General features: G+C 67.7%; 78 protein-coding genes and 4 pseudogenes (1 of these 82 running past the window's edge). 53 read left to right on the top strand and 29 right to left on the bottom strand.

The window, feature by feature from the left end; translation table 11 throughout:
• Positions 1 to 388 precede the first annotated feature (388 nt).
• Positions 389 to 946, top strand: a complete 558-nt coding sequence (locus ACYVDK_RS04360; RefSeq protein ID WP_460518479.1) for a GNAT family N-acetyltransferase — start codon at positions 389 to 391, stop codon at positions 944 to 946.
• A gap of 35 nt (positions 947 to 981) precedes the next feature.
• Here ACYVDK_RS04360 and ACYVDK_RS04355 read toward each other — a convergent pair whose 3' ends face one another.
• Entirely contained in the window at positions 982 to 1,653 is a 672-nt protein-coding gene (locus ACYVDK_RS04355) for a YqaJ viral recombinase family protein (RefSeq protein WP_460518476.1), read from the bottom strand.
• A 174-nt stretch (positions 1,654 to 1,827) separates the two neighbouring features.
• On the opposite strand from ACYVDK_RS04355, the gene ACYVDK_RS04350 reads away from it, so the two are divergent.
• A complete protein-coding gene (locus ACYVDK_RS04350; RefSeq protein ID WP_460518473.1) occupies positions 1,828 to 2,142 on the top strand; it encodes a hypothetical protein in 315 nt (104 codons plus the stop codon).
• 4 nt (positions 2,143 to 2,146) lie between these two features.
• On the opposite strand, the gene ACYVDK_RS04345 is transcribed toward ACYVDK_RS04350, so the two are convergent.
• Positions 2,147 to 3,325 (bottom strand): DmpA family aminopeptidase, encoded by a 1,179-nt coding sequence (locus ACYVDK_RS04345; RefSeq protein WP_460518470.1) that lies wholly within the window; start codon positions 3,323 to 3,325, stop codon positions 2,147 to 2,149.
• Positions 3,326 to 3,479: 154 nt separating this feature from the next.
• Here ACYVDK_RS04345 and ACYVDK_RS04340 point away from each other — a divergent pair, with 154 nt between their 5' ends.
• Complete coding sequence (locus ACYVDK_RS04340; RefSeq protein ID WP_460518467.1) at positions 3,480 to 4,955, top strand: APC family permease; 1,476 nt, start codon at positions 3,480 to 3,482, stop codon at positions 4,953 to 4,955.
• Between the two features lie 80 nt (positions 4,956 to 5,035).
• A complete protein-coding gene (locus ACYVDK_RS04335; protein WP_460518465.1) occupies positions 5,036 to 5,668 on the top strand; it encodes a TetR/AcrR family transcriptional regulator in 633 nt (210 codons plus the stop codon).
• 154 nt (positions 5,669 to 5,822) lie between these two features.
• Here ACYVDK_RS04335 and ACYVDK_RS04330 read toward each other — a convergent pair whose 3' ends face one another.
• Positions 5,823 to 7,010 (bottom strand): ROK family protein, encoded by a 1,188-nt coding sequence (locus ACYVDK_RS04330; RefSeq protein ID WP_460518462.1) that lies wholly within the window; start codon positions 7,008 to 7,010, stop codon positions 5,823 to 5,825.
• A 149-nt stretch (positions 7,011 to 7,159) separates the two neighbouring features.
• Between ACYVDK_RS04330 and ACYVDK_RS04325 the strand changes: the two genes are divergently transcribed.
• From ACYVDK_RS04325 to ACYVDK_RS04310, 4 genes are all read left to right on the top strand, one after another.
• Complete coding sequence (locus ACYVDK_RS04325) at positions 7,160 to 7,921, top strand: sugar phosphate isomerase/epimerase family protein (RefSeq protein WP_460518459.1); 762 nt, start codon at positions 7,160 to 7,162, stop codon at positions 7,919 to 7,921.
• A complete protein-coding gene (locus ACYVDK_RS04320) occupies positions 7,918 to 9,141 on the top strand; it encodes a Gfo/Idh/MocA family protein (protein WP_460518456.1) in 1,224 nt (407 codons plus the stop codon). Before ACYVDK_RS04325 ends, ACYVDK_RS04320 begins: the two co-directional genes overlap by 4 nt.
• Positions 9,141 to 10,256: a Gfo/Idh/MocA family protein gene (locus tag ACYVDK_RS04315; RefSeq protein ID WP_460518453.1), complete on the top strand. Its 1,116-nt coding sequence runs from the start codon at positions 9,141 to 9,143 to the stop codon at positions 10,254 to 10,256. The genes ACYVDK_RS04320 and ACYVDK_RS04315 overlap by 1 nt, the downstream gene beginning before the upstream one ends.
• Before the next feature lie 108 nt (positions 10,257 to 10,364).
• Entirely contained in the window at positions 10,365 to 11,168 is an 804-nt protein-coding gene (locus tag ACYVDK_RS04310; protein WP_460518451.1) for a polysaccharide deacetylase family protein, read from the top strand.
• Positions 11,169 to 11,211: 43 nt separating this feature from the next.
• Here the strand turns inward: ACYVDK_RS04310 and ACYVDK_RS04305 are convergent, their stop codons facing one another.
• The 3 genes from ACYVDK_RS04305 to ACYVDK_RS04295 form a co-directional block, all read right to left on the bottom strand.
• Positions 11,212 to 11,514: a Smr/MutS family protein gene (locus ACYVDK_RS04305; protein WP_460518448.1), complete on the bottom strand. Its 303-nt coding sequence runs from the start codon at positions 11,512 to 11,514 to the stop codon at positions 11,212 to 11,214.
• A 10-nt stretch (positions 11,515 to 11,524) separates the two neighbouring features.
• Positions 11,525 to 12,196 (bottom strand): ABC transporter ATP-binding protein, encoded by a 672-nt coding sequence (locus ACYVDK_RS04300; RefSeq protein WP_460518445.1) that lies wholly within the window; start codon positions 12,194 to 12,196, stop codon positions 11,525 to 11,527.
• 113 nt (positions 12,197 to 12,309) lie between these two features.
• Positions 12,310 to 13,854, bottom strand: a complete 1,545-nt coding sequence (locus ACYVDK_RS04295) for an ABC transporter permease (protein ID WP_460518443.1) — start codon at positions 13,852 to 13,854, stop codon at positions 12,310 to 12,312.
• Between the two features lie 240 nt (positions 13,855 to 14,094).
• Between ACYVDK_RS04295 and ACYVDK_RS04290 the strand changes: the two genes are divergently transcribed.
• The 3 genes from ACYVDK_RS04290 to ACYVDK_RS04280 all read left to right on the top strand — a co-directional run bounded on the left by ACYVDK_RS04290 (position 14,095) and on the right by ACYVDK_RS04280 (position 17,802).
• On the top strand, positions 14,095 to 14,859 hold the full coding sequence (locus tag ACYVDK_RS04290) for a response regulator transcription factor (protein ID WP_460518440.1): 765 nt from the start codon (positions 14,095 to 14,097) through the stop codon (positions 14,857 to 14,859).
• A gap of 37 nt (positions 14,860 to 14,896) precedes the next feature.
• Positions 14,897 to 16,711 (top strand): sensor histidine kinase, encoded by a 1,815-nt coding sequence (locus tag ACYVDK_RS04285; protein ID WP_460518437.1) that lies wholly within the window; start codon positions 14,897 to 14,899, stop codon positions 16,709 to 16,711.
• A 245-nt stretch (positions 16,712 to 16,956) separates the two neighbouring features.
• Positions 16,957 to 17,802 carry an NAD-dependent epimerase/dehydratase family protein gene (locus ACYVDK_RS04280; RefSeq protein WP_460518434.1) on the top strand — a complete coding sequence of 282 codons (846 nt, stop codon included), beginning with the start codon at positions 16,957 to 16,959 and terminating at the stop codon, positions 17,800 to 17,802.
• Between the two features lie 54 nt (positions 17,803 to 17,856).
• Here the strand turns inward: ACYVDK_RS04280 and ACYVDK_RS04275 are convergent, their stop codons facing one another.
• Together ACYVDK_RS04275 and fdxA are read right to left on the bottom strand one after the other, a co-directional pair.
• Positions 17,857 to 18,345: a hemerythrin domain-containing protein gene (locus ACYVDK_RS04275; RefSeq protein WP_460518431.1), complete on the bottom strand. Its 489-nt coding sequence runs from the start codon at positions 18,343 to 18,345 to the stop codon at positions 17,857 to 17,859.
• Positions 18,342 to 18,725, bottom strand: coding sequence for a 4Fe-4S dicluster domain-containing protein (gene fdxA, locus ACYVDK_RS04270; RefSeq protein ID WP_460518428.1), 384 nt, complete (start codon positions 18,723 to 18,725; stop codon positions 18,342 to 18,344). The genes ACYVDK_RS04275 and fdxA overlap by 4 nt, the downstream gene beginning before the upstream one ends.
• Positions 18,726 to 18,797: 72 nt before the next feature.
• Between fdxA and ACYVDK_RS04265 the strand changes: the two genes are divergently transcribed.
• Both ACYVDK_RS04265 and ACYVDK_RS04260 read left to right on the top strand, forming a co-directional pair.
• Positions 18,798 to 19,121, top strand: a complete 324-nt coding sequence (locus ACYVDK_RS04265) for a non-heme iron oxygenase ferredoxin subunit (RefSeq protein ID WP_460518425.1) — start codon at positions 18,798 to 18,800, stop codon at positions 19,119 to 19,121.
• A complete protein-coding gene (locus ACYVDK_RS04260) occupies positions 19,121 to 19,450 on the top strand; it encodes a metal-sulfur cluster assembly factor (RefSeq protein ID WP_460518422.1) in 330 nt (109 codons plus the stop codon). The genes ACYVDK_RS04265 and ACYVDK_RS04260 overlap by 1 nt, the downstream gene beginning before the upstream one ends.
• A gap of 160 nt (positions 19,451 to 19,610) precedes the next feature.
• Here the strand turns inward: ACYVDK_RS04260 and ACYVDK_RS04255 are convergent, their stop codons facing one another.
• On the bottom strand, positions 19,611 to 20,267 hold the full coding sequence (locus ACYVDK_RS04255) for a TetR/AcrR family transcriptional regulator (protein ID WP_460518420.1): 657 nt from the start codon (positions 20,265 to 20,267) through the stop codon (positions 19,611 to 19,613).
• 89 nt (positions 20,268 to 20,356) lie between these two features.
• Here ACYVDK_RS04255 and pdhA point away from each other — a divergent pair, with 89 nt between their 5' ends.
• The 7 genes from pdhA to ACYVDK_RS04220 all read left to right on the top strand — a co-directional run bounded on the left by pdhA (position 20,357) and on the right by ACYVDK_RS04220 (position 27,586).
• Positions 20,357 to 21,541 (top strand): thiamine pyrophosphate-dependent enzyme, encoded by a 1,185-nt coding sequence (gene pdhA, locus ACYVDK_RS04250; protein WP_460518417.1) that lies wholly within the window; start codon positions 20,357 to 20,359, stop codon positions 21,539 to 21,541.
• A complete protein-coding gene (locus tag ACYVDK_RS04245; protein WP_460518414.1) occupies positions 21,538 to 22,533 on the top strand; it encodes an alpha-ketoacid dehydrogenase subunit beta in 996 nt (331 codons plus the stop codon). The genes pdhA and ACYVDK_RS04245 overlap by 4 nt, the downstream gene beginning before the upstream one ends.
• A gap of 12 nt (positions 22,534 to 22,545) precedes the next feature.
• Positions 22,546 to 23,901 (top strand): dihydrolipoamide acetyltransferase family protein, encoded by a 1,356-nt coding sequence (locus ACYVDK_RS04240; RefSeq protein ID WP_460518411.1) that lies wholly within the window; start codon positions 22,546 to 22,548, stop codon positions 23,899 to 23,901.
• A gap of 551 nt (positions 23,902 to 24,452) precedes the next feature.
• Entirely contained in the window at positions 24,453 to 24,968 is a 516-nt protein-coding gene (rplJ, locus tag ACYVDK_RS04235) for a 50S ribosomal protein L10 (protein ID WP_460518408.1), read from the top strand.
• A gap of 72 nt (positions 24,969 to 25,040) precedes the next feature.
• Complete coding sequence (gene rplL / locus ACYVDK_RS04230) at positions 25,041 to 25,433, top strand: ribosomal protein bL12 (RefSeq protein WP_460518405.1); 393 nt, start codon at positions 25,041 to 25,043, stop codon at positions 25,431 to 25,433.
• Between the two features lie 319 nt (positions 25,434 to 25,752).
• Positions 25,753 to 26,262 (top strand): MarR family winged helix-turn-helix transcriptional regulator, encoded by a 510-nt coding sequence (locus ACYVDK_RS04225; RefSeq protein ID WP_460518402.1) that lies wholly within the window; start codon positions 25,753 to 25,755, stop codon positions 26,260 to 26,262.
• Positions 26,263 to 26,383: 121 nt separating this feature from the next.
• The gene (locus tag ACYVDK_RS04220; protein ID WP_460518488.1) at positions 26,384 to 27,586 is read left to right on the top strand and encodes an MFS transporter; all 1,203 of its coding nucleotides are present in this window, start codon (positions 26,384 to 26,386) and stop codon (positions 27,584 to 27,586) included.
• 138 nt (positions 27,587 to 27,724) lie between these two features.
• On the opposite strand, the gene ACYVDK_RS04215 is transcribed toward ACYVDK_RS04220, so the two are convergent.
• The 4 genes from ACYVDK_RS04215 to ACYVDK_RS04200 all read right to left on the bottom strand — a co-directional run bounded on the left by ACYVDK_RS04215 (position 27,725) and on the right by ACYVDK_RS04200 (position 32,061).
• Complete coding sequence (locus ACYVDK_RS04215) at positions 27,725 to 28,738, bottom strand: LacI family DNA-binding transcriptional regulator (RefSeq protein ID WP_460518399.1); 1,014 nt, start codon at positions 28,736 to 28,738, stop codon at positions 27,725 to 27,727.
• A gap of 61 nt (positions 28,739 to 28,799) precedes the next feature.
• Positions 28,800 to 29,639 (bottom strand): carbohydrate ABC transporter permease, encoded by an 840-nt coding sequence (locus ACYVDK_RS04210; protein ID WP_460518397.1) that lies wholly within the window; start codon positions 29,637 to 29,639, stop codon positions 28,800 to 28,802.
• A complete protein-coding gene (locus ACYVDK_RS04205) occupies positions 29,639 to 30,598 on the bottom strand; it encodes a carbohydrate ABC transporter permease (protein WP_460518394.1) in 960 nt (319 codons plus the stop codon). The genes ACYVDK_RS04210 and ACYVDK_RS04205 overlap by 1 nt, the downstream gene beginning before the upstream one ends.
• Before the next feature lie 104 nt (positions 30,599 to 30,702).
• The gene (locus ACYVDK_RS04200) at positions 30,703 to 32,061 is read right to left on the bottom strand and encodes an ABC transporter substrate-binding protein (protein WP_460518392.1); all 1,359 of its coding nucleotides are present in this window, start codon (positions 32,059 to 32,061) and stop codon (positions 30,703 to 30,705) included.
• Positions 32,062 to 32,343: 282 nt separating this feature from the next.
• Between ACYVDK_RS04200 and ACYVDK_RS04195 the strand changes: the two genes are divergently transcribed.
• Positions 32,344 to 33,996 carry a glycoside hydrolase family 13 protein gene (locus ACYVDK_RS04195; RefSeq protein WP_460518389.1) on the top strand — a complete coding sequence of 551 codons (1,653 nt, stop codon included), beginning with the start codon at positions 32,344 to 32,346 and terminating at the stop codon, positions 33,994 to 33,996.
• Positions 33,997 to 34,025: 29 nt separating this feature from the next.
• On the opposite strand, the gene ACYVDK_RS04190 is transcribed toward ACYVDK_RS04195, so the two are convergent.
• On the bottom strand, positions 34,026 to 34,703 hold the full coding sequence (locus ACYVDK_RS04190; protein WP_460518386.1) for a GntR family transcriptional regulator: 678 nt from the start codon (positions 34,701 to 34,703) through the stop codon (positions 34,026 to 34,028).
• 205 nt (positions 34,704 to 34,908) lie between these two features.
• Between ACYVDK_RS04190 and ACYVDK_RS04185 the strand changes: the two genes are divergently transcribed.
• Complete coding sequence (locus ACYVDK_RS04185) at positions 34,909 to 36,126, top strand: MFS transporter (RefSeq protein WP_460518384.1); 1,218 nt, start codon at positions 34,909 to 34,911, stop codon at positions 36,124 to 36,126.
• Positions 36,127 to 36,234: 108 nt separating this feature from the next.
• Here ACYVDK_RS04185 and ACYVDK_RS04180 read toward each other — a convergent pair whose 3' ends face one another.
• On the bottom strand, positions 36,235 to 36,909 hold the full coding sequence (locus ACYVDK_RS04180; RefSeq protein WP_460518381.1) for a metal-dependent transcriptional regulator: 675 nt from the start codon (positions 36,907 to 36,909) through the stop codon (positions 36,235 to 36,237).
• A 276-nt stretch (positions 36,910 to 37,185) separates the two neighbouring features.
• Between ACYVDK_RS04180 and ACYVDK_RS04175 the strand changes: the two genes are divergently transcribed.
• The 4 genes from ACYVDK_RS04175 to ACYVDK_RS04160 all read left to right on the top strand — a co-directional run bounded on the left by ACYVDK_RS04175 (position 37,186) and on the right by ACYVDK_RS04160 (position 41,488).
• The gene (locus tag ACYVDK_RS04175; RefSeq protein WP_460518378.1) at positions 37,186 to 38,565 is read left to right on the top strand and encodes a cystathionine beta-synthase; all 1,380 of its coding nucleotides are present in this window, start codon (positions 37,186 to 37,188) and stop codon (positions 38,563 to 38,565) included.
• Positions 38,566 to 38,590: 25 nt separating this feature from the next.
• The gene (locus ACYVDK_RS04170) at positions 38,591 to 39,772 is read left to right on the top strand and encodes a cystathionine gamma-synthase (RefSeq protein WP_460518375.1); all 1,182 of its coding nucleotides are present in this window, start codon (positions 38,591 to 38,593) and stop codon (positions 39,770 to 39,772) included.
• A 52-nt stretch (positions 39,773 to 39,824) separates the two neighbouring features.
• Positions 39,825 to 40,874, top strand: a complete 1,050-nt coding sequence (locus ACYVDK_RS04165) for a cyclase family protein (RefSeq protein WP_460518372.1) — start codon at positions 39,825 to 39,827, stop codon at positions 40,872 to 40,874.
• 95 nt (positions 40,875 to 40,969) lie between these two features.
• Positions 40,970 to 41,488: a DinB family protein gene (locus tag ACYVDK_RS04160; RefSeq protein ID WP_460518369.1), complete on the top strand. Its 519-nt coding sequence runs from the start codon at positions 40,970 to 40,972 to the stop codon at positions 41,486 to 41,488.
• Between the two features lie 311 nt (positions 41,489 to 41,799).
• On the opposite strand, the gene ACYVDK_RS04155 is transcribed toward ACYVDK_RS04160, so the two are convergent.
• Together ACYVDK_RS04155 and ACYVDK_RS04150 are read right to left on the bottom strand one after the other, a co-directional pair.
• The gene (locus ACYVDK_RS04155) at positions 41,800 to 42,927 is read right to left on the bottom strand and encodes a dienelactone hydrolase family protein (protein WP_460518366.1); all 1,128 of its coding nucleotides are present in this window, start codon (positions 42,925 to 42,927) and stop codon (positions 41,800 to 41,802) included.
• A gap of 103 nt (positions 42,928 to 43,030) precedes the next feature.
• Positions 43,031 to 44,374, bottom strand: a complete 1,344-nt coding sequence (locus ACYVDK_RS04150; protein WP_460518363.1) for an ABC transporter substrate-binding protein — start codon at positions 44,372 to 44,374, stop codon at positions 43,031 to 43,033.
• 273 nt (positions 44,375 to 44,647) lie between these two features.
• Between ACYVDK_RS04150 and ACYVDK_RS04145 the strand changes: the two genes are divergently transcribed.
• The 3 genes from ACYVDK_RS04145 (at position 44,648) to ACYVDK_RS04135 (ending at position 47,751) form a co-directional block, all read left to right on the top strand.
• Entirely contained in the window at positions 44,648 to 45,571 is a 924-nt protein-coding gene (locus tag ACYVDK_RS04145) for a carbohydrate ABC transporter permease (RefSeq protein ID WP_460518360.1), read from the top strand.
• On the top strand, positions 45,561 to 46,463 hold the full coding sequence (locus ACYVDK_RS04140) for a carbohydrate ABC transporter permease (RefSeq protein ID WP_460518357.1): 903 nt from the start codon (positions 45,561 to 45,563) through the stop codon (positions 46,461 to 46,463). Before ACYVDK_RS04145 ends, ACYVDK_RS04140 begins: the two co-directional genes overlap by 11 nt.
• Before the next feature lie 229 nt (positions 46,464 to 46,692).
• The gene (locus ACYVDK_RS04135) at positions 46,693 to 47,751 is read left to right on the top strand and encodes a LacI family DNA-binding transcriptional regulator (protein WP_460518354.1); all 1,059 of its coding nucleotides are present in this window, start codon (positions 46,693 to 46,695) and stop codon (positions 47,749 to 47,751) included.
• Between the two features lie 442 nt (positions 47,752 to 48,193).
• Here ACYVDK_RS04135 and ACYVDK_RS04130 read toward each other — a convergent pair whose 3' ends face one another.
• From ACYVDK_RS04130 to ACYVDK_RS04120, 3 genes are read right to left on the bottom strand one after another with little or no spacing between them, the layout of a single operon-like run.
• The gene (locus tag ACYVDK_RS04130; RefSeq protein ID WP_460518351.1) at positions 48,194 to 50,467 is read right to left on the bottom strand and encodes a DUF2264 domain-containing protein; all 2,274 of its coding nucleotides are present in this window, start codon (positions 50,465 to 50,467) and stop codon (positions 48,194 to 48,196) included.
• The gene (locus ACYVDK_RS04125) at positions 50,464 to 51,603 is read right to left on the bottom strand and encodes a LacI family DNA-binding transcriptional regulator (RefSeq protein ID WP_460518348.1); all 1,140 of its coding nucleotides are present in this window, start codon (positions 51,601 to 51,603) and stop codon (positions 50,464 to 50,466) included. The genes ACYVDK_RS04130 and ACYVDK_RS04125 overlap by 4 nt, the downstream gene beginning before the upstream one ends.
• Positions 51,600 to 53,729 (bottom strand): hypothetical protein, encoded by a 2,130-nt coding sequence (locus ACYVDK_RS04120; protein ID WP_460518346.1) that lies wholly within the window; start codon positions 53,727 to 53,729, stop codon positions 51,600 to 51,602. The genes ACYVDK_RS04125 and ACYVDK_RS04120 overlap by 4 nt, the downstream gene beginning before the upstream one ends.
• A gap of 300 nt (positions 53,730 to 54,029) precedes the next feature.
• Between ACYVDK_RS04120 and ACYVDK_RS04115 the strand changes: the two genes are divergently transcribed.
• The 5 genes from ACYVDK_RS04115 (at position 54,030) to ACYVDK_RS04095 (ending at position 59,359) form a co-directional block, all read left to right on the top strand.
• Positions 54,030 to 55,049, top strand: coding sequence for a hydroxyacid dehydrogenase (locus ACYVDK_RS04115; RefSeq protein ID WP_460518343.1), 1,020 nt, complete (start codon positions 54,030 to 54,032; stop codon positions 55,047 to 55,049).
• 188 nt (positions 55,050 to 55,237) lie between these two features.
• The gene (locus ACYVDK_RS04110) at positions 55,238 to 56,524 is read left to right on the top strand and encodes an ABC transporter substrate-binding protein (RefSeq protein WP_460518340.1); all 1,287 of its coding nucleotides are present in this window, start codon (positions 55,238 to 55,240) and stop codon (positions 56,522 to 56,524) included.
• Between the two features lie 152 nt (positions 56,525 to 56,676).
• The gene (locus ACYVDK_RS04105; protein ID WP_460518337.1) at positions 56,677 to 57,624 is read left to right on the top strand and encodes a carbohydrate ABC transporter permease; all 948 of its coding nucleotides are present in this window, start codon (positions 56,677 to 56,679) and stop codon (positions 57,622 to 57,624) included.
• Positions 57,624 to 58,550 (top strand): carbohydrate ABC transporter permease, encoded by a 927-nt coding sequence (locus tag ACYVDK_RS04100; RefSeq protein WP_460518334.1) that lies wholly within the window; start codon positions 57,624 to 57,626, stop codon positions 58,548 to 58,550. Before ACYVDK_RS04105 ends, ACYVDK_RS04100 begins: the two co-directional genes overlap by 1 nt.
• On the top strand, positions 58,547 to 59,359 hold the full coding sequence (locus ACYVDK_RS04095; RefSeq protein WP_460518331.1) for a DUF624 domain-containing protein: 813 nt from the start codon (positions 58,547 to 58,549) through the stop codon (positions 59,357 to 59,359). The genes ACYVDK_RS04100 and ACYVDK_RS04095 overlap by 4 nt, the downstream gene beginning before the upstream one ends.
• Positions 59,360 to 59,426: 67 nt before the next feature.
• Here the strand turns inward: ACYVDK_RS04095 and ACYVDK_RS04090 are convergent, their stop codons facing one another.
• Positions 59,427 to 60,044: a TetR/AcrR family transcriptional regulator gene (locus ACYVDK_RS04090; protein ID WP_460518328.1), complete on the bottom strand. Its 618-nt coding sequence runs from the start codon at positions 60,042 to 60,044 to the stop codon at positions 59,427 to 59,429.
• 85 nt (positions 60,045 to 60,129) lie between these two features.
• On the opposite strand from ACYVDK_RS04090, the gene ACYVDK_RS04085 reads away from it, so the two are divergent.
• On the top strand, positions 60,130 to 60,999 hold the full coding sequence (locus ACYVDK_RS04085; RefSeq protein ID WP_460518325.1) for an SDR family oxidoreductase: 870 nt from the start codon (positions 60,130 to 60,132) through the stop codon (positions 60,997 to 60,999).
• A gap of 386 nt (positions 61,000 to 61,385) precedes the next feature.
• Here ACYVDK_RS04085 and ACYVDK_RS04080 read toward each other — a convergent pair whose 3' ends face one another.
• Positions 61,386 to 62,138: a ThuA domain-containing protein gene (locus tag ACYVDK_RS04080; protein WP_460518322.1), complete on the bottom strand. Its 753-nt coding sequence runs from the start codon at positions 62,136 to 62,138 to the stop codon at positions 61,386 to 61,388.
• Between the two features lie 246 nt (positions 62,139 to 62,384).
• On the opposite strand from ACYVDK_RS04080, the pseudogene ACYVDK_RS04075 reads away from it, so the two are divergent.
• From ACYVDK_RS04075 to ACYVDK_RS04055, 5 genes and pseudogenes are all read left to right on the top strand, one after another.
• Positions 62,385 to 64,428 (top strand): annotated as a pseudogene (locus ACYVDK_RS04075) (excinuclease ABC subunit UvrA); the annotation flags it as partial.
• 120 nt (positions 64,429 to 64,548) lie between these two features.
• Positions 64,549 to 65,031: pseudogene (locus ACYVDK_RS04070) on the top strand (ATP-binding cassette domain-containing protein); the annotation flags it as partial.
• A gap of 305 nt (positions 65,032 to 65,336) precedes the next feature.
• Positions 65,337 to 66,545, top strand: a pseudogene (locus tag ACYVDK_RS04065) (Gfo/Idh/MocA family protein); the annotation flags it as partial.
• Positions 66,546 to 66,721: 176 nt separating this feature from the next.
• Positions 66,722 to 67,882, top strand: a pseudogene (locus tag ACYVDK_RS04060) (dihydrodipicolinate synthase family protein); the annotation flags it as partial.
• Between the two features lie 311 nt (positions 67,883 to 68,193).
• A complete protein-coding gene (locus ACYVDK_RS04055) occupies positions 68,194 to 69,051 on the top strand; it encodes a sugar phosphate isomerase/epimerase family protein (RefSeq protein ID WP_460518319.1) in 858 nt (285 codons plus the stop codon).
• 28 nt (positions 69,052 to 69,079) lie between these two features.
• Here the strand turns inward: ACYVDK_RS04055 and ACYVDK_RS04050 are convergent, their stop codons facing one another.
• Complete coding sequence (locus tag ACYVDK_RS04050; protein ID WP_460518316.1) at positions 69,080 to 69,493, bottom strand: type II toxin-antitoxin system VapC family toxin; 414 nt, start codon at positions 69,491 to 69,493, stop codon at positions 69,080 to 69,082.
• Entirely contained in the window at positions 69,486 to 69,713 is a 228-nt protein-coding gene (locus ACYVDK_RS04045) for an AbrB/MazE/SpoVT family DNA-binding domain-containing protein (protein WP_460518313.1), read from the bottom strand. The genes ACYVDK_RS04050 and ACYVDK_RS04045 overlap by 8 nt, the downstream gene beginning before the upstream one ends.
• A 92-nt stretch (positions 69,714 to 69,805) precedes the next feature.
• On the opposite strand from ACYVDK_RS04045, the gene ACYVDK_RS04040 reads away from it, so the two are divergent.
• Positions 69,806 to 70,921: a glycerate kinase gene (locus ACYVDK_RS04040; RefSeq protein WP_460518311.1), complete on the top strand. Its 1,116-nt coding sequence runs from the start codon at positions 69,806 to 69,808 to the stop codon at positions 70,919 to 70,921.
• A gap of 227 nt (positions 70,922 to 71,148) precedes the next feature.
• On the opposite strand, the gene ACYVDK_RS04035 is transcribed toward ACYVDK_RS04040, so the two are convergent.
• The 3 genes from ACYVDK_RS04035 to ACYVDK_RS04025 form a co-directional block, all read right to left on the bottom strand.
• Positions 71,149 to 72,807 (bottom strand): FGGY family carbohydrate kinase, encoded by a 1,659-nt coding sequence (locus ACYVDK_RS04035; RefSeq protein WP_460518308.1) that lies wholly within the window; start codon positions 72,805 to 72,807, stop codon positions 71,149 to 71,151.
• 253 nt (positions 72,808 to 73,060) lie between these two features.
• Positions 73,061 to 74,251 (bottom strand): apurinic/apyrimidinic endonuclease family protein, encoded by a 1,191-nt coding sequence (gene xylA, locus ACYVDK_RS04030; protein ID WP_460518305.1) that lies wholly within the window; start codon positions 74,249 to 74,251, stop codon positions 73,061 to 73,063.
• Between the two features lie 141 nt (positions 74,252 to 74,392).
• Positions 74,393 to 75,442: a LacI family DNA-binding transcriptional regulator gene (locus tag ACYVDK_RS04025; RefSeq protein ID WP_460518303.1), complete on the bottom strand. Its 1,050-nt coding sequence runs from the start codon at positions 75,440 to 75,442 to the stop codon at positions 74,393 to 74,395.
• Between the two features lie 407 nt (positions 75,443 to 75,849).
• Here ACYVDK_RS04025 and ACYVDK_RS04020 point away from each other — a divergent pair, with 407 nt between their 5' ends.
• From ACYVDK_RS04020 to ACYVDK_RS03985, 8 genes are all read left to right on the top strand, one after another.
• A complete protein-coding gene (locus ACYVDK_RS04020; protein WP_460518300.1) occupies positions 75,850 to 77,079 on the top strand; it encodes a sugar ABC transporter substrate-binding protein in 1,230 nt (409 codons plus the stop codon).
• Positions 77,080 to 77,143: 64 nt separating this feature from the next.
• Positions 77,144 to 78,097: a carbohydrate ABC transporter permease gene (locus ACYVDK_RS04015; RefSeq protein WP_460518297.1), complete on the top strand. Its 954-nt coding sequence runs from the start codon at positions 77,144 to 77,146 to the stop codon at positions 78,095 to 78,097.
• Positions 78,094 to 78,954: a carbohydrate ABC transporter permease gene (locus ACYVDK_RS04010; protein WP_460518294.1), complete on the top strand. Its 861-nt coding sequence runs from the start codon at positions 78,094 to 78,096 to the stop codon at positions 78,952 to 78,954. Before ACYVDK_RS04015 ends, ACYVDK_RS04010 begins: the two co-directional genes overlap by 4 nt.
• A 146-nt stretch (positions 78,955 to 79,100) precedes the next feature.
• Entirely contained in the window at positions 79,101 to 79,925 is an 825-nt protein-coding gene (locus tag ACYVDK_RS04005; protein WP_460518291.1) for a ThuA domain-containing protein, read from the top strand.
• The gene (locus tag ACYVDK_RS04000) at positions 79,922 to 81,046 is read left to right on the top strand and encodes a Gfo/Idh/MocA family protein (protein WP_460518288.1); all 1,125 of its coding nucleotides are present in this window, start codon (positions 79,922 to 79,924) and stop codon (positions 81,044 to 81,046) included. The genes ACYVDK_RS04005 and ACYVDK_RS04000 overlap by 4 nt, the downstream gene beginning before the upstream one ends.
• A gap of 307 nt (positions 81,047 to 81,353) precedes the next feature.
• Entirely contained in the window at positions 81,354 to 82,343 is a 990-nt protein-coding gene (locus tag ACYVDK_RS03995; RefSeq protein WP_460518285.1) for an ABC transporter permease, read from the top strand.
• Between the two features lie 10 nt (positions 82,344 to 82,353).
• Positions 82,354 to 83,328, top strand: coding sequence for a carbohydrate ABC transporter permease (locus ACYVDK_RS03990; protein WP_460518282.1), 975 nt, complete (start codon positions 82,354 to 82,356; stop codon positions 83,326 to 83,328).
• Between the two features lie 35 nt (positions 83,329 to 83,363).
• Positions 83,364 to 85,127 carry a type 2 periplasmic-binding domain-containing protein gene (locus ACYVDK_RS03985; protein ID WP_460518279.1) on the top strand — a complete coding sequence of 588 codons (1,764 nt, stop codon included), beginning with the start codon at positions 83,364 to 83,366 and terminating at the stop codon, positions 85,125 to 85,127.
• Between the two features lie 151 nt (positions 85,128 to 85,278).
• Here the strand turns inward: ACYVDK_RS03985 and ACYVDK_RS03980 are convergent, their stop codons facing one another.
• Positions 85,279 to 85,890 (bottom strand): DUF624 domain-containing protein, encoded by a 612-nt coding sequence (locus ACYVDK_RS03980; RefSeq protein WP_460518276.1) that lies wholly within the window; start codon positions 85,888 to 85,890, stop codon positions 85,279 to 85,281.
• Positions 85,887 to 86,909 (bottom strand): LacI family DNA-binding transcriptional regulator, encoded by a 1,023-nt coding sequence (locus ACYVDK_RS03975; protein WP_460518274.1) that lies wholly within the window; start codon positions 86,907 to 86,909, stop codon positions 85,887 to 85,889. The genes ACYVDK_RS03980 and ACYVDK_RS03975 overlap by 4 nt, the downstream gene beginning before the upstream one ends.
• Before the next feature lie 99 nt (positions 86,910 to 87,008).
• Here ACYVDK_RS03975 and ACYVDK_RS03970 point away from each other — a divergent pair, with 99 nt between their 5' ends.
• The 4 genes from ACYVDK_RS03970 to ACYVDK_RS03955 form a co-directional block, all read left to right on the top strand.
• A complete protein-coding gene (locus ACYVDK_RS03970; protein ID WP_460518273.1) occupies positions 87,009 to 89,111 on the top strand; it encodes a beta-galactosidase in 2,103 nt (700 codons plus the stop codon).
• Positions 89,108 to 91,447: an alpha-xylosidase gene (gene yicI / locus ACYVDK_RS03965; protein WP_460518270.1), complete on the top strand. Its 2,340-nt coding sequence runs from the start codon at positions 89,108 to 89,110 to the stop codon at positions 91,445 to 91,447. The genes ACYVDK_RS03970 and yicI overlap by 4 nt, the downstream gene beginning before the upstream one ends.
• A complete protein-coding gene (locus ACYVDK_RS03960; RefSeq protein WP_460518267.1) occupies positions 91,444 to 93,990 on the top strand; it encodes a glycoside hydrolase family 3 C-terminal domain-containing protein in 2,547 nt (848 codons plus the stop codon). The genes yicI and ACYVDK_RS03960 overlap by 4 nt, the downstream gene beginning before the upstream one ends.
• Before the next feature lie 111 nt (positions 93,991 to 94,101).
• A protein-coding gene (locus ACYVDK_RS03955) for a hypothetical protein (protein WP_460518265.1) crosses the window boundary here: on the top strand, positions 94,102 to 94,270 show its 5' portion. It continues 461 nt past the right edge of the window; the window shows 169 of its 630 coding nt (coding positions 1-169); the start codon lies at positions 94,102 to 94,104; its stop codon lies beyond the right edge, outside the window.

Here is a 94,270-nt window from a genome sequence, read left to right as displayed (position 1 = left end):
AGTCATGATGAACACACCGGCCGCACTGGCCGCATAACCAACCTGTCACCTATCCGTGCAGCAGACCCCATGGTTGCCACCGCGCGGGTTTGGTCTCGCGGTTTCGGTCCCGCGGTTTCGGTCTCGCGGTTTCGGTCCCGCGGTTTCGGTCTCGTGCATTCGGTCCCGCGGTTTCAGTCGCACGGTCGGCCGGAAATGGTTCGATCGGCCGGATCAGACCGGCGTTTCCGTCCGGCCGACCGAGTGTCTTCCGGCCGATCGTGCGAGCCCCTATGGTGCGAGTCCCTATGGTGCGAGTCCCTATGGTGCGAGTCCCTATGGTGCGAGTCCCTATGGTGCGAGCTCCTATCGTGCGAGCCCCTATGGTGCGAGCCCCTATCGTGTGTCCATGAGCGAAGCGACGATCCGGCGGGCGACGACCGCGGATGCCGACAGGCTCGCCTTCGTCGCGGCCGTGACCTTCCCGCTGGCGTGTCCTCCGCACACGACGAGAGACGATGCCGCGGGCTTCGTCGTCGAACATCTTTCAGCGGAAGCATTCCGCGCATACCTGGCAGACCCCGACCGCATCGTCCTGGTCGCGGAAGAGGGCGAGCGCGCCATCGGCTACACCATGCTCGTGCTGGGCGAACCTCACGATGGCGCCGTCGCAGCCGTGATCACGTTGCGCCCCACGATCGAGCTCAGCAAGTGCTACGTGCTGCCAGGCCATCACGGCGGAGGCGTCGCCGGCGACCTGATGCGGGCACCCATCGACGCGGCGCGCGAATGCGGAGTCGCCGGCATCTGGCTCGGCGTGAACCAGGAGAACGAGCGAGCGCAGCGGTTCTACGCGAAGAGCGGATTCCGTCGCGTCGGGGTCAAGCGCTTCCGGATGGGCGAGCACTGGGAAGACGACTTCGTGCTCGAGCAGCAGATACGCGCTGAGTCATCCTCCGCAATGTGACGCGCGCGGGCCCATTCCGACCCGCCGTCGGCGCGCTAGACCCGGCCCGATGCGAGAACGCCGATGAGCTGGCCTGCCAGTCGCACCAGCAGTTCGATCTCGTTCTCGTCGCGGTCGACCCACCGGCATTCCGGGTCGCCGACCGGAACGAAGCCGTCGTGCCGCTCCCACACGAAGAGCGTGCGCTCGGCACCGAGCACGTACTGCTGCCACCACACCTGACGCAGATAGTGCCGCGGGATGCTCCGCCACGGCTTGTTCGTCGTCTTGATCTCCGCCAGTTCGAGGCGTCGGGAATCGCGGGCCGCGAGGCCGTCCGGCGTGGCGAGATGGCGCCGGTCGCGCACCGAGTGGAACAGTGCATCGCTCGGCGAGATGCCGTGCTCACGCAGCACCCATTCGGCGATCTTCGGTTCGCGCGCCTTGCCGTGCTCGGTGAAGACGTTGCCGCTGAAGCCGGTTCCGTGCACCTTCTGCCGCGCCGCAGCCAGGATGGATGCCTGCGTGGAGAGCTTGGCGACATCCGTCGCCGTGATGCCGCGGGCTCGGGCACGCAGCCACGCGACCCGGTCGGATGCGTGCGCGAGGATGCGCCGTTCGTGCGGAAGACGCGGCGGCGCGACCGAAGCGACGGCATCCCCTGTGCGTGCGGGATGCGGCACTGCCTCGAGCTCCTCGTCGAACAGAGAGAGCATCGTGTCGGTCACCGTTCCATTCTGCCGCGTGCCCTCCGACCCTCGCGCGCTCGGGACGCGAGTCGCGGCACTCCTCCTCCCCATCGCCGCCCATGTGCCGCTTCTCAACGCAAGGCGCTGCGAAGACGAAGCGGGACCCTGTCGCGTGACATCGTGAAGCGCGCCGGAGAAAATGAGGAGGTGTACATGAACGACCCCGAGATCTGGGCACTGATCGGCGCGTTCGCCGCCGCAGTGCTCGGCGGCCTCACGCTGGTCGTCAACAGCCTTTCGCGTGTGATCCGAGCGGAAGTGGGCGGACTGCGGGCCGAGTTGCGTGCGGAGGTCGGGGGCTTGCGTTCGGAGCTCGGCGGCGAGATCGCCGGCCTTCGCGGTGAGCTCGGCGGTGAGCTCGCCGGCTTGCGGCATGAGGTCGCCGCGGTCAACACGCGACTCGATCACCTGGACCGCGACGTGCAGGCGCTGACGAAGCGCGTCTGGGGTGCCGAGAGCGACTCCTGAGTCGTCAGCGCGGCAAGCGCGCGACCGCTGCGCGGATCTCGTCGTGGGGGAGCGCGGGGCTGAAGTGCCCGTTCCGCCCGGTCATGTCACCGGCGGCGACGAGCGCGTTCCACACCGCCTCATCGACGGCTTGAACGACGGCCGCATAGAAGGCGTCCAGATGTCCCCAGGGTATGAATCGCAGCGACTCGTAGTCCGTGTCGGACGCGGGCCCTGACGGAATGAGCGAGGTGAGCGCACCAGGGTTCGCGGTGGAGAACGCCAGCATGATGTCTCCGGAGAAGTGGCTGCCTGCTGTGCCCGTTCGGCCCAGTCCGAGCGGAGCGCGTCGCGCCAACGCCGCGCACTGCCCGGGCAGAAGCGGAGCATCGGTGGCGATCACGACGATCGCCGAACCGGCACCGGATCGCGCCCGCGTCGCGTCGAGGTTGAACCAGTCGGTGTCATCCATCGGGTTCGGTGCGCCCGACTCGCGCCCGAGTCGGATTCCGCCGAGCGTGAGTTCGTCGCGTCCACCGAAGTTAGCCTGGATGAACGCGCCGACCGTGTAGGCCGCCGACCCGTGCCGAACCACACGGGACGCCGTGCCTGAGCCGCCCTTGAATCCGTAGCAGTTCATCCCCGTGCCGCCCCCCACGGAACCCTCAGCGGGGGCGGCGTCGGTCGCAGCGTCAAGTGCGGCGATGGTGTGTTCCGGCCGCACATGTCGGCCGTTGATGTCGTTGAGGTAGCCGTCCCAGGTCTCACCCACAACGGGCAGCATCCACTGGGCGGCGACCTCTGGATGCTCGCGGCTCACCCAGACATCCACCCCCTCGTGCACCGCGCCGACGGCGTGCGAGTTCGTGATCGCCACGGGCATGGAGAACGACCCGGACTCGTCGATCCACGACCTGCCGGTCAGCTCACCGTTGCCGTTGAAGGAGTGCACTCCGGCCGCGCAGGGAACGCCGACCCCGTCGCGACCGCGGGGGAGTATCGCGGTGACACCGGAGCGCACAGTCGTCGACGGACCGTCTTGCACCAGCGTGAGGTACCCGAGTTGGAGCCCCGGCACATCCGTGATCGCGTTGGACGTTCCCGGCTCGCCTTCGAACGGAATGCCGAGGCCTCTGGCGCGCGGTCCGGCCGCACCTCTGGTCGAATCGGCAGCGTGTCTCGACACGGAGTCTGCAGTTGTCATCGATGACCTCCTGACTGAACGGTGATTCAAATGATAGAGACTTCTGGCATCAAATCATTGACAAGTAGTGCGAGAAAAGTTTGAATGCTTGTTCAAACACGTCAATCGAAGACGTGACGGGCGATGCCGCCCGAACGAACCCGAGGAGCCGATGATGTCTCAGCAGCAAACCGAGAGCGCAGAAGAGATCGCGAGACCCGACTCGCTCGCCAAGCGTCGGCTGGGCGTCTGGGCGATCGTGTTCTTCGTCGTCTCCGCGGCGGCACCGCTCACCGTGGTGGCCAGCGCAGCACCGACGGGCTTCCGCATCGGCGGCATCGGCGGCATCGGCGGTCCGGGCGCCATGCTCGCGTCGGGTGTCGTGCTGATCCTGTTCGCGGTCGGGTTCACGGCGATGACCCGCTACGTGCGCAACACGGGAGCCTTCTACGTGTACGGCGCGCGCGGGCTCGGCAAACCGGTGGGCATCGGCATCGCGCTCTTGACGATCGTCTCCTACGGATTCCTCTGCGTCTGCTTCTACGGATTCGTGGGGTTCTTCGGCCAGTCCACCTTCAGCGACCTTTTCCACATCGATCTTCCGTGGTGGGTGTACGCCCTGATCGCCCTCGTGGTCGTCGGCATCCTGGGCTACCGTCACATCGACGTCGGGGCGAAGGTGCTCGCCGTGCTGCTCACCGCCGAGGTCGCCATCCTGCTCATCCTCGCCATCGCCGTTCTCGTCAACGGCGGGCCGGAGCCGATCTCGTTCGCGTCGTTCGCCCCGCAGAACGTGTTCTTCGCCGCAGGCAGCGGAGCGCTCTTCGTCTTCGGATTCGGCGCGTACCTCGGTTTCGAGGGCACCGCGATCTACACCGAGGAGGCCAGGAACCCGAAACGCAGCGTACCGGCGGCCACCTACATCGCGATCACGTTCCTGGCCGTGTTCTACGCCTTCACGTTCTGGATGCTCACCGTCGCCTTCGGCGCGGACGGCGTGCTCAAGCTCGCTCGGGGCAACGGATTCCAAGACATGGTGTTCGACGCCGCAGGACAGTATCTCGGTGTGTGGGCATCCATCGTCATGCGCATCCTCATCGTGACGAGCTTCTTCGCGTGCCTGCTGGCATTCCACAACGCCTGCTCGCGCTACCTGTTCGCGATGGGCCGTGAGCGGTTGCTTCCGAGGGCGTTCGCACGCACGCACCGCATCACCAAGTCGCCGGTCGTCGCGAGCGTGGCGCTCTCCATCGTCTCGTTCCTCGCGATAGTGATCACGATCTTCACCGGCGCGGATCCCTTCCTCGGCTTCGCGCTGCCGACCTACTCGATCGGCGTGGCCGGCCTCGTCTTCGCGCAGGCCATCGCGGCGATCTCGGTGGTCGGGTACTTCGCCAGAGACCGGCGCGGGCACAGCGTCTGGCGCGTCATCGTCGCGCCGGCGCTCGGTGCGCTCGGTCTGCTGACCGGGTTCGCGCTGATCGCGGCCAACTTCGACCTCGTCACGGGGCTGGAGGGGCCGATCAACTGGGTGCTGCTCGCCCCGACACCGGTGCTGTTCATCGTGGGAATCGTCGTGGGCTTCGTGCTCAAGGCGCGCAGACCGCAGCACTACGCTGAGCTCACCAACATCGTTGCCGACGACGAATGACAGACACGAGTCACCGCTCCGCCGATTCTTCTGAGCCCGATTCTTCGGAGCCCGGTGACGCGAGCCGGACGAGGAGCGCCATGACGGAACAGCGGAAGGGCGCGAGCCGCAGGGCGGAGCTCATCTCGGCAACACGCCGAGTCGCGGGGCGCCATGGCATCCGCGGCACGAACGTGCGCGCGGTCGCGGCGGAGGCATCCATGAGCGCGGGCAGCGTGCTCTACTACTTCTCCAGCTTCGACGAGCTGATGTATGCGACGGTCGAGGGCGTTCTCGAGGAGATGTACGAGAACCGCAGACGCATCGTGGAACAGGAGCCCGACCCGGGCGCCCGTATTCTGGCCTTGATTCGCGCGGGAGTGCCCGACGTGATCAGCGATGAGCTCCGGATGGCGTACGAGAGTGTTCCGCTGCTTCGGGAAGAGCCGCGCTTCCGACCACTGCATCGTTCGGTGGTGGAGCGGCAGGTGATGCTCTATCACAGCACCATCGAGGTCGGGGCCGGGCTCGGAGTGTTCACTCCCACTGCTCCGATCGGCGTCATCGCCCGCAACATCGTGGCGCTCGAGGATGCCTACGACCTCTACCCGCTGATCGGGCTGGAGCATCCCACCGAGTTGTACCGCGACAACATCGTCTCGTACGCCCAGCAGGCACTCGGATGCGAGCTGCCCGTCGACCGCACCGAAGGAGTGGGCCGCACCGGCGCCTGAAAAGCGCGGGCAGAGCAGGGCCGGCCGAGCAGCGCGGGCCGAGCAGGGCGACGGAGCGCGGCGTCTGAGCATGGCGGCTGCTTTTGGCGTCTGGGTACGGCGGCTGTGCGCGGCGGCTGGGCGCGAACGCGGGTCGGCACTCGCGCGGCATCGCTCACGCCGGATCGAGCAGGTGCTGGGCGACCATGATCGCTGCGCCCAGCACGCCGCCGGTCTCCCCGGCGGACGCAGGGACGATCTGCAGGTGCTGGGTCGCCAGTGGCGTGGACTGGCGGTAGACGACCTCTCGCACACCGGCCAGCAATTGCTCGCCGGCCCTGGCGATCGAGCCGCCGACGACGACCACGGAGGGGTTGAACAGGTTCACGCACGTGGCAACCACCTCGCCGAGGTCTCGTCCGGCCTGCCGGATGCCCGCGACGGCATCCGCATTCCCCGCACGCGCAAGTGCCAGCACGTCGGCGCTCGAGCTCGCCGGTGTGCCGCGCTCGGCGATGTAACGCGCGATCGCCGGACCGCTCGCGAGCGCTTCGAGGTCGGCGTCCTCGCCGCCGTGACGCGGCGTGTCGTGGGTGAACGGCACGCGCACGTGCCCGAGGTCTCCGGCCGAGCCTGCCGCGCCGCGCTGCAGCCGTGCCCCGGCGATGATGCCGAGGCCGATGCCGGTGGACACCTTGACGAACAGCAGGTCGTCTTCGAACGGCCACGACACGGCGTGCTCGCCGAGCGCCAGCACGTTGACGTCGTTGTCGACGAGCACGGGGACGTCGAATGTGTGCCGCACGTACGCCGGAACGTCGAAACGATCCCATCCCGGCATGATGGGCGGGTTGATCGGCATGCCGGTGGAATGCTCGACGGGCCCGGGGAGGCCGATGCCCACGCCGGCGAGTTCCGAGCGCGGCCTGCCGCTCGCCTTCACAAGACGCTCGGCGACGTGAAGGGCCCAGTCGAGAACGGGCTCGGGGCCGTCGGCGATCGTGAGAGGTGCCGACTCCGAGACCAGTACATTGCCGGCGAGGTCGGCGATCGCGATCACCCCGTGCGTGGCTCCGAGGTCGATGGCGAGGATCAAGCGCGCTCCTGCATTGAAGGCGACTCGCGCGGGCGGTCGCCCGCCGGAGGATGCCGCATCGGGCGCCGGCGCGATGAGCCGGGCATCCATCAGTGCATCGATGCGGGACGCCACTGTCGACCGGGCGAGGCCGGTGCTCTCAGCCAGCTGGGCCCTGGTGCGCGGGATGCCGTCGCGCAGGATCTTCAGCAAGTCGCCGGCGTCCTTCGGCACAAGGCTCCCCGGCAGTGTCGAACCGGTGGTACCGGGAGAAAGTCGCGCCGACATGGACCGATTGAATCACACGCGCCGATCGTGACGCAGAAGTCTGCGGCTGACGAATGGCTTTTGCATCATTGACGGCAGAAGTGTGATTCAATCGATTCGACCGCGGGGATGTCGATGAGAGACGTCCCGCATCCAGCGGCCCTACCGCAATGAGGAGAAACGTGACCACCTCACCTCTTTCCGTGCAGCTCTACACCGTGCGCGAAGCGCTGCAAGACGACCTGCAGGGCACCCTGAACAAGCTCGCCGAAGTGGGCTTCTCGCAGGTCGAGCCGTTCGCCTTCACGAACTTCCCCGGGCTCGGGGACGCCCTGTCGTCCGCGGGTCTCACCGCGCCGACCGTGCACGTGCACTTCCTCGGCGAGAGCGACGACGACGTCGCGGCGATCTTCGACGCGGCGCGCGAGCTCGGCATCCAGACCGTGATCGACCCGCACGCGCCCGACGAGCTGTGGAAGACCGCCGAAGGCGTCGACGGAATCGCCGCACAGCTGAACCACGCGGCGAAGCTCGCCGCAGAGCGAGGGCTTCGCGTCGGGTACCACAACCACGCGCACGAGTTCGAGAACAAGATCGACGGGCAGAACGCGCTGGAGTACTTGGTCTCCAAGCTCGACCGGGAGGTCGTCATCGAGCTCGACACGTACTGGGTCGCAGTCGGCGGCGAGAACCCGGTCGACGTGCTCGGCCGGCTCGGCGATCGGGTCGTCGCCCTGCACATCAAGGACGGGCCTGCGACGAAGGAGACCAAGGACCAGGTCGCCGTGGGAGCGGGCAGCATGCCGGTCCGCGAGATCATCGAAGCGGCGCCTGATGCGCTGCGCGTCATCGAGCTCGACGACTCGCGCGACAATCGTTTCACCGCTGTCGCAGACAGCTTCGCATTCCTCACGAAGGAGGGTCTCGCATGAGCGAGTTCACGAGCGTTCCAGGAGAGGCTGCCGAGTTCACGAGCGTTTCAGGAGACGCTGCCGAGTTCACGAGCGCTTCAAGAGACGCTGCCGAGTTCACGAGCGCTTCGGAAAGCTCTGCCGAGAAGACCGGCCCTGTCGGCGTCGGTGTCATCGGCGCGGGCAATATCTCGACCCAGTACCTCACCAACCTCACGGCATTCCCCGATGTCGACGTGCGATTCATCGCCGACATCATCCCGGAGGCCGCGGCGGCGCAGGCCGAGAAGTTCGGTATTCCGGCGAACGGCACGGTCGAGCAGCTTCTGGCGGACCCGGAGATCGAGCTGGTCGTGAACCTCACGCTTCCGCAAGTGCACGCGGAGGTCGACCTGCAGGTGCTCGCCGCAGGCAAGAACGTGTGGAGCGAGAAGCCGATCGCGCTCGACCGCGAGAGCGGGCAGCGCGTGCTGGCCACGGCGAAGGCGGCGGGGCTGCGCGCGGCATGCGCGCCCGATACGTTCCTCGGTGCGGGCATCCAGACGGCGAGACGGATGCTCGAGGCCGGCGCGATCGGTGAACCGCAGACGGCGCTCACCATCATCCAGAATCCCGGTCCGGAGTCGTGGCACCCGAACCCGGCGTTCCTGTTCCAGGAGGGCGCCGGCCCGCTGTTCGACATCGGCCCGTATTACGTGACCGCACTCATCCAGTTGTTCGGCCCGGTGAAGCGTGTTGCGGCGGTGACGTCGAAGGCGAAGCCTGTGCGCACCATCGGCTCGGGACCGCTCGCGGGGCAGACCTTCGAGGTGACCGTGCCGACGCACGTCACCGCGGTGTTCGAGTTCGAGAGCGGGCAGACGTCGCAGAGCATCTTCAGCTTCGACTCGAAGCTGGGTCGAACGCTGTTCGAGGTCACCGGCGTCGACGGGGCGCTCGAGGTGAACGACCCGAACATGTTCGTTGGCGACCTCGTGCTGCACACCGACGGCGGATCGGAGACGATCGCGATCGAGGGTGAGACGGCCGCGCGCGGCACCGGTGTCGTCGAACTCGCGCGAGCCATTCGCGCTGGCGTGCCGGAGCGGGCGAGCGGCGAGCAGGCGCTGCACGCGCTCGACGTCATGGTCGCAACGATCGAGGCGGCGGAGCGCGGCGAGTGGGTGCACGTCGAGAGCACGTTCACGCCCACCCCGGCGTTGCCCGAAGGGTGGGACCCGGCCGAGGCCACGCTCGTCTGATGTCGGCGAACCCTCGGAGCCGGTCGGGCCGCGGCCCGATCGGCGTCGGAATCATCGGCGGCGGATTCATGGCGACGGTGCACTCCCGGGCGGCGCGAGCGGCCAGGGGGCGCCTGGTCGGTGTCGTCTCATCGCGCCCGGAGCGTGCCGTGCGTGCTGCCGAGGAACTGGGCATCGAGCACGCGTTCGGGTCGCTGCACGACCTGATCGCCGACGACCGTATCGAGGTTGTGCACGTCACCACACCGAACGCCGTTCATACGCAGCAGGCGCTCGCCGTGATCGAGGCGGGCAAGCACGTCGTGTGCGAGAAGCCGCTCGCCACGACGGTTGCGGATGCCCGAGCGCTGATGGATGCCGCGGCATCCGCCGGCGTCATCGCGACGGTGCCGTTCGTCTACCGGTACCACCCGCTCGTGCGCGAGGCACGGGCGCGGTTCGCCTCCGGCGAGACGGGCCGGCTGCTCACGATCGCCGGCTCGTACCTGCAGGACTGGCTGCTCGACTCCGGCGACGACAACTGGCGTGTGGACAGCGTGGCCGGCGGGCGGTCGCGTGCGTTCGCCGACATCGGTTCGCACCTGGTCGACCTCATCGAATTCGTCACCGGCGACCGCGTCTGCGAGGTTGCGGCCACGAAGCGCACGTTCTTCCAGGCGCGTGCCGAGCACACAGCGATCACGACGGAGGATGCCGCCGCCGTCGCGGTGCAGACCGCCGGCGGCGCGATCGGCACGCTCCTCGTCTCGCAGGCGGCGCCTGGGCGCAAGAACCGGCTGCACGTGGAACTGGCCGGATCCGCCGAGTCCATCGTCTTCGATCAGGAGCAACCCGAGACACTGTGGGTGGGACGCCGCAAGGGTTCGCTGCTCATTCCGCGGGACTCCGACCAGCTGACACCGGATGCCTCGAGGCTGGTGACCACGCCGGCCGGACATCCGCAGGGCTACCAGGATGCGTTCAACGCCTTCGTCGCCGACACCTACGCGGCGATCGCCGGCGAAGCGCCGGACGGGCTGCCGTGCTTCGCAGACGGGCTGAGGGCCGCGACCGTGGCCGAGGCGGTCATGGACTCCGCAGAGCGTGGCACCTGGATTGGGGTGGGCACCGGCTAGGCCATCGCCCGTCGGGCAGGCTTTGCGCCTGCTATGCATGTCGTGGGCGGCACGCGATGTGCGGTTCGCATGTGTGCCGCATTCGGCGCCGGGCGTCGAAAGGAAAAGATGGACCGACGTCTCTTCCTCGCCGGTCTCGCAGCCACCACTGTCGCCGCACTGAGCGGGTGCGCTCAGCAGCAGGATGTCGCCCGACCCACGCGCACCCCGGCTGCCGTGCATCCGAGCAGCCCACCGCCGCGACCCACTCCCACGTCGTCGCCTCCGCCGCTGCCGGTGGTGAAGAAGAGTGCGATCACGCCGGGTGAGCGGATCATCCGGCTGCCGGGCAACGGTGATCTCCTGGCGTGGACGGTGGATGACGGCGTGTCGTCGCACGTGGTCGCGGCCTACGCCCAATTCGCGCAGGAGAGCGGCATACGGCTGACGTTCTTTCTGAACGGAGTCAACGCGTCGTGGACCGACAATGCTCCGGCACTTCGCCCCCTCGTCGAGAGCGGACAGGTGCAGCTGGCCAACCACACGTGGGATCACGCCGATCTGACGACGCTGTCGAGCGGTGGGATCGAGCGGGAACTGCGACGCAACGGGGACTTCATCAAGAACACCTACGGGGTCGAGGCCGCACCGTTCTACCGTCCGCCGTACGGCTACCTGAACCGCCGGGTCGAAGCCGTCGCGTCGTCGATCGGGTACACCGCTCCCGTGATGTGGTACGGATCTCTGGCGGACTCGAGCCTGCTCACACCTCAGCAGATCGTGGCGAACGCCCAGCAATGGTTCCTGCCGCAGCACATCGTGATCGGGCACGCGAACTACGACCCGGTGACACAGGTCTACGGGCAACTGCTCGACATCATCAGACAGCGAGGGCTTCGCACGGTGACACTGCGCGATGTCTTCGCGGTGTGAGCCGCACGACGGCAGCGAAGGCGAAGGCGCGGGCGTGTGCCGCTCACTTGAACCTGAAGTGCACGAAGATGCGGCCGAAGTTGTCGGAGTCCTTCTCGACCCGGTGGTAGAGCGCCTTGATCTCCTTCTGATCCAGAAAGCGCAGTACCCGCTTCTTCAGCTGTCCCGACCCTTTGCCCGGAATGATCTCCACGAGCGGTGCCTTCTTCGCGATGGCCTCGTCGATGATCCCGCGCAGAGCGCGATCGATCTCGTCACCGCGGTTGTAGATCGCGTGCAGATCGAGCTTCAGCTTCACGAGCGCCCCCTCGGCGATATGCCGCAACCGTACGCCCGTCGGCACCACGTGGCGAGGGCTACGCGACCTCTTTCACCTTGCCCTGCTTGATGTGCAGACGGCGCTGCGCGCGTCGCGCCACCGCGGAGTCGTGCGTGACGATCACGAGGGTGAGACCTCGATCGCGCCAGAGGCCCTCGAGCAGGTCCATGATCTCGTCCCGGGTCTCCTCGTCGAGGTTGCCGGTCGGCTCATCCGCCAACAGCACCTCGGGCTCCTTCACCAGCGCCCGTGCGATGGCCACGCGCTGCTGCTGACCCCCGGAGAGCTCGGCGGGCCGGTGGTCCCCGCGATCGCCCAGCCCGACGGACTCCAACGCCTTGGTCGCCCGATCCCGCCGCTCAACGGCCGATATGCCCAGAGGCACGAGCGCGGTCTCGACGTTCTCCAGCGCGGTGAGCGTTGGAATGAGGTTGAAGCCCTGGAAGACGAAGCCGATCTCCTTGCCGCGAATACCCGTGAGCCTGCGATCCGCCAGCTTTCCGAGGCTGGACTGCTCGAGTTCCACGGTTCCCGACGTCGGACGGTCGAGCGCGCCGAGCATCTGCAGCAGCGTGGACTTGCCGCCGCCCGTCGGGCCCTGGATCGCGACGAGCTGCCCGTCGGGGATCTCCAGCGTGACGTCGTTCAGCGCCGTCACCTTGCGGCCTTTTCCCGGGTACTGCTTCGTCACGTTCTTCAGCGTGTACATGTGCGTTCCTTCTTGGTCTCTGACGTCTCTCGTCGATCGCTGACGTCGCTGGTTGATCGCTGACGTTGCTGGCGGATGTCGGTGGCCGCGGCTCCGAGTCGGACCGGCCGCGGCTACTGCACCGACCGCAGTGCCTCTGCCGGGCGCAGCCGAGACGCGCGCCATCCACCGATTGCGCCGGCGAGCAGGCCGCCGAGAATCGCGAGGCCGACGGCGATCACGATGATCCAGACGGTGACGGGTGCGCTCAGGTCCACCTGTGCACTCGACGCGGCTGCCGCTTCTCGCGCAGCTCCGAAGCCGCCCCCGCCGCCGAACCCGCCGGTTCGGGTTCCGGTCCCGCCGCTCCCGGCCCCGCCGAAGGTGCGCCGTGCGCCGGCGGCGAGCGCGCTACCGAGCCCGCCGCGAGAGACGCCGCCCGTGAGCGTGGGGGAGATCACGTTGACCACGAGCACCCCGATCAGGCCGATCGCGATGCCTGCGATCCCGCCGATCACGCCCTGCACCACGGACTCGCCGGCAACCTGTCCCACGATGCGGCGGTTCGACCATCCGATCGCCTTCAGCGTGCCGAACTCGCGGGTGCGGCGGGTGACACCGGAGATCGTGAACAGGATCGCGATCAGGAACGCGGCCGCGAGCACGATGACCGACAGCCAGGTTCCGAGGTTGGAGACGAGCTGGCCGGCGCTTCCGAGCGATCCGGAGACGCTGGAGGCGAGATCAGCCTGCGTCGAGACCGTCGTGCCAGGGAGCACCTTCTGAAGGGACGTCTTCAGCGCGTCCACTTCAGCGGCGGACTGCGCGGTCACGTAGATGGTCGAGACCTTTCCGGCCTCGCTGGAAAGCGACTGCGCTACATCAAGCGGCACGTACACGTTCGATGCGGTCGCCGAATCGGAACCGGTCGGCTTGACGGTGCCGACGATCGTGAAGTTCTTGCCGCCGATGCTGATCGCGTCACCCACCGAGAGGCTCTTCGTCTTGGCGTAGCTCGCGTCGAGCACCGCGACATCTTTGCCCTTGTCCGATGATACGAGCGTGCGGCCCTTGGCGAGCGCGGTCGAGGCGACCGGGCCGACGGCCTTGCCGCCCGGTGTGATGCCCATCACGCTGAACGAGTTCACCTGGAAGGAGCTGCCGCCCTGGCCGTCGGAACCGCCCGTCGCCCCGGATCCACCTGTCCCGCCGCTCTGACGGCCCCCTGAGCCACGTTGGCCGAAGTCGGGCAGCGTGCCCTTGAAGCTCGTGTTCTGCAGTGAGAGCACCGCGGAAGCGCCACCGACGCCCGACGTCTTCTGCACTTTCGCGAGGGTCGAGTCGCTCATGGTGTTCGTGCCGAAGCCGACGCTCAGGCGGGAGGAGTCCACCGTGCGACTGCCGTTGCTTGCCTGCGAACCGGAGTTCGCGCCGAAGTCGAACCTCGGTCCCTGCGCCTGCCCGCTGCCCGCTGACGGTGCACTGACCGGCTTCGTGATGGTGACGTCGGTGCCGACGCCGTACACCGACTGCAGCACCTGAGCCTGTGCGTTCTTCACGCCGGCGGCCACCGAGTTCACGATGATGACGAGGGCGATCGCCAAAGCCATGCCGATGGCGATGATGATGGTCTGTCTGCGGCGACCGAGCAGCTCTCGGCGCAGATAGGTTCCGAACATGGTGGTCCTCCGTGGGGTCGTCAGGAACCGTAGGCATCCGTCTTGTCGCTTCGCTATGCCGTGGTTGTGCGTTGGCCTTGGGTGCGGAAGAGGGCCCGTGAACCGGCACGCACGGAGCCCGCAGGCACATCCCCTGCACGGTCGCGGGCTGAGCGATCCTTGAGAGCCGGATGGCTGACTCTCAGACTCCGCATAAGCGCAGCACAGTCGTCTCGGACTGTGCTCTCGATAATGGGATACATGTCCACCTCTCTCGCCAGCTCCGAGCGCGGCCAGCTCCGGTCCGCGCCGGCACCGTTGCATCACGCGGACGGCTCGCCGATCCGCATCCTCGTCGTCGATGACGAGCACACCCTGACCGACCTGCTGCAGATGGCCCTGCGCTACGAGGGCTGGGAGGTGAAGTCGGCCGCGAGCGGCCAGCAGGCGCTCACCGTCGCCCGCGAGTTCAACCCCGACGCGGTCGTGCTCGACATCATGCTCCCCGACATCGACGGCCTGCAGGTGATGGCCAGGATGCGCGAGGGCGGCGGCGAGACGCCGGTGCTGTTCCTGACGGCGAAGGACTCGCTCGACGACCGCATCGCCGGCCTCACCGCTGGCGGGGACGACTACGTGACGAAGCCGTTCAGCCTGGAGGAGCTCGTGGCCAGGCTCCGGTCGCTGCTGAGGCGCTCGCGTGCACTGATCGCGGACGCGCAAGATCCGCGCATCGCCGTCGGTGATCTCGTGCTCGACGAGGACTCCTACGAGGTCACGAGGGCCGGCGAGGGCATTTCGCTCACCGCGACCGAGTTCGAGCTGTTGCGCTACCTGATGCGCAACCCGCGTCGCGTGCTCTCGAAGGCGCAGATCCTCGACCGCGTGTGGAGCTACGACTTCGGGGGCACCTCCAGCGTCGTGGAGCTGTACATCTCCTACCTGCGTAAGAAGATCGACGCCGGCCGCTCGCCCATGATCCACACGGTGCGCGGGGCCGGCTACATGATCAAGGCGGCGGAGTAGGTCGCGCGACCGCCTCGTTCCCGGCAGGAGTGAACCCATGAGTACGACGGCCTCACCGGGCACGCCGAACCCGTATGAGGGCGGCGCTGCGGCGGGATCGAGCCGGGGGGCCCGAGCGGGCGGATCGTGGTGGCGCAGGATGCTCCATCCGGCGCGTCGCATGACGCTGCGCACCAAGCTGGTCTTCTCCGTCGTCGCGCTCGTCGCCGTGCTCGGCGTGGTCGTCAGCCTGGTCAGCGCGCTATTCCTGCGCAGCTACCTGGTCGGGCAACTCGACCATCAGGTGGAGTACGCGGGCCAGCGCGCGTCGTTCGCCGCTCTGCGCTCCCTCAGCGAGCCGGGCGGTGTTTCCGCTAAGCAGCTTCTGGCCGATGTGGTCAGTACGCCGGGCCTCAGCGCGGGAACCGTCGTCGCGGTGGTGAGCGATCGAGGCGACGTCAATGCCGTCTACTTGAGCCCCCGTGATCCCACTGCGCCGCAACAGCAGACGTCGAGCGACGCGAATGCGAACATCGCGGCAATCGCCCCGGGCGCTCAGCCGGTCGACGTCGATCTGGGCGGCACCCTCGGCCAGTTCCGCATGGAGGCCGTGCAGCTTCCGACGGGAACGCTCGTCATCGGGCTTCCACTGTCGGCGGTGAACGCCACGACCGCCCAACTGCTGACCATCTTCCTTCTCGTCACCGCCGTGGCCATCGCGTTGGCCGGGGGAGTTGGGCTGCTCATCGTCGTGCTCGCACTGCGCCCGCTCGACCGGGTTGCGGCCACGGCGACCGCGGTGTCGCGACTTCCGCTGGACCGCGGCGAGGTGGCGCTGGGAGTCCGCGTGCCTGAGCAGGACACCGACCCGCACACCGAGGTGGGCCGCGTCGGGGCGGCGTTCAATCACATGCTCGGGCACGTGGCATCCGCCCTGTCGTCGCGCCAGGCGAGTGAGAACAAGGTGAGGCAATTCGTCGCGGACGCCTCGCACGAGCTGCGCACGCCGCTCGCCTCGATCCGCGGCTACGCGGAGCTCACCAGACGGGCGCCGGAGCAGCTGCCGGCCGACACGGTGCGGGCACTCGGCCGCATCGAGTCGGAGGCGGAGCGGATGACCGCGCTCGTCGAAGACCTGCTGCTCCTCGCGCGCCTGGACGAGGGCCGTGAACTCGACCGCGACCCCGTCGACCTCTCGCGCGTCGTCATCGACGCTGTCTCCGACGCGCACGCTGCCGGACGCGACCACAGCTGGACCGTCGACCTTCCGCCTGAACCGGTCACCGTGCTGGGTGACTCTCCGCGCATCTACGAGGTGATCGCGAACCTGCTGACGAACGCCCGCGTGCACACGCCGGAGGGAACGAGCGTGGCCACAGCGCTGTCCGTCGACCGCAGGGTGCAGCGTTCGTTCGCCGTCGTCACGGTCACCGATGACGGCCCCGGCATCCCCGACGATCTCCAGTCGAGACTGTTCGAGCGGTTCGCCCGGGGCGACTCGTCGCGATCGCGGCACACCGGGTCGACAGGCCTGGGCCTCGCCATCGTGCGTGCCGTCGTCGAGGCGCAGGGTGGCACGGTGGAGGTGGAGAGCGAGCCGGGGGAGACCCGGTTCACGGTGCGGCTGCCTCTGCACGAGGATTCCGGTGCGGCCGAGCCCGGCGCGGAGGAACCGCTCGCGTCGGCGGACGACGCGGAGCCGCAGCAGCTGGCGTCCGCGGACGAGGTGGAGCCGGAGCCCGAGGTGGAGCCCGAGCACGAGGTATCCGACGACCTCGAGTCCGAGGCCATGGCCGAGTCCGATGACGCCCCGGCCGTGGAGCCCACGGACGCAACGACAGCCGAGGCCAAGGACTCCGCCACCGCTGGATGACTGTCGAACGGCGTAGACCGCCGCGCGGTCGAGGGCTGCGTGGGAAGCGCTACATAGATCGGCATCCGCTATAGGAAATTCCAGTAGCGGATGCCGATCTGTGTAGCGGTTGCCGATTGGTGTGGCGGAAGCGGATGCCCATTCCTGTAGCGGATGCCGATTGATGTAGCGGTAAGGCTCACGGCGCCGACGATCGTCAGGCGGTACCGGCCCCCGCACGGGCCAACGGTGCCAGACTGTCGCTCATGCGAATCGCTCTCACCGGTGGATCGGGCAAGCTCGGACGAACTGCGGTGCGGATGCTCCGCGAGGCCGGTCACGACGTCACGTCGTTCGATGTGACGGGCATCCGCGGTCCGGGCTTCCTGCAGGTCGACCTGACGGACTACGGCCAGGTGGTGGATGCGCTCGCCGGAGTGCACGAGGGCGCGAGGCAGACCGGGTACGACGCGATCGTGCACCTGGGCGCCATCCCGGCCCCCGGCATCCGGAGCGACGTCGCCACGTTCGAGAACAACATGCTGAGCACATATCACGTGTTCCAGGCGGCACGTACTCTCGGCATCCGCAACATCGTGTACGCGTCGAGCGAGACGGTGCTCGGTCTGCCGTTCGACGAGGATCCGCCCTACCTGCCGATCGACGAGGAATACCCCGGGCGTCCCGAGTCCACCTACTCGCTGGTCAAGCATCTCGAGGAGACGATGGCGCGGCAGTTCACCAGGTGGGACCCGGCGCTCAAGATCATCGCCCTGCGGTTCTCGAACGTGATGGACCCTGAGGACTATGCGGCCTTCCCCGAGCACGACACAGACCCGAAGAACCGTCGCTGGAACGCGTGGGGCTACATCGACGCGCGTGACGGTTCGCACGCCATCCTGAAGGCGCTGGAATCGGATGCGACGGGCTTCGACGTGTTCATCATCGCCGCCGCAGACACCGTGTCGAACCGGCCGAATGCCGAGCTGGCCGCCGCCGAGTTCGCCGACGTTCCGGTCGCCCGCGATCTCGGCGAACACGACACGTTGCTCTCGATCGGCAAGGCGCGACGACTGCTCGGCTACGATCCCCAGCACTCCTGGCGCGACTGAACCGGTTCGACGGCCTCTTGTCGAGGCCTCTTCGACGAGCCCCGGATGCGGTGGTTACGCGAGTGCGCCGGAACAGACCCAGCCGTCGGGAAGAGCACCATCGGTGAGATAGATCCGCAGCTCGGCGCTCGCATCGCCGTCGAGCACCTCGTCCGCCTTCGTGTAGATGATCGGCTCCTCCTTCGAGTTGTGCTTGTCGAGCAAGGAGAGCAGTTCGAGCGCGGAACGGCCGACGGCTTCGAGCTCGGCCCCGTCGGTCAGCTGGGCCTCGATGCCGTCCATCGCCAGCCACAACTCGCCGTGCTCACGCAGCATAACGAAGACGGGCATCGTCATCCCGACCTCCTTCAGCGGCGGAAAGAGGAACGTTTCTTCCAGGTAGATGTGCCTGCGCAGACCTCCCATGGCACGAATGAGCGACTCGGTATCGGGGGCGCCTCGCCGAAGCGTGTCGAGAAAGCGCTCGATGCCGCCGTCGATCTCGCGATGCTCCGCCTCCAAGGCCGCGCCCAGGGTGATCCGTGGCACTCCGCCTGCGCTCATGCCCCGAACCCCGCCCGGTTGTCACGTGTGTCGTCACGTTCGGCCAAGGGCGGGTAACCGGTGACGAGCGGCGTATCCACGCCGAGCGGCCCCAGTTTCGCGGCGCCTCCTGGCGATCCGATGGGCGCGACGATGCCCGGCAGCGGCCCGGAGAAGAATCGGGCGTTGTCGGCGACGAAGTCGCCCCACCTGTCGGGGACATCGTCCTCGTAGGTGATCGCCTCCACCGGGCACACCGGCTCGCACGCACCGCAGTCGATGCATTCGTCCGGGTGGATGTACAGCGTTCTGCCGCCTTCGTAGATGCAGTCGACGGGGCACTCGTCGACGCACGCGCGGTCCATCACATCGATGCAGGCGGCACCGATCACGTAGGTCATGGGGACCTCCTGGTTCGAAAGGTTCGGATAATTAACAGGATGATTGTCCGTTTTATTATCTATCATTGAGCCATGCAATCCAAGGTGTGTCGCGAGGTCGAGTTGAGTCCGGGCCGTCCGTTCAAGGCGATCGTCGATGGTGTTCCCGTCGTCGTCGTCAAAGACTCCGACGGCCGCCTGCACGCGCTGGGCGACACGTGCTCGCACGCCGAGATCTCGCTCTCCGACGGTTTCGTCGAAGCCGGACACATCGAGTGCTGGGCTCACGGCGCCACCTTCGATCTGGCCACCGGACGTCCGCTTTCGCTTCCGGCGACCGATCCGGTGCCCGTCTTCGCCGTCGACGTGATCGACGGCGACGTGCTGGTCACCGCCGGTCAGGGCGAGCAATTCTGATGATCTGCGAACTCGAGCCGGATGTGCGCGAGCAGATCGAGGAGTCGCTCAAGGACGTGATCGATCCCGAGCTTGGCGTGAACGTGGTCGATCTGGGCCTGATCTACGGGCTCGGCTGGGACGACACCGCCGACTCCCTGATGATCTACATGACGTTGACAACGGCCGAGTGCCCCTTGCAAGACGATCTCGCTTCCCAGACGACATGGGCGTTGAACGGGGTCGTCGAGCGTCACGAGATCTCCTGGGTGTGGATGCCGGCCTGGACTCCGGAGCGCATCACTCCCGACGGGCGCGACATGATGCGCGCCCTCGGGTTCAACATCTGACAGGCATGACGCGTTCGAAGCATCGCGTCGAGGGGTGGTCCGGGCGATACCCCGTTCAACCCCGCAGCGTTCAATCCGACAGTGCTCAACCCGGCAGTGCTCAATCCGGCAGTGCTCAACCCGGCAGTGCTCAATCCGACAGTGCTCAACCCGGCAGTGCTCAACCCGACGGGGCGCGGCCCAGTCCGAGTTGACGCAGCGCGCTGTCTGCGATCGTCCTGGCCTGCGCCTCGGATGCGGCACCGCGCACGCCGAGCAGCCGCTGCCTGTGGCGCTCGCCGAGGAGCAGGGAGAACAGCGCGGGGGCGAGCGTGCGGGAGTCCGCTCCGTGCTCCTCCGCCAGGTGCACGCGCAGCGCCGCGATGTGGCGTGCATCGGTGTGCTCGTAGAACGACCTGGCGAGTTCAGGGAGCCGCGGTGACTCGGCGATCACCAGCCGGTGCAGTCCGACGAGCTCGTCGGAGTGAATGCGGAACACGATGCGGGTGGCCAGCGACTTGAGCGTGTCTCCTGCGGCATCCGGCCCCTGGCTGATGCCGCCGGCGAGCGCGTCGACCATCGCGGCGAACAGACCAGCCTTGTCGCCGTAGTCCGTGTAGATGGTGCGTTTGGTGACTCCGGATGCCCGCGCCAATTCGTCGAGCGTGGCTCCCTGATATCCGCGCTCGAGGAACACGGAGAGCGAGCGCTGCAGCATCCGCTCGCGCCGCTCCTCTCGCTGCTCGGCGGTCGGGCGGCCACGCCGGTGCTGGCCGGTGTTGTCGTCGGCGGAGTTCTCGACGGCGGTGCTCTCCACGGTCGCGCCTTCCCACTTCATCGCACTCCGGCGTATGATTCTGCTTGTAATGATACTCACCGGTGTCATTTACATCAGGCGTTCACAAAGCGCCGGGAGGAGAACGATCGATGGCCGATCCGGCCCGGACGACACGCACCGCGTCCGCACGCACCAAGCCCACCACACGCACAACCCGGCCACGGTCGAGCGACACCGGCTCGGCGAAGGCTACGCCGCCTCGTGCGAAGGCGGACGAGGCGCGGCGGCAACGGTTGACGGACTACTACCGGCGGATGGTGCTGATCCGACGGTTCGAGGAGAGGGCGCAGCGCGCATACACGGAGGCCCTGATCGGTGGCTACTGTCACCTGAACCTCGGCGAGGAGGCCGCGATCGTCGGCCTGCTCGGCGAGCTCGACGCCGGCGACTACCTCTTCACGAACTACCGTGAGCACGGTTACGCGATCGATCGCGGAATCGACCCACGCAAGGTGATGGCCGAACTCTACGGCCGCGTCGACGGCGTCTCGAAGGGCTGGGGCGGTTCGATGCACATGTTCGACGTGACGCATCGCCTGCTCGGCGGGTACGGAATCGTCGGTGGTCAGCTGCCCATCGCCACCGGTGCAGCCCTGGCACTGCAATACCAGGATCGCCCCGAGATCGTGATGTGCACCATGGGCGACGGAACCACGGCGACCGGCGCCTTCCACGAGTCGGTCAACCTGGCAGGCCTGTGGGATCTGCCGATCGTCTACGTGATCATCAACAACGGTCTCGGAATGGGCACAGACGTCGAGCACTCCTCGGCGGAGCCCGAGCTGTACAAGCGCGGTGCCGCCTACCGCATCGAGTCCGCCAGGGTTGACGGCCTCGACCCCGAGAAGACCGCCGAGGCCGCGAAGCACGCGGTGGAGGTCGCGCGAGGCGGCCGACCGTACCTCCTCGAGGTGATGACCGAGCGCCTGCGCGGCCACTCGGTCGTCGACCCGGCGAAGTACCGCAGCGCAGAAGAGGTGGCGGGGCTGAAGGAGCACGACCCCGTGCACACGTTCGCCGATGCGCTGAAGAAGGCGGGCGTGCTCGATGACGCCGCCCTGGCGAAGATCGACGCGGATGTCATGGCGATAGTCGACGACGCCGCCGCGTTCGCCTCCTCGAGCCCGCAGCCCGAAGCATCCACCCTGTTCGACTACACCTACGCCACCCCGGTGCCGAACGATTCCCGCAGGTATCCGGGCCAGCCGCTGTACCCGGCGCTTCCCGTTCCGGCCCCTGCTGTTTCGAATTCGGCCGAAGGAGGTGCCGCATGACCGAGATGACGTACCGCCAGGCCCTGCACGACACGCTTCGCGCGGAGCTCCTGCGCGATGAGAACGTGATGCTGATGGGCGAGGAGATCGGCATCTTCGACGGCTCGTACAAGATCACGGCCGGCCTGCTCAAGGAGTTCGGCGCTCGCCGTGTGCGCGACACCCCGATCTCCGAGGGCGGCTTCACCGGAGCCGCGATCGGTGCGGCCATGCTCGGTCTGCGCCCGGTCGTTGAGATCATGACGATCAATTTCTCGCTCCTCGCGCTCGACGAGATCGTGAACCACGCGGCGAAGATCCATGGCATGTTCGGCGGGCAGCTCAGCGTGCCCATGGTCATCCGCACCCCCGGTGGCGGCGGCCAGCAGCTCGGTGCCTCGCACTCGCAGAACATCGAGCTCTACTACGCGTTCGTGCCGGGGCTGAAGGTGGTCGCCCCGGCGACGCCTGCCGACGCCAAGGCACTGCTGATGGCATCCATCCGCGACGACGACCCGGTGCTTTTCCTGGAGAACCTTGCGCTCTACAACACGAAGGGCGAGGTGCCCGACGTTCTCGAGCCGGCCACGATCGGCAAGGCGAAGGTGACCCGTGAGGGCAAGGACCTGACCCTGATCGGATACTCGCGGATGGCCGTGGTCGCCAAGCAGGCCGCCGAACGCCTCGCCGAGACCGACGGTCTCGACATCGAGGTGATCGATCTGTGCAGCCTGCGGCCGCTGGACCGCGACACCATCATCGAATCGGTGAAGAAGACGAACGCCGCCGTCATGCTCGAAGACGACTGGCTCACCTACGGCATCGGCGCAGAGGTCGCCGCATCGATCTCGGACGGAGCGTTCGACTATCTGGATGCCCCGGTGCGCCGCGTGGCGATGGCCGAGGTGCCGATGCCCTACGCGAAGCCGCTGGAGACCGCGGCACTGCCGTCGTTCGACGACGTCGTGAGCGCCATCCGCGAGACGCTCGACGCCGTCGGGCGTCGGCGCTGAGAAGGAATCGACATGAAACAGATCACCATGCCCCGCCTCTCCGACACCATGGAGGAGGGCGCCATCTCCACCTGGCACAAGAAGATCGGGGATCACGTCGAGGCCGGCGATGTGCTGGCCGAGATCGAGACCGACAAGGCCACGATGGAGTTCGAGGCGTACGAAGCCGGTGTGCTCACGGCGATCCTCGTACCTGAGGGTGAGACGGTGACGATCGGAACGCCGATCGCCGAACTCGACGGCACACCTGGCGGTTCGGGTGACGACGGTGCGGCGCCGAGCGCATCGCAGGCGACCATTCCGGAAGAAGTCGTCGCCGCGGCCGATGAGCCGGTGAAGGCGGAGGCCTCGACTGTTCCGGAGGTTCCGACCCCCGGCGCCTCCGGTGCGAACTCGCGCGAGCGGCTGCTCGCCTCTCCCGTTGTGCGCACCATCGCACGCGAGCACGGCATCGACCTGCGCTCTGTGACGGGCTCCGGGCCCGGCGGACGGATCATCCGAGCCGATGTCGAGAACCTGATCGGCGCTCCGACGCCCGGTGTGCCGGCCGAGCAGGGCGCGGCCGCCCAGCCGACTCCGGCCGCGGGTCGGCCGGCGGCAGTGCCCGCTGCAGCTCCGGCCGCGCCGGCAAAACCTGCGGCGGCGCCCTCGTCGCTGGACGAGCGCCGCGGCACCGAGCAGGTGCCGATGGACTCCGTGCGGCGGGTGATCGCGCGGCGTCTCGCGGAGAGCGCCCGGAGCATCCCGCACTTCGCCGTCACCGCGGTGGCAGACGCCGAAGAGCTGATGACCATGCGCGCCACGCTCAACGAACGTCTCGTCGCAGCGGGCCGGCAGAAGATCAGCGTCAACGACCTGCTCGTTCGGGCCGCTGCACTCGCGCTCCGCGAGCATCCGCTGGTGAACGCCAGCTACCCGGGCGACGATTCCACCGCCATGCAGGTGCACCACCGCATCAACATCGGCATCGCCGTCGCCTCCGACCACGGGCTCGTCGTGCCGGTGATCGACGACGCGGACACCAAGTCCGTCGGGCGGCTGGCCGAGGAGGCGAAGCGCCTGGTGACCTTGGCGCAGGATCGCAAGCTCACACCGGATCAGATGAGCGGCGGCACCTTCACCATCAGCAACCTCGGCATGTACGGGGTCGAGGAATTCACCGCGATCATCAACCCGCCGGAGGGTGCGATCCTCGCGGTCGGCGGCACGAAGCTGGAGCCGGCCGTGGTCGACGGGCAGATCGTGCCGCGTCGCCGCATGCGCTACACCCTGAACAGCGACCACCGCATCATCGACGGCGCACTGGCCGCGCAGTGGCTGCAGACGTTCACGAGACTCATCGAGGACCCCTGGACGATCCTCGCCTGACCCGTTTTCACCCGTGCGTGATGGAGCGCCACGGATGCTCGGAGCCGGCCGGCCGACCCGTACCCGGCTCAGAACTCGTTCAGCCGGTGCAGCAGCCGGGTGGCGACGACGACCCAGGTGCAGGCGGTCTGGTCGCCCTCCAGGTCGGGGATGCACCGTCACCCCTCGCTCGACATGACAGATCGCGCTCTCCCGCCGAGAACATGCCGGATGGGCATGCTTCGAGGTGGATGTCCTGTCGAACGCGTGCATGCATGCCGCGATTTGCAGCATCCGTCGCGCGTCACGTACGCTTGACGAAGCCCAAGACCGCCGGTCATCGGCGTGCGCGCACGTCGATCGAAGGCTCTCGCGCTGGTCAGCACCCGGTTCAACACCGGAGTTGCCGATCGGATCGAGACGGCCCGCGCAGGTGAGATCGAGACGAAGCCCGCGTAGTGCGGGCATCCGACACGCTCCGTGCCTGCGCATGGAGCGTTTTTCTTTCTCTCAGACGGTCTGAAGGCGACGCGCAGCATCCGCCGCGCGTCTCGCAAGTAAGAGGAGTGGCCATGGCGAACAAGGAAGCCACGGTTGCCGAGCTCGAGGAGAAGTTCAAGAGCTCGACCGCCGTTCTGCTGACCGAGTATCGCGGTCTGTCTGTTGCGAAGCTCAAGGAGCTCCGTCGTTCCATCAGTGCAGACGCGACCTACGCCGTGGTGAAGAACACGCTGACCAAGATCGCGGCGAACAACGCCGGCATCTCGACGTTCGACGACGAGCTCGCCGGACCGTCCGCGATCGCCTTCGTGCACGGTGACCCCGTGAACGTCGCCAAGGGTCTGCGCGACTTCGCCAAGGCGAACCCTCTTCTCGTGGTCAAGGGCGGGTACTTCGACGGTGCCGCCCTTTCCGCCGAAGAGGTAGGCAAGCTCGCCGACCTCGAGTCCCGTGAGGTGCTGCTGGCCAAGCTGGCCGGTGCCTTCAAGGCCTCGCTGTTCGGAGCCGCATATCTGTTCAACGCACCGCTGTCGAAGGCCGTTCGCACGGTCGACGCGCTGCGTGAGAAGCAGGAGTCCGCAGCGTAGGCATCCGCTCGCCCTTCGGGGCGATGGATGCTCACCGCGGTGAGTACACGACAAGAAACCAAGGAGAAGAAAATGGCTGCAAAGCTGTCCACCGAGGAACTGCTCGAGCAGTTCAAGGGTCTGACGCTCATCGAGCTGTCGGAGTTCGTCAAGGCGTTCGAGGAGACCTTCGAGGTCACCGCCGCTGCGCCCGTCGCCGTTGCCGCCCCGGCCGCCGGGGGCGCCGGTGCCGCTGCCGAAGAGGTTGAGGAGAAGGACTCCTTCGACGTCATCCTCGAGGCTGCCGGTGAGAAGAAGATCCAGGTCATCAAGGTCGTGCGTGAACTGACCTCGCTCGGCCTCGGCGAGGCGAAGGCCGTCGTCGACGGCGCCCCGAAGGCCGTGCTCGAGGGCGCGAACAAGGAGGCTGCTGACAAGGCGAAGGCCGCTCTCGAAGAGGCCGGCGCGACCGTCACGCTCAAGTAGTAGGCGCCCCGTCAGGGGCACCAGTTCCACGCGGAACCAGGCAAGGGCGTCATCCCTCAGGCTGCGGCCAGGGACGGCGCCCTTCGTCGTGCCCGGCCGAAGAGACGGTGGTCTCCGCGTGTGGTTTCCGCGCCGAGACTGGTGGCCGGCCGTCGAGACTACGGATCCGGCACCGAGGCTACGAAACCGGCACCGAGGCTACGAAACCGGCGGCGAGACTACGGCCATTGACCATAGTCTCGCCGCCGGATACGTAGTCTCGGCGGATGGCCGGGTTGCGTGACTTGAAATATATAGCCTAGCTATATATGATTGTTTCATGCTTACCGAACCGATCTCGCTGCGCGTCAGGGACCAGACGGGCAGCGAAGCCGAACTGCGATACCTCCTCAGTGATTTCGTGCAACTCGGTGGTCGTGTGACCCGGCTCGCCCACCGGCTCTCCGGTGGCCCGGAAGGCCCGGCGACCTGGCGCACGCTGGCAGTCCTTCAGCAGTCAGGGCCGATGCGTCTCGGCGAGCTCGCCGCCGCCAGCCAGGTCGCCCAGCCGACGATGACCAAGATCGTCGCCGGGCTGGTCGAGCGCGAGTGGGTGAAGCGCATCGCGGATGCCGACGACGCGAGGGCCTGGCAGATCGGCATCTCCGCAAAGGGCATCATCCAGCTCACCGAGTGGCGCAACACGCTGGCGACGGCGCTGCTCCCGTACTTCGAAGACCTCGACGGCGACGACCGTCGCACCGTGCAGCACGCGTTGGAGATCCTGCTTCCGCGCATTGCGCGGGCATCCAACTCGCCGGAATCACCCTCACGAAAGACGAACGACTAACACGATGACGCAGACCGACATCTCCTCCGATACGAACTCCATTCCGCAGCCCGGCAACGCCGGCCATCACGCATCGCACGGTGCGGCGCGCTCCGGCGGCAAGAGCATCCTGAAGCAGCCGATGGCCGTGTGGGCCGTCGCCTTCGCGTGCGTCGTGTCGTTCATGGGCATCGGCCTGGTCGACCCGATCCTCCCGGCCATCGCCAGCAGCCTGAAGGCGACCGCGGCGCAGACCGAGCTTCTCTTCACCACCTACCTGCTGATCACCGGCGCCGCGATGTTCTTCACGAGCTGGCTCTCCACGCGCATCGGCACGAAGAAGACCTTGCTCATCGGCCTTGCGGTGATCGTCGTGTTCGCGGCTCTCGCCGGCGCCAGCGGATCGGTATGGGACATCATCGGATTCCGCGCCGGCTGGGGCCTCGGCAACGCGCTCTTCATCTCCACGGCGCTCGCCGCGATCGTCGGGGCGGCTTCCGGCGGGGCGTCGCAGGCGATCATCCTGTATGAGGCGGCGCTCGGCCTGGGCATGGCCCTCGGTCCTCTCGTGGGCGGGCTGCTCGGCAGCGTCTCGTGGCGCGGCCCGTTCTTCGGCACCGCCACTCTGATGGCCGTCGGATTCCTCGCCATCGTGACCATGCTGCGTGCCAGGGACGAGAAGAAGCCCGTTCCCACCAAGCTCACCGCGCCGTTCCGTGGACTGGCGAAGCCCGGGCTCGGCGTCATGGCCGCTGCTGCACTGTTCTACAACATGGGCTTCTTCGTGCTGCTGGCCTACACACCGTTCGCGCTCGCCGATCTCGGACTCGCTGACGCGATCCCGCTCGGCCTCATCTTCACGGGCTGGGGTGTGTGCCTGGCGGTTGCGTCGGTGTGGCTCGCGCCGGCTCTGACAAACCGGATGCGCCGCACGACCGTGCTGATAGCAGTCATCCCGCTGCTCGCGATCGACCTGCTGCTCGTCGCACTCTTCGTGAAGTCGATGGTCGCGATCATCGTGCTCGTCATCGTCGGCGGCATCTTCCTCGGCATCCTGAACACGGTGCTCACGGAGTGTTCGATGGAGGCGACGGATCTGCCGCGGCCCGTCGCGTCATCGGCCTACTCCGGCGTGCGGTTCATCGGTGGCGCGATCGCCCCGCCGGTCGCCGCTGCCCTCGGTGGCGCGTTCGGCGCCGCGGTGCCGTTCCTCTTCGGCGCGGTCGTTCTCGTGATCTCTACGTTCATCATCCTGTTCGGTCGGCGTGCCCTGCGCCGTGCAGACGGGGCGATCGAAGACGCGGAGCAGCAGGCGGAGGCGATCGGAATCGGCGACGCCGACTGAGGCGCTGTGCTCGAGCGTCGTGGTCGGAGCACGCCACGGTTCGCTCGGCCGGAGCTTCAACGATGCGCCGGATGACTCACGCCGATTCATCCGGCAGGCCGTCCGTTCTCCCGCAGGCCGGCCGAATCCCGCGAACGGTCAGCCTGCAGGCGGGGCGGTGCTGCCGCGCAGCACCAGTTGCACCGGGTATCGCACGGAGCGGTGCTTGGCCGCGGGGTCTTCGAGCTCGGCCAGCAACATCTCGGCGGCCAGCACGCCCTGACCGAACGCATCCTGCGCAACAGTCGTGAGACCGAAAGGCGCCGCCAGCGGGTGATCGTCGATCCCGACGATCGAAAGGTCTTCGGGCACTCGCAGGCCGGCATCGCGCGCAGCGAGAATCGCCCCGATCGCCATCTCGTCGGTGTCGGCGAAGACCGCGCTCGGGCGGGCTGCGGAGGAATCCAGCAACGCTGCGAACGCCGACTTGGCCTCGTCGACCCGGTACCCGACCGGAATGCTCGAGTCGGCACACGGCGTCACCCCGGCGTCGACGAGTGCGGCCTCGTATCCGCGGCGTCGTTTGATCGGGACGTCTTTCGTGAGCCCAGGTACGGTATCGCCCGCCAGGTGCACGATGTGGCGATGTCCCAGTGCCAGAAGGTGCTCCGTCGCCAGTCGGGCCGCCTGCTGCTCGCCGATGTCGACGTGGCGGAGCCCACGAACGGCGCCTCCCACGATGATCGCAGGATGTCCCGTAGAGGCGAGTTGGCGCCGCTCCTCGGCCGTGAAGTCGACGTTCAGGGCGATCAGGGCATCCGTTCGCTTACGCAGGATCGATCGGTGGAAGACGCGCTCGCGTTCCCCGCCCGGCCACCCACCGAGATTGAACAGGATGAGGTCGTAGCTCGCCGCTCGCAACGCCGAGTCGATGCCCTCGACCACCGTCGCGTAGTACCACGGCGCGATGGTGGGCACCACCACTCCCATGGCCATGGTGTGGCCGGAGGCGAGACCCGCGGCGATCGAGGACGGCACGTAGCCCAGCTCGTCCGCCACCCTCCGGATCGCATCACGCGTGCTCGGTGACACGTTCGGCAGCCCGCGCAGCGCCCGGGAGACGGTGGCGGTGGAAACGCCGGAGAGTCTGGCGACGTCTTCGATACCGGTCACTGCGCGCCTTCGGCAATGCCTACGGCGCGCAGTGACCGTGAGTCCGGCGATTCGTACACTGCTACCCCTTGACCGCTCCCGATGTGAGCCCGGAGACCACCGACTTGCGGAACACGAAGACCAGAACCGCTATCGGCACGATCGCCACTGTCGCCGCAGCGAAGATGATGCCGTACGGCGTCACGTGCGGAGTGCCGAACAGGGCGATGCCGACGGGAATCGTTCGAAAGCTGTTCTCCGAGTTGAACGACAACGCCATCAGGAACTCCGTCCAGCACGCCGTGAAGGCGAAAATTCCTGCGGTGAACAATCCGGGCAAGGCCATGGGCAGCACCACGGTGAACAGTGTGCGGAACGGACCTGCGCCATCCATGCGCGCTGACTCCTCGATCTCGTCGGGCACGCCGAGGAAGTAGTTCCGCAGTATCCAGATCGAGAACGGCAGATTGAGTGCGGTGTAGGGGATGATCAGCGCCTGGTAGCTGTTCAGCCAGTTCAGGTCGCGCATGAGCAGATACAACGGGGCGATCAAGGCGATCGCCGGGAACACACTGATCATGAGCAGTGCGACCAGCATGGGCAGCTTGCCCCGCAGCGGGAGCTTCGCGAACGCGTAGCCCGCCAGTGTGCCGAACACCAGCACCAGGAACGTGGAGACGACGGCGACGATCACGGAATTGATGATGTAGATGCCGAACGAGTAGTCCGCGAACGCCTGAATGTAGTTCTCGAACGAGACGGGATTGGGGAACCACTGCGGTGAGGGCGCCGCGACGCCTGCCGTCGTCTTGAACCCCGTCGAGATCAGCCAGTAGATCGGCGTCATCACGAACACGAAGATGACGGCGGTTGCGATCGTCAGCCCGATCTTGCCGCCGCGCGATGTGCGACCGGCCGACATCAGTTCTCCTCCGTCTCGGTCACCTGCGAGCGGAACACGCGCAGGAAGAGCAGGCATCCGATGATGACCAGCAGCGCCGAGGTCACGGCGATCGCCGCGCCGAGGCCGAAGTGGAGGTTCTGGAACATGACCTGATAACCCAGGATCGCGAGCGACGTGGTCGCGTTCTCCGGACCGCCTTGGGTCAGCACGAACGGCAGATCGAAGACGCCGAACGCCTGCAGGATGCGGAAGAGAACGGCCAGGGCGATGGTCGGCCTGAGCAGGGGAACCGTCACCCGCCAGAACGTCTTCCAGCCGCTCGCCCCGTCGACCTCTGCAGCCTCGAAGACATCGCCGGGCAGCATGACGAGGCCGGCGAGAACCAGGATCGCCACGAACGGGGTGGTCTTCCAGACATCCGCGATCACCAGAGCGACGATCGCGGGAGCAGGAGAGCCGAGGATGACGGGCGAACCGAGACCGAGGGCCTTGAAGATGGCGTCGGCGACCCCGAAGGACGGGTCGAAGATGTAGCCCCACAATGTGGCCGAGATGACCGTGATCAGCGACCACGGAATGAGCAGTACCGCCATCATCCATCCGCGCATCGCGATCAGCTTCTCGAGCACGAGTGCGATGAGTGTTCCGAGCACCAGCTCGATGATCACGGTGACCACGGTGAATCCGACCGTGAAGAGCAACGCCTCCTGCCAGCGCGATGCGCTCAGCACGATGCTGTAGTTGCTGAGCGTGAACCCGTCGAGCTCGAAGCCGTTGCCCGTGACGTTCACGTTGCTGAAGCTCATCACGACGCTGTACGCGATCGGGAAGAGCGTCACCGCGGCGACGATGATCAGAGCCGGGGAGGCGAACCCCCACCCGACCCGCGTCATCTGCCGGTGATACGCGCCCCGCTTGGGCGGCGGGGCCGGTCTGGCGGCGCGAAGACCGGTTCGCGCAGCCGTGTTGGTCGTCATCTTCGACGTTTCCTCTCGATCGGGCTGATGCGGTGGTGGCCGGGTACTGGAACCGTCGGCGGGAGCGCATCGATGACGCGCTCCCGCCGACGGTCGGCCAGATCTTACAGTCCGCCCGAACTTCCCAGTGCGGTGGTGATTCCCGAGTTCATCTGCTTGATCGCCGCGTCAGGCTGCAGCGACCCGGCGAGAACGCCGTTGACCGCGTTGTAGATCGCCTGGCTCACCGCCGGATAGTTCGGCGTGTTCGACGGACGGGCGACCAACCGGGTCTTCGGCACCGTCGCGAGCACGGCGCTCTTGGCGATGACGTCAGGTGTGGTGCGCACAGCCTCGTTCGTCGGAATGTAGCTGAACTGCGTGGCGATGATCTTCTGCGCGGTCTGACCGGTCATCCACTTGATGAATGTCAGGTCGGCAGCCTGGTTCTTCGTGTGCGGGTTCATGTAGAGGTCCCAGCCTCCGATGTTGGAGTAACCCGGCTTGGACTGGCCTTCGAAGGTGGGCAGCGGTGCGATCCCGACCTTGCCGGTGACCGCGGAGCCCGTGCCCTGCGAAGCCGCGTAGGCGTATGCCCAGTTGCGCAGGAAGAGCGCCTTGCCCGAGCTGAACTCGTTCAGCGACTGCTGTTCCTGGAACGTCGACTGCGCCTTGGGACTGACGCCGTCGTTGACCAGCGACTGCTCGAACGTGAGGGCCTTCAACGCCGCCGCGCTGTCGACCTCGGACTTCGTTCCTGCAGTGTTCAGAACCTTTCCGCCGGCATCGGCCAGGAACTCGACGTAGTTGCAGGTAGCGCCCTCGTAGTCGGCTCCCTGGAAGACGTATCCGTCTTGGATCTGGCCCTTTGCCTGAACTTGCTTGGCCTCGGTCACCAACTGTTCCCACGTGGTGGGAACCGGAAGGTTGTTCGCCTGGAGGATGTCCTTGCGGTAGTACAGGAAGCTCTGATCCTCGAAGAACGGAGCCGCGTAGACCTTGCCCTTGTAGGTGGCTCCATCGACGAGCCCGTTCGCGAACTGCTTCCAGTAGCTGGAAGGAAGGTAGTTCGACAACGGCGTGACGAGCTGGTGGCTGGCGAACTGGGCGGGCCAGATCACGTCGCCGAGGAAGACATCCGGTCCGCTGCCACCGGAGATCTGGGTGGTCAGGGTCGCTCGGTTGGTGTCGGTGTCCTGCGGGGCGACGATGTACTTCACCGAGATGCCCGGATACTCCTTCTCGAAGGCGGCGATGAGCACCTTGTTCATGTCGGTGTTGCCGACGATGTTGGTGCCCGCCCAGAAGGAGATGCTGCCCTTGGTGGCGTTCCCGGACGGCGTGCTGCTCGTTCCGCTCGTCGATCCGCCGCTCGAGCCTCCGGCACTGCATGCCGAGAGCAGGAGTGCCGAAGCAGCGGCCACGGCGACGGCCGTGATGCGGGCCGTCCGTCCTCGTCTGCGGCGTGTGATGTTTCCGATCATGATCCTCTTCTCCTGGTGATGGAGCCGACCGTGCGACTCCGACTCTGGGGTGCGTCCGGCGCCCGTCGACTGTGCGTCGGGCGAGGGGATGATGCTGCGGTTCTGGACCGAGAGGCCGGCGCGACGCCGTGTTCTTCAAGTCCGAGGTCACGTTATGCGCGTTCAGGCTCGGAATGCAAGCGTTTCATGTAATCGCTTGCATCGATGTGTTCAAAGCGTTATGAACGTTCTCGGGCACAGCAACAGAAGCGCGGCGCGACCCGCCGCTGGAAGGAGTTCGTCGTGGCGATCACCGTGAACGCTCACACATCCGGCCGGATAGATGCCGATCAGTGGTGGCGGGATGCGGTCATCTACCAGATCTACCCGCGGTCGTTCGCCGATGCGAACGGCGACGGCATGGGCGACCTCCGTGGAGTCCTCGATCACCTCGACCATCTGGTCTCACTCGGCGTCGACGCCCTGTGGCTCTCACCCTTCTACGTTTCGCCGCAGGCCGACGCCGGGTACGACGTCGCCGACTACCTCGACGTCGATCCGATCTTCGGCACCCTCGCCGACTTCGACGCACTGCTGCAGGCCGCACACGCCAGCGGATTGAAGCTCATCGTCGATCTCGTGCCCAACCACACTTCGAGCCGGCATGCGTGGTTCCGTGCGGCACTGGCATCCGCTCCCGGAAGCCCGGAACGCGGCAGATACATCTTTCGAGACGGGAAGGGGCGTGACGGCGGCGAGCCTCCGAACAACTGGCGGTCGGTCTTCGGCGGCCCGGCGTGGACGCGCGTCGAGGAGGCCGATGGCACGCCCGGCCAGTGGTATCTGCACCTGTTCGATCCGGGGCAGCCCGACCTCGACTGGCGCTCCGATGCCGTCGTCGAGGCCTTCGAAGACATCCTGCGGTTCTGGCTCGACCGCGGCGTCGACGGGTTCCGTGTGGATGTCGCGCACGGCCTGATCAAACGAGACGGCCTGCCCGACACCGACCGGGCGACCGAGGCCGAGCTCGCCGGGCCCATGTGGGACCAGGATGACGTGCACGACATCTATCGCGGGTGGAACGCCGTGCTCGCGCAGTATCGGCCGCCACGCATGCTCGTCGCCGAGGCGTGGGTGTTCGAACCCGAACGGCTGGCTCGATACGTGCGTCATGACGAGATGCAGCAGGCTTTCAACTTCGAGTTCCTCACTGCCGGGTGGGACGCGGCGAACGTGAAACGCACGATCGACCAGGCCCTGGCCACGAATGCCCGAGTCGGGGCGACGACCACCTGGGTGCTTTCCAACCACGACGTCGTGCGGCATGCCTCACGGTTCGGCGAGCCGGATGCCGCTGCGGCGCGTCACGGCATCGGCCCGGACGACCTGCAACCCGATGCGGTCGTCGGATTGCAACGCGGCCGGGCGGCGACCTTGATGATGCTGGCGCTGCCAGGGTCCGCCTACCTGTATCAGGGAGAGGAACTCGGCCTCCCGGAGCACACGACGCTTCCGGCCAACGCCAGGCAGGACCCGACGTTCTTCCGAACCGAGGGCGCGCGGGTCGGCCGGGATGGCTGCCGCGTGCCCCTGCCCTGGGCGGCGGACGCTCCCGGGTTCGGATTCGGACCGACCGGCGCGACCTGGCTGCCCCAGCCCGCCGTGTTCGGCGAACTCGCCGTCGATCGGCAACAGGGCGCACCGGGCTCGACGCTCGAGTTCTATCGGAGTGCTATCGCGTTGCGGAGGGGACTCGGGCTCGGCGGCGGAGGGCTGCGTTGGAACGCTTCGGATGCGGCCACGCTCGACTTCGAGAACTCGGGCGTGCGAGTCATCGCCAACTACGGCGAGCATCCTGTCGCACTTCCTGCAGGGGCCGAAGTGCTGCTGGCCAGCGACGGCGAAGCCGTGCAGCGCGGAATGCTCCGGCCCGACGCGGCCGTCTGGCTGCGCTGATCCGCTGGCTGCGCTGAGCCGCTCGCCGATCACTCGCCGACGATGCGCAGGCCCCGTGCGCCGAACGCGCGGCGGTCGGAACGGATGGACGCAAGCAGGCGGTCGAGGTTCGCGTGCGTGTGGTGCGCGATCGCTGCGGCTGCGGCATCCGCGTCACGGTGCGCGATGGCATCCACGATGCCGGCGTGCTCGTTCCACGCGGCGGCCCTGCCCTCCTCGGTGCGCATCTCGAGCCAGCGGGCCCTGGCCATGCGCGTGACGGCGTCGGCGACGGCCTGGGCGATGAAGGCGTTGCCGCTGAGTGCGGCCAGACCCTCGTGGAAGTCCGAACCGCGCCGCATGCCGGCGTGCTCGTCATCGGGCTCGGTGCTCTGCGCCGTCACCGACCCGGCGAACCGCGCGAGCTGGTCGTCGGATGCCCGTTCGCACGCCAGTCGGGCCCCCGCCGCCTCCACGGCCTCCCGGTATTCGGAGAGCGCGGTCACCTCGTCGAGATCGATCGGCGTGGCGTGCCAGGCGCGGCCGTCGCGTGCCACGAGGCCCTCGTTCTGCAATCGCATCAGTGCAGCACGAACGGGAGTGCGGGATGCCCCGAACTCCGCCTCGAGGCCGCGCTCGCTCAGTCGTGCCCCGGGCACGATGTCGAGCGACAGGATGGCCTGCCGAACCTGGTCGTAGACCTGATCGGTTTGTGAGGCGCCTTGCATCCCTCCAGTATGGGCAACGCGAGCCGCGGGGGACACCGCTTGCGAACGCATTGGTATACCACTATGGTATCCCGTAACGAGCACGAGTCACGGTCGAACGAGCCCGAGGCCGCGCCTTCCGGAGACCGGCATGGTGTCCGGGCGTGCGGCCGGACGGTAAGGAGAAGGCCTCATGGCGCCGAGACGACCAGCACACCCAGCCTCGATGCCCCGGACGGGATCGCTTCGGCCGTGGCTCATGCTCGCGACGGCCGTCATGGCACAAGCCGCGGGCACGGTGTTCCAGTCGGCACCCGCCTTTCTCATCCCGCTGCTGCACACGCAGCGCGGCGTTCCGCTCGCGCAGGCCGGACTGCTGGCATCCGCACCGACACTGGGCCTCGTGATCACGCTCGTGGCGTGGGGTGCCCTCACGGACCGCATCGGCGAGCGATGGGTGATCGCCGGAAGCATGGCGCTGACCGCGCTCGCCGCAATCGGCGCGATGACCGCGTCGGGATACCTGGGGCTGGGCGGATTCCTGCTGCTCGGCGGCGCCGTGTCGGGGGGCACGAACGTCGCGAGCGGGCGGGTCGTCGTCGGCTGGTTCCGCAAGGAACGGCGCGGGTTCGTGATGGGCATCCGGCAGATGTGCCAGCCGCTGGGGGTCGCGGTCGCGGCGATCGCTGTGCCGCCGTTGGCGGCATCCGGCGGCGTTTCGGCGGCGATGGCGCTGCCGCTCGTGCTGACGGCGATGCTCGCCGTGCTCAGCGCCGTGGTGATCGTCGACCCGCCACGCCCGGCACGGTCGGGAGCGGATGCCGCCGGGCGTCCCGCGAACCCGTACCAGGGGTCGGTGACGCTGGTGCGCATCCACTTGGCGGCCGCCCTGTTGGTGGTTCCGCAGTTCACCGTCTCGATCTTCGGACTGGTGTGGCTGACGGCGGACCGGGGGATGAGCACGACGACTGCCGGTCTCGTGGTCGGTCTCTCGCAGTTCGTCGGCGCGCTCGGTCGCGTCGCGATCGGTGTGCTCTCGGACCGGGTGGGAAGCAGAATGCGTCCGTTGCGCTGGGTGGCGTGGGCCGCGGGCGGGGTGATGGTCATTTTGGGGGTCAGCGGACTGGCCCCTGCCTGGGTCGGCGCCGCCGTACTCATCGTGGCGGCCACGATCACCGTCGCCGACAACGGGCTGACCTACACGGCGGTGGCGGAGCTGGCAGGGCCGTTCTGGTCGGGGCGCTCGCTCGGCACGCACAACACCGGACAGTATCTGGCCGCATCGATCGTGGGACCGGCCGTCGGCGGACTCATCACACTGGTCGGGTACCCGCTCGCGTTCGCACTGGTGGCGCTGGCGCCGGTCGCCGCCGTGCCGCTCGTGCCGCGCGAGCCGGCCGAGGTCGAGCCCGAGGCCCTCGCGCCCGCTCGCAGCGTGGCTTGAAGGGGAAGTACTCAGTTCAGGTCGCACTTTTCGTCGCCACCCCTGCCGGAAAGCGACAGAAGCTGCGACCGGACTGAGGGGGCGACCGCATTTCGTGCGGTCGCCCTGTCAGTCGACCGGTGCCACCCAGATCGCGCGAGCCGCGACATCGCCCACCGTGATCGGGTCGCCGTCGTCGACCGAGACGACGATGTCGCCGGTGAAGGGGCGGGTCTCGAGCAGGGCGGCCCGGGCATCCAGGCGGATGCCCCGCTCGGCCAGGTAGCGCAGCACCGCCGGATCGGAGTCCGAGATGCGCACCACGTGCAGCGCTGCGTTCGGCTCCGCCTCCAGAAGCGGAAGGGCGTGCGGGGTGCGCGGGTCGCCGTCGGCGGTGGGGATCGGGTCTCCATGGGGATCGCGCACCGGATGCCCGAGCGCGGCGTCGATGCGGTCGATGAGCGTGTCGGAGACCGCGTGCTCGAGCACTTCGGCCTCGTCGTGCACTTCGTCCCAGGGATACCCGAGCGTCTCCACCAGGAATGTCTCGATCAGCCGGTGCCTGCGCACCATCGCCAGTGCGTGCATCCGTCCGGTCTCGGTCAGCGCGACCGCGCCGTACGGCTCGTGCACCACGAGTCCTTGCTCGGTCAGGCGTCGGATGCCGTCGCTCACCGTCGCGGCTCGCACCCCGATGCGTGCGGCCAGCGCGGTGACTGTCACGGGAACCTGCTCCCACTCGTTCGCGGCCCAGATCACCTTCAGGTAGTCCTGCGCCGTGTTCGTGAGAGACGAGACGGACATGGCGATCAGTCTAGGGATGCCTCGATACCGAGGGTTCTCGCCGGCACCTTTTCAGGCTCCGAGCCGACGCCAAGGACGCAAGGGGCCGGGAATGGGTCTTCCAACCTGAAATAGGTGTAGAGGGGGCTTGTGGGTAGGGTGGATGGCGTGTTCCTGAACTGTTGTCGTCGCTGAGGCGCGCCGCCCCAGCCGTGTGATCGCTGAGTGATCTGACCGGGCGTGCGCGAGGCATCCGCCATCGACCGCCCCGATACGAAGCACAACGACAGGATCACCATGAAGTTCGCCGCCTCCGTCACCGACCTGATCGGCGACACCCCGCTCGTGCGCCTGAATCGCGTCACCGAAGACAACGGTGTCGACCCGATCCGTGCGACAGTGCTCGTGAAGGTCGAATACTTCAATCCGGGCGGATCCAGCAAGGACCGCATCGCCGAGCGCATCATCGACGCCGCCGAGCGAGACGGCCTGCTGAAGCCTGGCGGCACGATCGTCGAGCCGACCAGCGGCAACACGGGTGTCGGCCTCGCCCTGGTGGCGCAACAGCGCGGCTACCGCTGCGTCTTCGTACTCCCCGACAAGGTGGGCGAGGACAAGCGCAACGTGCTCACCGCGTACGGCGCCGAGGTCGTGGTCACACCGACAGCTGTGGCGCCCGACGATCCCGACTCGTACTACAGCGTCTCGGACCGGCTGGTGCGCGAGATCCCCGGCGCCTACAAGCCGAACCAGTACGCGAACCCGAACGGGCCGCGCAGCCACTATGAGACGACGGGTCCGGAGATCTGGCGCGACACCGACGGGCGTGTCACGCACTTCGTCGCGGGCGTCGGCACCGGCGGCACGATCACCGGAACCGGACGGTACCTCAAGGAGATCTCCGAGAGTCGGGTGCGGATCATCGGCGCCGACCCCGAGGGTTCTGTGTACTCCGGCGGAACCGGCCGGCCGTACCTCGTGGAGGGCGTCGGCGAGGACTTCTGGCCGGACGCCTACGACCGGTCGGTTCCCGACGAGATCATCGCGGTCTCCGACGCCGACTCGTTCGCGATGACCAGACGGCTTGCCAGAGAAGAGGGGCTGCTCGTCGGCGGATCCAGTGGGATGGCCGTGGTCGCCGCACTGCGCGTCGCGCGCGGCCTGGGACCCGACGACATCGTGGTCGTGCTGCTGCCCGACGGTGGGCGCGGTTACCTGGGCAAGATCTTCAACGATCGCTGGATGCGCTCCTACGGCTTCAGCGATGTCTCCGGCGAGGCGACGGTGCGCGAGGTGATCGCCTCGAAGTCTTCGGCGCTGCCGGATCTCGTGCATGCGCATCCGTCGGACACCGTGCACGACGCGATCGCCATCATGACGGAGTACGGCGTCAGCCAGTTGCCCATCCTCAGTGCTGAGCCGCCCGTCGTGATCGGCGAGGTCGTCGGGTCGCTCGACGAGCGCACATTGCTCGATCTGGTGTTCGGCGGCGAGGCCGGCCTGACCGACAGCGTCGGGTCGCTCGTGGCGCCGCCGCTTCCGCTGATCGGTGTGAACGAGACCGTGGCGGCCGCGCGTGCCGCTCTCGGCGAGGCGAACGCCCTGTTGGTGACGGATGAAGGAAAGCCGCTCTCGGTGCTCACCCGTGCCGACCTGCTCGCGTTCCTGAGCCGCTGACAGACCACAACGAAGAGAGCCGAGCATGACCGAAGCACACGCCGAGACCGGATTCGCCACCCGCGCCATCCACGCCGGGCAGGAGTTCGACCCCACGACCGGGGCCGTCGTGCCGCCCATCTACCAGTCGTCCACGTTCGTGCAGGACGGCATCGGCGGGCTTCGCGGCGGCTACGAGTACGGCCGCAGCGGCAACCCGACGCGCACGTCGCTGGAAGTGGTGCTCGCCGCGCTCGAGGGCGGTGACCGTGCACTCGCGTTCGCATCCGGACTCGCGGCGGAGGATGCCCTGCTGCGCTCTGCGCTACGCCCGGGTGATCACGTGGTGCTCGGCAACGACGTGTACGGCGGCACCTACCGGCTGATCGATCGCATCCACGGCGAGTGGGGCATCCGTCACACCGCTGTCGACCTCACCGACCTCGACGCGGTGCGGAACGCGCTCGCCGCCAGCCGCACCCGAATGCTCTGGATCGAGACGCCGAGCAACCCGTTGATGAAGATCAGCGACATCACCGCGCTCGCCGAGCTGGGCCACGCGGTCGGCGCGACGGTCGTCGTGGACAACACGTTCGCCTCGCCCGCACTGCAGCAGCCGTTGGCGCTCGGCGCCGACGTGGTGGTGCACTCGACCACCAAGTACCTCGGCGGCCACTCCGATGTGATCGGCGGCGCCGTCATCGTGCGCGAAGCCGCTCCCTCGTTGCACGACCTCGCCGAGAAGCTGGCGTTCCAGCAGTTCGCCGCGGGCGCGATCGCCGCGCCGATGGAGGCGTGGCTGACCGTGCGCGGCATCAAGACCCTCGACGTGCGCATGCAGCGGCACTCCGAGAACGCGCAGGCGATCGCGGAGCGAATGTCGGAGCATCCATCGATCGAGCGCGTCTACTACCCGGGGTTGCCGTCGCACCCGGGCCACGACCTGGCCGCACGCCAGATGACGCGCTTCGGCGGCATGCTCTCGGTCGCCGTGCGCGGGGGAGCGGATGCCGCCCGCCGGCTCGCCGAGTCCACCCGCGTGTTCCAGCTGGCCGAGTCGCTCGGCGGCGTGGAGTCGCTGATCGGATACCCGAGCGAGATGACCCACGCGTCGGTGCGCGGCACGGCGCTGGAGGTGCCTGCGAACATCGTGAGGCTGTCAGTGGGCATCGAGTCGATCGACGACCTCGTCGCCGACGTGGAGCAGGCGCTCGACCGCCTCGGGTGAGGCGGCACGCCGATAGTCTGGCGTTCCACGTCAGCCTCCCGGGGAGTAGCCCATGACCGAATATCGCGCCCACTTCGACGCCACCGTCGAGTTCGTCAACGGCGGGTCGCTCACCGCGGAGGGTTTTCGGCTCGACCTTCCGAGCGCGGACCTCGACACGGATGCCGTGGGCCGGCTCTTCGTGCAACACCTCGGCCTAGCACTCGTGGGCCGCGTCGAGCTGCGTGGCGTGAAGATCGTGGCGGAGCAGCACCGCGGGAGCCGGGGCATCCCGGAAGCCGCGTCGGAGGCGGGAGCCGTGTCGGAGGCGGGAGTCGTGCCGGAGGCGGAAGTCGGGCCGGAGCCGGGAGCCGTGCCGGAGGCGGCAGCCGTGACAGAGGCGGGAGCCGCAACCGGTGGACCCGCCGATGACGCGCAGGAGGCCGGCCGGGCGCGGCCGAGCCGCCGCACGGTGATCGACCTGAGTCATCGCATCCGTGATGGACTTGTCACCTACCCCGGCCTCCCCGCGCCGGTCATCACTCCGCACCTCACGCGTGAGGCGTCCCGCGGGGTGTACGCGCCGGGCACGGAGTTCGCGATGGACGTCATCACGATGATCGGCAACACCGGCACCTACCTCGACAGCCCGTACCACCGGTACGCTGACGGCGGCGATCTCGCCTCGCTCGATCTGGCGACGCTCGTCGACCTGCGCGCGGAGGTCGTGCACGTGGCGGATGCCACGCAGCGCGGCGTGCCGGCATCCGTGTTCTACGACCGCGACGTGCGTGATGCCGCGGTGCTCGTGCACACCGGCTGGGACCGCCACTTCGGCACGCCGGAGTATTCGAGAGGTGCCCCCTTCCTCGCCGCGGATGCCGTCGCGTACCTCGTCGAACAGGGCGCGGTGCTCGTCGGCATCGACTCGCTCAACATCGATGACACCGAGTCGGGAGGCGAGCGGCCGGCACACTCCGGGCTGCTCGCCGCCGGCATCCACGTCGTCGAGCACCTCACGGGCCTCAGCGGCCTGCCGGCGCGCGGCGCGCGGTTCACCGCGGCTCCGCCTGCGGTCGAGGGATTCGGCACGTTCCCGGTGCGGGCGTTCGCGCTCGTCTGACGGCACGTCGCCCTTCGGCGTCAGTGGTCGCGCGTAACGTGTCGACCGGATGCCCGCTCATCCTCATCGAAGCCAAGCAGCGAGGAGCCGCCCGAATGGACACCAGAGACCTACTGTCGGATGCCGTCGAGCGCGTCGGCCAGGGCGTGCATCGTCTCTTGGACGGTGCTGACAATCACGTGCTGACGTTCCGGCCCGATCCTGAGGCGAACACGATCGCCTGGCTGGTGTGGCACTTGACGCGTGGACAGGACGCGCAGATCGCCGATGCGTACGGACTCGAGCAGGTGTGGACCTCCCAGGGGTGGGTCGACCGGTTCGGCCTCCCGTTCTCTTCAGGCGCCTCAGGATACGGGCAGTCGAGTGACGAAGTCGCCGCGGTGCGAGTCGCGCCCGACCTCCTGCGCGGGTACTACGACACCACGCAGGAGGTGACGCTCGCCCGGATCGCCGCGACGAGCGATGCCGACCTCGACCGCGTCGTCGACACCCGCTGGAATCCGCCGGTCACGCTCGGCGTGCGCCTCATCAGCATCATCGACGACGACGTGAAGCACCTCGGCCAGGCCGAGTACGTGAGGGGGGTCGCGCAGCGCGCGCGTCCTGCTGGTTGAGCCTGCTCCGTCGCTGGTTGAGCCTGCTCCGTTGCTGGTTGGCCCGCTCCGTTGCTGGTTGAGCTTGTCGAAACCAGCCTCAAGCGGCGTCGGGTTTCGACAAGCTCAACCTGCGGTACCCGTCGTCAACCTGTGGTACCCGTCGTCAGCCTGTGGTACCCGTCGTCAGCCTGCGGTACCCGTCGTCAGCCTGCGGTACCCGTCGTCAGCCTGCGGTACCCGTCGTCTACCCGCGGTACCCGTCCTCAACCCGCGGTACCCGTCACCCGTGCTGGTTTCGACGCCTCGACATGCTCAGCCGACGGGAGCGCTCAGCCGGTGATGCGATTCCCGGATGCGCGCCAAGTCAAGAAGAACTCGATCGCCGCGTCCAGCATCTCGGCCGTGAGCTCGTGCCCGGCGTCGAGGAACCGGCCGTCGTAACCCGGGTACGACATCAGACGACCGTGTGCTGCGCGCATCCCGTCCAGTGGGAAGAGCGGGTCGCGCTCGCCGTAGAGCACCAGCAGGTCGCGGGTGGCGCCGATCCGGGCCACATCCGGCCAGTCGCACAGCCGGGGCAGTCCGGGGCTGTGCAGCAGCCACGAGTGCGTCTCCACGTAGTCCGGCACGAGCGAGCCGAACGTCGCCATCATGCACGCGATGACCACGGCGCCGATCCGGTCGTCCAGTGCGGCGAGCAGATGCGCCCGTCCGCCTCCGCCCGAGAACCCGATCGCGCCGAGGCGGCTCGGGTCCACACCGGGCAGTCCGGCGAGCACATCGGCGGCGATGAGGTCGTCGGCCACGACCATGCCGGCGAACGTCTGGCCGAGCACGCCGGCCGTCTTCGCGACCAGGTCTTCGTGGGCCGATGAGACTGCATCGAAGAGCTCGTCGTCGCTCGGCACGTGCCCCTTCGCGGCCGACAGGGCGAGCAGCGCGTCGCGGGTGCGGGCGAGCTTCGGCGGCGGCGACGACAGGTCGAACCGCCTGCTCGCCCACGAGAACGTGTCGTGTGCCAGCACCACGAAACCCGCCCGCGCGAGCCGATTCGCGACGGCGTCCGGATTCTCGCCGTCGAAGTCGATGAGCTGAGCGGCGCCAGTCGAACGGTGTCCGCCGTGCTGATGCAGCGCGAGGATGCCCGGCAGCAAGCCAGGGGGACCGCCGCCGGCTCGACGTGCGCCCGCCTCGTTGTCGCGCGGGGCCGACACCACAGGTCGCAGTTCCCACGCCTGAGTCTCCGGCCCGTACTGCACCCGCCAGCGCAGTGGGGTGATCGCGACACCGTCGCGCACCGTCGCTTCTCCTCGGCGCACGTGTGGTGGCGCGGGCTTGCGGCGCAGGCCCAGGACATCCGCGAGTGCCTGCGTCGGAGCATCCGTTCCCGCGAACGGTGGTGTGCCCGACGCATGCGCCGGCCAATCCTCGTATCCAGGTATCGCCGACGAACTCACTCGGCGCACTCCTCCGTGGGGCTGGCACAGACCATGCCGCAGACGAATCGGTGCCCGCCCCGGCCGCGCGGCCGGAACGGGCACCGACGCAGGTGAACAGGGATCATGCCGCGGAGTCGATCAGTCCCTGCACCTCGGTCTTGAACGCCGCTGCCGCTGCCGCAGGGGTGGCTCGTCCGAAGATGACGTCCTGTGTGTGGCGCTGCTCGACCGCCGCGACCGTGCTCGTCCCCTTCGGCGGCACCGGCGGCACCCACTTGATCTCGCTCTTGATGTCTTCCAGATACTTGACGCCCAACTGGTCGGTGGCCGACAGCAGCGGCTTGACCACGGCGAGCACCTTGGGGTTCACCGGCACGCCGCGCTCAGCCAGCTGCAGCTTCGCGGCTGACGTGTCGTTCAAGAAGTAGTTGATGATGCCGCCGGCCTGCGCTGCGGCCTTCGTCTGCGAACCGATCGACCAGTACATCGACGGCTTGTAGTACACACCGTTCTTGGTTGCTGCTCCCGCGACGCTCGGCGGACGCAGCAGCACCAGGTCCCCACCGTTCGACTGCTGGTAGGCGCTGACCTGGTTGCTCCACATCCATCCGAGAGCGGCCTTGTTGGTGCCGAACAGGGTCTGCTGCAGCGAGGCCGCGACGTCGTTCGTGAACTCATCCGGCGTGGGACCGTAGCCGGCGTCGAAGAACTTCTTGATCATGGTGAACCAACTCGTCGCATTGTCGACGGAGAAGCCGAGCTTGCCCTTGTCGGTGTAGAGCTGTTGACCGTGCTGGTGCAGCCACAGCTGCAGGTCCTGATCGCTGCTCTGCCACGTGCTGCCGGTGAAGGCGCCGCCGGATCCGGACTTGAGCTTGGAGCAGGTGTCGAGGTAGTCGTTCCACGTCCACGTCTTGTCATCGGGAACCTCGACGCCCGCCTTCTGGAACAGCGTCTTGTTCGCGGCGATGCCGTATGCGTTGTTGCCGGTAGGGATTCCGTACAGCTTGCCGTTCAGTGTGCCGGCAGCCAGCGACGACTTCAGCGGTGTGAAGTCGAGGCTCGCCACAGTCGACATGTCGAGCAGCGCGCCGCGGCCGCCGTACTCGGCGATGTACGCCTGGTCCATCTGGATGACGTCGGGTTCTGTCTGCCCCGCCACCTGCGTCGACAGTTTGGTCCAGTACGTCGCCCACTGCCCAGGCGCCTGGTTGATCGTCACCTTCGAGTGTGCAGCCGTGTAGTTCTGGATGATCTTGGCCGTGTACTCGGACCGCACGGGGTTGGTCCACCACTCGAAGTTGAGTGTGGCCTTCTTGAACGCATCACCGGCTGCTGCGGTCGATGTTGCGCCTCCACCGGCGGGGGTGGCGGATGTTCCGCACCCGGCGAGCAGAAGTGTGGTCCCGATGCCGGTCAGGGCGAGGGCCCCGAACTGGCGCCGGGAGATCTGCTGCTGTGACATGTGGCCTCCTTGCCATGCTGTGGTCGCGACTCTGTCGGGAGCGGGGAAACGCTTTCCCATGAAGTCTGCCCAAATTATCCGGAGCCGATTCGAGCGGTGTCAAGCGTTCCGCGTGATTCTCAGGAAACGTTTTCTGACTGGCTTGACGTTCGCGCACCGTGCGTTGTAGCGTGTCTGCCACAACCCCGGCAAACGCTTTCCCGTCCCCTCCGGTCCCTTCGGATGGCAGCCGCGCCAGGACCTGTACTCAGCGTCGACTACTAGGGGGCTCGTGTGAGCGTCTTCGAAGAACTGCGATCGGTCAGATCGTCCAAGACGACGGGCAAACGCGACAACAAGGCGGCATTCTTCTTCTTGCTGCCGTGGTTGCTGGGCCTTCTCTTCATCACGGCGGGGCCGATGGTCGCTTCGCTGTGGATCTCGCTCACGAATTACAACCTGATCCAGGCGCCGTCGTTCATCGGCGTGCAGAACTACGTGCGGATGTTCCAGGATCCGCGGTTGCTCAACTCGCTGCGGGTCACGTTCGAGTACGTGTTCGTGTCGGTGCCCATCCAGCTGGTGCTGGCTCTTGCTCTGGCGCTGCTTCTGGATCGCGGCATGCGGGCGCTGCCGTTCTACCGGTCGGTGTTCTACCTGCCGTCGCTGCTGGGGAGTTCGGTGGCGGTGGCCATCCTGTGGCGGCAGATCTTCGGTCAGAGCGGTCTGGTGAACCAGGTGCTCGGGCTGATCGGGCTGCACAACATGCCTGGCTGGATCTCGGACCCGCAGTTCGCCCTCGGCACGATCATCCTGCTGAATGTGTGGACGTTCGGAGCGCCGATGATCATCTTCCTGGCCGGTCTGCGTCAGATCCCCGACATGTATTACGAGGCAGCGTCGATCGACGGTGCCGGCAGGTGGCGGCGGTTCTTCAGCATCACGCTGACGATGCTGTCGCCGATCATCTTCTTCAACATCATTCTTCAGTTGATCGGCGCGTTCCAGTCGTTCACCCAGGCGTTCGTGGTCTCCGGCGGAACCGGTGGACCGTCGGATTCGACGATGTTCTATTCCCTCTACCTGTACCAGCAGGGCTTCAACCAGTTCGACATGGGGTATGCCTCCGCGATGGCGTGGCTGCTGTTCATCATCATCGCCATCATCACGGCCGTGACGTTTGTCACCTCGAAGTATTGGGTGTTCTATGACAACTGAGACCGCAACCAGGGCTCTGCTCGTGCCGGCGGGCCGCACGGGACGCGAGCGATCGCGAGGCATCCGGGCCATCGTGCGCAGCACCATCAAGCACGTCTTCATGGTCGCCGCGGCGATATTGATGATCTATCCGCTTCTGTGGATGGTCGTCAGCTCGCTTCGCCCGAACAACGAGATCTTCACCAACCCGAGCATCATCCCGAACCACTTCGACTGGCAGAACTACACCGCCGGTTGGACCGCCCTGACGTCGCCGTTCGGGCTCTACCTCGGCAACTCCCTCATCATCGTGCTCGGTGCCGTGATCGGCAACCTGTTCGCGTGCTCGCTGGCGGCTTACGCCTTCGCCCGGCTCGAGTTCCGGTTCAAGCGGGTCGCGTTCACGATCATGCTGCTGACGATCATGCTGCCGTTCCAGGTGACGCTGGTGCCGCAATACATCATGTTCTCGTACGTGCACATGCTGAACACGTTCTGGCCGCTGATCCTGCCGAAGGTGCTGGGCACGGACTCGTTCTTCATCTTCCTGATGGTGCAGTTCATCCGCGGCATCCCCCGGGAGCTCGACGAGGCGGCCAGGATCGACGGATGCGGGCATCCGCGCATCTTCTTCCGTGTCATCCTGCCGCTGATGACCCCGGCACTGGCCACCACGACGATCTTCACGTTCATCTGGATGTGGAACGAGTTCTTCGGCCCGATCGTCTACCTGACCCAACCGCACACCTGGACGGTGCAGGTCGCGCTCGGCCAGTTCATCGACAATCAGACCGGTGGCAACTGGGGCGAACTGTTCGCCATGTCGGTCGTCTCGCTCGTGCCGGTGTTCATCGCCTTCTTGATCGGCCAGCGCTTTCTCATCAGGGGCATCGCCACCACCGGCATCAAGTAATCAGAGCTGGTCGAGCCCCCTATGGCTGGTTGAGCCGCTCCTCTCCCGCCGGTGCAGCCACCCCCTCCCGCTGGTTGAGCCTGTCGAAACCAGTTGCCCCGGGGTGGCGGTTTCGACAGGCTCAACCGACGGGGGAGGGTTTCGACAGGCTCAACCAACGGGACAGGCTCGACCAACGGGAGAAGGGGTGTGCGGCACAATCGAGAAAGACACACCCAGGGGAGCAGGAGTGGTAGCAGAGATCCATAGCGCATCGCATGAGCCCGGCGGGAACGGCTCCGTTCCCACTCTCGCCGACGTCGCCAAGCACGCGGGCGTGTCTCTTGCGACGGCGTCGCGTGCACTGAACGGCAGCACACGAACGGTCAACCCGCAGCTCAAGGCGAGGGTGGAGGCATCCGCTCGGCAACTGCACTACACGGCGAACGTGCAGGCGCAGGCCGTCGCACGCGGCACCAGTCGCACCGTCGCGCTCGTCCTCGGCGACATCGCCGATCCGTACTTCTCTGCGATCGCGGCCGGGGTGGCGGATGCCGCGGCCAGGCACCGCCTCATCGTGACGATGTCCACAGCGGGAACCGACCCCGAGCACGTGGTCGACACCATCGCAGCACTGCGCGGACAGCGGCCGAGCGCCGTGATCGTGGTGGGCAGCCGCTACGTGGACGACAAGACCGAAGCGGCGATCGCCGAAGAACTGCGAGCGGTCGAGGCGCAGGGCGGGCGCGTGGCCATGATCGGCGCCCAGGCGAACGGGTTCCGCGCCGTACCTGTGCTCAACGCCGAGGGCGCCGCTGCGCTCGCCGACGCCCTCGTGGGTCTCGGCCACCACGACTTCGCCGTGCTGGCCGGGCCGTCGGGACTCACGACCTCGGCCGACCGAACCCGCGGGTTCCTTGCAGGGCTGGCCGAGCACGGCATCCGGCCGCATGCGGCATCCGTCGTCACCGGCGGCTTCTCGCGGCAGGGCGGTTACCGCGACATGCTCCGGATGCTGGATGCCGGCATCCGCCCGCAGTGCGTCTTCGCCGTCACCGACGTGATGGCCGTCGGGGCCATGACCGCGATGCGCGAGCGCGGACTGACGCCCGGTGTCGACATCGCCGTCGCCGGATTCGACGACATCGAGATGCTGCAAGACGTCGTGCCGTCGCTGACCACGGTGTCGCTGCCGCTGCGCGAGCTGGGCGAGCGCTCACTGGAGCTCGCCCTCGCGGAGGTGCCCGCCGTGCAGCAGCCGATCCGCGGCGTGGTGACCGTGCGCGACAGCACCCCTTCGCGCGCCTGACGGCATCACGCCGAGCGCGGCGTCGTCGCTCACGAACGGGCGCGGCATCCTCGTTCACGAACGGGCGCGGCATCCCCTTCACGAACGAGCACGGAACCGACGAGTCAGCACGCAATGGACGCCTGTTCCGTGGTGGCTCGTCCGGTGCGTGCTCGTTCGTCAGTTGCGTGCTTGGTCGCCCGGTGCGTGTGCGGTCGTCTGTTGCGTGGTGGCTCGTCAGATGTGTGGCTGCTCGTCGCGCGGCTGCACCCCCGTCGCGCGGCCGAGCGTTCCGCGCAGTCGCCGCGGGGACCGCCCCGAGCGGGAAACCGCCCCGAACTCGAAAACAGGCAGGAAAGCGGCTTCCACGCGGGAGCAGGCAGCACATGCCTGTTGCCGGAGGATTTTCCTGTTTTCGCGGGGGCAATCAGGGCTTGGCGGTGGGGCAGGATGCGGCGCGCAGTCAGGGGAGGGCGACGGTGGTTCGTGCGCCGTCGGGCCAGGTGACCTCCAGTTCGACGGTGTCTCCCGTGGTGATCGCTGCCGCCGACGGCGCGTCGTCGGCGCCACCGCGCCCGAGGTACGACGCCGCGATCACGGTGTCGCCCGAACGCACCGCGTCGTAGACGAGCCAAGGCACAGCGGTCCGGTCGCCGATGGGCGACGTACCCGCCTCGGTGCGCACACTGGGCTGCGCACCGGGCGTCAGCGCGACGAGCTCTGCCACCAGCCCGTCCGACTCGGCGCGGGCCGCGGTGTTGTCCGTCTGGCCGCCGTCGGTGCCGATCTCCGGAGTGACGGTGTGGGCCACGCCGTTCAGCGACGCGCCGCCGTGGGTGGCCCCGCTGCGGGTCGTGCCGTCGTCGGTTGTGCTGCGTCCCGGCGTGCCGCCATTGGTTGCACTTCGTCCGAGCGTGCCGTCGCAGGTTGTGCTGCGTCCGAGCATGCCGCTGTCGGTTGTGCCCCGCCCTGGCGTGGCGCCGCGGGTCGTGCCGCGCGGCTCGGGTCCGCTGATCGGCCAGCCGCTGATCCGCAGCGGGACCGGAGCGGATGCCCGACCCGCGGCATCCGCGACCCGCACGGCTCGCACCTCCCATGCCCCGCGCACCACCGAGGCGGTCTGCAGAGTCGGGCCGTCGGTGACGACCCCGGTACGACCGGATCCGTGGTCGGGACCGGTGTCGCCGCTCGAGTCCACCCAGTGCGAGTGGGTGACGGAGGTGGCATATGCCGCGACGCCGTCGTCGCCGATCGAGCCGGGGTCGAAACCGGTGCGATGCGAGGAGCGGCCGTGCGCGTCGAGGGCACCGGCCGAGTTGTCGACCGGATCGTCGATCGTTGCTCCGGTCAGCGGCGGAACCGTCGCGTTCGAGTAGCCGTAGCGCGCGTAGATCGGCGAGTCGCCGGCGGAATCGCCCTTCGCGGCGTGATCCGCGCCGTGGTTGAGCAGGCGAACGACACCGTCGGCTTTCGTTCCGCTGATGATCCAGCCGGCAGGCCGGATCACCCGCCGAGTGTCTGCGACCTCCACGGGCAGCGGCTCCTCGACCGCCTGCCAGACCGGGTGGTCGGCCGGCAGCAGGAGCCCGAGCATGCCTTTGGAGGCCCAGTACGGCGATCCGGGTCCCGAGTAGTTCTGCGCCATGGCCGGCCACCGGTCGAAATAGCCCATCGTCAGCAGCCCGTCGGCCGAAATGGCGTCGCGCTCGACGAACGCCTTGAGCACGCCGGATGCCGCCCGCCGGATCGCGCCGGGCGACAGGTTCGTGGCGCCGGTGACGGCGCCCATCCAGAGCGGTGCAGCGGTCGCGAACCGGTAGATGAGGCTGCGACCCTGGAAGACAGGCAAGCCGTCGCCGCCGATCAGGTGCACGTAGTCATCGAGGAACTTCTCGAGCCGCCCGCGGAAGACCGGCTCGAGAACGCCGGCGCCGAGCCCCGCCGAACCCTCGGATCGCACCCACAGCAGCGGATACACGTGCATGGCCCAGCCGCAGTAGTAGTCGAACGCGCGCAGGCGGCCGTCGGCGTACCATCCGTCGGCGCGGTAGTACGACTCGATCGTGGCCAGGTCGGCGCTCACGCGCTCGGCGTCGTAGGGGCCGCCCACCGACGCCAAGAACGTCTCGACCGTGAGGCGGAACCAGAGCCAGTTGTTGTCGGGATACCAGCCCTCCGGCGACTGCGCCAGCCAGTCCACGAGCTGTTGCTTCTCGCCGGACGCGAACGTGTCCCAGAGCCACGGCCTGGTCAGTTGCAGAGCCAGCGCGATGGATGCCGCCTCCACCTTCGCCTGACCCTTCTCCCGCGGAGTCGGCCAGCGCTCCGCGTTCGCGGGATCGGTTCCGGCGAGGAGACCGCGTCGGTACCACGACGTGAAGTCGAGCGGATCGGCGCCGTGCTCCCCCGCCGTGCGGAATGCATACAGCAGCAGCGATCGCGCGAACCCCTCCAGACCGTCGCTCTCCGGTCCGCTCGAGCTCGCCGTTCCCGGCAGCATCACCCGGCTCCCGGTCGGCGTGAAGTACGGCCGCAGCGACGTGAGGAGGTGGTCGGCGATGGCCGCCCAGTGATCGCGCGTCCAGCCCGTGTAGGGCGAGAGGTCGCGGTTCTCCGCTGGCAGGTGGAGTGCTGGCAGGTGGAGTGCAGGCAGGTCCGCTGCCGGCAGGTCCGGGTCTGGCAGGGCGAGCGCCGGCGCGAGTGCAGGCACGTCGAGTTCCGGCAGGTCCAGGGTCATGCGCTTGCCTCCTCGGGCATCGTGGTGGATTCAGCCGGAGACCGCTGCGACGAGTCACGCACGTGCAATTCGGCACTGAGCTTCAGCCGGTGGGCGGGCCGGCTGGCGCCGCCCTCGAGACGAGCGATCAGCAGGTTCACCGCCTCGCGGCCGACGAACTGCTTCGGCGGCCGGACCGCCGTGATGGCCGGGTCGCCGTACCGGGCGACGTCGTCGTCGTAGGCGACGAGCGCGAGGTCTTGCGGCACACGCATCCCGCGGTCCAGGCAGTGCTGTTCGAGCGCCAGCGCCTGCGGGTCGGGCAGCACGATGAGCGCTGTCGTGCCGGTCTTCCGGCACCGGTCGAGCACGTCGTCCATCAGACGTTCGCGCCCGGGCACGTCGAACCGGAAGCCGTTCAGCTGAACGCCATCTGTCGGAAGGCCCAGCGAGGTGATCGCCGACCGCCATCCACGGCGAACGTAACGCCCGGTGGGGTATTCGGACTGGGTGAGAAGCCCGATGCGCTCATGTCCCGATGCGTGCAGGTGGCGCACCGCCTCGGCGGTGCCCGTCGCGTGATCGGTCACCACGGACTCCAGCCGATGCACACCTGCAGCGGAGCGGATGCGCCGCTCGGCCAGCACAACAGGCACCGGCAGCGAGTCGAGCCAGCGCAGCATCTCCAGGCCATCGTCGCCCGACTGGTCGGCGGCGACGATGAGGCCGTGCATGCCGGGCGTGTTGAGCAGCGCCTCGACCTGTTTGCGATTGTCGCGAACGTCATACGTGGATGCCCGCAGCATCAGCCGTGCCCGCAGCTGCAGCGCCTGCGCCCTCGCCCCGTTCACGATGGGCGGCCAGTAGTAGTCGAGCGAGGGTACGACCATGCCGATCGTGTACTTCGTGACGGTCGGATCGTGCCCCGCGAGCCCCGGAGCCAGGGCGGGTTCGATCGAGCTGCGCAGCGTCGCGCCGCCGTGCACCCGGGTGACGAGGCCCTGCTGGGCGAGCGCGTTGATGTCGCGGCGGATCGTCAACTCGCTCACGCCCAGCCTGCCGGCGACATCGCTGACGGTGACGGATCCGTGCTCACGGATCTCATCCATGATGCGTTCGCGCCTCTGCAGCGCGAACAGCTGGTCCCCGCCGCTCATGGCCGCACCTGCTCGACGATGGTGGTCAGCGACCCGGTGCTTGCATCGAGGCGGTACGTCAGGCGCGTCAGCCGGGTGCCCCACACGTCGATCAGCTCGGGGTCGTCGAGCTGCCACTCCTCCACGGTCGGCTGGATGCCCTCCGCGGTGGTGACCCGGATGCTGTGCCCACCGGCGGTGACGGTCACCTCCGCGCCGCGCGCCTCGACGGCGCCTGTTGCGATGAGGTGCACCTCTCCCGTTCCCGTGGGGTGAGCCTGTACTGCGGGTCCTGCGGGTTGAGCCCGTACTCCCGCGGGTTGAGCCGGCACTCCTGCGGGTTGAGCCCGCACTCCCGTGGGTTGAGCTTGTCGAAACCCGGAAGGCCTGGCGGGCTCGGTTTCGACAAGCTCAACCTGCGGGAAGGGGTGCTCAACCTGCGGGAAGGGGTGCTCATCCTGCGGGGAGGGGTGTTCGACCTGCGGGGAGGGGTGCTCAACGGGTGGTGACGACGGGTGCTCGACCTGCGGGGAGGGGTGCTCGACCGGCGGGGCGTTGAGGTTCCACGTGTCCACGATCTCGGCGCGCTCGGCGGAGACGAGACGGAACGAGCGCGTCCAGCTCTCGTCGCGTGCGAGCGGGTACGCACCTGAGAGGTCGAGCTCGAGCTCGGGCCGGCCGTCGTGCGGAGCCCGCACGACCGTGGCCGCGAACGCCGGACCCTCGCCCTGCTCGAGACCGTGAGGTGCCGGCGCGTTGTGCCATCCGCTCTGCATGGCGCGGATGCCGTACCGCCCGGCACTGAACGTCTGCGCGGTGTACGTCGGCTTGCCGATGTCGACGAGCAGCGGCCGCCCGCCTGCGGCCACGATGAACGAGCCGACGTCCTTGTGGTTGTGGTTCTCGTCGTTCGTACCACCTTTTGCGGCAAGCGTGAGGCCTGACGAATCGCCCTCCGCTGCGCGGCTCACGAGCAACTGCACCGACGGAAGCCAGACCCGGGCAGCAAGCGGCGGGTCGGCGGGAACGGCATCGCGCCACGCGGCGTCGCTCAGCGCCTGCATCAGGCGCGGCAGGCCGCGGTCGGCGTATGCGACCGGCGCGCCTGCCCGTCGACCGCCGCTCGCCCACGCCACCACTTGTCGGTCGCCGAGCCGGGAACCCCAGCGGAACGGCACGTGCCACGGCTCGCGAGCACCGATGCGTGCCCTTCCGTCCGCCACGTTCACGTACCAGGCGCCGCCGAGTTGCATGCGCATCGGGAACCGCAGGGACTCGCCGATCACCGGGATGTCTGCGGCATCCAGTGCGCCGTCCGTGATGCGCACGACGGCGTCGAGCAACTCGAGCATGCGTGCAGCGCCCTGCCACCAGTAGCTGACGCCCTCGTCGATCGCACCGTCGTCGGGCAAGGTGGCCACGTATCGGTCGAGCGACTCCAGTGCACGATCCAGAATGCGTGCGAGACGCTCCGTGTCGTCGATCAGCAGCACCGCGGCCAGCACGATGTTGCCGAGGATCCACGGATTCCAGTTGTTCACCTCGCGCCAGTAGCCGAGCCACCAGAGGTCGTCGCGCGTCTCGAACGGGGTGAACACGCGCTGCTCCGCTTCGTGACGGATGCGTTCGCGCAGGCCGGGCCACGCGGCATTCCACCGCTCGCCGAGCACGTGGTCGGCGACGGCGAGCTGCGCGACCACCTCGCCTGCCCAGAGGTCGACGTAGGGGGAGGCGGCATCCGGGATGACGAAGCCGCGGCGGGTGTGGGCATCGTCGTGGGCGGGAAGCGACCACGTGCTGAGCTCGCACATCAGGACTGCGCCGTCGGCGGCCTCGTCGAGCCAGGCGGGATCATCCGTCACCGCTGCCGTCACCACGGCCCGGGTGAGGCGATACATGCGATCGTCGAGCGCCTTCTCGTACTGGCGGCGGTCGCCGTCACGCACATAGCGCGCGAAGACGGATGCCAGTGCCTGCGGCCAGGGGAGCCCGCGCTCCGCACGCGCCTGCTCGGTGATCGCATCGATCGTTGAACGGTCCATCGTCGTCAATGCCGAACGATCGGTCGCCGTCGGGATGCCCAGCCTGCTGCGCAACTCCGGCGATCCGGCGCCGCTGAACGCCTTCGCAAGCGAGGGCGCGCGCATGGCCTGACCCCAGCGGTCGAACAACGGGCCACGGAACTCGCCGGGCTCGACAGTGACGCCCGGTGGGGGCGCGGAGTGCGCATTGACTCGTGATCGTTCCAGCATCGTCGCTGACCCCCGCTACCTTCTCTGGCTATTCATTCGTATTTGTATGTTGCTGTTCGAGTCTGATCATCGTGTTTGTTCCCGATCGGGATTGAGTATCTACTATTGATCGCGACGACGCAATGCGAACCCGTCGCCCTCCTCACCGCCCGGTGAATTCGCCTCGTGACTCGATGAATGCGGAGCCCGCCCAGAATGACCCCACCCCGCAAGCCGGAAGCCCTCGTCGTCATGGCGCGTGATGTGTTCGAGAGCCAGTTCGATCCCACCCGCCTCGGCCGGCTCCGTCTGCTCGCCGAGGTCTCCGCCCCGGTCTTCACCGCAGACCTCGACGATCCGGCGTTGGACGAGCGGCTCGCTGAGGTCGAGGTCCTGCTCACAGGTTGGGGGGCTCCGCAGCTGACCGCCGAACGACTCGACCGCATGCCGAGCCTCAAGGCCATGCTGCACTGCGCCGGAACCATCAGGCCGCAGGTCAGCGACGAGTTCTGGCGCCGGGGCATCCGCGCTTCAACCGTCGCTGAGGCGAACTCCGTTCCGGTCGCCGAGTACACGCTCGCCGCGGTGATCTTCGCAGGCAAGAAGGCGCCGTTCATCGCAGCAGACGCCGACGCGCGACGCGGCAACGGTCTGCGGATCAAGCGATACGGCGAGCTCAGCAACCTCGGCCGCACGATCGGCATCGTCGGCTTCAGCCGCGTCGGACGACGCGTCGTCGACCTCCTGCAGCAGCTCGAGGGTGTCACCTGCCTCGTCTCCGATCCATACGCGGATCCGCTGGAGGTACAGGCGGCCGGTGCCGAACTCGTGACGCTCGAAGAGCTGCTGCCGCGGGTAGACGTGCTGTCACTGCACGCGCCGGCGCTGCCGTCCACGCAGAACATGATCGGTGCTCGGCAGCTCGCCGCCTTGCCCGACCACGCCACACTGATCAACACCGCTCGGGGCAGCCTCATCGACACGGCAGCACTCGAGGCGGCCTGCGCGAGCGGCCGCATCAACGCCATGATCGACGTCACCGAACCGGAACCGCTTCCGGCCGACTCGGTGCTGTTCACGTTGCCGAACGTGATGATCACACCGCACATCGCCGGCTCGCTGGGCAGCGAACTGCACCGCATGACGGATGCCGCGCTCGACGAGCTCGAGCGTTACGCGGCGGGCGATCCGCTCGTCGACGAGATCACCAGCGACGACCTGCAGCTGAGCGCGTGATGCCCCCCGCCGTCCACCCGTACACCGACGTCGTTGCAAGGAGGCGCCTGCGCCACGGCTGAATCGCAGTCCACGACACCGTTCACAGCATCGATTCCACACCACACTCGAAAACCGATCTTTCGACAACAGATCTTCGATAACAGATCTTCGATAACAGATCTTCGATAACAAAGGAGTTATTCCTCATGAAGCGATCTCTGATCGCGGCGGGCGCGATCACCGCCGCGCTCGCCCTTTCACTCACGGGATGCGCCGGCACCTCGTCGTCCGCCCCCTCTGCGGGCTCCACCGACGGCGCGAAGACCACTCTGCGCGTCTCCGTCTGGAACTATGCGCAGACGCCGGAGTTCAGGGCGCTGTTCGACGCCTTCGAGAAGGCGAACCCGAACATCACGATCCAGCCGGTGGACATCCTCGCCGCCAACTACGAAGACAAGGTCACCACCATGCTGGCCGGTGGCGACACCACCGACATCATCACCGTGAAGAACCTGACCGACTACTCCGGCTACGCGCAGAAGAAGCAGTTCGTCGACGTCAGCGACATCGCGAAGTCGCTGCCGGGGGACAAGATCCCGGCGCTGTCGAACTACGACTACAAGGGCACGACGTACGCCATCCCGTACCGCCAGGACTTCAACGTGCTCTACTACAACAAGGCGATGTTCAAGAAGGCCGGGCTGCCCGACCCGACGAACCTCACCTGGGCCGAGTTCGCCGCCGACGCCAAGAAGTTGACCACCGGTGACGGCGCATCCAAGGTGTACGGCGCATACATCCACACCTGGAACTCGATGGTGCAGGGCCTCGCGGCGGCTCAGACCGGCCACGACCTGAACACGCCGAGCTACGGCTGGATGAAAGACCAGTACAACCTGACGCTGGGCATGCAGAACGCCGGCACGATCATGAACTGGGCCACGGCGAACAGTCAGCAGGTGCAGTACAAGGACGTGTTCGAGAAGCAGCAGGCCGCCATGGTGCCGATGGGCACCTGGCTGATCGCGCCGCTGCTGGCCGACAAGAAGGCCGGCACGACCAACGTCGACTGGGGTATTGCGCCGCTTCCGCAGCTCAAGGCGAACGGCAAGATCACCACCGACGGCGGCCCGACCGGTTTCGGCATCAACAAGAACTCGAAGAACGTCGCCGCGGCGAAGAAGTTCCTCCAGTTCGCCGTGAGCCCGGCCGGCGCGAAGGCCGTCGTCTCGGTGGGCATCGTGCCCGCCTACCACAGCACCGACATCACGAAGGCCTACTTCGGCTTGGAGGGCATGCCGCAGGATGCCACGTCGAAGAAGGCGTTCAACCCCGACGTCATCAAGCTCGACGCCCCGGTGGCGCCGAACACGGCAGCGATCGGCACCATCCTGAACCAGGAGCACCAGCTCATCATGACCGGCAGCAAGTCCGTCGACGCAGGCATCGCCGAGATGGAGAGCCGGGTCAAGTCGGAAGTGCTCGGCCAGTAGCACCTAGGGGTGGCCCCTTCCCGCGGGTTGAGTAGTGGCGCCCAAGGCGCTGCGTATCGAAACGCGATCACAGGCAGGTTTCGATACGCCGGCTGCGCCGGCTATGCAACCAGCGGGGTGGGGCCGCCCCGGACGCATCGCATGAGGACACCATGACGACAATCACCGAACGTCGAGACCCGGCACTCACCCCGACGCCGGCACCCGCCAAGTCGCGAAAGGCCAGCCGCAGGATGCGCCGCCGCGCCATCCTCGTCGGCTGGAGCTTCATCCTGCCGAACTTCGTCGGCTTCGCGCTCTTCACCCTCGTCCCCGTGATCGCCGCCTTCGTGCTGGCGTTCATGAACTGGGATGCGTACAACCCGCCGACGTTCGCCGGCTTCAAGAACTTCGCCCGGCTGTTCGGAGACGACAGCTTCCATGTCGCGCTCGCGAACACGCTGCTGTACGCGCTAGGGCACGTGCCGCTGACGCTGGCGTTCTCGCTCGGGCTGGCTCTCCTGCTGAACCAGAAGCTGCGCGGGATCGCGTTCTTCCGGGTGGCCATATTCTTCCCGTACATCACCTCGCTCGTGGCCATCGCGATCGTGTGGAACATGCTGTTCGACCCCACGAACGGGCCGATCAACCAGTTCCTGCACGCGATCGGCATCGCGAACGCTCCCGGCTGGACCTCGAGCACGACGTGGGCGCTTCCTGCCGTGATCATCACCAGCGTGTGGCGCGACATGGGCTACTACATGGTGCTTTTCCTCGCCGGGCTGCAGGCCATACCGAACGAGTACTACGAGGCGGCCGAGGTGGACGGCGCCGGCCGGTGGCGCAAGTTCTGGAGCATCACGCTGCCGTCGCTTCGACCCACGACGTTCCTCGTGCTGGTGCTGCTGAGCGTGTCGAGCTTCAAGGTCTTCGACCTCATCTTCGTGATGACCCAGGGCGGGCCCGGCCGTGCGACCCTTGTGCTGTCCCAGCTCATCTATCAGGACGGCATCATCAACGGCCAGTTCGGCTACTCGTCCGCCATCTCGCTGGTGCTCTTCGTGATCGTGCTGATCGTGACCGTGTTCCAGTTCCGCATCCAGCAGATCAGGGAGCGATGATGTCCACTTTGACCTCAGACCTCGCGCAGGAGCTCGAGACCGAGCACACGCATCCGTCGTCGCGGCCCGGGCACGGAGGGCGGGGCGGACGCGGAGGGCGGCGCATCCGTTCCCGCATCGGCCGCATCGCGATGTACGTCGTGCTCGTGTTGCTGCTGGTGGTCGTGCTGCTGCCGTTCATCTGGATGCTCTCCTCGTCGTTCAAGCACGACAACGAGGTGCTCTCGGTGCCGATCCAGTGGATCCCGTCGACGTTCGTGTGGAGCAACTATCAGCAGATCTGGACGCAGATCCCGATGGCCGGATACCTGATGAACTCGGCGATCCTGGCCGTCGTGATCACGTGTCTGCAGGTGCTGACCGGCAGCTTCGCCGCCTACGGGTTCTCCAAGGTGCGCTTCCCGGGAAGGGATGCCCTGTTCCTCGCCTACATCGCCACCATCGCTGTGCCGTGGCAGGCGTACATGATCCCGCAGTACATGATGATGCAGAAGGTGGGGCTGACGAACACGTTCACCGCGCTCATCCTGCTGCAGGCGTTCGGCGCGTTCGGTGTGTTCCTGATGCGGCAGTACTACATGACGATTCCGGATGAGCTGAACGAGGCGGCTCGCATCGACGGCCTGAGCGACTACGGAATCTGGGCGCGGATCATCCTGCCGCTGTCGAAGCCGGCGCTGGCCTCGCTCGCGCTGCTCACGTTCGTGAACACGTGGAACGACTACATGGGGCCGTTCATCTACCTCTCCAGCAACGACCTGTGGACGGTGCAGATCGGCCTCAGGTCGTTCATCGGCCAGTATTCCGCGCAGTACGCCATGATCATGACCGGGTCGGTGATCTCGATCATCCCGATCCTGGTGATCTTCCTGGCCGGGCAGCGATACTTCATCAGCGGTATAGCGACGAGCGGAATGAAGGGATGACCGCCACGGCACCCCGCGTCTCGCGCGCCGGCAGCACCACCGGCGCGTCCCGCGCAAGCGGCACCGGCGCGTCCCGCACCACCGGCGCGTCCCGCGCAAGCGGCACCGGCGCGTCCCGCACTCCCGGCCATCGTCGACGCATCTTCGAGTTCCGCCAGGAGACGATGGAGACGATCTTCGGGTACGCATACGCGCTGCTCATGGTCGATGTGCTGCTCGTGATGTTCAACCTGCCGCTGGCGGCCATGCTGTTCGTCACTGTCGACTCGCTGGCCTCCTGGCCGTTCTTCCTGCTGCTCTCGCTCACGCTCGCGCCGTCACTGGTCGGTGCGTTCGAGGTGTTCCGCGCGATGCGCGAGGAGGGGCGGCCGCAGCCGTTCTCCGCGTTCCTACGTGGATACCGGCGGCGCGGCCGGGCGGCCTTCGTCGTCGGGCTCGGCGCGGCGCTCGTGGTGGCGATCGCCCTGTTCGACGGCACAGTCCTGGCCGGCACCGTATGGGCGCCACTGCTCGGACCCCTCTTGGCTGTGTTCGGTATCGGCTCGATCGCGATGGCGCTGTTCACGCTGGCCGGGCTCGTCGTGTTCGAGACCGCGTCGCTTCGGGCCCTGGCCAAGGCGGCGCTGTACCTCACGGTGCGCCGCTGGTACTTCAGCGTCGTCGCGCTCGTGATGGTCGCGCTGATCGGCGCGGCCGTTCTGCTGCAACCGGTGCTGGGCGCGGCGCTCGTGCCGGGCATCCTGCTCTATGCCGTGTTCGCGAACGCGCAGTACTCCCTTCACCGAGCCGTGGAGGCGGAGCGCGGGTGAGGCGTCGTTTCGTGTGTGCCGCGGGTGAGATCAGGCACTGCCGGGCACCGAGGGTGACCGGGGGCGGTCACAACTCCGGCGACGCGAGCAGGTTCCACAGGGCGTCGATCGCGGTGGTGGATGCCGCGGCACGAGTGGCGAGTGGGGCGTCGGCGGAGAGCACCCACTGATCGATCGTCGTCAGGGACGAGACGGCCCACGCGGACAGCAGATCGGCCGGCAGGTCGGAGCGGACGACGCCGAGTTCGCGCCCGGCGCGAAGAGCATCGCCGACCCAGCCCATGACGGCCGATCGCACGTGCGCGATGGCACGCTCCTCGTGCGCGTCCGCCGAATCGTGGAACATCGACCCGAGGCTCATCAGGTCGGGCCGCTCGGCCACCAGCCGCTGGAACCGGGCCAGCAGGTCGGAGAGCTCGGGGCGGAAGGATGCCGCGGTCAGCGCCGCGAGGTCGGGCACTCGCACGCCGGTGAGGATGGCATTCGCCATCGTTCGCACGACCCAGTCGTGCAGTGCCGCCTTGTCGGCGAACCGGTGGTAGAACGAGCTCTTTCCCATGCCGGCGCTGCCCAGGATGTCATTCAGTGACGCGCCATCGAATCCGTCGGCGGCGAAAGCCTCACCGGCGACGACGAGCAGGCGCTGTGATCGGGCGGGGTCGAGCGGGCGGGGTGGACGAGGCATCCGTTTCATCATAAGGTATTCCTGTACCGACTGGTACAGGAATTATCGAAAGGCGCGAACACGGCGCTGGAAGTGCGGGTGGTGCATGGGCGAGAACGTGGTGGTCGCAGGGGCGACCGGATACGTCGGAAGGCACGTGGTCGAGGTTCTGCACGAGCGAGGTCACCGGGTTCGAGCGCTGGTGCGGTCACGCGAACGCGCCGAGCACCCGGGTACGGCCGGCGCCCCGGGCCTGCGCGGCCTGGTCGACGAGTGGCGCACGATCGACTTCACGGATCCGGCGACCGTACAGGATGCCTGCGCAGGCACTGATCGCATCGTCTCCGCGCTCGGTGTCACCAGGCAGAAGGCGAGCCCCTGGAACGTCGACTTCCTGGGCAACCTGCGGCTGCTCGAAGACGCCGAGCGGCACGGGCTGAAGTCGTTCGCCTACGTCAACGTGCTGCACAGCGACTCCGGCACGTCGCTGACCATGCGCTCGAAGTACGCGTTCTCACAAGCATTGGCACGGAGCGCGGTCGCGCCGCAGATCGTCAATCCATCCGGATACTTCTCCGACATCTCCGACTTTCTCCGGATGGCCCAGCGCGGCATCGGCTTCACACTCGGCGCCGGCAGTTCGAAGATCAACCCGATCCACGGCGCCGATCTCGCCGCCTTCGTGGTTGACAAGTTGATGGGCGATGAGGCGGGCGCGTGGGATGTCGGCGGGCCCGACATCCTCAGCTACCGCGAACTCGAAGAACTCGTCTTCCAGATCGTCGGACGGCGGCCGCGCATCCTGCGCGTCGGTGACGGCGTCGCCCGCAGCATGGAGTGGGCCGCCGATCGGGGGTCACCGCGCATGGGCAACCTGACGCGGTTCTTCCTCGAGTCGCTCGCCGTCGACGCGGTGGGCGAGCCGTTCGGCTCACGGCGGCTGGAGCCTTACCTGCGGGGGCTGGCCGCGGGTTGAGCGGGTGCCGCGGGTTGCCCGCGGGTTGGGCGACTGCCGCGGGTTGAGCTTGTGTCGCGGGTTGAGCTTGTCGAAACCGCGGGTCGAGCTTGTATCGCGGGTTGAGCTCGTCGAAACCACGGGTCGAGCTTGTATCGCGGGTTGAGCTCGTATCGCGGGTTGAGCTCGTATCGCGGGTCGAGCTTGGGCCCCAACGCCGGGGGCTCCGCGCGGGGCGCAGTGGCGGATGGCTGGGGGCGAGCGCGAAACTGCGGTGGGCAGAGGTTTCGACAAGCTCAACCAGCGGGGGTGCTTGGCCAGTCCAGCGAGGGTGGTGCTTGGCCAGTCCAGCGAGGGTGGTGCTTGGCCCGTCCAGCGAGGGGGTGCTTGGCCAGTCGGAGGGGGACTCAACCGGCGGTACCGGCGGCACCGCCGAGCAGCCAGGTCGCGGCGTTGCGCAGGATCGCCTTGTGTTCAGGGGAGTCGTAGGAGGCTGCATCATGGCCGAGCGCGTCGTAGACGATGCGGGCATCCGCAGAGCGGTGCGCCCACAGCACCGGATGCCTGGCACCTTCGAAGTCGTGCCATGCGAGCTGCTGCGACCGCGGTGAGACTCGCAGCTTCGAGTAGCGCTCGTCGTACAGCTCGAAGTCGCGGATGCCTGCGGTGATGGGGTGGGCATCCGTCGCCACCTCGATGCGCGCGAGCGAGTAGGGCGGGTGCATGCTCGTGCCCCGCATCCAGATGCCGCCCAGAACGGATTCCCACTCAGGCATATATCCGAAGCAGGTGCTCGAAACGTGCAGCGCGAGCACCGGGCGCCCACGGCCGATGTGTGCGAGCAGGCCCTTGCGAGTGGCGGCATCCGTGCTCGAGAGTGGCTGCGGCTCACGTCGGTCGGATGCCTGAACGACCGCCCGCTCCTCGGGAGTGCGGCCTGCGCCCACGTTCAGCACGAGCAGGTCGACGTCGTTCTCGGCCGCCTCGCTCGGTCGTGGATCGGCGAGCGAGGCGAGGCAGGCATCCACATCGTCGGTGACGGTCACCGCGTGGCCGCCCTCGCGCAGCACGTCGGCGACGCGTGCGGACGTCTCGGCGAGCGGATGCCACGGGTCGCCATAGCGCCCGCTTCCGGAGACGACGACGATGTTCGCACTCATGGGGCTCCTCACGACTGGCGGTGTCGGGCCAGCCTAGTTCGGCAACCGCTTTCCCTGTATCGTGCCGTGATCTGCTCCGCTTCAATCGCGCTACTTTGCCGTGATTGCGCCATATCGCCGCTATTGCGCCAGGTGATGTGGCGCAATCACGAAGAACTGGCGCAATCGCCGGCGCGTGAGGGGTAGGGCACGAGCAGAGCACGAACGGAGAAGCGCCGCGCCCCGGCACGACCTAGCCTGGGCAGCATGAACGTGACCTCGTCCAGTGCCTCGGCGCAGGCATCCGGTTCGGCGCAGGAACCCGACGCGGAGCAACCCGCCGCCGCGGCCGCCGACATCCACGACACCATCCGCGTGCACGGCGCGCGCGAGAACAATCTGAAGAACGTCGACGTCGAGCTGCCCAAGCGCAAGCTCACCGTGTTCACCGGAGTCTCCGGCTCGGGCAAGAGCTCCCTGGTGTTCAGCACCATCGCTGCGGAGTCGCAGCGGCTCATCAACGAGACGTACAGCGCGTTCGTGCAGGGCTTCATGCCGTCGCAGGCGCGGCCGGACGTCGACGTGCTCGAGGGATTGACCACGGCGATCACGGTGGATCAGGAGCGCATCGGGTCGGATCCGCGCTCCACTGTCGGCACCGCCACGGACGCGAACGCGATGCTGCGCATTCTGTTCAGCCGCCTCGGTGAGCCGCACCTCGGATCGCCGCAGGCGTACTCGTTCAACGTGGCATCGGTGAGCGGCAGCGGGGCGATCACCATCGACCGCGCGCAGGGCGGCGCGACGAAGGAGCGTCGTAGCTTCAGCGTGACCGGCGGCATGTGTCCGCGGTGCGAGGGCCGGGGCACGGTGCAGGACTTCGACCTCGCCCGGCTGTACGACGCGAGCAAGTCGCTGAACGAGGGCGCGCTGCTGGTGCCCAACCACACAGCGGGTAGCTGGTACGTGCGCATCTACGCCGAATCGGGCTTCCTCGACCCCGACAAGCCGATCGCGAAATACGGCAAGCGCGAGTTGAACGACCTGCTCTACAAGGAGCCGCTTCGCAGCAAAGCCAACGGCATCAACGTCTGGTACATGGGTCTCATCCCGCGCATCCGGCAGTCGTTCCTCTCCAAGGATCTCGATGCGATGCAGCCGCACATCCGCGCGTTCGTCGAGCGCGCGATCACGTTCGGCACCTGCCCCGAATGCGGCGGCACACGGCTGAATGAGGGCGCGAGGTCGTCCGAGATCGACGGCGTCAGCATCGCGGATGCCTGCAGCATGCAGATCACGGACCTCACCGAGTGGGTGCGCGGCCTCGTCGCCCGCGCGAGCGGTCCAGGGGTGAGCGGTTCGGGCACGCGTGGTGCGGACGGTTCGGGCCGCGCAGCAGCCGCGGACGGCGCAGGCGACAGTCGCTTCCGTCCGCTGGCGCCACTGCTGAAGTCCCTCCTGCACCTGCTGGAGTCCTTCGTCGAGATCGGACTCGGATACCTCACCCTCGACCGCTCCACGGGCACGCTCTCCGGCGGCGAGGCGCAGCGCACCAAGATGATCCGCCACCTCGGTTCCGCGCTCACCGACGTGACGTACGTGTTCGACGAGCCGAGCATCGGCCTGCATCCGCATGACGTGCAGCGCATGAACCGGCTGCTGCTGCGGCTGCGCGACAAGGGGAACACGGTGCTCGTCGTCGAGCACAAGCCGGAGTTGATCGAGATCGCGGACCACGCGGTCGACCTCGGTCCCGGCGCGGGCGCGGGCGGGGGATCCATCTGCTTCGAGGGAACCGTCGACGGTCTTCGGGCGAGCGACACGGTCACCGGCCGCCACCTCGGCGACCGCGCGACGCTGAAGGAGTCGGTGAGGCAGGCATCCGGGGCGCTCGAGGTGCGCGGGGCGGACACGCACAACCTGCAGAACGTGGATGTCGACATTCCGCTCGGCGTGCTCGTGGTGGTCACCGGCGTGGCCGGGTCGGGAAAGAGCTCACTCATCACGGGTTCGGTGTCGCCGCGCGAGGGCGTGGTCACGGTGGATCAGACGCCGATCAAGGGATCGCGGCGCAGCAATCCGGCGACGTACACCGGACTGCTCGACCCGATCCGCAAGGCGTTCGCGAAGGCGAACGGCGTGAAGCCGGCCCTGTTCAGCTCGAACTCCGAGGGCGCGTGCCCGGTGTGCAACGGTGCGGGGGTGATCTACACCGATCTGGGCATCATGGCGACGGTGTCCACGGTGTGCGAGGAGTGTGGCGGCAAGCGGTTCAGCGCGGAGGTGCTCGAGTACACGCTCGGCGGGTCGGGCGGCAAGCGCGATTCTGCCGACGGCGACGGCGACGGCGACGGCGACGGCAAGGGCGAGGGCGACGGCGGCAGCGATGGCGGGGTCGGGCGACGGCGGCAGCGAGGGCGGCCGCGGCAAGAACATCAGCGAGGTGCTGGGCATGTCGGTGCTCGAAGCCCGCGAGTTCTTCTCCGCGGGCCCTGCGCGCACGCCGGCGGCAGCTGCCATCCTCGACCGGCTCGCGGATGTCGGCCTCGGCTACCTGACGATAGGCCAACCGCTCACGACGCTCTCCGGTGGCGAGCGGCAGCGCCTCAAGCTGGCGACGCACATGGGGGAGAAGGGCGGCGTGCTCATCCTCGACGAGCCGACCACCGGGCTGCATCTGGCGGATGTCGAACAGCTGCTCGCTCTGCTGGACCGACTCGTCGACGCGGGCAAGTCGGTGATCGTGGTCGAGCACCACCAGGCTGTGATGTCCCACGCCGACTGGATCATCGATCTCGGGCCGGGCGCCGGCCACGACGGCGGCCGCGTCGTGTTCGAGGGAGCTCCCGCCGAGCTGGTGGCCGGCCGCTCGACGCTCACCGGCGAGCACCTCGCGGAGTACGTAGGGGGCTGAGCGGCCGCCTCGTTCCCCGAGACTGCACGCCCGCCCCGTTCCCCGAGACTGCACGCCCGCCCCGAGACTGCACGTGCACCCCGAGACAGCGGGAAGGGCCCGCCCCGAGACCGCCCGCCCGCCCCGAGACTGCACGTGCACCCCGAGACTGCGGGAAAAGCCCGCCGTCTCGGGGCGGGCGTGCAGTCTGCGGTCTGCGGTCTGCGGCATCGGTGCGATCCGGACGTGACAACGCACGGGTGTGCTGGTAGCTTGTGGTAAGCGCTTTCCCAGTCGCGAGCATCCCGTGACGTCGCACGCGCACAATGACGCACACCGCACCACAACGACGAAAGAGAACCCCCGTGTCAGAGTCGACAATCGGCATCATCATGAACGGCGTCTCCGGGCGCATGGGTTACCGGCAGCACCTCGTGCGCTCGATCCTCGCGATCCGTGAGCAGGGCGGCGTCGAGCTCTCCGACGGGAGCCGCGTGCAGGTCGAGCCGCTGCTGGTCGGCCGCAACGAGGCCAAGCTCGCCGAACTGGCGCAGCGGCACGGGCTCGAGCACTACACGACCGACCTCGACGCCGCGCTGGCAGACGACCGGTGGCAGGTGTACTCGGACTTTCTCGTGACGAAGGCACGGGCATCCGCTCTGCGCAAGGCGATCGCCGCCGGCAAGGCGATCTACACCGAGAAGCCCACGGCGGAGACGTTCGAGGAGGCGCTCGAGCTGGCACGGCTCGCCGATGCGGCAGGCGTGAAGAACGGCGTCGTTCACGACAAGCTGTACCTGCCCGGCCTGCGCAAGCTCCGCAGGCTGATCGACTCCGGGTTCTTCGGGCGCATCCTCTCGGTGCGCGGCGAGTTCGGCTACTGGGTGTTCGAGGGCGACTGGATGCCCGCACAGCGCCCCAGCTGGAACTACCGCACCGAAGACGGCGGCGGCATCATCGTCGACATGTTCCCGCACTGGAACTACGTGCTGGAGTACCTGTTCGGCCGCGTGGAGTCGGTGTACGCTCGCGCGGTCACCGAGATCCCGGAGCGCGTCGACGAGCAGGGGCGCCGCTACCGGGCCACGGCGGATGACGCGGCCTACGCCGTGTTCGACCTCGCCGGCGGCATCACAGCGCAGCTCAACTCCAGCTGGACGACGCGCGTGAACCGTGACGAACTGGTCGAGTTCCAGGTGGATGGCACGCTGGGCAGCGCCGTCGTGGGGCTGTTCGGCTGCAAGATCCAGCCGCGAAATGCGACGCCGCGCCCGACCTGGAACCCCGACATTCCCGACGCGCACGACTACGCGAGCGACTGGCACGAGGTGCCGAATCTCGATCCGGCCGGCGCCGAGGCGTTCGAGAACGGCTTCAAGGTGCAGTGGGAGGAGTTCATCCGCCACGTTGCGGAGGACGCGCCGTTCCCCTACGACCTGCTCTCCGGCGCACGCGGTGTGCTCATGGCCGAGAAGGGGCTGGAGAGTTCCCGAACCGGTGCGCGGGTCGACATCCCGGCCGTGACGGCCGAGAGCCTGCGCGTGCCGGCGCCCGCACCGGAAAGCGCCGATCCGGACGGTGTCGCCCCGGAAGATGCCGCTGCGGAAGGCGCCGATCCGGACGGTGCGATGCCGGAAGACGCCGCCACGGACGGCGCCGCTCCGGAAGGTGCCGCTCCGGACGGCGCAGTTCGGGAAAGCGTTGCGGCGCGGTGACCGATCTGCTGCTCGTCGCATCCGACGGCGCACTCAGCACCGAGCCCATCGTGGAGCACGAGGCGACGCTGCCGCCCGCCACGCCGCTCAAGTCGCGAGTCGCGTTTGCCGCGGCCCACGTCATCCCGAAGACCCATGCCGAGAACGTGCCGGGCGCCCCGGCCGATCTCGACTGGGACGCAACCCTCGCGTTCCGCCACCACCTGTGGTCGCACGGTCTCGGCGTCGCCGACGCGATGGACACAGCGCAGCGCAACATGGGGCTGGACCCCGCGGCCACCCGCGAACTGATCTCGCTTAGTGCGAAGGAGGCGGCATCCGTCGGCGGTGCGCTCGTGGTCGGGGTGAACACGGACCACATCGACGAGGAGATGATCTCGCTCGAAGCGGTCATCGACGCCTACCTGACGCAGCTGCAGTCCACCGAGGATGCCGGCGCCGGCGTCGTGCTGATGGCCTCGCGGCATCTCGCACGGGCCGCGCAGACGCCGGAGGACTACGTGCGCGTCTACAACGCCGTGCTGCAGCGCGCAGGCGGGCCGGTCGTGCTGCACTGGTTGGGCGAGGCGTTCGACCCGGTGCTGAAGGGGTACTTCGGCGACACGTTCGAGGTTGCGGCCGACACGGTCATCCGCATCATCGAGGCGAACGCCGACAGGGTGTCCGGCCTGAAGATGAGCCTGCTGGATGCCGACGCCGAGATCTCCGTTCGATCGCGCCTGCCCGAGACCGTCACGATGTTCACCGGCGACGACTTCAACTACGTCGACCTCGTCGCGGGGGATGGCAGTGAAAGTCACGGCCACTACTCGAACGCACTGCTCGGCGCCTTCGCCGCGATCGCGCCGGTGGCGTCGCGGGCGATCCGTGCGCTCGACGACGACGACCCGGATGCGTACGAGCGCATCCTGCGTCCCACCGAGGCACTCAGCCGGCAGGTGTTCGCCGCGCCCACGTTCTACTACAAGACCGGCATCGCCTTCCTCAGCTGGCTGAACGGGCACCAGGAGTCCTTCGCGATGGTAGGCGGCCTGCACTCGGCGCGCAGCATTCCGCATCTCTCCGAGATCGTGCGACTGGCGAACGGGTCGGGGGCGCTCGAGCGCCCCGAGCTCGCGGCGGCGCGGTGGAACGGGCTGCTCGCACTGAACGGCATCGTGTCGAGCGCACCGCTGGTCGGTCACTTCGGGTCCAGTGCGCCGCTCCCGCTGGTTGAGCCCGTCGAAACCGGTGTGCCACTCCCGCTGGTTGAGCCTGTCGAAACCGGTGTGCGGCACTCGCTGGTTGAGCCCGTCGAAGCCGGTGCGCGGCTCCCGCCGGTTGAGCCTGTCGAAACCGGTGCGCTGCACCCGCTGGTTGAGCCGGGGCCCCCGGACGCCGGTTCCGGCGCGTCGCGAAGCGACGTGACGGCCGTGCGGCCAGGGAGCGAAACCGGTCCTGTCGAAGCCGACTCGAGCGAGGTGCAGGCGTGAGCGCGCATCCGAGGTACTCGCTCAACCAGGCGACGGTGAAGCACGCGTCGCTCGCCGAGGCGATCGAGGCGACGAAGGGCGCAGGCATCCAGAGCATCGGCGTCTGGCGTGAGCCCGTCGCCGACATCGGACTGGATGCCGCCGCCCGCCTGATCGCCGGCTCCGGCCTGCGCGTCTCCAGCCTCTGCCGAGCCGGGTTCTTCACGACGCCGGACGGACCGGATCGACTCGCCGCGCTCGACGACAACCGGCGTGCGATCGAGGAGACGGCCGCGCTGGCCGAGGCAGGGGCCGAGGGGTCTGCCGCCGTGCTCGTGCTCGTCGCGGGCGGCCTCCCGACCGGATCGCGCGACCTCGCCGGCGCTCGCGAGAGGGTGCGCGACGCACTGGGCGCGCTCGAGCCGTTCGCGGCATCCGGCGGCGTCACATTGGCCGTCGAGCCGCTGCATCCGATGTTCGCCGCCGACCGCGCGGTGGTCTCCACGCTGGGGCAGGCGATCGACCTCGCCGTCGAGGCCGGCCCGTCGGTCGGCGTCGTCGTCGACACGTACCACGTGTGGTGGGACCCGGACGTGCTGCCGCAGATCGCCCGTGCCGGCCGGCTCGGCCGGATCGCGTCGTACCAGGTGTGCGACTGGCTCACGCCGCTTCCGGCGGACGTGCTGCTCGGTCGCGGCGTGCCGGGCAACGGTCACATCGACTTCGGGTTGCTGACGCGGGCCGTGGCCGCGACCGGGTACGACGGCGACATCGAGTGCGAGATCTTCAACGCGGATGTCTGGGCGCGCCCCTACGCCGAGGTCGCGGCGGAGACCTCTGCGGCGTTCACCCGCGTCATCGGACCACATCTCTGAGGTGCGACGCACGGGTGAACGTCATTGATCAGGTCGGCGGGGCGATGAGTTCTACCGTCGGGAAGTAGGTCGCGTAGCGCGCCCGATCACGCGTCAGGAGGCGGTGCCCGGCGACCGCGGCATGCGCACCGATATAGAAGTCGGGCAGCGGCGACCGCCGTGGGCCGCCGCGCCGGCGATAGCGCAGGAACGCCTTCCCGGCGAGGAAGGCAGCCGACCAAGGAAGGGGCTCCCTAGTGAAGAAACCTGCGGGAAGAGCCAAGTCGAGTTCACCAACGTCGTCGAAGCCGGTCGAGACTTCTGCGTATACCAGCGGATTGATGATGACCGGGCCCGCGTCCAGCGCCTCTGCGATCCGATCGCTCGACCAATCGCCCCAGACCCCGTCTTGCGTGAACACATCCAGAAGCACGTTGGAGTCGATCAGCGTGGCCTCACTCATCACGCAGCAGGGACATCAGCTCGTCGGTGCTCAAGGTCGTGGTGGCTCGTCCGCGCATGCCGTCGACGATGCGTTCACCCTTGGTGGAGGCGGCGGAAGAATGCACGATGCGCAGAGTGGAGCCGTCTTCTACCACCTCGACCTCGTCGCCCGGGCGGAAGCCATGGCGTTGTCGAAGCTCCGCTGGGATGGTGACCTGTCCTTTGGTGTTCAATCGCATAGAAACTCTCCAGTGATACGTATCGCGTGTAATACCCGATACTACTCCTCGCACCGCGCCGTATGAACCGAAAACACGGCAGAGTGAACGCCATGCGTATCGTGATCGCCCCCGACTCGTTCAAAGGGTCGGCCTCTGCCGTGCAGGTTGCCGAGGCGATCGCGACCGGATGGCGCGAGGCGCGACCGGGTGACGAGGTGATCGAACTGCCGATGGCCGACGGGGGCGAGGGAACGCTCGACGCGTTCGAGCTGGCCGTGCCCGAGGCGAAGCGGGTGCCGATCGAGGTGACCGGTCCCGTCGGGCTGACGGTGCAGGCATCCTGGATGCTGCTGCCCGCCACCGATGGCCTGCCCGGCGGCATCGGGGTGGTCGAGCTCGCCGAGACGAGCGGACTCCCGCTGCTCGAACGCCTCGACCCGTTCGGCGCTCACACCTTGGGCTTCGGGCAGGCGATCGCAGATGCGCTCGACCACGGCGTCTCGCGGCTGCTGCTCGGCATCGGCGGCAGCGCTTCGACCGACGGCGGAATCGGCGCGCTGGTCGCCCTCGGCGCCCGCCCTCTGAACGCTCGGGGCGAGCCCGTACGACCGGGCGGTGGATCGCTCACCGACATCGCCTCCGTGGACCTCACCGGTCTGCGACCGCTCCCACCCGCCGGGGCGCTCGTGCTCAGTGACGTGACGAATCCGCTGCTCGGGCCATCCGGTGCCGCACACGTCTTCGGCGAGCAGAAGGGGGCGGATGCCCGCATGCGCGACCAGCTCGACGCCGCGCTCGCCGCGTGGTCGCGGGTCGTTCGGCCGATCGTCGACGTGGATCCGGCCACGCCGGGTGCCGGGGCCGCTGGTGGCACGGGCTTCGGCCTGCTCGCGTGGGGAGCGGAGCTGGTGTCAGGGGCGACGACGATCGCGGATGCCGTGGGTCTCGACGCCGCGTTGGCCGGCGCCGACCTCGTGATCACCGGGGAGGGGCGCTTCGACGCCCAGACCGGCTCCGGCAAGGCGCCGGCCGTCGTGGCCGCTCGCGCCGCGTTGGCCGGCGTGCCGGTCGCGCTCGTGGCCGGTGCGATCACCGCGACCGTGAGCGGAGTCGTGGCAGCCGAGTCGCTCACAGAGCTGGCCGGATCGTCGGAGCTTGCAATCGCCGATCCGCGCCCATGGTTGCGGGAGGCAGGCCGTCGCCTGGTGGCTCGAATCCGTCCGTAGGGGTCAGCGCGCGGCCGGTGCTCTCGCAGCCGGCTCCGCCCGGTGCAACGCAGGCGGCTCCGCTCGGTGCAACGCAGCCGGCTCCGCCCGGTGTAACGCAGGCACCTCAAGCGAGGACAGGCAGATCTTGCCTGTTCTCGCGTGGTAGGCGCTTTCCTGCCTGTTCTGCGGATGTGGGTGTGCGCGTCGCCGGCTGAGTCGAGTGCCGCGATGGCCGACAGCGGGTACTACAGCGCGGCGAGCCGCGCATAGCGGGCGTATTGCTCACGGATGATCGGCCGGAAGTCCGGCTTCGGCTCGGCCGCCACCTCGAGCGGCCACTCCGGGTGCGTGCCGGTCAGCACCCACGCGGCCTGCACGGCTGCCCCGTTCGCCACGTACTCGCCCGGCGCGGGAACGACGACAGGAGCGTCGAAGACCTGCGCGGCGACGGCTTGCACGGCCGGGTTCAGCGCCGCGCCGCCGATCAGCAGCAGTCGCTGCTCGCGCACTCCGACCGTGCGCACGGTATCCAGCCCGGCGGCGAGACCGCCGAGCATGCCCTCGACGGCGGCACGCGCCAGGTTCTCACGGCGGCTCGATGCGATCGAGAGACCATGCACGCTCGCCTTCGCATTCGGAAGGTTCGGCGTGCGCTCTCCTTCGAAGTACGGCACGAGCACGACGCCTTCGGCACCGGCCGGCGCGCGCAGGGCGAGGTCGGCGAACTCCTCGAAGTCCACGTCGAGCAGATCGGCCACGGTGCCCAGCACGCGGGCGGCGTTCAGGGTGGCGACGAGCGGCAGGAATCGGCCGGAGGCATCCGCGAAGCCGGCGACCGACCCGCTGAAGTCGGGCACAGACGCGTCGGTCACCGCGAACACGGTGCCGCTCGTGCCGAGCGAGACGACCACGTCACCGGATGCCGCGCCCAGCCCGAGTGCGGCGCTCGCGTTATCGCCGGCGCCGGGGCCGACGACGAGGCCGGCGCGAACGTCGACATCGCCGTGCTGCTCCGCGGTCATGCCCGCCGAATCGCTCGGTCCGAGCACCCGTGGCAGTACGACGGCGCGCGGGAGCTGAAGGTGGAGGCCATTTCCGTCTGCCGCGACGCTCCCTATCGCTCGACCGGCCGATCCGCTTCGCGGCTCGGCCGAAACCGGCGATGGGGGCCGACCGCCGACCGCCGGCTCGGCGGTCGGCGCATCGTGGGTCGAGCTCTCGCTGCCAGAAGGTGTGCCCGGTGTGCCCGCGAACCCGTCGGAGGCGACTCCGACGGCGACCCGTCCCGGTCGGCCGAGCGCCGACTCGAACAAGTCGAGGTCGTAACCGTTCGCGGCGGGGGACCAGTACGCGGTTCCCGAGGCGTCGGACCGGTCGGTGACGAGGGCGTCGAGCCGCGGGCCGAGCGGCGACTCATCCTCGGGCCCATACCCGAGAAGCCGCCAGGTGAGCCAGTCGTGCGGCAGGGCCACGGCCGCGACACGGGCCGCGTTGGCCGGCTCGGCATCTCTCAGCCAGCGCAGCTTCGTCGCGGTGAAGGATGCCACCGGCACAGACCCTGCGCGGCGCGCGTACTCCGCCACCCCCACCTCGTCGGTCAGCGCGGCGGCCGCGGCGGCACTGCGCGTGTCGTTCCAGAGGAGAGCGTCGCGGATGACGCGGCCGTCGGCATCCAGCACCACCATGCCGTGCTGCTGCCCGCCGACCGAGATCGCCGCGACATCGTCGAGCCCGCCGGCGTCGGCGATCGCTGCGCCCAGCGCGGACCACCACGCGGCCGGATCGACCTCGGTACCGTCTGGATGCGACGCCCGACCGGAGCGCACCAGCGCACCGGTCACCAGGTCGCGGATCACGACCTTGCAGCTCTGCGTCGACGAGTCGACGCCCGCGATCAGTGTCATGGGTTGATTCCTTACGGTGGGTGAGCATGACCGAGATCGGTCTGAGGCCGACCGGTACTGCTCGAACGAAGCGAGACTAGGCGTACACCCCGAGACCAGGCGCTGTGCACCTGGTCTCGGCGCATACGCCTAGTCTCGCTGCGGCTTACGTCGCGGGTACAGGCTCAGCTTCGCGATACAGCCCGCGCTGAGCGCGCGGCGTGAGCGCGCGGCGTCAGCGCGCGGCCGGAGCGGGCGGCGTCAGCGCGCGGCGTCAGCGGGCGCCGAGCAGGTGCTCGGTCGCCAGCTGCTGCAGGCGCACGAACCCGAAGCCCTTGCCGCCGAAGTACGCGTCGGTGTCGAAGTCCTCGTACGCCGAGCGGTCGGCGGTGATCGACGCGACGGTCTCGCCCGCGCGCAGCGTGGGCTGCTCCAGCTCGGCGACCTTCGCGGCCGCCAGGGCCTCCTGAACCTCGGGGTCGGAGCGGAACGCCGCGGCCCGTTCTTTCAGCAGCAAGTAGGTGCGCATGTTCGCCTCGGCGGAGTCCCACACGCCGGTGAAGTCCTCGGTGCGGCTCGGCTTGTAGTCGAAGTGGCGCGGGCCATCGTATGCCGGCCCGCCGTTCGGTCCGCCGTTCTCCAGCAGGTCGACCAGGGCGAACGCGTTGTGCAGGTCTCCGTGGCCGAACACCAGGTCCTGGTCGTACTTGATCGAACGTTGTCCGTTCAAGTCGATGTGGAAGAGCTTGCCGTGGTACAGCGCCTGCGCAATGCCCGCCGCGAAGTTCAGGCCCGCCATGGTCTCGTGGCCGACCTCGGGGTTCAGGCCGACGAGTTCCGGATGCTCCAGCGAATCGATGAAGGCGAGCGCGTGTCCGACGGTCGGCAGCAGGATATCGCCGCGCGGCTCGTTCGGCTTCGGCTCGATCGCGAACCGGATGTCCCAGCCCTGCTCCAGCACGTGCTCGCCGAGAAAGTCGACCGCCTCCTTATACCTGGCGAGAGCGGCCTGGATGTTCTTGGCCGAGTCGTACTCCGCACCCTCGCGTCCGCCCCACATCACGAACGTCTTGGCCCCGAGTTCTACACCGAGCTCGAGCTGGCGCAGAACCTTGCGGATCGCGAAGCGACGCACCTGACGGTCGTTGGAGGTGAATCCGCCGTCTTTGAAGACGGGTGCGGAGAACAGGTTCGTGGTGACCATCGGAATGATGAGGCCGGTGTCGGCCAGCGCCTGCTTGAGGCGGTCGATCTGCTTCTGACGCTCGGCATCGCTGGAGCCGAAGGGGAACAGGTCGTCGTCGTGGAAGGTCAGGCCGTATGCGCCCAGCGCGCTGAGCTTCTCGACGGCTTCGACGACGTCGAGGGGTGGCCTGGTCGGGCCGCCGAACGGGTCGCTGCCGTTGTAGCCGATGGTCCAGAGACCGAACGAGAACTTGTCTTCGCGGGTGGGCGTGACTGCCATGGAAAGGTCCTTCAGCGTCGTCGATGAGTATTTGTTTCGCGGCCAAACATATCAGATGCCGCGGGCCGGGTCGAGAGCCGCTTCGGGTTCGGAGCCCACGGTGGTGGCGTGTGGGGCGCGGCGGGCGCGCGGCGGTCGTGGCTACCGGCCGCCGACCGTCAGCGGCGGCCGTCCCACGGGCGCCGGGCCTGTCGACGCGCCCGGAACGAGGGTGCATGCGATGCGCACCTGCGTGGGCGGGGCATCCCGGCCTTCCAGGCGGTCGATCAGCGCCTCCGTGGCGAGTCGCCCCAGTTCGGAGCCCGGCGCGTCATAGGTGCTCAGTGCCGGATCGGTGAGCGTCGCCAGCGACGTGGAACTGGCGATGCCGGCGACCGAGACATCCTGTGGAACTCGTATGCCGCGATGGCGCAGGCCGTTCACCAGCGCGAACGTGGCGTCGTCGTGCATGCCGATCACGGCCGTGGTCTGCGGTGCTCGCCGGGCGATCTCGTCGGTGATCGCGAGAATGGATGCCCGCTCCTGCGGCACGCGGAACAGCGCGCCGTTCAGTCCCGTGCTCCGGATCGCCTCCTCGAACGCCTGCTCGGCGCGCACCGGAGGCGCGTAGCCGGCCAGCGGCGTGTTCGAGAGGTCCTCGATGATGAGGCTGATGTCGTGGTGCCCGAGTGCGGCGAAGTCATCCACCGCCTGCTCGACCGATCGCTCGAAGTCGATGTCGACGTAATCGATGCCGTCGAGATCCCTGGTGCGACCGATGAGCGCGAACGGGGCACCGGCCTGCTGCAGGTGCGCCACACGCTCGTCTTCGAGCTGCACCTCCATGAGCAGCACGCCGTCGGCGAATCCGGCCTGGATGAGCGAGGCGATCTCGGCGGAGACGTTGTCGCTGTGGATCGGCCACAGCACGAGGTTGTAGCCGCGTTCCTCGGCGGCGGTGGCGGCGGCATCCACGAACGAATGGTGGTGCCGATGATCGAGGAGCGGATAGATCAGCGCGATCACGCGCGACTTGCGGCTGGCGAGTGCTCGTGCCATGGAGTTGCGCCGGTAGCCGAGTTCATCGATCGCGCGCAGCACGCGGGTCCGCGTCTCAGGAGTGACGGGCTTCGTGTTGTTGACCACGAACGACACGGTGGAGATCGAGACGTTGGCGTGGTCCGCCACCTGCTGCATCGTGACCACGGGCACTGCCTCTCTTGCTCTGCTGCTGACTCGCTGTGCTGCTGACGTGCGTCGCACGCTGACTCGCGTCGCACTGCTGACGTGCGTCGCACTGCTGACGTGCGTCGCGTTACTGACTCGCGGCAAGTATCGCACCGAGTCGTGCTGAATTTGGTTAAGCGCTTGACTTTGCTCGTCGACCGTGTCCAGAATGCCTGAAAGCACTTGCCGGAGGTCCTCCCCAGAACATCCGGCTCTTCTTTTGATCTGCCGGTCAAGCGCTTGACCTGTCGTTGAACGATGGCGGGGGATCGCCGTCTTGAGGCGGCACAACTCGCCCTCGAACGATGGCGGGGATCGCCGTCATGAGACGGCCACAAACTCGCCGTCGGGTGATGGCGAAGACCTTCTGAAAGAAGCAAAGGAGCTCACTCGTGAAGAAGTCACGCATCGTCGCGGCGATCGCCGGGGCGGCTGTCGTCTCGTTGTCGCTGGCGGCCTGCTCGTCGGGGTCCGGCGGCTCGGGCGGCAAGCAGACGCTCACCATCGAGGACTACTACTCCTCGAATCCGAGCATGAGCGGGTACAACTCGGTCTACAAGGACTGCGGCACTCAGATCGGAGTCAAGGTCAACCCGGTGCACGTGGCGGGCGCATCGTTGATTCAGAAGGTGCTGCAGCAGGCATCCTCGAAGACGCTGCCCGACGTGCTCATGCTCGACAACCCCGACGTGCAGCAGATCGCGGCATCTGGTGCGCTCACCCCGCTGAAGAACTACGGCGTCAGTGCGCCGAAGGGCGACGTGCCGGCCGTGGTGAAGGCCGGCACCTACCAGGGCCAGTTGTACGGACTCGCGCCCGTGATCAACTCGATCGCGCTCTACTACAACGTCGACATGCTCAAGGCTGCCGGCGTCACACCGCCCAAGACGTGGGACGAGCTGAAGGCTGCGGCTCTGAAGCTGACCGACCAGGGCAAGGGCGTGTACGGGTTCGCGATGAGCAACATCAACACGTACGAGGGCACCTGGCAGTTCCTGCCGTTCTTCTGGACGAACGGCGGCAACGAGAAGAACATCGACACCCCTGCTGCGGCGCAGGCGCTGCAGTTCGACGTCGACCTGCAGAACGACGGGTCGATGTCGAAGAGCTCGGTGAACTGGAGCCAGCAGGATGTCAACAACCAGTTCGTCGCAGGCAAGGCCGCGATGATGATCAACGGTCCGTGGCAGTTGCCTGTGCTGGGCGCGACGAAGGGCCTCAACTTCGCCAGCGTGCCGATTCCGACGCGCACCACGTCGCAGAAGGTCGTCTCCCCGCTCGGCGGCGAGACCTACAACGTGCCCAACACCGGCGACAAGACCAAGATGGGCCTGGCCGGCAAGTTCGTCGAGTGCCTGAACACGCCAGCGACGCAGCTCAAGATCGCGAAGATCTCGGGCAACGTGCCTTCCGATGAGACTTCGGCCGCCACGTGGGCGAAGTCTCATCCGCAGGTCGAGTCCTTCGTCGAGACCGTGAAGACCGCTCGCGCACGCACGGCGGAGCTGGGTCCGAAGTGGCCGACGGCCGCGACGGCGATCTACACGGCCGTGCAGCTGGCGCTGACCGGCAAGGCGAGCCCGCAGGCCGCTCTGCAGCAGGCGCAGGCGCAGAACAAGTAGGCCGACTCCGTGGCCGGCGCGATCCTGCCGGCCACGGACATCCGATCATGCGAAGGAGCGTGAGATGACCTCAGTGGATGCGGGCCTCGAGCGAAGCACGGCCGGCGCGAAAGGAGGCGGGCGGGCGCCTGGGCGCAGGCCGCGCGTGAGCCGCTACCTGACCAGGTGGCTGTTCGTCGCCCCCGCGATCCTGTTCGTGCTGGTGTTCTTCGGCTACCCGATCGTGCAGAACGTGGTGATGTCGCTGCAGCACTACACGACTGCCACCTTCTACACCGGTGAGGCGCCGTGGGTGGGGATCGCCAACTACGTCAGCGTCTTCAGCAACCCGGTCTTCGCGACCACCGTTGTCAATACGGTGCTGTTCACGATCGGTTCGATCGTTCTGCAGTTCGGCATCGGGCTCGCGCTCGCGCTCTTCTTCAAGCGGCACTTCCCGCTCAGCGGATTCCTGCGCTCGCTTCTGCTGCTTCCGTGGCTGATTCCGCTGATCGCCTCGGCCGCGGTGTGGAAGTGGATACTCGACCAGGGCAGCGGCGCGCTGAACCAGTTCCTGGCCGTCTTCGGCGTGCATCCGGTGCCGTGGCTGGTCAGTCCGAGCCTCGCGCTGGTCGCCGTCATCGGAGTGAACGTGTGGCTAGGGATCCCGTTCAACACGACGATCCTCTATACCGGCCTTCAGGCCGTGCCGGAGGAGCTGTACGAGGCGGGGGCGCTCGATGGGGCGACCGGCTGGAAGGCGTTCTGGCACATCACGTGGCCGAGCATCCGTTCCGTCGTGAGCGTCGTGATCGTGCTCGGGGTGGTGTACACGCTGAAGGTGGTGGACATCATCCTGGGCCTCACCGGCGGCGGGCCGGCGAACTCCACGCAGACGCTGGCCACCTGGGCCTATCAGAACTCGTTCGTGCAGTTCGCGTTCGGGCAGGGCGCCGCGATCAGCAACGTGCTGATCGTCGTGTCGCTGCTGTTCGCGATCGTGTACCTCTACATGAACCGCAAGGGGGTCGACGAATGACCGCGACACTGGCGTCAGTGCTGCCGGCGGGTGCGCGCACCGAGCACCGCAAGCACCGCCGCACGTGGCCCATGACGGTGCTGGGCATCGTCTTCCTGGCCATCATGGTGTTCCCGGTGTACTGGATGATCAACAGCAGCCTGCAGGGCAACTCCGGCGCCGCGAACACGGACTGGTTCCCGATCCATCCCACTTTCGCCGGGTACGAGCAGGCCTTCCAGCAGCAGGGCGCCAACCTCGTGACGAGCCTCATCGTCGCGATCAGCTCGGTCGTGCTCACGCTCATCGTGGCCACCCCCGCCGCGTACGGGCTCGCGCGCTTCCGCATGAAGGGGATGACCGTGTTCGTCTTCGTGCTGCTGATCACGCAGATGATCCCGACGATCGTGATCGCGAACGCGCTGTACGCGCTGTTCAACGACTGGGGCCTGCTCAACTCGTACATCGGCCTCATCCTGGCCGACAGCGCCGCGCAGATCCCGTTCGCGATCATCCTGATGCGGGCGTTCATGTCATCCATTCCGCAAAGCCTCGTCGAGGCGGCGCTCGTTGACGGCGCGAACAACTTCAGGGCATTCCTGTCGATCGTCGTACCGATCAGCAAGAACGCGATCATCACCGCCGCGCTGTTCACGTTTCTCGGCGCGTGGGGCGACTTCCTGTTCGCCCTGACGCTGACGAGCACGCCCGCCGTGCGACCCATCACCCTCGGCATCTACAACTACATCGGGGCCAACGTGTCGCAATGGGGCCCGGTGATGGCCACCGCCGTGATCGCGTCGATCCCCGCAGGCGTTCTGCTCGTCCTCGCGCAGAAGTACATCGCCGCCGGGGCGCTCGGCGGCGCCATCAAGTAGCCGGTCAGCGAGCATCGCTGCCCGCCGAACGCGTAGTCATCAGGGCCGCCCTTCACGAGTCGGCCATCGACCACTCCGCCACCCACCAGTCCGCCATCCACGAGTCGGCCACCCACCAGCCCGCCATTCACCAGCAGGAGAGAAACATGAACACCACCGCATCCGCCCCGCTCCGGGTCGTCGTCTGGGGAGAGAACCGCCACGAGCAGGTAGAGCAGCACGTCGCCGAGCTCTATCCCGACGGCATGCACAACGCCATCAGGGCGGGCATCGAGGAGAATCTCGGCGATTCGGTCTCGGTCTCGACGGCGCTTCTCGACGACCCGGAGCACGGGCTCACCGAGGAGCGGCTGGCGCAGACCGATGTGCTCACCTGGTGGGGCCACGCCGCGCACGCGGAGGTCTCCGATGAGGTGGTCGAGCGTGTGCACCGGCACGTGCTGGAGGGCATGGGGCTGGTCGTGCTGCACTCCGGGCACTGGTCGAAGATCTTCCAGAAGCTGATGGGCACGACGTGCACGCTGCGCTGGCGCAGCGAGAACGACCGCGAGCTGGTGTGGACGGTCGACCCGACGCATCCGATCGCGCAGGGCGTGCCGCATCCGATCGAGATCCCGCAGCAGGAGATGTACGGGGAGCAGTTCGATGTGCCGCGGCCCGACGAGATCGTCTTCATCAGCTCGTTCAGCGGAGGAGAGGTGTTCCGCAGCGGCATCACCTACCGTCGCGGCAACGGCAAGATCTTCTACTTCAGCCCCGGCGACCAGGACTTCCCGGTGTATCACCACAAGGACGTGCGTCGCGTGATCGCGAACGGAGTCGCGTGGGCGGCATCCGATCGTTCGAGCAGGGCCCTGCCGACCCTCTTGCGGTACGAGTCGGGCGACTTCTTCAACGGGCGCGGATACCAGGGCGCGCTGCACAACAACGACGGCCGGCCCGACGACCAGAACAGCGACGACGCGGCATGAGCGGCTTCGAACGGGTCACCGGTGAGGGGCCGCTGCGGGTCGTGCTCGTCGGTGCGGGGAACATGGGACGGGCATGGATGCGCGTGCTCGGCGAATCGCCCGACGTCGCGCTGGTCGGCCTGGTCGACCTCGACCTCGACCTGGCCCGTCGTGCCGCGGCCGAGCGCGGGCTCGATGTCGTTGTCGGCGCGGTGCTCGCCGAGGTGGTGACCGCCTCGCGCGCGCAGGCTGTGATCGACGTGACCGTGCCGCCCGCGCACCATGCGGTGAATACTGAGGCGCTCTTTTTGGGGCTTCCTGTGCTCTGCGAGAAGCCGATCGCGCCGACCGTCGCCGAGACGCTGTCACTGATCGCCGCCGAGGAGGTGTCGGGGCAGCTGCTGATGACGAGTCAGTCCCGGCGCTACTATCCGCAGCTGGCGCAGTTGAAGGCCGTGACGGCAACTCTCGGTGACATCGGCATCGTCACCACCGAGTTCTTCAAAGGCCCGCACTTCGGCGGCTTTCGCGATGAGATGGAGCATCCGCTGCTCGTCGACATGGCGATCCACGCCTTCGACGTGGCCCGTTACCTGCTCGACGCCGACCCGATCTCGGTCGACTGCCGCACGTTCAACCCGCAGTGGAGCTGGTTCCGCGGCGATGCCGCGGCGTCCGCGACATTCGTCTTCGCCGGCGGAACCCGGTTCTCGTACACCGGAAGCTGGTGCAGCCAGGGCCTGGAGACGTCGTGGAACGGCTCCTGGCGGGTCAGCGGGGCGCGGGGCAGCGCCACCTGGGACGGTGAGGGTGCCCCGAGGGTGGAGTACTCGGATGGCGGCGGTACTGAGCCCGCCAATGTTCCGGGCTCGCGGTCCGAGATCGCGGGCGCGCTCGACGAGTTCGTCGAAGCGCTCCGAACCGGCACGCCGCCATCGGGCGATGTGCACTCCAACGTGCACAGCCTGGCGATGGTGGAGGCCGCGGTGCGCTCGGCCGCGGAAGAGCGCACCGTGCTTCTGGCCGACGTGCTCGATAATGCCTACGCGCAGGCGCTCGCCGCAGAGCAGCGCGACGACGTGCGGGCAGCCCTGTCTGCCTGGGGATCGGCCGCCGCGAGGCTCACGCCTACCGCCGCCTGACCGTCCGTCCCGCAGAAGGCGCGCATCCCCCTTCCTCGAGGGTGCGCGCCCTTTTGCACGTTCAGGACCGGGCCGGTCCCTTATCCGGGTGACACCGGTCGCATCTTGACGAAGAGGCCCATTACCTTTTATGGTCGTCGAAGCGGTTCGATTAATTCGACTGCTTCAACGCGATCCGATGATCGGGCTTCGAGCCGCTGCCGGACTCGCGTGTCGGACCGACCGGCCCACGAAGGAGTGAGATGCAGCGGGATCAGGGATCAGGGCACCATGCGGCGCCGATCGCCACGCCGAAGGCCGGCGCACGGTGACCACGCAAGCGGTACTCCAGGAAGCGGCCTCATCTGAGATCGTGCACGGCAAGCGGCCCAAGGCATCCAGGGTCGAGCGACGCAAGGGCGGCAAGAAGTCGTTCACGATGTTCCTCTGCATCGCGCCGCTGCTCGTGCTGGTCTTCGTGTTCTCCTACCTGCCGCTGTACGGCTGGATCTTCTCCCTGTACGACTACCAGCCGGCGCTCGGACTCAAGGGCAGCGCGTTCGTGGGGCTGCAGTGGTTCCAGATGCTGGTGAGCTCGCCGACGCAGATGGCACAGATCGGGCAGGTGCTGATCAACACGCTGGCGATGAGCTTTCTGGGCATCCTCACCTCGTTCCTGCCGATCCTGTTCGCCGTCTTCCTCAACGAGGTCAAGGCGCCGTGGTTCCGCAATGTCGTGCAGACGCTGACGACGCTGCCCAACTTCATCTCGTGGGTGCTCGTCTACATGATCGCGTTCTCGTTGTTCTCCAGCTCTGGCCTGGTGAACAGCGTGCTCACGGACTCCGGCATCATCACCACACCGATCAAATTCCTCGACTCCGGCTCCCACGTATGGCTCACGATGCTGCTCTGGAGCCTGTGGAAAGGCCTCGGCTGGGGCGCGATCATCTACCTCGCCGCCATCACGGGCATCGACCCTGCCTTGTACGAGTCGGCCAAGATCGACGGCGCCGGCCGGTTCCAGCTGATGCGCCACATCACGATCCCGCAGCTCATGCCGACGTACGTGGTGCTGCTGATGCTGTCGGTCGCGAACCTGCTCAACAACGGCATGGATCAGTACTACGTGTTCCAGAACGCCTTCAACATGCAGCACATCCAGGTGCTCGACCTCTACGTCTACAACGTCGGCATGACGGGCAACAACCTGTCGCTGGCGACGGCGATCGGCATGCTCAAGAGCCTGATCTCCGTCATCCTGCTCGTCTCCGTCAACATCATCGCCAAGCGTGCCCGCGGCACCTCGATCATCTAGGACAACCGTCATGGCTATGGCAACGGATGCCGTCACCGGCACGGATTCCCGCACTCGCCCGTCTCGCCCCAAGCGCCCCATCCACGTGCGGCGCACCACGGGGGAGAAGGTCTTCAGCTGCCTGAACTACCTCGTGTTCGTGCTGTTCGCGCTGATCTGCGCCTACCCGTTCTACTACCTGATCATCAACTCGGTCAGCGCGAACAACCTCTCGGCACTCGGCGACGTGCGGTTCTTTCCCGTCGGATTCCACCTGTCGAACTACGCGCAGGTGTTCCAGCTGCAGGGGCTCACGCTCGCGACCGCGGTGAGCGTCGCCCGCACCGTGCTGGGCACGGCGGGCACCGTGCTGGTCTCGGCGTTCCTCGGGTTCATGTTCACCCAGGAGCGCATGTGGGGCAGAGCCTTCTGGTACCGCTTCACGGTCATCACGATGTACTTCAGCGCAGGCCTCATCCCGGTGTTCCTGATCATCAAAGGACTCGGGCTGACCAACAATTTCTGGGTCTACGTCATCCCGTATCTTGTGCAGCCGTTCAACGTCATCCTCGTCAAGACGTTCGTGGAGTCGATGCCCCGCTCGATGCAGGAGGCAGCGGAGATGGACGGCGCGAACATCTTGCAGGTCTTCTTCCGTGTCTACCTGCCGAACATGACGCCCATCCTCGCCACAGTGGCGATCTTCTCCGCCGTGGCGCAGTGGAACATGTTCCAGGACACCCTGATCTACATCACCGACCAGAGCCTGTACACGCTGCAGTACCTGCTCTACATGTTCATCAACCAGGCGAACAGCCTCGCTCAGGCGGCCCAGAATGCGGCAGGCGGCAACCTCAGTTCCATCGCCAACTCCGCCACCTCGCAGACGCCCACGTCGATCCAGATGACGGTTGCCGTGGTTGTCGTTCTGCCCATCATCTTCATCTATCCCCTGTTCCAGCGCTTCTTCGTGAAGGGCATCATGCTCGGCGCCGTCAAAGGTTGACGGTCGCCTCAGCGCACCAAGAAAGGAATGCAGCAATGAAGCGGAGAGAGTTCCTGGCACTGGCGGGCATCGGGGCGATAGCCACGATGACGCTGTCGTCGTGCTCCCTGATGGACGGCAGCTCAACGCCGTCGGGCGACTCGACGGGTGCCTTCCCCGCCACTTGGAAGAAGCCGATCACCCTCGACGTCTTCGACGACCTCGCGAACTACCAGGGAACTCAGACCGGCTGGTTCGCGAAAATGGTCCAAGACAAGTTCAACATGAAGCTCAACGTCATCGCCCCTAACGTGGCGGGCGGCGGCGAGACGCTGTTCAACACCCGCTCGGCAGCGGGCAGCCTCGGCGACCTCGTCGTGCTCGGGTCGTCGCAGCACCTCGACGAGGCGTTGAAGGGCGGGCTGCTGATGGACGCCTCGAACTACTACAAGAACATGAAGAACGCTGCCGGCTACGACACGGCCGTGCAGTACACCAACAAGGGCAAGAAGGGCACGTTCGCCTTCCCCACCTCGGTGTCGAAGCTGAAGCCGACGCAGTCCTCGGAGAGCACCGAGCCCACGTTCGGGCCGTATCTGCGCTGGGATCTGTACGGCAAGGTGGGCTTTCCGAAGATCGACACGCTCGAAGATCTGATCCCGGTGCTGACCGACATGCAGAAGTCCGCACCGAAGGCATCCAACGGAAAGCCGGTCTACGGCCTCTCCCTGTTCAAGGACTGGGACGGCAACATGATGAACAACGCCAAGCAGCCAGCCTGCTACTACGGCTTCGACGAGATGGGCTTCGTGCTCGCGGCGGCCGACGGTTCCTCCTACGAGAGCATCGTCGACTCCGACTCGCACTACGTTCGGTCGCTGCGCTTCTTCAGCAAGGCGAGCCAGGCCGGCCTCGTCGACCCGGACTCGCCGACGCAGAACTACTCGACCATGTATGCCAAGTATCAGGCGGGGCAGGTGCTATTCGCATTCTGGCCATGGCTTGCCCAGCCCGCCTACAACACCACGGCCGACATGGCCGAGGGGCGCGGTTTCGAGATCGCGCCGCTCAAGGACATGAAGATCTTCTCCTACGGAGCCGAGGTCTACGGCAACAGCAACTACTCACTCGGCGTCGGCGCGAAGGCGAACGACCCGGAGCGCGTCGCTGCGTTCATCGACTGGCTGTACTCCGTCGACGGGGTATACGCCAACGGTGCGCAGACCGGGTCTGCTGCCGGCCCCAAGGGTCTGACCTGGGACCTCGACTCGTCGAAGAAGCCGGCCCTGAACGCGTTCGGGCAGGATGCCTTCCTCGGCGGGTCGACCAAGGAGGTTCCCTCCAGCTGGGGCACCGGCACGTTCGCGAAGGGAGTCTCTGCGCTGAACGTGACGCTGGTCACCGCCGTGGACAAGGACCCGTCGACCGGATACTCGTTCGCCTACCAGATGTGGCCCAGCTACCAGAAGCTGGTGTCCAATCCGCTGACGAAGAGCTGGTCGTCGCACATGGGCGGGGCGGCCACGACCATGGACTACCTGCGCGAGAACCACAAGATCATCGTGGCGCCGGGCTCGGGCTACGTCGCCCCCGCCGATGACTCCGAGACGCAGACGCTGCGCAACCAGATCAAGGCGGTCATCGTCGCGGACTCGTGGAAGATGTCCATGGCCACCAGCACCTCGCAGTTCGACTCGCTGCTCAAAGACATGCAGAACACGGTCAACGGCCTCGGTTACGCCAAGGTGCTGAAGATCGACATGGAGCACGCCAAGGCGCAGAACGCCTCGCGCCTGGCGGTGGCGAAGAAGTTCGGCTGACCTGCTGAAGAGCTCGCCTCGGCGGGGTGGATTGGGGCCACCCAACCGCGCGATCGGCCGGAAATCGAGGGATCCGCCGCATGGAAGCATCCATTCCGTGCGGCGGATCGTTCGTCTTCCGGCGGACCGTTCGCTTTCGCGGCGGCCGGGCTCAGGATGCCTGCGCGTGCCGCGCGAAAACGCTGCGGAGCAGGAAGCCGGCGGTGTAGGCGCCGACCGAGAAGCCGATCGTGGCGATGACGATCACGAAGGCGGGGAACACCGCAGCCAGGCTCACCGCGGTCGCCGGGACGATCACCAGCACGAAGGTGCGCCACGACTCGGCCACTGGCAGCAGCATCGCGTTCTTCAGCGTCTGGCGCAGGCTGCTCTCGAAGCGGCCGACCAGAGCGGTGCCGTAGAGGAAGGCGGCGAAGAAGTACAGCACGCCGATGAGGGCGACCACCACGGCCGCGATGGAGACGGCGCTGCCGCTGAACGCCCAGAAGAGCCCGCTGAAGGCGAGCACCAGCGCGGGCAGCGCGAAGCAGGCGAACACGACAGTGCCGCGGCGGGCATCCGTCTTCAGAGCACGGAAGTAGTCCCGCACGAGACCTCCGCCCTCCTCGTCGGAGTACCGGATAGTCACCTCGAACAGCGCGCTCGTGGCCATGCCGATCGTGACGACGGGAATGCAGGTGACGATGAACAGAACGTTCAGCACGACGAACGACACGAATGTCGAAGCGCCCTGCATCGCCCTGCTGTCGTGGTCGAGCCTCATGGCTTGGGCCGGCGCTTCGTCTTCGCGGGCGCCGCGGTCATCGTGCGCACCGTCAGTGTGGGTGCGATCAGGCGCACCCCGGGAGGTGTGCCTCCGTCGATCAGCTCGCAGATCACATCCGCTGCTGCTGCGCCCATCGCCTCGGCCGGCACGGCGATGCTGTCCACCGGCCCTGGCACGGAGAGCGCGACGTCTTCAGGGCAGAGCGCGACGATCGACGGCGCGCTCGGCGTGTGCTTGCCGGTCTCGACGAGCCGCGCGTACACGTGCGGCAGCGCGCCCTCGTTGTGCACCAGGAACCCGGTGATCTGCGCATCCTCTGCCACCACCGCGTCGACGACATCGGCCGCCTCGGCGTTGCTCGGGCAGGGGTGGATGCTGCCGGTCATGCCCGACGCCGCGCATGCCGCGACAAATCCGCGTGCGAGCCGATCCGCGTACGAGGTGTGCCTCGCCATCACCTCGGCGGGAGAGCCGATCAACGCCACCCGGCCGTGTCCCTGGGCCTTCAGGCGGTCCACCGCGAGCCAGCCCGCCTCCTCGAAGTCGAAGTCGACGCACGGGATCGTGCGACGCCCCTCGGGCAGACCGATCAGCACGCTCGGCTGTTCGAGATTCGAGAGCACGGCGATGCGCGGGTCGTCGGATTCGATGTCCATGAGGAGCAGCGCATCGACCATCGATCCCTTTGCCGCGCGCTCCATGCCGCGCGCGTCGTCGCTGGTCAGCAGCAGAATGTCGTAGCCTCGCGTTCGCGCGCGGGCGACGACGCCGGTGACGACTTCCATCACTACGTGCACGTCGACTCCGGTGCGCAGCGGAATCTGCAGACCGATCACACTTGTAGAGCGGGATGCCAGCGAGCGCGCTCCGGCGTGCGGGCTGAACCCGAGCGACGCGATGGCGCGCTCAACGCGCTTGCGCGTCTCGGGGGAGATCGTCCGTTTGCCGCTCATGACGTACGACACGGTCGAGATGGAGACGCCGGCTTCTTCGGCGACGTCCGCGATCGTGACCATCGGTCTTTCCGCCTTCTCTGTCGTGCTTTCAGGAATGGGCGCGAAGGCGTTTCGACACCGCGTGGACACGACTCGCCTGCATCTTATAAGGTCACAGTGGTGAAGCGCTTCGACGATGCGGCACAGCGGATGCCCGGACAGACCCCCGAGAGGAGTCGTCGCTCCGCCGCGGGCTTCGCGACACTCGTACGCGAGCGCGGGCTGCTCTTCGGCGGCGACTACAACCCCGAGCAGTGGCCACGCGAGACGTGGGCCGAAGACGTTCAGTTGATGGCCCGGGCGGGCGTGAACCTGATCACCATCGGCGTCTTCAGCTGGTCCACCATCGAACCGACACCGGGCGAGCGTCGGTTCGAATGGCTCGACGAGGTGCTCGACCTGCTGCACGGCGGCGGGATCGCGGTCGACCTCGCCACGCCGACGGCCTCGCCGCCGCCGTGGCTGGGCATGCGGCATCCGGAGACACTGCCCGTGAACCGCGACGGGGTGCGCCTGGTCGCAGGGTCGCGCAACCACTACTCGCCGGCATCCGTCGTGTACCGCGAGCACGCTCTGGCGATTGCTCGCGACCTGGCGGAGCGGTATGCGCGGCATCCGGCCGTTCGCCTCTGGCACGTGGGCAACGAGTACGGCGAACTCGACTATGGCGACGAGGCAGCGCGCGAGTTCCGCGCCTGGCTCCAGCGGCGGTACGGCACGATCGGGGAGCTCAATGCGGCGTGGGGCACCGCCGTGTGGTCGCAGGGCTACGGCTCCTTCGACGAGGTGCTTCCACCCAGGAGTGCGCCGTACCTGATCAACCCGGCGCAGTCGCTCGACTTTCGCCGGTACTCCTGCGACCAGCTGCTGGCCTGCTACCGCGAGCAGCGCGACGCCATCCGTGCTGCGGGTGCGACGCAGCCGATCACCACCAACTTCATGGGCTTCTTCCACCATGTCGACTACTGGTCATGGGCCGGTGACGTCGATGTTGTCGCAGACGACCAGTACCCCGACCCGTCGTCTCCCGACGCGCCGAGCGACATCGCGCTTGTACAAGACCTGATGCGGTCTCTCGGCGGCGGACGCCCGTGGCTGCTGATGGAGCAGGCGATCAGTGCCGTCTCGTGGCGGGAGCACAACCTGCCGAAGACATCGGAGCGGGCGCGGTTGGACTCGTTGCAGGCGGTCGCGCGAGGTGCAGACGGCGTGTGCTTCTTCCAGTGGCGGCAGGCGCGCACCGGGCCGGAACGGTTCCACTCTGCGCTGCTGCCGCACGCCGGCGCCGACACCGAGGTGTTCCGCGGCGCAGAACGTCTGGGCGCTGAGCTGAAGCGGCTGCGGCCGGTTGTCGGCGGTCGCATCGACGCGCACGTCGGCATCCTCTTCGACTGGCCATCGTGGTGGGCGGCCGAGGAGCCGGCGCGTCCGACCGAGCGATACGACACGCTCGAGCAGCTGCGCCGCTGGTACCGGGCGCTCTGGCGACAGGGCGTCGCCGCTGAGGTGGTGCGCCCGGGCGCCGAGCTGAGCGGATACGACGTGGTGCTCGTGCCGCACAGCTACCTGATCGAGCCGGATGCCGCCGACGCGCTCCATGATGCCGCCGCACGGGGCGCACACGTGGTCGTCGGGCCGTTCAGCGGGGTCGCCGACGCGAGTGCGGGCATCTTGCAGGGCCGATTCCCCGCACTCCTGCGCGAGCTGGTGGGCGTGAGCGGCGAAGAGTGGATGGCCCTGCCCGACGATCCGACACCGCTCGAGTGTGAAGGCTGGGATGCTGCACCACCCGGGGTGCACTTGGCGAGCGTGCTCGGCGAACGGCTTCGCTCCGACGGCGCCGACGTGCTGGCGACGTTCGGCGCCGGACCGCTTGCCGGGCATCCGGCGATCACGCGGAACCGGCACGGCGACGGGGTCGCCTGGTACCTGGGTGCGGTCGTCTCGGACGAATTGCTCGCCGCGGTGCTTGGGACGGCGCTGCGCGAGACCGGCGTGGAGAACGCGCTCGGAGAGCACGTGATCCCCGGCAAGCCGCTGCCCGACGGGCTGGAAGTCGTGCGACGCGGGCCGGCTCTGTTTCTGCTCAACCACGGTTGCGACGCCGCCGAGCTCGAACTGCCCGCGACCATGCACAACCTGATGACGAACGAACGAACAGACCGCGCCGTGGCGATTGCGCCCGGTGCGGCCCTGGTGCTGATCGAAGGGCGCACTACGTGAAATTCACCGATGGATTCTGGCTCACGCGGCCCGGGCTGAAGCCGCTGTACGCAGTCGACGTCGACGACATCCGAGTCGACGAGACGACAGGGACGATGACCGTCTACGCGCCGACGAAGCCGATCAGGCAGCGGGGCGACACGCTCAACCTCGCGATGCTGACCCTCACCTTCTCCTCGCCGATGGCCGGGGTCATCAAGGTGCGCGTTCAGCGGCACGCAGGGGGTGTGCATCGCGGGCCGGACTTCGAGAAGTTCGAGGATGCATCCTTCCGCCCCTCGATCTCGATCGACGATTCCACCGGCGTGCTCGTCTCGGGTGACCTCAGCGTGCGCGTGTCGCGCGGCGGCGCGTGGCGGTTCGACTTCGAGCACGCCGGCGAGCCGATCACGAGCTCGCTGCCGCGCTCCGTTGGTCACATCAGCGCTCCGGTCAGCGCTCGTACCGGTGGCGACGCAGGTGATGGTACGGACGAGGGCACGTGGGTGCACCAGCAGCTGTCGATCGCGCCGGGCGAGCGTGTGTACGGGCTGGGGGAGCGGTTCGGCGCCTTCATCAAGAACGGCCAGGTGGTCGACACCTGGAACGCCGACGGCGGCACGGCGAGCGAACAGGCGTACAAGAACATTCCGCTCTACCTGACGAGCCGCGGCTACGGCGTGTTCGTCGACGACCCGGGCAACGTCTCGTTCGAGGTGGGCAGCGAGGTCAACTCGCGCGTACAGTTCTCGGTCGCAGGCGAAGCACTGGAGTACTACGTGATCGCCGGCCCCACCCCGAAGGATGTGCTGCGGCGGTACACGGCACTCACCGGCCGGCCGGCCGAGGTGCCTGCGTGGTCATTCGGGCTCTGGCTGACGACGTCGTTCACGGCGAGCTACGACGAGAAGTCGGTGAACGCGTTCGTGGACGGCATGGCCGAGCGCGACATCCCGTTGAGCGTCTTCCACTACGACTGCTTCTGGATGCGCGAGTTCCAGTGGACCGACTTCGAGTGGGATGCCCGCTACTTCCCCGATCCGGAGGGCCAGCTCGCCCGCCTGCACGAGAAGGGCCTGCACATCTCGGCCTGGATCAACCCGTACATCGCACAGCGGTCTGCACTGTTCGCCGAGGCCGCCGACGCCGGCTACCTGCTCAAGCGCAGCGACGGCAGCATCTGGCAGTGGGACCTCTGGCAGGCGGGCATGGGACTGGTGGACTTCACCAACCCGGCGGCCAGCGACTGGTACATCGGCAAGCTGGAGCGCCTGATGGATCAGGGCATCGATGCGTTCAAGACCGACTTCGGCGAGCGGGTGCCGGTCGACGACGTGGTGTGGCACGACGGATCCGAGCCGCGGCGCATGCACAACTACTACGCGAAGCTCTACAACGGCGCCGTGTTCCGGGCGCTTGAGCGGCGCAGGGGCAGGGGCGACGCCATCGTCTTCGCGCGCTCCGCGACGGCCGGATGCCAGCAGTTCCCGGTGCACTGGGGCGGCGACTCGGACTCGTCGTACGCGTCGATGGCGGAGTCGTTGCGCGGGGGTCTGTCGCTGGCGATGTCGGGCTTCGGATACTGGAGCCACGACATCGGCGGCTTCGAGGGCACGCCCGACCCCGGGCTGTTCAAGCGCTGGCTGGCCTTCGGCCTGCTCAGCTCCCACTCCCGGCTGCACGGCTCGGACTCGGTGCGCGTCCCGTGGGCGTTCGACGACGAGTCGGTCGACATCGCCCGCGAGTTCACGAAGCTCAAGATGCGCCTCATGCCCTACCTCGCGAACTCGGCGGCCCAGGCGCATGCAGAGGGCATCCCGATGATGCGGCCCATGGTGCTCGAGTTCCCCGAGGACCGCGGCGGCTTCGACGCCGACTGCCAGTACATGCTGGGCGATGCGTTGCTCGTGGCGCCGGTCTTCACGCCAAGTGGTTCCGTCGAGTACTACCTCCCGGAGGGCTCCTGGACGTCACTACTCGACGGCTCGACACGCGACGGGTTCCGATGGCACGCCGAGCACCACGGCTTCCACTCGCTGCCGCTGCTCGTGCGGCCCGGGACGGTGCTGCCGTTCGGCGGGATGGATGACCGCCCCGACTACGACTGGGCGCACGGCGTCACCCTGCGCTGCTTCGAGCTCCCCGACGGGTACGACACCGTCACGACGGTGCCTGGTCACGACGGCACCGCCGCGACGACGTTCCGGGTGCGGCGGAACGGCGCCGTCGTCACAGCGACGAGCACGGATGCCCGTGCCCCGTGGTCGCTGCAGGCAGGCGGCAGCACCGTGCACGCCGACGGGCCGGGCGAGCTGACGCTGACTATCGGCGAAGGAGACCGAGGAGACCACCGATGACCGACAACGTCGAGGCATTCCGCCGCACAGACCTTCCGCTTGCCGAGCGTGCACGCGACCTTCTGGCACGGCTCACGCGGGATGAACGCATCGCCATGCTGCACCAGGCGGCACCCGCGATCGAGCGGCTGGGCATCCGCCGGTTCCACACCGGATGCGAAGCCCTGCACGGCGTCGCCTGGCTCGGCACGGCGACCACCTTCCCGCAAGCCGTCGGACTCGCAGCAACCTGGGACACCGAGCTGCTGGAGAAGGCCGGGGAGGTCACATCGATCGAGGTGCGCGCCAAGCGCGCCGCGGACCCGTCGGTCGGGCTCAACGTGTGGGCGCCGGTCGTCAACACGTTGCGCCATCCGGGCTGGGGGCGCAACGAGGAGGGCTACTCCGAAGACCCGCAACTCACGGCGCACTTCGGCGCCGCCTATTCGCGAGGGCTCCGCGGCGATCACGAGCGCGTATGGCGCACCGTGCCGACGCTCAAGCACTTCCTTGCCTACAACAACGAGACCGACCGCTCGACGACGTCATCCAACCTTTCGCTACGCACTCTGCACGAGGAGGAGCTGCCGGCGTTTCGCGGCCCCATCGAGTCGGAGGCGGCGGGTGCGATCATGCTCTCCTACAACCGGGTGAACGGCATTGCGGCTCACACGCAGCCCGAACTGGTGTCCGAAGCGCGCAGCTGGGCGGATGGCTCCATCGCGATCGTCTCGGACGCCGGCGCGCCAAGCCTGCTGGTTTCCGCTCAGCGCGAGCAGCCGGATCACGTGGCGGCCACGGCCGCCCTGCTTCGGTCGGGCATGGACTCGTTCACCGACAACGACGCGAACGCCGCGCCGACCATCGGCTACGTGAACGAGGCGCTCGAGGCCGGGCTGCTGAGCATGGACGACGTGGATGCTGCGGTGTTGCGGCTGCTCGAGCTGCGGCTGCGCACCGGCGAGTTCGACGGCGACAAAGACCCGTACGCCATGATCACAGCCGGCGAGCTCGACCGTCTGTCCTCTCGCGAGCTCGCTCGCGAGATAGCCGGCAGCGCGGTGGTCGTACTGCGCAACGACGCAGGCATCCTGCCGCTGGCCGAGCCGATGGCGATCGCGGTCGTCGGGCCGCTCGCCGATGCCGTGCTGATGGACTGGTACTCCGGAACGCCGCCATACGAGTTCGGGCTGGCGGCCGGTCTTGCTGAACGCTATCCGGATGCCCGGGTCGAGATCGCGACGGGTGCGGACACGATCGCATTGCGGTCGGCGTCCACAGGCCGCTACGTGACTGTCGCCGACGACGGATCGCAAGCCTCCGCCGAGGCGGACGCGGTGGGAACACAGTCGGCGCATGGCGCGACGGCGGACGGTGCGACGGCGTTCGAAGTGACGGACTGGGGCGACGGCATTCTCACTCTTCGTTCGCACGCCAGCGGTCGATTCATGACGGGCGCGCACTGGCCGATGCGAGCCGACGCCGTCCAAGTCGGCGAGTGGGTGGTGCACGAGAGCTTCCGACGCCACGTGCACGACGACGGATCGTGGTCGCTGCTGAACCTGGGAACCGGCCGTTGGGTGCGTGTGCTCCGAGACTCCGGGCTGCTGGTGGCAGAGGGCGCGACCGTCGACGACGCCGAGCGGTTCACGGTGCGCACGCTCGTGGCGGGGCAGGATGCCGTTGCCCGCGCCGCGGCATCCGCCGACGTCGTCTTCGTGGCCGTCGGCAACGAACCGCACCTTTCCGGCCGTGAGACGCAGGACCGCCCGCACCTCTGGCTGCCCGAGTCGCAGGCGGAACTGTATCGTGTGGCCCGCGCGGCGAATGCGAACAGCGTGCTCACGGTGATCTCGAGCTACCCGTACGTGCTCCCGGAGGGTGTGAGCGACGCGGCGACCGTCGTGTGGTCGAGCCACGGCGGCCAGGAACTCGGGCGCGGCCTCGCCGACGTGCTCAGCGGGGACCGTGAGCCGCGAGGGCGCCTCGCGCAGTCGTGGCCGGCGCATCCGGATCAGGCGGGCGACCTCTTCGACTACGACACCGCCGGGCAGCAGGCGACGTACCGGCACCAGCCGCGGCCGTACGCCTTCGCGTTCGGGCACGGATGCACGTACTCGAATGTCGTGTACGAGGCAGTCGGTCTGATCGACCCGTCGGTGGCGGCCCCGAAACCGACGCATCGCCACGCCGCATTCGATCCGGCGGACGACGCGGCTCTTGTTCGGGCGGTTGTCGCCGTACGCAACTCGGGAGACCGAGACGCGGAGGAGCTGGTGCAGGTCTACGCGCTGTCGCCTGCCGGGCTGTCGATCGCGGCGCCGCTGCGCATCCTCGTCGCGTATCGGCGGGTTCGGCTGACGCCCGGTGAACGTCGCTCCATCGAGTTCGAGTTCTCGCTCGAACGCCTCGCGGTGTGGGATGGCGCACTGCGCCTCGACGGAGGCCCGAACGACTGGCTGCATGCCGGATCCCTCCGGGTGCAGCCGGGGGCGTACCGGCTGGCTGCCGGGCCCTCGGCGGACGACCTCCCCAGGAGTGCGATGTTCACGGTGACCACGTAGCGAACCCTCCCCTCCCACCACCTGCGAATTCTGGGGCTCGGTGGGAAAATCGACATAGTCCGGCTGGGATGCTCGGGCGTTTCCGCCGGTCGATGCACACGAGGAGGAGACATGCCTGACGAGAGGATCGATCGGTTCCACGAGAACCCCATTTCCAGCGAGCACCCCAACGTGGAGGTCAACGCGACGAAGCACGACGCGAACCGCGACCGAGGCGCCGTTGAACGCACCGGCCTGGAGGCCGGGGAAGCGGGAGTGCAAGTCGCACACGGCGTCACCT

The organism is Humibacter antri, assembly GCF_054777235.1.
Note: the sequence above shows the minus strand (reverse complement) of the source record. Positions and strands in the feature narration are given on the sequence as shown.

Bases quoted from the DNA above. Each gene is read 5' to 3' on its own strand.
- ACYVDK_RS04360 (WP_460518479.1), top strand. From the start codon at position 389: ATGAGCGAAGCGACGATCCGGCGGGCGACGACCGCGGATGCCGACAGG.
- ACYVDK_RS04350 (WP_460518473.1), top strand. From the start codon at position 1,828: ATGAACGACCCCGAGATCTGGGCACTGATCGGCGCGTTCGCCGCCGCA.
- ACYVDK_RS04345 (WP_460518470.1), bottom strand. From the start codon at position 3,325: ATGACAACTGCAGACTCCGTGTCGAGACACGCTGCCGATTCGACCAGA.
- ACYVDK_RS04340 (WP_460518467.1), top strand. From the start codon at position 3,480: ATGTCTCAGCAGCAAACCGAGAGCGCAGAAGAGATCGCGAGACCCGAC.
- ACYVDK_RS04335 (WP_460518465.1), top strand. From the start codon at position 5,036: ATGACGGAACAGCGGAAGGGCGCGAGCCGCAGGGCGGAGCTCATCTCG.
- ACYVDK_RS04330 (WP_460518462.1), bottom strand. From the start codon at position 7,010: ATGTCGGCGCGACTTTCTCCCGGTACCACCGGTTCGACACTGCCGGGG.
- ACYVDK_RS04325 (WP_460518459.1), top strand. From the start codon at position 7,160: ATGAGGAGAAACGTGACCACCTCACCTCTTTCCGTGCAGCTCTACACC.
- ACYVDK_RS04320 (WP_460518456.1), top strand. From the start codon at position 7,918: ATGAGCGAGTTCACGAGCGTTCCAGGAGAGGCTGCCGAGTTCACGAGC.
- ACYVDK_RS04315 (WP_460518453.1), top strand. From the start codon at position 9,141: ATGTCGGCGAACCCTCGGAGCCGGTCGGGCCGCGGCCCGATCGGCGTC.
- ACYVDK_RS04310 (WP_460518451.1), top strand. From the start codon at position 10,365: ATGGACCGACGTCTCTTCCTCGCCGGTCTCGCAGCCACCACTGTCGCC.
- ACYVDK_RS04300 (WP_460518445.1), bottom strand. From the start codon at position 12,196: ATGTACACGCTGAAGAACGTGACGAAGCAGTACCCGGGAAAAGGCCGC.
- ACYVDK_RS04295 (WP_460518443.1), bottom strand. From the start codon at position 13,854: ATGTTCGGAACCTATCTGCGCCGAGAGCTGCTCGGTCGCCGCAGACAG.
- ACYVDK_RS04290 (WP_460518440.1), top strand. From the start codon at position 14,095: ATGTCCACCTCTCTCGCCAGCTCCGAGCGCGGCCAGCTCCGGTCCGCG.
- ACYVDK_RS04285 (WP_460518437.1), top strand. From the start codon at position 14,897: ATGAGTACGACGGCCTCACCGGGCACGCCGAACCCGTATGAGGGCGGC.
- ACYVDK_RS04280 (WP_460518434.1), top strand. From the start codon at position 16,957: ATGCGAATCGCTCTCACCGGTGGATCGGGCAAGCTCGGACGAACTGCG.
- ACYVDK_RS04275 (WP_460518431.1), bottom strand. From the start codon at position 18,345: ATGAGCGCAGGCGGAGTGCCACGGATCACCCTGGGCGCGGCCTTGGAG.
- fdxA (WP_460518428.1), bottom strand. From the start codon at position 18,725: ATGACCTACGTGATCGGTGCCGCCTGCATCGATGTGATGGACCGCGCG.
- ACYVDK_RS04265 (WP_460518425.1), top strand. From the start codon at position 18,798: ATGCAATCCAAGGTGTGTCGCGAGGTCGAGTTGAGTCCGGGCCGTCCG.
- ACYVDK_RS04260 (WP_460518422.1), top strand. From the start codon at position 19,121: ATGATCTGCGAACTCGAGCCGGATGTGCGCGAGCAGATCGAGGAGTCG.
- ACYVDK_RS04255 (WP_460518420.1), bottom strand. From the start codon at position 20,267: ATGAAGTGGGAAGGCGCGACCGTGGAGAGCACCGCCGTCGAGAACTCC.
- pdhA (WP_460518417.1), top strand. From the start codon at position 20,357: ATGGCCGATCCGGCCCGGACGACACGCACCGCGTCCGCACGCACCAAG.
- ACYVDK_RS04245 (WP_460518414.1), top strand. From the start codon at position 21,538: ATGACCGAGATGACGTACCGCCAGGCCCTGCACGACACGCTTCGCGCG.
- ACYVDK_RS04240 (WP_460518411.1), top strand. From the start codon at position 22,546: ATGAAACAGATCACCATGCCCCGCCTCTCCGACACCATGGAGGAGGGC.
- rplJ (WP_460518408.1), top strand. From the start codon at position 24,453: ATGGCGAACAAGGAAGCCACGGTTGCCGAGCTCGAGGAGAAGTTCAAG.
- rplL (WP_460518405.1), top strand. From the start codon at position 25,041: ATGGCTGCAAAGCTGTCCACCGAGGAACTGCTCGAGCAGTTCAAGGGT.
- ACYVDK_RS04225 (WP_460518402.1), top strand. From the start codon at position 25,753: ATGCTTACCGAACCGATCTCGCTGCGCGTCAGGGACCAGACGGGCAGC.
- ACYVDK_RS04220 (WP_460518488.1), top strand. From the start codon at position 26,384: ATGGCCGTGTGGGCCGTCGCCTTCGCGTGCGTCGTGTCGTTCATGGGC.
- ACYVDK_RS04210 (WP_460518397.1), bottom strand. From the start codon at position 29,639: ATGTCGGCCGGTCGCACATCGCGCGGCGGCAAGATCGGGCTGACGATC.
- ACYVDK_RS04205 (WP_460518394.1), bottom strand. From the start codon at position 30,598: ATGACGACCAACACGGCTGCGCGAACCGGTCTTCGCGCCGCCAGACCG.
- ACYVDK_RS04200 (WP_460518392.1), bottom strand. From the start codon at position 32,061: ATGATCGGAAACATCACACGCCGCAGACGAGGACGGACGGCCCGCATC.
- ACYVDK_RS04190 (WP_460518386.1), bottom strand. From the start codon at position 34,703: ATGCAAGGCGCCTCACAAACCGATCAGGTCTACGACCAGGTTCGGCAG.
- ACYVDK_RS04185 (WP_460518384.1), top strand. From the start codon at position 34,909: ATGCCCCGGACGGGATCGCTTCGGCCGTGGCTCATGCTCGCGACGGCC.
- ACYVDK_RS04180 (WP_460518381.1), bottom strand. From the start codon at position 36,909: ATGTCCGTCTCGTCTCTCACGAACACGGCGCAGGACTACCTGAAGGTG.
- ACYVDK_RS04175 (WP_460518378.1), top strand. From the start codon at position 37,186: ATGAAGTTCGCCGCCTCCGTCACCGACCTGATCGGCGACACCCCGCTC.
- ACYVDK_RS04170 (WP_460518375.1), top strand. From the start codon at position 38,591: ATGACCGAAGCACACGCCGAGACCGGATTCGCCACCCGCGCCATCCAC.
- ACYVDK_RS04165 (WP_460518372.1), top strand. From the start codon at position 39,825: ATGACCGAATATCGCGCCCACTTCGACGCCACCGTCGAGTTCGTCAAC.
- ACYVDK_RS04160 (WP_460518369.1), top strand. From the start codon at position 40,970: ATGGACACCAGAGACCTACTGTCGGATGCCGTCGAGCGCGTCGGCCAG.
- ACYVDK_RS04150 (WP_460518363.1), bottom strand. From the start codon at position 44,374: ATGTCACAGCAGCAGATCTCCCGGCGCCAGTTCGGGGCCCTCGCCCTG.
- ACYVDK_RS04140 (WP_460518357.1), top strand. From the start codon at position 45,561: ATGACAACTGAGACCGCAACCAGGGCTCTGCTCGTGCCGGCGGGCCGC.
- ACYVDK_RS04130 (WP_460518351.1), bottom strand. From the start codon at position 50,467: ATGACCCTGGACCTGCCGGAACTCGACGTGCCTGCACTCGCGCCGGCG.
- ACYVDK_RS04125 (WP_460518348.1), bottom strand. From the start codon at position 51,603: ATGAGCGGCGGGGACCAGCTGTTCGCGCTGCAGAGGCGCGAACGCATC.
- ACYVDK_RS04120 (WP_460518346.1), bottom strand. From the start codon at position 53,729: ATGCGCGCGCCCTCGCTTGCGAAGGCGTTCAGCGGCGCCGGATCGCCG.
- ACYVDK_RS04115 (WP_460518343.1), top strand. From the start codon at position 54,030: ATGACCCCACCCCGCAAGCCGGAAGCCCTCGTCGTCATGGCGCGTGAT.
- ACYVDK_RS04110 (WP_460518340.1), top strand. From the start codon at position 55,238: ATGAAGCGATCTCTGATCGCGGCGGGCGCGATCACCGCCGCGCTCGCC.
- ACYVDK_RS04105 (WP_460518337.1), top strand. From the start codon at position 56,677: ATGACGACAATCACCGAACGTCGAGACCCGGCACTCACCCCGACGCCG.
- ACYVDK_RS04100 (WP_460518334.1), top strand. From the start codon at position 57,624: ATGTCCACTTTGACCTCAGACCTCGCGCAGGAGCTCGAGACCGAGCAC.
- ACYVDK_RS04095 (WP_460518331.1), top strand. From the start codon at position 58,547: ATGACCGCCACGGCACCCCGCGTCTCGCGCGCCGGCAGCACCACCGGC.
- ACYVDK_RS04090 (WP_460518328.1), bottom strand. From the start codon at position 60,044: ATGCCTCGTCCACCCCGCCCGCTCGACCCCGCCCGATCACAGCGCCTG.
- ACYVDK_RS04085 (WP_460518325.1), top strand. From the start codon at position 60,130: ATGGGCGAGAACGTGGTGGTCGCAGGGGCGACCGGATACGTCGGAAGG.
- ACYVDK_RS04080 (WP_460518322.1), bottom strand. From the start codon at position 62,138: ATGAGTGCGAACATCGTCGTCGTCTCCGGAAGCGGGCGCTATGGCGAC.
- ACYVDK_RS04050 (WP_460518316.1), bottom strand. From the start codon at position 69,493: ATGAGTGAGGCCACGCTGATCGACTCCAACGTGCTTCTGGATGTGTTC.
- ACYVDK_RS04045 (WP_460518313.1), bottom strand. From the start codon at position 69,713: ATGCGATTGAACACCAAAGGACAGGTCACCATCCCAGCGGAGCTTCGA.
- ACYVDK_RS04040 (WP_460518311.1), top strand. From the start codon at position 69,806: ATGCGTATCGTGATCGCCCCCGACTCGTTCAAAGGGTCGGCCTCTGCC.
- ACYVDK_RS04035 (WP_460518308.1), bottom strand. From the start codon at position 72,807: ATGACACTGATCGCGGGCGTCGACTCGTCGACGCAGAGCTGCAAGGTC.
- xylA (WP_460518305.1), bottom strand. From the start codon at position 74,251: ATGGCAGTCACGCCCACCCGCGAAGACAAGTTCTCGTTCGGTCTCTGG.
- ACYVDK_RS04015 (WP_460518297.1), top strand. From the start codon at position 77,144: ATGACCTCAGTGGATGCGGGCCTCGAGCGAAGCACGGCCGGCGCGAAA.
- ACYVDK_RS04010 (WP_460518294.1), top strand. From the start codon at position 78,094: ATGACCGCGACACTGGCGTCAGTGCTGCCGGCGGGTGCGCGCACCGAG.
- ACYVDK_RS04005 (WP_460518291.1), top strand. From the start codon at position 79,101: ATGAACACCACCGCATCCGCCCCGCTCCGGGTCGTCGTCTGGGGAGAG.
- ACYVDK_RS04000 (WP_460518288.1), top strand. From the start codon at position 79,922: ATGAGCGGCTTCGAACGGGTCACCGGTGAGGGGCCGCTGCGGGTCGTG.
- ACYVDK_RS03990 (WP_460518282.1), top strand. From the start codon at position 82,354: ATGGCTATGGCAACGGATGCCGTCACCGGCACGGATTCCCGCACTCGC.
- ACYVDK_RS03985 (WP_460518279.1), top strand. From the start codon at position 83,364: ATGAAGCGGAGAGAGTTCCTGGCACTGGCGGGCATCGGGGCGATAGCC.
- ACYVDK_RS03980 (WP_460518276.1), bottom strand. From the start codon at position 85,890: ATGAGGCTCGACCACGACAGCAGGGCGATGCAGGGCGCTTCGACATTC.
- ACYVDK_RS03975 (WP_460518274.1), bottom strand. From the start codon at position 86,909: ATGGTCACGATCGCGGACGTCGCCGAAGAAGCCGGCGTCTCCATCTCG.
- ACYVDK_RS03960 (WP_460518267.1), top strand. From the start codon at position 91,444: ATGACCGACAACGTCGAGGCATTCCGCCGCACAGACCTTCCGCTTGCC.